At 62.9% G+C, this 108,440-nt stretch carries 89 protein-coding genes, 1 tRNA gene and 1 pseudogene; 67 read left to right on the top strand and 24 right to left on the bottom strand.

The window, feature by feature from the left end:
* Positions 1 to 142: 142 nt before the first annotated feature.
* A complete protein-coding gene (locus tag KIH81_RS08070) occupies positions 143 to 1,438 on the bottom strand; it encodes an alpha-amylase family protein (RefSeq protein ID WP_214304892.1) in 1,296 nt (431 codons plus the stop codon).
* A gap of 314 nt (positions 1,439 to 1,752) precedes the next feature.
* Between KIH81_RS08070 and KIH81_RS08065 the strand changes: the two genes are divergently transcribed.
* From KIH81_RS08065 to KIH81_RS08050, 4 genes are all read left to right on the top strand, one after another.
* Positions 1,753 to 4,152: a carbon starvation CstA family protein gene (locus KIH81_RS08065; protein WP_214304891.1), complete on the top strand. Its 2,400-nt coding sequence runs from the start codon at positions 1,753 to 1,755 to the stop codon at positions 4,150 to 4,152.
* Positions 4,152 to 4,361, top strand: coding sequence for a CstA-like transporter-associated (seleno)protein (locus KIH81_RS08060; protein ID WP_214304890.1), 210 nt, complete (start codon positions 4,152 to 4,154; stop codon positions 4,359 to 4,361). Before KIH81_RS08065 ends, KIH81_RS08060 begins: the two co-directional genes overlap by 1 nt.
* A gap of 140 nt (positions 4,362 to 4,501) precedes the next feature.
* Entirely contained in the window at positions 4,502 to 5,554 is a 1,053-nt protein-coding gene (locus tag KIH81_RS08055; protein ID WP_214304889.1) for an inorganic phosphate transporter, read from the top strand.
* A gap of 14 nt (positions 5,555 to 5,568) precedes the next feature.
* Positions 5,569 to 6,192 (top strand): DUF47 domain-containing protein, encoded by a 624-nt coding sequence (locus KIH81_RS08050; protein ID WP_109056650.1) that lies wholly within the window; start codon positions 5,569 to 5,571, stop codon positions 6,190 to 6,192.
* Between the two features lie 100 nt (positions 6,193 to 6,292).
* Here KIH81_RS08050 and KIH81_RS08045 read toward each other — a convergent pair whose 3' ends face one another.
* Both KIH81_RS08045 and KIH81_RS08040 read right to left on the bottom strand, forming a co-directional pair.
* Positions 6,293 to 7,075, bottom strand: coding sequence for a response regulator transcription factor (locus tag KIH81_RS08045; RefSeq protein ID WP_214304888.1), 783 nt, complete (start codon positions 7,073 to 7,075; stop codon positions 6,293 to 6,295).
* Positions 7,072 to 8,460, bottom strand: coding sequence for a sensor histidine kinase (locus tag KIH81_RS08040; RefSeq protein WP_214304887.1), 1,389 nt, complete (start codon positions 8,458 to 8,460; stop codon positions 7,072 to 7,074). The genes KIH81_RS08045 and KIH81_RS08040 overlap by 4 nt, the downstream gene beginning before the upstream one ends.
* Positions 8,461 to 8,713: 253 nt before the next feature.
* On the opposite strand from KIH81_RS08040, the gene KIH81_RS08035 reads away from it, so the two are divergent.
* The 3 genes from KIH81_RS08035 to KIH81_RS08025 are packed head-to-tail and all read left to right on the top strand — an operon-like array spanning position 8,714 to position 12,531.
* Positions 8,714 to 9,721: an ABC transporter ATP-binding protein gene (locus tag KIH81_RS08035; protein ID WP_236029445.1), complete on the top strand. Its 1,008-nt coding sequence runs from the start codon at positions 8,714 to 8,716 to the stop codon at positions 9,719 to 9,721.
* 31 nt (positions 9,722 to 9,752) lie between these two features.
* Complete coding sequence (locus KIH81_RS08030) at positions 9,753 to 11,024, top strand: ABC transporter permease (RefSeq protein WP_214304886.1); 1,272 nt, start codon at positions 9,753 to 9,755, stop codon at positions 11,022 to 11,024.
* The gene (locus KIH81_RS08025; protein WP_214304885.1) at positions 11,011 to 12,531 is read left to right on the top strand and encodes an ABC transporter permease; all 1,521 of its coding nucleotides are present in this window, start codon (positions 11,011 to 11,013) and stop codon (positions 12,529 to 12,531) included. Before KIH81_RS08030 ends, KIH81_RS08025 begins: the two co-directional genes overlap by 14 nt.
* 21 nt (positions 12,532 to 12,552) lie before the next feature.
* Here the strand turns inward: KIH81_RS08025 and KIH81_RS08020 are convergent, their stop codons facing one another.
* Complete coding sequence (locus tag KIH81_RS08020) at positions 12,553 to 14,034, bottom strand: ATP-binding protein (RefSeq protein ID WP_109058223.1); 1,482 nt, start codon at positions 14,032 to 14,034, stop codon at positions 12,553 to 12,555.
* A gap of 325 nt (positions 14,035 to 14,359) precedes the next feature.
* Between KIH81_RS08020 and KIH81_RS08015 the strand changes: the two genes are divergently transcribed.
* Positions 14,360 to 14,671, top strand: coding sequence for a hypothetical protein (locus KIH81_RS08015; protein WP_214304884.1), 312 nt, complete (start codon positions 14,360 to 14,362; stop codon positions 14,669 to 14,671).
* Between the two features lie 405 nt (positions 14,672 to 15,076).
* Positions 15,077 to 15,562 (top strand): hypothetical protein, encoded by a 486-nt coding sequence (locus tag KIH81_RS08010; RefSeq protein ID WP_214304883.1) that lies wholly within the window; start codon positions 15,077 to 15,079, stop codon positions 15,560 to 15,562.
* A 230-nt stretch (positions 15,563 to 15,792) separates the two neighbouring features.
* Here KIH81_RS08010 and KIH81_RS12100 read toward each other — a convergent pair whose 3' ends face one another.
* Positions 15,793 to 16,866, bottom strand: a complete 1,074-nt coding sequence (locus KIH81_RS12100) for a cobalt transporter (protein WP_236029443.1) — start codon at positions 16,864 to 16,866, stop codon at positions 15,793 to 15,795.
* A gap of 214 nt (positions 16,867 to 17,080) precedes the next feature.
* Here KIH81_RS12100 and KIH81_RS08000 point away from each other — a divergent pair, with 214 nt between their 5' ends.
* On the top strand, positions 17,081 to 18,196 hold the full coding sequence (locus KIH81_RS08000) for an endonuclease domain-containing protein (protein WP_236029442.1): 1,116 nt from the start codon (positions 17,081 to 17,083) through the stop codon (positions 18,194 to 18,196).
* A gap of 650 nt (positions 18,197 to 18,846) precedes the next feature.
* Here the strand turns inward: KIH81_RS08000 and KIH81_RS07995 are convergent.
* The 4 genes from KIH81_RS07995 to KIH81_RS07980 all read right to left on the bottom strand — a co-directional run bounded on the left by KIH81_RS07995 (position 18,847) and on the right by KIH81_RS07980 (position 21,823).
* Entirely contained in the window at positions 18,847 to 19,056 is a 210-nt protein-coding gene (locus KIH81_RS07995) for a helix-turn-helix domain-containing protein (protein WP_214304882.1), read from the bottom strand.
* A complete protein-coding gene (locus KIH81_RS07990) occupies positions 19,056 to 19,568 on the bottom strand; it encodes a DUF2975 domain-containing protein (protein WP_214304881.1) in 513 nt (170 codons plus the stop codon). Before KIH81_RS07990 ends, KIH81_RS07995 begins: the two co-directional genes overlap by 1 nt.
* A gap of 255 nt (positions 19,569 to 19,823) precedes the next feature.
* Positions 19,824 to 21,176: a nucleobase:cation symporter-2 family protein gene (locus KIH81_RS07985; protein ID WP_214304880.1), complete on the bottom strand. Its 1,353-nt coding sequence runs from the start codon at positions 21,174 to 21,176 to the stop codon at positions 19,824 to 19,826.
* Between the two features lie 65 nt (positions 21,177 to 21,241).
* On the bottom strand, positions 21,242 to 21,823 hold the full coding sequence (locus KIH81_RS07980; protein ID WP_214304879.1) for a xanthine phosphoribosyltransferase: 582 nt from the start codon (positions 21,821 to 21,823) through the stop codon (positions 21,242 to 21,244).
* A 156-nt stretch (positions 21,824 to 21,979) separates the two neighbouring features.
* Between KIH81_RS07980 and KIH81_RS07975 the strand changes: the two genes are divergently transcribed.
* The 11 genes from KIH81_RS07975 to mltG all read left to right on the top strand — a co-directional run bounded on the left by KIH81_RS07975 (position 21,980) and on the right by mltG (position 34,439).
* The gene (locus tag KIH81_RS07975) at positions 21,980 to 24,634 is read left to right on the top strand and encodes an ATP-dependent helicase (protein ID WP_214304878.1); all 2,655 of its coding nucleotides are present in this window, start codon (positions 21,980 to 21,982) and stop codon (positions 24,632 to 24,634) included.
* Between the two features lie 374 nt (positions 24,635 to 25,008).
* Positions 25,009 to 25,410 carry a DUF4418 family protein gene (locus KIH81_RS07970; RefSeq protein ID WP_214304877.1) on the top strand — a complete coding sequence of 134 codons (402 nt, stop codon included), beginning with the start codon at positions 25,009 to 25,011 and terminating at the stop codon, positions 25,408 to 25,410.
* 70 nt (positions 25,411 to 25,480) lie between these two features.
* Positions 25,481 to 26,641 carry an ABC transporter permease gene (locus KIH81_RS07965; RefSeq protein WP_214304895.1) on the top strand — a complete coding sequence of 387 codons (1,161 nt, stop codon included), beginning with the start codon at positions 25,481 to 25,483 and terminating at the stop codon, positions 26,639 to 26,641.
* Position 26,642: 1 nt separating this feature from the next.
* Positions 26,643 to 27,455 (top strand): ABC transporter ATP-binding protein, encoded by an 813-nt coding sequence (locus tag KIH81_RS07960; RefSeq protein WP_214304876.1) that lies wholly within the window; start codon positions 26,643 to 26,645, stop codon positions 27,453 to 27,455.
* A 204-nt stretch (positions 27,456 to 27,659) separates the two neighbouring features.
* Positions 27,660 to 28,286, top strand: a complete 627-nt coding sequence (gene rpsD, locus KIH81_RS07955) for a 30S ribosomal protein S4 (protein WP_109056451.1) — start codon at positions 27,660 to 27,662, stop codon at positions 28,284 to 28,286.
* 144 nt (positions 28,287 to 28,430) lie between these two features.
* Complete coding sequence (locus KIH81_RS07950) at positions 28,431 to 29,105, top strand: histidine phosphatase family protein (protein WP_214304875.1); 675 nt, start codon at positions 28,431 to 28,433, stop codon at positions 29,103 to 29,105.
* A 207-nt stretch (positions 29,106 to 29,312) separates the two neighbouring features.
* Positions 29,313 to 29,711 carry a DUF948 domain-containing protein gene (locus KIH81_RS07945; RefSeq protein ID WP_214304874.1) on the top strand — a complete coding sequence of 133 codons (399 nt, stop codon included), beginning with the start codon at positions 29,313 to 29,315 and terminating at the stop codon, positions 29,709 to 29,711.
* Positions 29,711 to 29,947, top strand: a complete 237-nt coding sequence (locus tag KIH81_RS07940; protein WP_109056454.1) for a hypothetical protein — start codon at positions 29,711 to 29,713, stop codon at positions 29,945 to 29,947. Before KIH81_RS07945 ends, KIH81_RS07940 begins: the two co-directional genes overlap by 1 nt.
* A 144-nt stretch (positions 29,948 to 30,091) precedes the next feature.
* Positions 30,092 to 32,773: an alanine--tRNA ligase gene (alaS, locus tag KIH81_RS07935; RefSeq protein ID WP_214304873.1), complete on the top strand. Its 2,682-nt coding sequence runs from the start codon at positions 30,092 to 30,094 to the stop codon at positions 32,771 to 32,773.
* Between the two features lie 10 nt (positions 32,774 to 32,783).
* Positions 32,784 to 33,239 carry a Holliday junction resolvase RuvX gene (gene ruvX / locus KIH81_RS07930; protein WP_109056456.1) on the top strand — a complete coding sequence of 152 codons (456 nt, stop codon included), beginning with the start codon at positions 32,784 to 32,786 and terminating at the stop codon, positions 33,237 to 33,239.
* Between the two features lie 12 nt (positions 33,240 to 33,251).
* The gene (mltG, locus tag KIH81_RS07925) at positions 33,252 to 34,439 is read left to right on the top strand and encodes an endolytic transglycosylase MltG (RefSeq protein ID WP_214304872.1); all 1,188 of its coding nucleotides are present in this window, start codon (positions 33,252 to 33,254) and stop codon (positions 34,437 to 34,439) included.
* A gap of 135 nt (positions 34,440 to 34,574) precedes the next feature.
* Here mltG and KIH81_RS07920 read toward each other — a convergent pair whose 3' ends face one another.
* Positions 34,575 to 35,045 carry a prepilin peptidase gene (locus tag KIH81_RS07920; RefSeq protein WP_214304871.1) on the bottom strand — a complete coding sequence of 157 codons (471 nt, stop codon included), beginning with the start codon at positions 35,043 to 35,045 and terminating at the stop codon, positions 34,575 to 34,577.
* Between the two features lie 49 nt (positions 35,046 to 35,094).
* Between KIH81_RS07920 and aroC the strand changes: the two genes are divergently transcribed.
* Genes aroC through KIH81_RS07905 form a run of 3 tightly spaced genes read left to right on the top strand, consistent with a single transcriptional unit; the run spans position 35,095 to position 38,408 of the window.
* Positions 35,095 to 36,282 carry a chorismate synthase gene (gene aroC / locus KIH81_RS07915; protein ID WP_214304870.1) on the top strand — a complete coding sequence of 396 codons (1,188 nt, stop codon included), beginning with the start codon at positions 35,095 to 35,097 and terminating at the stop codon, positions 36,280 to 36,282.
* A gap of 2 nt (positions 36,283 to 36,284) precedes the next feature.
* A complete protein-coding gene (locus KIH81_RS07910) occupies positions 36,285 to 37,931 on the top strand; it encodes a bifunctional shikimate kinase/3-dehydroquinate synthase (RefSeq protein ID WP_214304869.1) in 1,647 nt (548 codons plus the stop codon).
* Positions 37,932 to 37,961: 30 nt separating this feature from the next.
* On the top strand, positions 37,962 to 38,408 hold the full coding sequence (locus KIH81_RS07905) for a type II 3-dehydroquinate dehydratase (RefSeq protein ID WP_214304868.1): 447 nt from the start codon (positions 37,962 to 37,964) through the stop codon (positions 38,406 to 38,408).
* A 257-nt stretch (positions 38,409 to 38,665) separates the two neighbouring features.
* On the opposite strand, the gene KIH81_RS07900 is transcribed toward KIH81_RS07905, so the two are convergent.
* The gene (locus tag KIH81_RS07900; protein WP_214304867.1) at positions 38,666 to 39,622 is read right to left on the bottom strand and encodes a hypothetical protein; all 957 of its coding nucleotides are present in this window, start codon (positions 39,620 to 39,622) and stop codon (positions 38,666 to 38,668) included.
* A 571-nt stretch (positions 39,623 to 40,193) separates the two neighbouring features.
* On the opposite strand from KIH81_RS07900, the gene KIH81_RS07895 reads away from it, so the two are divergent.
* The 14 genes and pseudogenes from KIH81_RS07895 (at position 40,194) to KIH81_RS07835 (ending at position 54,995) form a co-directional block, all read left to right on the top strand.
* Complete coding sequence (locus KIH81_RS07895; RefSeq protein ID WP_236029440.1) at positions 40,194 to 41,558, top strand: hypothetical protein; 1,365 nt, start codon at positions 40,194 to 40,196, stop codon at positions 41,556 to 41,558.
* An 87-nt stretch (positions 41,559 to 41,645) separates the two neighbouring features.
* Positions 41,646 to 43,520 (top strand): zinc ribbon domain-containing protein, encoded by a 1,875-nt coding sequence (locus KIH81_RS07890; protein WP_214304865.1) that lies wholly within the window; start codon positions 41,646 to 41,648, stop codon positions 43,518 to 43,520.
* A gap of 58 nt (positions 43,521 to 43,578) precedes the next feature.
* Positions 43,579 to 43,734, top strand: a pseudogene (locus tag KIH81_RS12380) (hypothetical protein); the annotation flags it as partial.
* Positions 43,735 to 44,163 carry a hypothetical protein gene (locus KIH81_RS07885; RefSeq protein ID WP_236029438.1) on the top strand — a complete coding sequence of 143 codons (429 nt, stop codon included), beginning with the start codon at positions 43,735 to 43,737 and terminating at the stop codon, positions 44,161 to 44,163. It begins immediately after the preceding pseudogene.
* Between the two features lie 132 nt (positions 44,164 to 44,295).
* Positions 44,296 to 44,898 carry a hypothetical protein gene (locus KIH81_RS07880; protein WP_214304863.1) on the top strand — a complete coding sequence of 201 codons (603 nt, stop codon included), beginning with the start codon at positions 44,296 to 44,298 and terminating at the stop codon, positions 44,896 to 44,898.
* Positions 44,899 to 44,975: 77 nt separating this feature from the next.
* The gene (locus tag KIH81_RS07875; RefSeq protein WP_214304862.1) at positions 44,976 to 45,149 is read left to right on the top strand and encodes a hypothetical protein; all 174 of its coding nucleotides are present in this window, start codon (positions 44,976 to 44,978) and stop codon (positions 45,147 to 45,149) included.
* A 70-nt stretch (positions 45,150 to 45,219) separates the two neighbouring features.
* Positions 45,220 to 46,890, top strand: a complete 1,671-nt coding sequence (locus tag KIH81_RS07870) for a CTP synthase (protein WP_109056462.1) — start codon at positions 45,220 to 45,222, stop codon at positions 46,888 to 46,890.
* 205 nt (positions 46,891 to 47,095) lie between these two features.
* Complete coding sequence (locus KIH81_RS07865; RefSeq protein ID WP_214304861.1) at positions 47,096 to 48,682, top strand: L,D-transpeptidase; 1,587 nt, start codon at positions 47,096 to 47,098, stop codon at positions 48,680 to 48,682.
* A gap of 243 nt (positions 48,683 to 48,925) precedes the next feature.
* Complete coding sequence (gene sufB, locus KIH81_RS07860) at positions 48,926 to 50,380, top strand: Fe-S cluster assembly protein SufB (protein WP_193852559.1); 1,455 nt, start codon at positions 48,926 to 48,928, stop codon at positions 50,378 to 50,380.
* A 4-nt stretch (positions 50,381 to 50,384) separates the two neighbouring features.
* Positions 50,385 to 51,623: a Fe-S cluster assembly protein SufD gene (gene sufD / locus KIH81_RS07855; protein WP_214304860.1), complete on the top strand. Its 1,239-nt coding sequence runs from the start codon at positions 50,385 to 50,387 to the stop codon at positions 51,621 to 51,623.
* 64 nt (positions 51,624 to 51,687) lie between these two features.
* Positions 51,688 to 52,467, top strand: a complete 780-nt coding sequence (gene sufC, locus KIH81_RS07850) for a Fe-S cluster assembly ATPase SufC (RefSeq protein ID WP_214304859.1) — start codon at positions 51,688 to 51,690, stop codon at positions 52,465 to 52,467.
* An 83-nt stretch (positions 52,468 to 52,550) separates the two neighbouring features.
* The gene (locus tag KIH81_RS07845) at positions 52,551 to 53,825 is read left to right on the top strand and encodes a cysteine desulfurase (RefSeq protein WP_214304894.1); all 1,275 of its coding nucleotides are present in this window, start codon (positions 52,551 to 52,553) and stop codon (positions 53,823 to 53,825) included.
* 14 nt (positions 53,826 to 53,839) lie between these two features.
* Positions 53,840 to 54,397: a Fe-S cluster assembly sulfur transfer protein SufU gene (gene sufU / locus KIH81_RS07840; protein WP_214304858.1), complete on the top strand. Its 558-nt coding sequence runs from the start codon at positions 53,840 to 53,842 to the stop codon at positions 54,395 to 54,397.
* A gap of 10 nt (positions 54,398 to 54,407) precedes the next feature.
* Positions 54,408 to 54,995 (top strand): metal-sulfur cluster assembly factor, encoded by a 588-nt coding sequence (locus tag KIH81_RS07835; RefSeq protein ID WP_214304857.1) that lies wholly within the window; start codon positions 54,408 to 54,410, stop codon positions 54,993 to 54,995.
* Between the two features lie 251 nt (positions 54,996 to 55,246).
* Here KIH81_RS07835 and glgC read toward each other — a convergent pair whose 3' ends face one another.
* The 3 genes from glgC to KIH81_RS07820 form a co-directional block, all read right to left on the bottom strand.
* Positions 55,247 to 56,491 (bottom strand): glucose-1-phosphate adenylyltransferase, encoded by a 1,245-nt coding sequence (gene glgC / locus KIH81_RS07830; RefSeq protein WP_109056468.1) that lies wholly within the window; start codon positions 56,489 to 56,491, stop codon positions 55,247 to 55,249.
* Positions 56,492 to 56,903: 412 nt separating this feature from the next.
* Positions 56,904 to 57,782 carry a TrmH family RNA methyltransferase gene (locus tag KIH81_RS07825; protein ID WP_214304856.1) on the bottom strand — a complete coding sequence of 293 codons (879 nt, stop codon included), beginning with the start codon at positions 57,780 to 57,782 and terminating at the stop codon, positions 56,904 to 56,906.
* Between the two features lie 106 nt (positions 57,783 to 57,888).
* Positions 57,889 to 57,976, bottom strand: a tRNA-Leu gene (locus tag KIH81_RS07820).
* Between the two features lie 96 nt (positions 57,977 to 58,072).
* Between KIH81_RS07820 and KIH81_RS07815 the strand changes: the two genes are divergently transcribed.
* The 6 genes from KIH81_RS07815 to era all read left to right on the top strand — a co-directional run bounded on the left by KIH81_RS07815 (position 58,073) and on the right by era (position 63,651).
* Positions 58,073 to 58,870, top strand: a complete 798-nt coding sequence (locus KIH81_RS07815) for a 16S rRNA (uracil(1498)-N(3))-methyltransferase (RefSeq protein ID WP_214304855.1) — start codon at positions 58,073 to 58,075, stop codon at positions 58,868 to 58,870.
* A gap of 85 nt (positions 58,871 to 58,955) precedes the next feature.
* Complete coding sequence (locus tag KIH81_RS07810) at positions 58,956 to 59,294, top strand: histidine triad nucleotide-binding protein (RefSeq protein WP_214304854.1); 339 nt, start codon at positions 58,956 to 58,958, stop codon at positions 59,292 to 59,294.
* A 21-nt stretch (positions 59,295 to 59,315) separates the two neighbouring features.
* Positions 59,316 to 60,593, top strand: coding sequence for a PhoH family protein (locus KIH81_RS07805; protein ID WP_214304853.1), 1,278 nt, complete (start codon positions 59,316 to 59,318; stop codon positions 60,591 to 60,593).
* Positions 60,583 to 61,131, top strand: coding sequence for an rRNA maturation RNase YbeY (ybeY, locus tag KIH81_RS07800; RefSeq protein ID WP_214304852.1), 549 nt, complete (start codon positions 60,583 to 60,585; stop codon positions 61,129 to 61,131). The genes KIH81_RS07805 and ybeY overlap by 11 nt, the downstream gene beginning before the upstream one ends.
* An 80-nt stretch (positions 61,132 to 61,211) precedes the next feature.
* The gene (locus KIH81_RS07795) at positions 61,212 to 62,645 is read left to right on the top strand and encodes a hemolysin family protein (RefSeq protein ID WP_214304851.1); all 1,434 of its coding nucleotides are present in this window, start codon (positions 61,212 to 61,214) and stop codon (positions 62,643 to 62,645) included.
* 1 nt (position 62,646) lies between these two features.
* On the top strand, positions 62,647 to 63,651 hold the full coding sequence (era, locus tag KIH81_RS07790; protein WP_236029437.1) for a GTPase Era: 1,005 nt from the start codon (positions 62,647 to 62,649) through the stop codon (positions 63,649 to 63,651).
* A gap of 60 nt (positions 63,652 to 63,711) precedes the next feature.
* Here the strand turns inward: era and KIH81_RS07785 are convergent, their stop codons facing one another.
* Entirely contained in the window at positions 63,712 to 65,748 is a 2,037-nt protein-coding gene (locus KIH81_RS07785; RefSeq protein WP_214304849.1) for an AMP-dependent synthetase/ligase, read from the bottom strand.
* A gap of 407 nt (positions 65,749 to 66,155) precedes the next feature.
* On the opposite strand from KIH81_RS07785, the gene KIH81_RS07780 reads away from it, so the two are divergent.
* Genes KIH81_RS07780 through KIH81_RS07770 form a run of 3 tightly spaced genes read left to right on the top strand, consistent with a single transcriptional unit; the run spans position 66,156 to position 69,058 of the window.
* Positions 66,156 to 67,313 (top strand): NAD(P) transhydrogenase subunit alpha, encoded by a 1,158-nt coding sequence (locus KIH81_RS07780; protein WP_214304848.1) that lies wholly within the window; start codon positions 66,156 to 66,158, stop codon positions 67,311 to 67,313.
* Positions 67,314 to 67,328: 15 nt separating this feature from the next.
* Entirely contained in the window at positions 67,329 to 67,634 is a 306-nt protein-coding gene (locus KIH81_RS07775; protein ID WP_033890970.1) for an NAD(P) transhydrogenase subunit alpha part 2, read from the top strand.
* On the top strand, positions 67,634 to 69,058 hold the full coding sequence (locus KIH81_RS07770) for an NAD(P)(+) transhydrogenase (Re/Si-specific) subunit beta (protein ID WP_214304847.1): 1,425 nt from the start codon (positions 67,634 to 67,636) through the stop codon (positions 69,056 to 69,058). The genes KIH81_RS07775 and KIH81_RS07770 overlap by 1 nt, the downstream gene beginning before the upstream one ends.
* Positions 69,059 to 69,307: 249 nt before the next feature.
* On the opposite strand, the gene KIH81_RS07765 is transcribed toward KIH81_RS07770, so the two are convergent.
* A complete protein-coding gene (locus KIH81_RS07765; RefSeq protein WP_214304846.1) occupies positions 69,308 to 70,306 on the bottom strand; it encodes an alpha/beta hydrolase in 999 nt (332 codons plus the stop codon).
* 246 nt (positions 70,307 to 70,552) lie between these two features.
* Between KIH81_RS07765 and KIH81_RS07760 the strand changes: the two genes are divergently transcribed.
* The 4 genes from KIH81_RS07760 to KIH81_RS07745 all read left to right on the top strand — a co-directional run bounded on the left by KIH81_RS07760 (position 70,553) and on the right by KIH81_RS07745 (position 75,237).
* Entirely contained in the window at positions 70,553 to 71,167 is a 615-nt protein-coding gene (locus KIH81_RS07760; protein WP_214304845.1) for a 50S ribosomal protein L25/general stress protein Ctc, read from the top strand.
* A gap of 282 nt (positions 71,168 to 71,449) precedes the next feature.
* Positions 71,450 to 72,577 carry a branched-chain amino acid aminotransferase gene (locus KIH81_RS07755; protein ID WP_214304844.1) on the top strand — a complete coding sequence of 376 codons (1,128 nt, stop codon included), beginning with the start codon at positions 71,450 to 71,452 and terminating at the stop codon, positions 72,575 to 72,577.
* 828 nt (positions 72,578 to 73,405) lie between these two features.
* Positions 73,406 to 74,332, top strand: coding sequence for a nucleoside triphosphate pyrophosphohydrolase (locus KIH81_RS07750; RefSeq protein ID WP_214304843.1), 927 nt, complete (start codon positions 73,406 to 73,408; stop codon positions 74,330 to 74,332).
* A 116-nt stretch (positions 74,333 to 74,448) separates the two neighbouring features.
* Entirely contained in the window at positions 74,449 to 75,237 is a 789-nt protein-coding gene (locus KIH81_RS07745) for a trimeric intracellular cation channel family protein (protein WP_214304842.1), read from the top strand.
* 57 nt (positions 75,238 to 75,294) lie between these two features.
* On the opposite strand, the gene rpsT is transcribed toward KIH81_RS07745, so the two are convergent.
* The gene (gene rpsT / locus KIH81_RS07740) at positions 75,295 to 75,555 is read right to left on the bottom strand and encodes a 30S ribosomal protein S20 (RefSeq protein WP_214304841.1); all 261 of its coding nucleotides are present in this window, start codon (positions 75,553 to 75,555) and stop codon (positions 75,295 to 75,297) included.
* A gap of 146 nt (positions 75,556 to 75,701) precedes the next feature.
* Between rpsT and lepA the strand changes: the two genes are divergently transcribed.
* Both lepA and hemW read left to right on the top strand, forming a co-directional pair.
* Positions 75,702 to 77,582 (top strand): translation elongation factor 4, encoded by a 1,881-nt coding sequence (gene lepA, locus KIH81_RS07735; protein ID WP_214304840.1) that lies wholly within the window; start codon positions 75,702 to 75,704, stop codon positions 77,580 to 77,582.
* Positions 77,583 to 77,955: 373 nt separating this feature from the next.
* On the top strand, positions 77,956 to 79,302 hold the full coding sequence (gene hemW, locus KIH81_RS07730; RefSeq protein WP_214304839.1) for a radical SAM family heme chaperone HemW: 1,347 nt from the start codon (positions 77,956 to 77,958) through the stop codon (positions 79,300 to 79,302).
* 47 nt (positions 79,303 to 79,349) lie between these two features.
* On the opposite strand, the gene KIH81_RS07725 is transcribed toward hemW, so the two are convergent.
* A complete protein-coding gene (locus tag KIH81_RS07725; protein WP_214304838.1) occupies positions 79,350 to 79,931 on the bottom strand; it encodes a TetR/AcrR family transcriptional regulator in 582 nt (193 codons plus the stop codon).
* A gap of 99 nt (positions 79,932 to 80,030) precedes the next feature.
* On the opposite strand from KIH81_RS07725, the gene KIH81_RS07720 reads away from it, so the two are divergent.
* The 4 genes from KIH81_RS07720 (at position 80,031) to KIH81_RS07705 (ending at position 87,390) form a co-directional block, all read left to right on the top strand.
* Positions 80,031 to 81,332, top strand: coding sequence for an NADH:flavin oxidoreductase/NADH oxidase family protein (locus KIH81_RS07720; protein ID WP_214304837.1), 1,302 nt, complete (start codon positions 80,031 to 80,033; stop codon positions 81,330 to 81,332).
* 85 nt (positions 81,333 to 81,417) lie between these two features.
* Positions 81,418 to 82,206 (top strand): SDR family NAD(P)-dependent oxidoreductase, encoded by a 789-nt coding sequence (locus KIH81_RS07715; RefSeq protein ID WP_214304836.1) that lies wholly within the window; start codon positions 81,418 to 81,420, stop codon positions 82,204 to 82,206.
* Between the two features lie 448 nt (positions 82,207 to 82,654).
* Positions 82,655 to 85,159 carry a YhgE/Pip domain-containing protein gene (locus KIH81_RS07710; protein ID WP_214304835.1) on the top strand — a complete coding sequence of 835 codons (2,505 nt, stop codon included), beginning with the start codon at positions 82,655 to 82,657 and terminating at the stop codon, positions 85,157 to 85,159.
* Positions 85,159 to 87,390 carry a YhgE/Pip domain-containing protein gene (locus KIH81_RS07705; RefSeq protein WP_214304834.1) on the top strand — a complete coding sequence of 744 codons (2,232 nt, stop codon included), beginning with the start codon at positions 85,159 to 85,161 and terminating at the stop codon, positions 87,388 to 87,390. Before KIH81_RS07710 ends, KIH81_RS07705 begins: the two co-directional genes overlap by 1 nt.
* A gap of 479 nt (positions 87,391 to 87,869) precedes the next feature.
* Here the strand turns inward: KIH81_RS07705 and KIH81_RS12200 are convergent, their stop codons facing one another.
* Positions 87,870 to 87,998: a hypothetical protein gene (locus tag KIH81_RS12200; protein WP_274608213.1), complete on the bottom strand. Its 129-nt coding sequence runs from the start codon at positions 87,996 to 87,998 to the stop codon at positions 87,870 to 87,872.
* Positions 87,999 to 88,349: 351 nt separating this feature from the next.
* Here KIH81_RS12200 and KIH81_RS07700 point away from each other — a divergent pair, with 351 nt between their 5' ends.
* Positions 88,350 to 89,384, top strand: coding sequence for a LacI family DNA-binding transcriptional regulator (locus KIH81_RS07700; protein ID WP_214304833.1), 1,035 nt, complete (start codon positions 88,350 to 88,352; stop codon positions 89,382 to 89,384).
* Positions 89,385 to 89,481: 97 nt separating this feature from the next.
* Here the strand turns inward: KIH81_RS07700 and KIH81_RS07695 are convergent, their stop codons facing one another.
* Positions 89,482 to 90,093, bottom strand: coding sequence for a TetR/AcrR family transcriptional regulator (locus KIH81_RS07695; protein WP_214304832.1), 612 nt, complete (start codon positions 90,091 to 90,093; stop codon positions 89,482 to 89,484).
* A 206-nt stretch (positions 90,094 to 90,299) separates the two neighbouring features.
* Here KIH81_RS07695 and KIH81_RS07690 point away from each other — a divergent pair, with 206 nt between their 5' ends.
* Positions 90,300 to 91,001: an ABC transporter ATP-binding protein gene (locus KIH81_RS07690; RefSeq protein ID WP_214304831.1), complete on the top strand. Its 702-nt coding sequence runs from the start codon at positions 90,300 to 90,302 to the stop codon at positions 90,999 to 91,001.
* A 2-nt stretch (positions 91,002 to 91,003) separates the two neighbouring features.
* Entirely contained in the window at positions 91,004 to 94,399 is a 3,396-nt protein-coding gene (locus tag KIH81_RS07685; RefSeq protein WP_236029434.1) for an ABC transporter permease, read from the top strand.
* 15 nt (positions 94,400 to 94,414) lie between these two features.
* On the opposite strand, the gene KIH81_RS07680 is transcribed toward KIH81_RS07685, so the two are convergent.
* The 4 genes from KIH81_RS07680 to KIH81_RS07670 form a co-directional block, all read right to left on the bottom strand.
* Entirely contained in the window at positions 94,415 to 95,062 is a 648-nt protein-coding gene (locus tag KIH81_RS07680; protein WP_214304830.1) for a YczE/YyaS/YitT family protein, read from the bottom strand.
* Positions 95,063 to 95,064: 2 nt separating this feature from the next.
* The gene (locus KIH81_RS07675; RefSeq protein ID WP_214304829.1) at positions 95,065 to 95,595 is read right to left on the bottom strand and encodes a MarR family winged helix-turn-helix transcriptional regulator; all 531 of its coding nucleotides are present in this window, start codon (positions 95,593 to 95,595) and stop codon (positions 95,065 to 95,067) included.
* Positions 95,596 to 96,099: 504 nt separating this feature from the next.
* Positions 96,100 to 96,228 carry a hypothetical protein gene (locus KIH81_RS12195; protein WP_274608213.1) on the bottom strand — a complete coding sequence of 43 codons (129 nt, stop codon included), beginning with the start codon at positions 96,226 to 96,228 and terminating at the stop codon, positions 96,100 to 96,102.
* A gap of 291 nt (positions 96,229 to 96,519) precedes the next feature.
* Positions 96,520 to 97,779, bottom strand: a complete 1,260-nt coding sequence (locus KIH81_RS07670) for an MFS transporter (RefSeq protein WP_214304828.1) — start codon at positions 97,777 to 97,779, stop codon at positions 96,520 to 96,522.
* A 469-nt stretch (positions 97,780 to 98,248) separates the two neighbouring features.
* Here KIH81_RS07670 and KIH81_RS07665 point away from each other — a divergent pair, with 469 nt between their 5' ends.
* The 7 genes from KIH81_RS07665 (at position 98,249) to KIH81_RS07635 (ending at position 108,200) form a co-directional block, all read left to right on the top strand.
* The gene (locus KIH81_RS07665) at positions 98,249 to 99,616 is read left to right on the top strand and encodes a glycoside hydrolase family 28 protein (RefSeq protein ID WP_214304827.1); all 1,368 of its coding nucleotides are present in this window, start codon (positions 98,249 to 98,251) and stop codon (positions 99,614 to 99,616) included.
* A 38-nt stretch (positions 99,617 to 99,654) separates the two neighbouring features.
* Positions 99,655 to 101,883 carry an alpha-galactosidase gene (locus KIH81_RS07660; RefSeq protein WP_214304826.1) on the top strand — a complete coding sequence of 743 codons (2,229 nt, stop codon included), beginning with the start codon at positions 99,655 to 99,657 and terminating at the stop codon, positions 101,881 to 101,883.
* Positions 101,884 to 101,997: 114 nt separating this feature from the next.
* Positions 101,998 to 103,662 (top strand): glycoside hydrolase family 43 protein, encoded by a 1,665-nt coding sequence (locus KIH81_RS07655; RefSeq protein ID WP_214304825.1) that lies wholly within the window; start codon positions 101,998 to 102,000, stop codon positions 103,660 to 103,662.
* 175 nt (positions 103,663 to 103,837) lie between these two features.
* Entirely contained in the window at positions 103,838 to 105,151 is a 1,314-nt protein-coding gene (locus KIH81_RS07650) for an ABC transporter substrate-binding protein (protein ID WP_214304824.1), read from the top strand.
* A 58-nt stretch (positions 105,152 to 105,209) separates the two neighbouring features.
* Positions 105,210 to 106,184 (top strand): carbohydrate ABC transporter permease, encoded by a 975-nt coding sequence (locus KIH81_RS07645; protein WP_214304823.1) that lies wholly within the window; start codon positions 105,210 to 105,212, stop codon positions 106,182 to 106,184.
* On the top strand, positions 106,184 to 107,092 hold the full coding sequence (locus tag KIH81_RS07640; RefSeq protein ID WP_214304822.1) for a carbohydrate ABC transporter permease: 909 nt from the start codon (positions 106,184 to 106,186) through the stop codon (positions 107,090 to 107,092). Before KIH81_RS07645 ends, KIH81_RS07640 begins: the two co-directional genes overlap by 1 nt.
* 4 nt (positions 107,093 to 107,096) lie before the next feature.
* Positions 107,097 to 108,200, top strand: a complete 1,104-nt coding sequence (locus KIH81_RS07635) for a LacI family DNA-binding transcriptional regulator (protein ID WP_214304821.1) — start codon at positions 107,097 to 107,099, stop codon at positions 108,198 to 108,200.
* Positions 108,201 to 108,440: the final 240 nt, after the last annotated feature.

Here is a 108,440-nt window from a genome sequence, read left to right as displayed (position 1 = left end):
CCGACAGCTCCCCTGACAAGGGGAGCCGAGAAATAAGAGCCCCGCCAATTGTGGTGTGCCGGAGCTTACTTTTGGCTCCCCCCCTATGAGGGGAGCTGCCGTCGAAGACGGCTGAGGGGAGCCGGACACTCATACGGCCGAATCAGTAGTGATACAGCACCGTGCCGTCGGGGCCGGTGATGGTGAACGTGGGGGAGCCCTCCACGCTCAGCGAGACGGTCAGCGAGTGCTGGCCGTCCGCGCTCACCGACCGGTACGTGAACCGCTTGTTTTCCAGCGTGACGGCCTCGGTGCGCGCGTCCAGCAGCCACGGGTTGCGCCGGCGTAGGGCGATCAGCGCCTGATGCATCCGGTAGACGGGCTCGCCGAGCCGGGACAGCTGGTCGGGGGAGTCGGGGAACTTCGGACGCACATCGTCGTCGCCGCCGAACCGCTCCTGCTTGACGCCCACGTACCCCTGCTCGTCGCCGTAGTAGATGCTCGGCACGCCGCCCACCGTCATCAGCACGGCCAGCGCCAGCGCGGCCTTCGGCGCGCCGATCTGCGAGGCGATGCGCGTGACGTCATGGTTGCCGATGAACGTCTGCGGCACGAAGGAATCCAGGAAGGCGTTGTGCCGCTTGAGGTTCCAATCGAGCTCGAAGAAGTTCTCCGTCTCCAGCGCATGCTGGACGGACTTCCACAATTCGTACTGCGTGACCGAATCCATCGTCGATTCCTCGACGATGCGCGGGTAATCGCCGTGGATTACCTCGCCGAAGATCCACGAATACGGGTGCGCGGCCCTGACCTGCGGCAGCACGCGGGCCCAGAACGCGGGCGGCACGGCGTACGCCGCGTCCAGACGCCAGCCGGCCGCACCTCGGTCGAGCCAATGGTTCATCACTCGGGTCACGTACTCCACGGTTTCGGGGGAGTCGTGGTCGAGATCGACCAGATCGCCATGCCCCTCGAACACGTCCAGCGCGGGATTGCCGTCGCTATCCAGATGGGCCTTGACCAGTCCGTGCCATGGATTGCCGTGCGGGTCGAGGGTGCCGGACGCCTCGTCCAGGGCCGCCTGCACGGCCGGATGCGAACGGCTCACATGATTGAACACGCCATCCAGGATCAGCTGCAGTCCCATGCCCCGGCATGCCTCGGCGAGCCGGTCGAACGCCGCGTCCCCTCCCAGCCGCACGTCCACATGCATGTGGTCGAGCGTGTCATACCCATGTGTGCGCGACTCGAAGATCGGTCCCAAAAGCAGACCGGACGCACCCAGATCGCGCGCGTAACCCAGCCAGTCGACCATTGAATCCAAGCCGCGGCCGTGGAATTCGCGCGGGCCCGACGGGCGGATGTCCGCGCCGCAGAATCCCAGCGGATACACATGCCAGAACACGCCGTAGCGCACCCAATCGGGCAGATCGCGGCCCTTGTCCGTATTCACGACCATCGCAACACCTCCTGCTGCCGGTATGTTGACACTATGTCCATTCTCTCACAAACGACGAGAAAGTTCGGGGGAACGCGCATATCGGGGGTGTGGCTCCGTGGTGTCGGTTCATGGGGGACGCGCGAAAACCGGTGAAAAGACCACATGCTGGAACGAAATATAAGACGGGCCTATACCCCCGCTACTGTTGCCAAACAATGCCACAAGCAGCGATGCAATCCCCGCACAGGGCCGCAAAGAAGAGCAATTTCAAAGAAGAGAGCCCGTATGCCGTTTGCTATCCGGCATGACGGGAAGAAATACGAGGGGTCATCATGACCGAAGCGACAGCCCAGGTTCCGGCACCGGGCAAGTTGGAATTCAAGGACGACTACACGACCGCGGAAACCGCGCGCGTGATCCGCAATTCGAAGGGCCTGCCCGTGGGCGTGCGCCCGAAGATGGTATGGACCTGGCAGAAGGCGCTGCTGTGGGCCGCCGTCGCCATCGTATGCGCCTGCGGCTGGGCCATCCTGGCCGTCTCGCGCGGCGAGCAGATCTCCGCCATCTGGTTCCTGGTGGTGGCGTTGAGCTCGTACGCCATCGCCTATCGTTTCTATGCGTACTACATCCAGATCAAGATCATGCGCACCGACGACGCGAACGCCACCCCGGCCGAGCGCGTGCATGACGGCGCGAACTTCGAACGCACCGACCGCCGAGTGCTTTTCGGCCAGCACTTCGCCGGCATCTCCGGCGCCGGCCCGCTCGTCGGCCCGATCCTGGCCGCCCAGATGGGCTACCTGCCCTCCACCCTGTGGATCATCCTCGGCGTGATCTTCGCCGGTGCCGTGCAGGACATGCTCGTCCTGTGGATCTCCGCCAAGCGTCGCGGCCGTTCGCTCGGCCAGATGGCCGCCGACGAGATGGGCAAGTTCGGCGGCATGATCCTGTCCGTGTTCCTGGTGGTCATGACCGCCATCGCCATGGCGTTCCTGGCACTTGTGGCCATCAAGGCCATGGCCGCCTCCCCGTGGGCCGTGTTCTCCATTGGCATGACCATCCCGATCGCCCTCATCATGGGCTGCTACCAGCGCTTCCTGCGCCCCGGCCGTGTGATCGAGACCACGCTGCTCGGCTTCGTGCTGCTCGTGCTGGACATTGTGGCCGGCGGCTGGATCGCCTCCATCCCGGCCGTGGCCGAGGTGTTCACGCTGACCGCCCAGCAGCTCGTCATCGCCCTGGTCATCTACTCGTTCGCCGCCGCCGCGCTGCCGCACTGGCTGCTCGTGACCCCGCGCGACTACCTGTCCACCCTGATGAAGATCGGCACGCTCGTGCTGCTCGTGGTCGGCATCATCATCGCCAACCCGTCCGTCAAGGTGCCGGGCCTGACCGAACTCGCCTCCGGATCCACCGGCCCGACCTTCTCCGGCAACCTGTTCCCGTTCCTGTTCATCACCATCGCCTGCGGCGCCCTCTCCGGCTTCCACGGCGCGGTGAGCTCCGGCCTGACCCCGAAGGCCGTCGAGAAGGAGAACCAGATCCGCATGATCGGCTACGGTTCGATGCTCGTCGAATCGTTCACCGCCATCATCGCCCTGATCGCCGCGATCACCATCTCGCAGGGCGTCTACTTCTCCACCAACATGTCCGCCGCGCAGATCTCCGCCGCATCCGGCGTGAGCGTGACCGCCACCTCCACGCCGAGCGAACAGGCCGAGGCCGCCGTCAAGGCCGTCGATTCGATGACCGTGAGCGACATCGAGGGCAACCAGATGAAGGTCACCTGGGATTCCGTGGACGAAAACGGCGACGCCAAGACCTACGAAGGCGCCGAAGCGCTGGAAAAGGCCGCCTCGGACATCGGCGAGAAGACCATCGTCTCCCGTACCGGTGGTGCCACCACATTCGCCATGGGCATGGCCAACTTCCTCAAGTCCTACCTGGGCGGTCATGATTCGATGGCGTTCTGGTACCACTTCGCCATCATGTTCGAGGCCCTGTTCATCCTCACCACCGTGGACAACGGCACCCGTGTGGCCCGCTACCAGATCGGCGAAATGCTCGGCAACGTGCGCAAGCTGAGGAAGTTCGCCGACCCCACGTGGAAGCCCGGCAACATCATCACCACGCTGATCGCCACCGCCTTGTGGGGCGGACTGCTGTGGATGGGCGTGTCCGACGCGAACGGCGGCATCAACGCCATGGTGCCGATCTTCGGCATCTCCAACCAGCTGCTCGCCGCCGCCTGCTTCGTGCTCGTGACCGTATGCGTGGCCAAGCTGGGATACAGGAAGTACCTGTGGATTCCGGTGCTGCCGCTCGTGTGGGACATCGCCGTGACCTTCACCGCCGACTTCCAGAAGATCTTCGGACCGCTGAGCTACTTCACCGTCGCCTCCAAGTACCAGGCGCAGATCGCGTCCGGCGAACTGAGCGGCGAGGCCCTGACCAACGCGCAGGCCGCGCTCAACAACGCCTACCTCGACGGCGTGCTCTCCGTGTTCTTCCTGGTCATGATGGGCATCTTCGTGATCGTGGGCGTGGTATGCGTGGCCCGCACGTTCGCCGCCGGCAAATTCGGCGCCGAGACCACTTCCGAGGAGCCGTTCGTGGAATCCCAGTGGTTCGCTCCCTCCGGCCTGATCGCCACCTCGCTGGAAAAGAAGGTACAGCGCGAATACAGCGTCAAACTGCATGAACTCGCCCAAAGCGAGCAGGCGGCCGCGTGATGCCGGGGGATATCGCGGAACGACTCGCGCACGCATGGCAAGGCATCGTCTGGTATCTGCGGGAGATCAGCGGCGAGGCGAGGTACGATCATTACCTTGAGCACTTCGCCACCGAACACCCCGGCGAAACCCCGATGAGCGAGGTCGAATACCTCCGCGCCCGCGAAGCCTACGACCGGCTCCACCCCAACACCAGCTGTTGCTGCTGACGCAAAGCCCCTCCCCGTGAGGGGCTTTCCCATGAACGAAGCCACACACAACGCCACGAATACCGCTACGTAGTCACCAATCGGTTACAATCGGTGTGACGACTTTCCGCCACCCCCGAAGAAGAAGGTGATGACTAGCCGTGGACGTATCCCTGGCCTACTTCATCCAACAGGTGTTCTCCAACCCGGCGCTCGCCGTGACAACGTTGCTGACGCTCGGCGTCATCTTCGTCAACGGATGGACGGATGCTCCCAACGCCATCGCCACCTGCGTGACCACCCGTTGCATGCGCGTACGTTCCGCGGTCATCATGGCGGCGGTGTTCAACTTCCTGGGCGTCTTCCTCATGACCCAGTTCAACGCCTCGGTGGCCTCCACGATCTCCACCATGGTGGATTTCGGCGGTGACACGCATGCGGCCCTCATCGCCCTGTGCGCGGCGCTTTTCTCCATCGTGGTCTACAGCGTGGGCGCCTCCATGCTCGGCATCCCCACCTCCGAAAGCCACAGCCTCATCGCGGGCCTGACCGGCGCGGCCATCGCCATCCAGGGCGGTATCGCCGGCGTCAACATGGGCGAATGGGTCAAGGTGCTCTACGGCCTGGTGGCGAGCCTCGTCATCGGCTTCGGCATGGGTTGGCTCGTGTGCAAGATCGTCACCCTGATCTGCGCCGGATTCGACCGACGCCGCACCAACGGCTTCTTCACCTACGCGCAGATCGTGGGCGCCGCGGCCAACAGCTTCATGCACGGCGCGCAGGACGGCCAGAAGTTCATCGGCGTGCTGTTCCTCGGCATGGCGTTCTGCAATGGGCAGTCGAGCGTCGCCGGCGTGGTGATCCCCGTATGGCTCATGATCCTGTGCAGCACCATCATGGGCGTGGGCACCAGCGTGGGCGGCGAGAAGATCATCAAGTCCGTGGGCATGGACATGGTCAAACTGGAGAAATACCAAGGCTTCTCCGCGGATCTCTCCAGTGCGCTGTGCCTGCTCGTCATGACCGTGCTCGGCATCCCCGTCTCCACCACGCACACCAAGACCAGCGCCATCATGGGTGTGGGTGCGGTCCGCCGGCTGTCCGCCATCAACTTCGGCGTGGTGCGCGACATGATGCTCACCTGGGTCTTCACGTTCCCCGGCTGCGGCCTCATCAGCTTCGCCATGGCCAAACTGTTCATGTTCGTGTTCTAGAAAGGAACCCCGCAATGGCAAGAAAAAACGATTCCTTCTACTTCGACGGGTTCCGTGAGAGCGCGGAATACGCATGCCAGGCCGCGCACCTGCTCTCCGAGGTCATGCACGGCTACGACTCCGAACAGCTCAAGGACAGCATGGAAGAGATGCACCGCATCGAACAGGCCGCCGACAAGGTGCGTCACAGGATGATGGACGAGCTGGTCACCGCCTTCATCACCCCGTTCGACCGCGAGGACATCGGCCAGCTGAGCTACGTGCTCGACGACGTGATCGACAGCATCGAAGGCGTGCTCGACCGCATGTACTACGACAACGTGACCGACATGCGCCCCGAGGCCCTGCAACTGACGGACATGGTGGTTCACGGCTGCGAGCAGATCGCCGGGCTCGTCGGCGAACTGCCGCAGTTCAAACGCTCCAAGACGCTACGCGAGCGCGTGTTCGCCATCAACACCATCGAGACCGACGCCGACCACGTGTTCATCGAGGCCATGCGCACGCTGCACACCACCTGCACCGACCCGCTGCAGGTGTTCGCCTGGCACGACGTGTTCCGCCACCTCGAACAGTGCGCGGACAACTGTGAGGCCGTGGCCAATGTGGTCGACGGCATCGTCATGAAGAACAGCTGATGTCATTTTCTTGGCTCCACTTGTCAGGGGAGCTGTCGGCGGAGCCGACTGAGGGGTAGTTCCCGAGCAATAAGAAAAACTCATCGATTGTTGTTCCGTCTCACCGGTGCGAGTTGATCCAGAGGATGGCGAGTTGGGTGCGGTTGGTGAGTCCCAGCTTGTCCAGCATGGCGCTGATGCGGTTGCGCACGGTGCCTTCGCTCAGGAACAGCTTCGCCGCGATGTCACGGTTGTCGAATCCCTGCGCCACCAGCGCCGCGATATCACGATTGCGCTCGTCCATCGCATCCAGCGCGAGTCGGTCCGCGGCCAGTGCGGCGGGGGATTCCGGTTGAGCCGCATTGGACGATGCCGTGACGACGCCTCCATCCGATGCCGTCATGCCGTCGATGCCGGTCCGTCCGGATGCCCGACCCGCTCCGTGCGCGATATCGCCGCTTCCGGTTGCGGATTGGTTGCCGTTGTCCGCCGAGAAACCGGTGAGTTTGCCGAGCACCTCGGCGCCCAGCACCACCTGACCGGCCATCACCGCCTGCAGGGCCGGCGCCACAGCGGCCACATCCTGTTTGATGAGATACCCCTTGGCGCCGATGGCCATGGCCTGCGCGATGTACGACCGGTCCGCGAACGTGGTCAGGAACAGGATGCGCGCGGCGGGGTCCTTCCTCAGGATCTCTCCGGCCGCGTCAAGACCGCTTTTGCCGGGCATCTGGATGTCGATGAGCAGGATGTCCGGATGATTGGCCGGGGTATCGAAATACCGTGCCGTGGCGGTCGTGCCGTCGTTCGCGGTCCACAGTACGTCCGCCGCGCCGGTGGCCGTCAGAATGGTCTGCAACGACTGGCAGACGATCGGATCGTCATCCACGATTGCGATTCTCATACAGAGCCTTTCGCTTTCCCGTCATTCGACACTTTTACATGGTTCCACGGCCGCTTCGGTACCGAAACGAACACCCGCCAGCCGTCATCGTACGGTCCGCACAATGCCGTGCCGCCGATGGACCGCACACGCGATTCGATGTCCGCCAATCCCATGCCGCGAGGCAATTCATTGGCCGATAGCCTGTCGCCAGGCCGGTTGACGGAACCGGTACGAGACGTTCCGTCAACCGTTGGTTTCTCCGGGCCCGCATCCTGCACGACCAACTGCCAGAACGCGGGGAAATCACGCAACGTGACCTGCGCGGTACGAGCCTGGCTGTGATGCACCACATTCGACAAGGCCTCCCTGATCACCGTGGCGAAACAGCGGGATACGGGTGCCGGGGCCGAGGTGACATCGTTCTCAAGCCGGATCGAGAACCCGGGGGAGACCCCGTCGAACGAGTGAACCGCCGCCTCGATCTGTGCGGCGAAATCAGTGCCGTCATCCTCCAGATCGTGCACGGACCGGCGCACCATCGTCATCGCGTCGTTCAATGTCTCGCCAAGCGCGCCGAAGCCTTGGGCGGCCACGGCGTCCCCGGTCGCATCGGCCACGGCGCGGCCGGCCTGCGCCTGCATGATGGCACGGGTCAGCAGATGGCCCACGTTGTCATGAATCTCGCGTGCGATGCGTGTACGCTCGCCCAGCGTGGCCATGCGCACTGATTGCGCCCGCTCCTCGTCCACGTCCGCGAGCCGCAGGCGATTGGCACGGGCCGATTGCCGAGACCGATCCTGCAAGGCGCGTAACTGCCGCCGCAATGCGTCCTCATGCGTGGTCCTCGCCCCCAGTGCGAAGCCCAGCACAGTGGCTCCCACAGTGAGCATGAACGATATCGCGTCTTTTGCGAAGGATGGTTGGGAGCTGTTTTCGGTGACGAGGATATGGCATGTCGATACCGCCAGCGGAAGCAGCCACAGCCATCGAGAGGTCAACGTGACATAGGGGAGCGCATCCCACCAGCGTGATGCGAACGTATTCGTCGTACTGGTCGGCATTGTGCCGGATGCGGTCGTGGGTGATGCGGTTCGCGCCGGAACAGATGGAATGCAGGATGTCAGGCGAGCCGCATCATAGGCGATGACGGGCAGGAACGCGGTCCATGAAGGCAACGCCGCGGCGGCCATCTCATATGCGCACGTCGGCAGCCAAGCCCAGGGCCCACGCGCCAGCCATTCGGCAAGTCCCGTCGCGGACGCCGCGATCAGCAGCCCGGCGATCATCCCCGCATACCCCATCACGGAGATATCCTGCGCGCCCTCGCTGCCGACGGCATACGGCATCGCCAACAGTGCCACGCCGAGCGCCAGCAGCAACCCCTTCTCCGCCATCGTTCGCATCGCGTCTCCCCGTCCAACGCATCGGTCTGGTTCCTGCTCCCAGACTACTCCCGTTCATTGCGGACACTCGGTTCAGACTTGCTGTGGCAGCAGGCGAACCGTACCTCGCTGATTGAATCATGCGGCATAAGACCCTCGTCAGGTCGATAAGCCGTGACAAATGTCATCGCTGATTTCGCACGGCGTGACGTTTGTGGGTGGGAGTCGCGGCGGCCGCTTGGGATGATGGAGTCATCCAAGGAAGGGAGCGAACATGGCAACCGACATCACAACCCACACCGACACCGGGCCCACCGCACCGGCCGAGACGAACGAAGTGGAGACGACCACGGCAGTCCACGTCAGCCAGCTCGTCAAGCGGTACGGCGACATGGTGGCGCTCGACTACTTCGACCTCGACGTGAAGCAGGGCGAGATCTTCGGCCTGCTGGGCCCCAACGGCTCCGGCAAGACCACGGCAATCAACTGCATCCTCGCGCTGCTCACCTACGATTCGGGCACCATCCGCGTCTTCGGACAGCCGATGACGCCCACGTCATACGACCTCAAGCGCCGCATCGGCATCGTGCCGCAGAACGTGGCCGTGTTCAACGAACTGACCGTCACCGAGAACATCGACTACTTCTGCTCGCTGTACGTGCCGAAGAAGGCCGAACGCGCGCCCCTGGTCGAGGAGGCCATCGAATTCGCCGGACTGCAGGACTTCCGCAAATTCAGGCCCGGCAAGCTCTCCGGCGGTCTCCTCAGGCGTCTCAACATCGCCTGCGGCATCGCCCACAAACCCGACCTCATCTTCTTCGACGAGCCGACCGTGGCCGTCGACCCGCAGAGCCGCAACGCCATCCTCGAAGGCATCCAGAAGCTCAACAAGGCCGGCGCCACCGTGATCTACACCAGCCACTACATGGAGGAGGTCGAACAGATCTGCGACCGTATCCTCATCATGGACCACGGCCGTCACCTCGCGCTCGGCACCGCTGACGAGCTCAAGGCCATGATCGACACGGGCGAACGCATCACCATCGAAACGCTCGACCTGACCGACGAGACGCTCGCCGCCGTACGTGCGCTCGCGTTCGTCATCGAGGCCTCCTACGACGGGCGCGAACTGGATGTGCGCTGCCGTCGCGGCGACCACAACCTCGTCGACCTGATCGGCGTGCTGCGCACCTCGGGCGCGAACATCGGACACCTGACCAGTCGTCCACCCACCCTGAACGACGTGTTCCTGGAACTCACCGGCAAGGCGTTGCGCGACTAGGAACCCTCCAACTCAAGGAAAGGAGAACGCCATGTGGAGCACGTTCATCGTCACACTCAAGGCGAATCTCAGGGACAAAAGCGCGCTGTTCTGGCTTATCGTGTTCCCGATAGCGCTGTCGACCATGTTCAACGGCGTGTTCGGCAACCTGGACCAGGCCATGAGCATCACGCCGGTATCCGTGGCCGTCGTGGAGGACACGAACTGGACGAACGCGGTCGGCGCGGACACGCTCATCACGGCGATGTCCGGCAAGACAAGCGATTCGGGCAAGACTCAGGACGGCAGCGGCACGAATGCAGGCATGGATGTAATGGACATCGACCCCGGCGTGACCCTGCTGGACGTCACCAAGGTCGACTCGACATCGCAGGCCCGCGAACTACTGTCCCAAGGCAAGACGGACGGTTACCTCAAGGCCGACGACGACGGACGAATCGCACTCACACTCAGCGACGACACCGTGACCGTGGCCAACAACGGCACGCAGGAGGCGGGACTTGACGTTTCCCTCTCGGCGCTCGACAACGTACTTGACCAGTACAACCGCACCAGCGCCACCGTGAAGTCCGTGCTCAAGGACAATCCGGCCGCCCCGACCACGCGCACGTTCTGGAATGGCATCAACGCATCCATGAACGCCACCAAAGAGGTCACGCTCACCAACTTCAAACCCAGCGTGATGGCGAGATACTACTACGCGCTCATGGGCATGGCCTGTCTGGTCGCCATGTCGTACATGATCCATACGGTCACCACCGCTCAGGCGAACCTCTCCGCGCTCGGCATCCGCCGCACCGTCGCGCCGCTCGGACGGACCAAACAGCTCGTGGCCGGATTCCTCGCGGGATGGCTGTGCTCCTGCGCCTGCCTGCTCGTCGCGCTCGCGTACATTCGCTACGTCTGCGGCATCGAAGTCGGCGGACGCGAACCGGCCGCCGTGCTCGCCGTGATCGTCGCCTCGTTCATGACCTGCGCATTCGGCACGATGATCGGCGCCATCCCCAAGCTCACGACCGGCGTCAAACAGGGCATGGCCACCGCGATCGCCTGCTCGCTGTCCCTGTTCAGCGGCCTGTACGGCGGATTCGCCATGGAACTGAGCGACCTGATCTCGCGCAAGGCGCCGCTGCTCGCCATCATCAACCCCGCCCAACAGGTGACCGACCTGTTCTACTCGCTCATGTACTACGACAGCTACCAGCCGTTCATCCGCACCTGCGCCATCCTGTTCGCGATGAGCGCGGTGTTCCTCACGGCCGGCGTGATCATGCTCAGGAGGCAACGCTATGAACACCTGTAAGGCCACCGTGCGCGTACTGCTCGCGCACCGCACGTACATCATCATCTACCTGGTGCTCATGGGCATCATGATGTTCACGCTCAGCTGGTCGCAGATCACCGCCGCCAACCGGACCGTGGCGGACACCTACGAGCCGGAGAAGGTCAACGTCGCCGTCGTCGACCGGGACGCCAACCGCGGCGGCATCGCCGACGGCCTGCGCGACTACCTGTCCGATTCCGCCACGCTGGTCGAACTGGACGACGGCCCCGAATCGTTGCAGCAGGCCGTCGCCTCGAACTGGACCGATCTCATCGTCATCATCCCGCGCGGCTACGCCGACGATTTCATCGAAGCCGTGCGATCCGGCGGTGACATGCCGAAGGTCGAGACGGTCACGAGCTACACGTCCGGTGCCGGCACCATCGGTGGCATGAACGTGAACGGGTTCCTCTCGCTCACCCGCATCGCGCTGATCGGGGAAAGCGTGCAGGTCGACGACAGTGAGCTCGCCGCATGGTATGCGAAGATGATCGGCGGGACGTCTTCCGGTTCCTCGGCCGGCGGGTCCGCCGCCGGTGCCGCCGGGCAGATGAACGAACAGATGAGCGGACAGATGGCTGCGGGGCAGAACGACGACTGGTCCCGGCTCATGAACGGTTCGGCGGACGGCTCGACCACAATCGACCTCGATTCGCTGCCGGAGGGGTCGCTGTCCGACCTGACGACGACCGATGTGCGGGCCGCCGCCAAGCGGGCCGCGCGCACGGCGCACGATGAAAAGGCCAACCGTCCGGTCGCCGTGGAGAACGTCACGTCGCAGGACGACCGGAACGCCGGTGCGGCGAACCCCGTCGCCTCCGGATTCGGCGACACGATGAAGACGGCGATCTACCCGCTGTTCCTCACCCTGAGCGTCTGCGTGAGCCTGGTGGCCCGCGTGTTCGGCACCGGCGAACTGCGACGCCGGCTCATGGCCACCCCCTCGGCCTCCATCGGGCTCAAGCGCATGAGCGTGCTGTGCGGCTTCGCGTTGCTGATCTGCATGGGCTATCTGGTCGTCGCGCTGGGGCTCACGGCCGCGACCGGCGCGAACATCGCCTCCATACCGGTGGGCGGTGTGATAATGACCTTCGTCTCGATCTGCATGTTCGCCCTCATGTGCACGGCCTGCGGTTTCATGCTCGGCGAATTCGGCGCCTCCGACACGGTCGCCAACGGGTTCGCCAACGTATTCGGACTGCTCATCCTGTTCTCGTCCGGCATCGCGTTCCCGATGAGCATGATGCCCGACGCGATGGTCGCCGTCGCCAAACTGACGCCCGGCTGGTGGTACTGCACGGCGATCGACGAGGCGCTTGGCGCCGGTTCCGCTTCCGGCACGGACATGGCCGGTTGGGCCGCCGCCACCGGTATCGTGGCGCTGTTCGCGGTCGCGTTCGTCTGCGTGGGGCTCGCCGCCGGACGGTTCCGCCGCTCCCGGCCGAATGCGGTGGCGTCGACCGTGACTCAACTCGCCGAAGCGTAAGTCACAGGCGGCGCGTCGCTGCTACATCCCCTTCAACCGATACCGCTGGGTCGGGTCGTCCTGGAACTTCACCTTGGCGACCCGGCCCTCTCGTATGAGCTCGCGCATGCCGGAGGTCGCGGCCAGGGGAGTGAGCTGCAGCTCGCGGATGATCTCCTTGATGCTCATCGCCGAATGCCGCTCCAGCACGGTCAGGATGGCCTTCGAGATGTCGCTCGGCGTGCTGTTCGCGGCCGAACGCTGCTTGGTGATGGTCATCGTGAACGTGTTGATGTCGTTGACCGTGGTGGCCGGCTCGATGCCCGCTTCCCTGAGACTCGCCGCGATGCGCTGGTAGCCGTCGCCGCCCTCCGGGTTCACGAACCCGCCGTCCGGATACGGCGTGGACTCCAGCAGCGTGAACAGGAACTGGTTGCGGGTGGAGACGAACGGCACGCCCGTCACCGGGTTCGGGTTCGCCAGCACATCGTGCGTCACCGTGCCATACAGGCCGCCCGGATTGGTGATCTCGATACGGTTCGTGAACACGCTGATGCGCACCTGCGTGCCGCGCGCGTCGGGGGAGTAGTCACGGTGCGTCAGCGCGTTCGCGATGGCCTCGCGCAGCACCACGGGCGGATAGTCCGGCTTCTTCGCGCCGATCCAGCGCATCAGGGACTCGACCGCATCGTTGATCATCACCGGAATCGGCCCCACGATGGTCTTGGCCGCCACCAACCGGTCGTCGCCGCGGAACACCTCGTCCCGGTCGGTGCCGGGGAATACGGCGATCGCGATGGAAAGCCGCGGATAGTACTTCTGCGGGTAACGGCCGAGCGCGAGCAGTCCGGCCAGCGTGGGTCGCAGGACCCCGCCCACCTCGCTGTCGTCGGAATCGTCATGACGCAGCACTTGCAGATCGAGCAGCGTGCGCGTGGCGTCGCGGCCGGCGAACACATGCGGATGCTGCTCGCGGGCGCGGGCCAGCAAGCCGGCCACCAGCGTGGGATCCAGATCGTCGGTGGTGGCGTGCGGCACGATGTCCAGATCATAGGTGGGCTGCAGATGCTCCTCGATGAGCCGGTCCACCTCGTAGGAGGTCATGCGGCGGTCGCCGTCGCCGGTGCGGATGAACGAGCCGCCGTGCGGGCCCAACGCGGTGGTGAAGCAGGGCTTGTCTCGCGGCAGCATCTCGTCCACGCGGGCGAACACCAGATTCGCGCCCTCGAAAGGACAGGTCACGATCACCGGGCGTACCACGGGCGTCATCTTCTCGCATGCCTGGCTCAGCGCCTCCTGCATGGCGCGCGCGTCGAACCCCTCCACCGGCGTGAACCCGGCCTTCTCCGAAAGCCCCAGGATGATCCAGCCGCCCGAACCGTTCGAGAACGCGGAAAGCGTATCCGTGATGGTGGAGGAGATGCGGCGCTTGCACTCCTTGACCTCGCACTGCTGCGTGTCGTTGCCGATCATGCGCATAAGCCCGATGAGCTCGGTCATCTTCGCGGTGTAGTCGTCGACCATGGGAGTGCCTCCTTTGACACCATTGTGCCGCATGCGGTTCGTGGGGTCGTGCGCTGTGTCCTGCGGGAAGGATGCCGTTCATCGAGAATTCACGTCGGTTCCGCCGGCCGGCGATGGGTGGGCGCCGGATGAGCATCATCCGGATGGGTGGCATGCTCGCACTGGCGCGCGAGAAGCGTCGGTATGCACGGTACACGGGCGTCGAATGAGACGAATCATTCCACATTGCGCCGGTAGAATGGAAGGTGCCGCGGTACGAAGTCGTCCGCGCGATGCACTTGGACAACGCATCCAGCGCATGCAACAAGCCGAAAAGGGGAACATCATGACCGACATCAACGAAACCAACGACACCGATGTGCTGGACGAGACGGCCGTCGTCGGCACCGAGCCTGTCGAGCCCGACGACGCCTCCGAAACCTGTCCCAAGGCCGCGCACTGCCCGCTCAAGCACCACCCGGGCATGTGCGGCAAGGGCGGCAAATGCCCGGTGAAGAACCTGTCCCGAAACGATGTGATCGCCGGCGCCATCACTCTGGTGAGCATGATCGCGTTGACCGTGGCGGGTTACTACGCCCAGTTCGTGCTGACCAAGGCCGCCGTCAAGTCCGCGTTGAAGGAGACCCGCCTTCGCTAGGATCCGACGGATTGCCGTCGAGGAAACGCCGTGTCGCTCCTGGCGTCGTCTCCCAGATGACAAGGTTGCTGGAACCATCGCCCGAAATCCCCGATGATGGCCATACGATTGCAAACAGGCCAGGTAAGGAGGCCATCATGGGGGAAATTCAAGGAGCGTCACGTGCGACGCATCATGACGTACGGCGTACGTTCGCATTGGTGGCCGCCGTGTTCATGTGCGCGGCGCTCGCGGCATGCGGCCAGGGAACGAACGCGAACCCCACTTCCGGGACCGACGCGAACTCCAGCGGGCAGCCCGCTTTCTCCGGACCATACGCTGACGACTTTACCCAGGCCTACAAGGACGCACCCACCGACCTCATCCGCGGCATCCTCAAGGACGGCAAGATCCACCGACGCCGAAGTGCAGGAGGCCTACGACGCATACAACACCTGCCTCGAACCCTATGGGCTGCAGGCCGTGTACACGCCGGGCGAAGGTGAGAGCACAGGGCAGTATCGGGGTTCGCTGTCCAACGACGAACAGCTCAAGGTCATGCAGGAATGCCGGAGCAAGACCGGCGCGGATCTCGTATCCACGCTTTACGCCGACATCTCATCCAACCCGAACAACGTCGATACGGCCGCCATGCAACGTACCACCTACCAGTGCCTCGCCAAGCACGACCTCCTGCCGCAGTCGATCAGCGAAAGCGAATACCTGGCGATGGTCGACCGCGGCACCACGCAGGAGAGCATGACCGCCAGCCTCAAGCGCGAGTCCGAGTTCTTCAGCGAATACTGGGAGCAGACCTACGACGGCCAGCCCAACCCCAATTTCAAATACGACCAGAACACGCCGCAAGGCCACCAGTTCTACCTATGCAACAACGATCCGTTGAACCAGTGATATGCGGTGTGGGGGTATGGCTTGGACGGCGTTCAATTGAGGATGTCAAGGGTCCTGTTTTCTTTGACTCTTCTTGGACGCCGAGCCTGTTTGGCCAACGATTCGGTGGGCCGGTAGCGGGTGAGGTGCTTGACGGCGGTCAAGCCAGTGCATTGCAGTGCGTCCTGTCCGCAACCGTTGTCCGGCCTGACCGCAGGGCCGATGGGACGGGTGCGCTGCGCAACAGGGATTCACCCGAGGTTGACGACAAGGCTGTCTGAAGCCTTCTCGTCTCCGGTCCACGTGCCGTCCGTACGGTTCCAGCTCATGCCGTTGGCTGTCATCGCATCGATGCCGTACTCGCGGGCGTGGGCGACGAGCCATCCGGCCGTCTGCCAGCATGCGCGTTGCTGGTCGGTATCGGACAGGCTGGATGGCAGCGTGACGGTGAGCGTGGTGCGGTTTGTCGCAGTGTCTTTGTTCGTGGACGAATGGGAGTCGAATAGTCCGAATAGTCCGTGATTCGAACCGCCGGAATTGCCGGAATCATTGGCGGCTCCGTCCGTGCTGTCCTTTGCGGGGCCGTCATTGCCGGTGCCGTTTGCGGCGGAGCCTTCGGCGGAATCGCCGTTCTTCGTCTCACTTTTGGTGATGGTGACGTTCGGCAGCGTCGCCGAGGCCGCCGCGATGAGCCCGTCCGCGTCGGATCCACTCACCGGCTCCAGCGCGCAGGTGACACCCGCGCTCAGCTCGCCGGTCAGGGCCGATGCCCAGGCGCGCGCCATCGCATCCCAGTTGGCGTACAGGTCCGGATATCCCGAACGCTGCACCTCCTGCGCCGCATCCTCCACCGGAATCGTCTGCCAATCCGGCACCTGCATCAGGTGATCGTAGAAGATGTTCGTGGCGTACGTCGGGTTGGACACCTGTTCGGCCGTGCCCCACCCCTGACTGGGACGCTGCTGGAAGAGCCCCAGCGAATCCCGGTCGCCATGGTCGAGATTCGTGAGCCGCGACTCCTGCATGGCCGTGGCGATGGCCACCGTGACGGCATGGTCCGGCAGGCCGCGATTGACGGCGATGTTCGCGATGAGCGCGGCGTTGCCCGCCTGCTCGGGACTCAGCGTGTGACGGGTGCCATCGGACGAGACGGCGGCGCAATAGGCGTCGCTCGCCGAACGCACGTATTCCTTGGGCGCCAACAGCCGCGGAAGCAGCATGACACCCAGCAGCACGATGACGAGGAACACGGCGACCGGCACCAGAATCCACGCCGTGATCGCGCCCGGGCGGCGCGCGCCATACCGGTTGTGTTGCTGCCCCATAGCCCTTCGGCCTCTTTTCATTCGTTCCGAGCGATTCACTGCCATATCCCATATTTCACGGTCGCCCGAATCCGAACAATACGACCGAAGTATGATTTCCGATTTCGTGCTCGTCCGCGTCCGCCGTGTTGCGGGGAATCCATCGGTCTGAAAGCTGGAACCACATGATTCGGTTGGACTTCAGCTTGTGGCTCTTGTTTTTTACGGTGGACTCATGAACAGTGACATCAAGGACGATAACATGCAAGGAATCCTGTCCGTTCCAATGAATGCCGCCGATGCCGCAGTGATGCGACAGGCGGAATTCGGGCCCTCCTCGCCCGCCTGCTCGCCATTGGGCGTTGATTCCGTCTTGACCTCATCGAACGAATATTCGAATACTGCCGCGAAGTCGTCATCCATGGGCGAAGAACTTGACCGTCGCAGGCTTGGCATGCTTCAACGATGCACGGACGAGGCGAAACGGATGGGGAGGCAGCTGTTATTCGGCATGACTACATCGCTTATCCTTCAATCGGTACCGCTTCCCTCCGAGTGCGACCTTGAGACGGAAGCGCTGCATACCGTCTCCAGCGCGAGGAACCGCCGTATTCGTGCGAGGAACTCGGCGTTGCGCACGCACTTGTGGAAGCATGTGGCCACGGCGCGGAAAGTGAAGATCAACGGATACGTGCTGGCGTTGGATTTGTTCCATGTATGGGCGCAACTGTCTACGCATCTCTCCTTCGCGTCATTGGTCGTGCTTGGCGATGCCATCGTCGCCGCGACAAGCAGTCAACCGCGTTTGGCGAGGGGGCGTGACGCCGATGCCGTGTATGCGGATTTGGTCCGCTTCACGCAGAAGCTTCCACTGTTCAAAGGAAGGGGATCATGCATAAAAGCGTTGCCGTTGATTATGCCGGGGTCCGGTTCCCCGAAGGAGTCCGAACTCCGTCTGGCATTGCTGCGTCATGGGTTGCCGTGCCCGGAATTGAATTACATTGTGCCAAATCTGCACTTCGCATCAGGGGTGGTGATGACGGTGGACATGGCATGGCCGGATTGCAGAATCGCGGTCGAATACGATGGCGACCATCATCGCACCGATAAGACGCAATGGAGACGAGACCAGGAGAAAAGGTCCAGACTCCTCGGCCGGGGATGGGCCGTATTTGTGGCCACGGCCGCCAGCATCCAGGATGAGAGCGCCGCCGCCGAATTCGCCTTTGCCGTGGCGAGGGCTCTTGCGTTGAGAGGATGTTCGTTCGAGTTTCGTGTCTTGCCGATGCCGCTGGAACGATTGGCCCGGCGTATGAGGAGATTGGCTGCCCGTCCGGACGGTGCCCAATGAGATTCATACATGAAGGCATCGCTGAACCATGATGACATGGGTCCTTATTTTCGGCTCCTCTTGTCAGGATGTTGGCGTGAGACAAACAGTGGAGCTGTTCGTAGGCAATATGCGAGATGGCAGTCGAGCCAACAAACCGCGAGCGACGTTCGTTCCCGATTGCGGGACGAGCCATCGGCGAAGCCGACTGAGGGGTAGACGGACATGGATTCATGCCAATCTTGGTCTGATAGGGCCTACGCGAATCGTGCGCGGACTGGGGCGGAAGGCGATGATGCGGAGCGGTCGGTGCGTAGTGGGGGACGGCATGCCGGAATGTGTGGAATCGGGCTTATCAGGTGCGGTTTTGTGCGGGACAATGCGGTTGTTGCGTTGTTTTTGGCGTTTCGTCCCGCGCGACGTATTGCCGTCGAGTATGGGATTTTCATGAGAATGGCGGAATTCCAATGGTTTATGGTTGCGAAGGTGCGGGATGAAAGGCTTAGATATCACAGAAAGGCCTGTCGTCCCACATCGATGCGGTACAACAGGCGCCTAATGGTGGAAACGCGGCTTTGTACCGCAGAAAGAGCACGGCCAGAGGTTTCGAGAATAACCGGTTTGGGATAGCCGGAATCATGCTCGGAGCCGTAGCCCTGTGATTCCGGGCCTTATTCGTCCGGCGTGTATTCGAGGATGTCGCCGGGCTGGCAGTCGAGGGCCTGGCAGAGGGCGTCGAGGGTGGTGAAGCGTACGGCCTTGGCGCGCCCGTTCTTGAGGATGGACACGTTGGCGGGTGTGATGCCGATTTGGTCGGCCAGTTCACCCACGCCGATCTTGCGCTTGGCCATCATGACGTCGAGGTTGATGCGGATGGCCATCAGATCACCTGCTCCAGTTCGTCCGACTGGTCGGTGGCCGCGCGCAGCAGTCCCTTCATCACGGTCATCAGCAGGATGAAACCAATTTCGGTCATGATGGCGACGCCGAGCATGGCCGCGACACTGAAATAATCCATGCCCTGCATGGTGGCATCGCGCCAACCCGAGATGGCGAACGCGCCCGATGCGATCGCCGTCAGTACGATGCTGGCGGCCGCGCAGCCGATAATAAGATTCACGTTGGGGAGTGCCTTGGCAGTGAACACCGCGCCCGAACCGGACAGCGACAGCAGTCGCCAGACACCGATGAACGCGATTTCGACGCATGCCAGGAACAGCTCGCCCAGCACAAGGTACGGCCAGCGCAGGGGAGCCTGACTGACGTAGAAACCGGCCATCACCTCGCTGAGCACAGGGACCGCGATCGCCTGTCCCCAAAGGCATCCCAGCCAGATGAGCACGACGATCGCCTTCGATCCGATCAGGGCCCACCGGTTCATGTAGTTCGTCATGTGTTTCCTCCTTGCCGAGATTGCCGACAGGAATCAGTATATATCGTTTTTCGATATATGTAAATCGAAAAACGATATAAAAGACCCCTCTGCCCAGTGAAGGCAGAGGGGTCGGGCCGGTATTGGCGCTGAGTGTGCGGAGTCTTCATCCGAAGTGCCGAACGCGCTCAGGCCGTGACTCGGACTAGTCCTCCTTCACGCTCGGCGCGCTCAGACTGTGCTCATGCTTCCTTCGCGGGTGCGCTCAGACCGTGCTCATGCTTCCTTCGCGGCCGGGGCGCTCAGGAAATGCTCCTCGCTGGGCAGCACGGCGTTGAGGATCACCGCCACCACGAACGCCACGGCGATGCAGTTGGAGGCGAAGATCTGCTGGAACAGCGAGGGGAAGTTCACGAAGATGTCGCTCACCTGCGTGAAGCCGATGCCGATGGTCAGCGAAAGCGCGGCGATGGTGATGTTGCGCTGCGAGAAGCCCGCCTCGGCGATCATCTGGAAGCCGGAGAGGATGATGTTGCCGAACATCATGATGGTGCAGCCGCCGAGCACAGCCTGCGGCAGGGAGTTGAACACCTCGGCGATGGCCGGCACGAAGCTCGCCAGGATCAGGATGAGGCCGCCGGAGAGGATCACCTTGCGGTTGACCACCTTGGTCATGGCCACCAGGCCGATATTCTGGGCGAAGGAGGTCAGCGGCAGGCAGCCGAACAGGCCGGAGACCGAGGAGATCAGGCCGTCGCCGGCGATGGCGCCCGCGGTCTCACGCTCGGTGGGCGTACGGTTGAGGCCCACCTTGGTCAAGGCGGCGGTGTCGCCGAGCACCTCGACCGAGGAGACCACGTACAGCAGGCCGATGGAGATGATCGAACCCCAGTCGAACTCGGGCTTGAACGGCATGAGCTGCGGTACGGAGACGATGGCGAGGTCCTGGAAGCCGGAGAAATCGACCTTGCCCATGCAGATGGCCACCACGTAGCCCACCACGAGACCGAACAGCACGGACAACTGCTTGGCGGTGCCCTTCATGAGCAGCTGGAAGGCCAGGCATGCCACCAGGGAGATGAGGCCGAGCGTGAGGTTCTGCCAGGAGCCGAAGTCCTTCGCCCCGGAGCCGCCGCCGAAGCTCGTGGCACCCACGTTGAGCAGCGAGAAGCCGATGGAGGTCACCACGATGGCGGAGACGATCGGCGGCACGAAGCGACGCCAGTACTTGGCTGTCAGGCCCAGCACCAGCTCCAGCACGCCGCCGACCAGGACCGCGCCCACCACGGCGCCGTAGCCCTTGTCCGCGCAGATGGCCACCGCGGCGGCCACGTAGGTGAAGGAGATGCCGGTGACCATCGGCAGGCGGGAGCCGATGCGCCACGCGCCGTACAGCTGCAGGCAGGTGCCGAGGCCCGCCACCAGCAGACCGGCCTGGATCACCGCGGCGGACTGGGCCGGGGTCATCTTGGCGGCGGACGCCACGATGAAGATCGGGGCCAGGTTCGCCACGAACATGGCCATGACGTGCTGCAGGCCGAACGGGATGCCTTTCCAGAAGGAGACGGGCGCGTCCAGCGAGCTCAGCGCCTCGAAGGACACCGAGGTGGATTGCTTCTTCTCAGACAATGTTGTTTCCTCTCTCTATTCTCTCTGCGAATCGTCGCTGCGAATGGCCGCTATGGACCGCCCGCTCAGTGACGGAACTCGATTTTGCCGGTCTCGGGGTCCATGGACTCCACGATGGCCAGCGAATCCACGTCATAGCCCTCGGCGCGCAGGCTGTCGCCGCCGCCCTGGAAGCCCTTCTCCACCGCGATGCCGATGCCCTCGACCGTGGCGCCGGCCTTCCCGCACAGCTCGATGAGGCCGCGCAAGGCCTTGCCGTTGGCCAGGAAATCATCGATGAGCAGCACATGGTCGCCGGGGTTCAGGTACTTCTTGGAGACGATCACCGGGAACTCCTTCTGCTTGGTGAAGGAATAGACGGTGGTGGTGTACTGGTCGCCGTCCAGGTTGATGGACTGGGCCTTCTTGGCGAACACCACCGGCACGTCGCCGAAGTGACGGGCCGCGCAGCAGGCGATGCCGATGCCGGAGGCCTCGATGGTCAGGATCTTGGTGATGGTCTTGCCCGCGAAATGCTCGGCCCAGGCCGCGCCCATATGGTCGAACAGACGCACGTCGCACTGGTGGTTCAGGAATGCGTCCACCTTCAGCACGTCACCGGCCTTGACGGTGCCCTCGGCCTGGATTCGCTCCTCGAGTTCCTGCAATGGAATACCTCCTTGACATCGGAATGGCATAGCTACGGTTCGGTAACTATGGGGATATGGCAAACCAGCTTACGCTGACCGGCGCATATGGGCGGCGCGTATGGTAGATATGAATGTCGCATTATGCAGGGGAGCCGAAAAACGGAGGAACATACAGTGTTCGAGGAGCCGGAAGTCATCGCACGCAGCGCCCAGGAACTCGTGGGCGACCTCAACCCCCAGCAGTCCGAGGCCGTGCAGTACCGCGGCCAGGCACTGCTCATCGGCGCGGGCGCGGGCTCCGGCAAGACCCGCGTGCTCACCCGCCGCATCGCGTGGATCCTGAGCCAGTTCGGAGCATGGCCCAGCCAGGTGCTCGCCATCACCTTCACCAATAAGGCCGCCGCCGAGATGCGCGAACGTCTCGGCTCGCTCATCGGCCCGGTGGCCCAGCGCATGTGGGTCTCCACCTTCCACTCCGCCTGCGTACGAATCCTCAGGCGCGACGGCAAGTCCATCGGACTGAAGTCCGGTTTCTCCATCTACGATTCCGCCGACTCCGAACGACTCGTCAAGATCATCGCCACCGAATTCAACCTGGACATCAAGCGGTACACCCCGCGTTCGATCCTGGGCCACATCTCCGACCTCAAGAACAACCTGACCGGCTGGAAGGAATACCTGGCCCTGCACGCCCCGGACTTCACCCCCGGCCAGCGCGGCTACCAGTTCGGCACCGTCGGCGACCTCGAAGCCATCTACGCGGTGATCTACGCCGAATACGAGCACCGCCTCGCGCTCGCCAACGCCGTGGACTTCGACGACCTCATCGGCCGCACCGTCGAGCTCCTCAGGAGCGATCCGGCCGTGGCCGAGTACTACCATCACCGCTTCCGCTACATCTTGGTGGACGAGTACCAGGACACCAACCACGCCCAGTACGTGCTCGTGCGCGAACTGGCGGGCGTGGACGGCGGGGCGCAGGCCGTGCCGGGCGCGCCGAACGCCGGCAAAAGCGGCCCGGCCTGGATTACCGTGGTGGGCGACTCCGACCAGTCCATCTACGCCTTCCGCGGCGCCGACATCCGCAACATCCAGGACTTCGAACAGGATTTCCCCGCCGCCAAGACCATCATGCTGGAACAGAACTACCGTTCCACGCAGACCATCCTCGACGCGGCCAACGCCGTAATCAGCCACAACGAGGGCCGCAAGCCCAAGAAACTGTGGACCGCCCTCGGCAAGGGCGAGCCGATCGTGGGCTACGCGGCGGACAACGCGCAGCAGGAGGCTCAGTGGGTGGCCGGCGAAATCGCGCGCCTGCACGCCGAAGAGAGCATCGCCTACTCGGACATGGCCATCATGTACCGCGCCAACGCGCAGTCGCGCTCGCTGGAGGAGGCGCTCATCAACGCGGGATTGCCGTACCAGCTCGTGGGCGGCACCAAGTTCTACGAGCGCCGCGAGATCAAGGACGCGCTGGCCTACCTGCAGGCCCTCGTCAACCCGGACGACGACGTGAACCTGCGACGCATACTCAACGTGCCCAAGCGCGGTCTGGGGGAGCGGGCCGAAGGCGTGCTGCTCTCCTATGCGCGCGAGCAGGGCGCGAGCTTCTTCTACGCGCTCATGCACCTGGACGAGATCCCGAACGTGCCCACCCGCACCGCCACGCAGCTCAAGGCCTTCCGCGAGCTCATGGGGTCGCTCTCGCAGTTCACTCGCTCTCATGATTCCAAGCCCAGCGAGATCGTGGCCGAGGTGCTGGAGAAGTCGGGATTGCGCGCCGAACTGGAGAAGTCCGTGGACCCGCAGGACGCCTCCCGTCTGGAGAACCTGTCCCAGCTGCAGTCCACCGCCGCCGAATTCGAGCAGAACACGCCGGACGCCACGCTTTCCGCGTTCCTGGAGACCACCGCGCTCGTGGCCGACTCCGACCAGCTGCCCGGCGAGGCCGAGGACTCCGGCAAGGTGACGCTGATGACCCTGCATACCGCCAAGGGCCTCGAATATCCGGTGGTGTTCCTCACGGGTATGGAGCAGGGCACGTTCCCGCACTCGCGTTCCATGGAGGACGTCACCGAGTTGCAGGAGGAACGCCGCCTGGCGTACGTGGGCATCACCCGCGCCAAGCGCCGCCTGTATGTGACGCGCGCCGCCGTACGTTCCCAGTGGGGCCAGGCCGCGGACATGATGCCCAGCCAATTCCTGGACGAGATCCCGGCCGAACTCATCGACTGGAAACGCCGTGAAGCCGGTGTGGAACGCATGCGAGGCGAGTGGACCGATGGATTCGCCGACGACATGGGCGGCTGGGACGACGACGATTTCGGCGGCACCACGTTCGGAGGGTCGTCCACGTTCGGCTCGCGCAGTTCCGGCTCCTCGTACGGGTCACGATCCCGGTACGGCTCATCGTCCTATGGGTCGGGTTCCTCATACGGTTCGTATGGGTCCCGCTCCGGCTCGTCCTACGGTTCCGGTTCGACGTACGGTTCGCGATCCCGTTCCGGCTCGTCCTCCTATGGCTCACGGTCGGGATCGTCCGACTCCTACGGCCGCACCCGCGGCGGCAAGGTCACGACGCGACGCACCGCGCCCAAGTCGTCCGCATCCGGCGGCAAGGCCGTGTCCAGCTCGTCCCTGACCAAGGACAACGGCCTCAACATCGCGGACTTCGCCATCGGCGACATGGTCAGCCACGACCAGTACGGCCTCGGCAAGGTCACGGACGCGCAGGACAAGGGCCGCAACTCCGTGATCACGGTCGACTTCGGCTCCGCCGGCGTCAAACGCCTGATGCTGCGCGTGGCTCCTATCGAGAAGCTCTGAGAGCCTCTCAATAGGAGCCCTTCGCGGCATGGCCGCTCACTTCGCCTACGGGCAGTCCACTGGACTGTCCGCTTTACGGCTCAGCCATCGAGAAGCTCTGAGAGTCTCTCAATAGCTGAGCCGATATTTCCGGCTCCCCTCTCTGAGGGGAGCTGTCAGCGAAGCTGACCGAGGGGGAGCACCCGGTCCAAGCCGTCAATCCCTTCACCCTCACTTTATTCAGCGGCTTCCTTCAGGGAGAGAGAGGGTAGCTAAGAAAAGCCTTGCCGTAGCATAAGAAGTCGGTAAATACAAGACTTGTTTTTCCGATTCCTTCATGGGCATAATGCGGAACGTTGTGTTTGTCGCCCGTAAAGGGCCTATCGGAAGAGACTATGAAGAACAAGCTGTTTGCCTCGCTGCCCAACATCGTGCTCGGCGCGCTGACCGCCATCGCACCCCAGACCTTCGCCCACGCCTGCGGCGCCCACGACGGCATGATGCCGGCCTGCCATTATTCGCAGCAGGCCGCCACCGGCATCGGCGTGGTGATCCTCGCGCTCGGCGTCGTGGCGCTGTTCGCTGAGCCCAAGATCCGCGTGGGCCTCAACATCGCGGCCATCGCCGACGCCCTGCTGCTGTTCGCCGTGCCCACCGTACTCATCGGCATCTGCAAGGGCGCTATGATGCACTGCCGCATGGTGATGCTGCCCACCCTCATCGTGCTCGGCGTGCTCACCATCGTGTTCGCTGCCGTGGCCATCTGGCTGGACACCCGTGCCCCCAAGCGTGCCTGACGTGACCGTACGCACATCCCCGCGCACCGCACTGCGCGCACTGGCCGCCCGCAACCTTGCAGGGCGGCCCATGCGTACCGGAGCCCTGCTCGCCGTGGTGACCATCCTGGCGTTGGCCTTCTTCGGCGGCACCATGCTCACCATGAACCTCAACACCGGCATGACCAGCATGGAACGCCGCCTCGGCGCCGACCTCATGGTGGTGCCGCAGAACACGACCCAGAAGGCCGAAGCGCTTCTGACCGACGGCAGCCCCAGCACGTTCTACTTCACTAAGGACATCGCCGCCAAGGTCGAACAGGCGGACGGCATCGAACAGGCCAGCGAGCAGACCTACATCGCCTCGCTCGCCGCCGCCTGCTGCGCCGAGAAACTGCAGATCATCGGCTACGACCCCGCCACCGATTTCGTCATCGAGCCATGGGTGGCCTCCCAGTTCGACGGCACGCTGGAGGACGGACAGATGATCGCCGGCGCGAACGTCAACGTCTCCGTCGACGGCACCGTGGAACTCTACGGTCGCACATGGCCGGTCGTGGCCCAGCTTGCCAACACCGGCACCAGCCTCGACAACTCCGTATTCATCAACCTCGACACCGTGCCCGACATGGTGGATGCCTCGGCCAAAGTCGCCAAGCGAGTCATGCCCGCCGAATACGCGGACAAGGCCGTCTCCACCGTGCTCGTCAAGGTGGCTGAGGGATACGACGCGCAGACCGTGGCCATGAACATCCAGCGTCTCGACCCGACCTTCTCCGATTTGGGCTACGTGTATCCGGGCGGCATCACCGCCACCACCAAAACCGCGCTCAACGCGCTGGTGACCTACCTGGCCGTGTTCGTGGCGGCCATCTGGGTGATGGGCGTGATTGTGCTGTTGGCCGTATTCGCCTCTTCGGTCAACGAACGCAAACGCGAATTCGCCTCGCTGCGCATCCTGGGCGCCACGCGCGGCATGCTGGCCGGCATCCTCCTGCGCGAATCGGCGCTGATAGGCCTTGGCGGAGGCATCCTCGGCGTGGGCCTGGCCTCGCTGGCCATCTTCCCCTTCAGCGCGCTGATCGGCCGCCAGCTCCAGCTGCCGTACCTGCAGGCCCCGTGGCCGGCTGTGCTCGCCGTCATGGGCCTGGCCGTGATCTGCTCGGTGGCGATCGGCGTCATCGGCTCGCTGTCCGTGCTCGCCCGCATCGGCCGTCCCGAAGCGTACCTGACCTTGCGGGAAGGGGAGTGACATGACCGGATCCATCGAAGCCATGAACGGAACCGTGACCGGAGCCATGGATGACGATACGACCGATTCCGTTGCCGGCGCCATTGCCCATGAGTCCCGGACCGCAGCCGCGCAACCGGCACCGCTGGTCGAACTCAAGGACCTGACCCGCACCTTCACCCGTCGCGGCGCGCCATTCGACGCCGTGAGCCATGTGAACCTCGCCATCATGCCCGGCGAATTCGTCGCCATCGTGGGACGTTCCGGCAACGGCAAAAGCACGCTCATCAACATGGTCGCCGGCCTCGTGCGTCCCACGTCGGGCGTTGCGGTCGTCGATGGGAGAAACGTGGCCGGACTGGGGGACAGGGAACTGTCGCTGCTGCGCAACCGGACCATCGGATTCGTCACCCAAAGCCAGACCCTGCTCGCCAACCTGACGGTGCTGGACAACGTGATGCTGCCGTCCACCCTGTACGGCAACACGCCGTCGGGCTCCGGGGACGTTGCCTCGGAACAGGCGGAACAACGCGCCCGCACGTTGCTCGAACGCCTCGATGTGGCCGACCTTGCGGACAGCTATCCGCGCGAACTGTCCGGCGGCGAAATGCGCCGCGTCTCCATCGCCCGCGCGTTGATGAACACGCCGAAGCTGCTCATCGCGGACGAACCGACGGGCGACCTTGACCAGACCAGCACGGACCTTGTCATGCGCCTGCTGCGCGAACGGGCGGACGCCGGCACCGCGGTGCTCATGGTCACCCACGATCCCGACGCTCTCGCCTGGGCGGACACGGTGTACCGCATGGACGCCGGTGTGCTGTCCATGGCCTGAGTGTAAAATAGCTCGCTGGTGTCTGCCGCATGGCAGAAGCCATCTGGAGCCCTAGCCCATCAACGGGTCGGCGGCAGGCGATCGCAAGGACGCCGGCCGTTCGTGAGCGATCACGAGGAAGCGTTGGAGAGGCCCGGCTCAGCGTCTGGAATCCATTCGGAAACCGGGCGTTCCGTTCAGATAACGACAGAAGGAACAATCCAAATGACGAACGTTCAGCGTTCCCGCCGTCAGGTGCGCCTTTCCCGCGCCCTCGGCATCGCACTGACCCCCAAGGCTCAGCGCATCTTCGAAAAGCGTCCGTACGCTCCTGGTGAGCACGGCCGTACCCGCCGTCGCACCGAGTCCGATTACGCCGTGCGTCTGCGCGAGAAGCAGCGTCTGCGCGCCCAGTACGGCGTGTCCGAGAAGCAGCTGCGTCGCGCCTACGATCAGGCCACCCGCACCGCCGGCCAGACCGGTAACGCCATGCTGGCCGATCTCGAGGTCCGCCTCGACAACCTGGTGCTGCGTTCCGGCTTCGCCCGTACCACCGCCCAGGCCCGCCAGTTCGTGGTGCACCGTCACATCCTCGTTGACGGCAACATCGTGGATCGCCCGTCCTACCGCGTCAAGCCCGGCCAGACCATCCAGGTGAAGGCCAAGAGCCAGACCATGGTTCCGTTCCAGATCGCCGCCGAGGGCGTGCACCGTGACGTGCTGCCCGCGGTCCCCGGCTACCTCGACGTGAACCTCGCCTCCCTGAAGGCCACCCTGACCCGCAAGCCCGAGGTCGAAGAGATCCCGGTGCAGGTCAACATCCAGTACGTGGTCGAATTCTACGCCCGCTGATCCGGGCCCCTCTGGTCAATATACAATTCCAGGACATACCGCTCGAACCCCGCGCTCCCTTCATGGGTCGCGGGGTTCCTGCGTTGTGGAGGCATGGGACGGTACAGGGCGCGCAGGCGGCCAACTCCATGTAGCATGGAACGCATGATCCTGCATCTTCATCTGGTCCGTCACGGGCAGACCATATTCAACAAGTACAACCGGCTTCAGGGATGGTGCAACGCGCCGCTGACCGAATCCGGCCTCGCCGACGCGGACAAGGCCGGGCACAAGCTCGAAACATTCGACTTCGCCGCGGCCTACTGCTCGGACACCTCCCGTGCCGAAATCACCGCAAAACGAATCCTCGACATCAATGAGGCCGCGGGGCACCGTCGTCCCGAACTCGTCGCGGACATGCACTTCCGCGAGCAGTGCTATGGCTACTTCGAAGGCCAGGACATGTCCCTGGCCTGGACCGCTGCGGGCGGCCCCCACGGCGCGAAGAACTACAACGACATCGTCGCCAAGTTCGGTCTCGCCGCCACCCGCGACTTCCTCAAGGAAGCCGATCCGTTCCACGATGCGGAATCGGACGCTGAATACTGGACGCGCGTCGAAAGGGCGTTCCGTCTCATCGCATCCAATCCCGCACTCAAGGATGGCGATGATGTGCTCCAGATTTCCCACGGCAATACCCTGCTGAGCCTCGGCCACCGGTTCGGCGGTTCCGATCTGGATCTGAGCGAACGACCTGCCAACGGATCGGTGACCGTGATCGATTTCGACACGGACAAACCGTTCGACCAGGCCATCACCATCGTCTCCTACGGTCGCTGAGCGGGGCGGATTCTCGTCCGGGCGACGGCGGTCTCTTCCGGCGTTTCCGGGGCATTGTGCTGATGCGTTCTGGCTCATTCCGAGCCTGGCGTCGTCTGAACGCGGTGTCTCGAATCCGGTTTTTCCGGGGCTTCAGGGCGGGGCAACATGAGAAATAGGCCCGGAGTGCTACCCTTGTCCGAGTAAATGTGACCTCAAGGAGGCAAAATGGGAGTCGGAGAGATCGCTGGCCTGATCGCGGCCATCGCGTTCGCAGTGTTGGCCGGGTTCATGATCTATCCGCTGATCCGGTTGGGTAAGATGTTCGACCAGATCTCGCAGACCGTCAAGGAGTCCGGCGAGCACGCCATCCCCGCGCTGGACGAGGGCGTGACCACCGTCAAGCAGGTCAACAAGTCGCTTGAGGACGTCAACCGCATCTCCGCCGCGGCCTCGACCACCGCCAACAACGTGGGCGCCCTGACCGACCTGTACGGCTCCTTCCTCGGCAAGCCCGTCATCAAGATCGCCTCCGCGGCGTACGCGCTCAAGTCCACCGCCCAGTCCTTCGTCGCCGGCAAGGCGGCGGGCGAGGCGGCCGACGGCGCCGCCAAGAAGGGGGAGTGATGTTCAAACGCATCTTCTGGATCGGTGTCGGCGTGGCCATCGGCGTCGCCGCCGTCACCAAGGCCCAGGCCTACGTCAAGGCCAACACCCCGGACAAGGCGCGGCAGTTCCTGCTCGGCCCGGACCAGGACAACGTGCCTCTGAAAACCCTCGAAGGTCTGGTCAACGAGTTCAACGCCACGCGCCGAGCCCGCGAGGCTGAGCTCAACCGTCAGTACATCGAGCGCGCCAACTGACACGCGCACGGCCCCGCCGCGGGGAACCGAAGCGGCGAGGCGAATCGCATCCCATAACAGAACCGGACTTTTCCCGTTTATCTTTCTTTCCATCAGACAGGGGCGTTCCCGCGCCCGAAACACCAACAAGGAGTTCATCCGCCCATGCGCACTGCGGACATCGCCAAGCGATATCTCGACTATTTCGCCAAGCATGACCACCTGGTCGTGCCCTCGGCATCCCTGATTTCCCCGAACCCCACCACGCTGTTCACCATCGCCGGCATGGTGCCGTTCATCCCGTACCTCATGGGCGAGCAGACCCCGCCGAAGCACCGCATGGCCTCCAACCAGAAGTGCGTGCGTACGCTCGATATCGACGAGGTCGGCAAGACCACCCGTCACGGCACCTTCTTCCAGATGCTCGGCAACTTCTCCTTCGGCGACTACTTCAAGGAGGAGGCCATCCACTACGCCTGGGAGCTGCTGACCACCCCGCAGAGCGAGGGCGGCTACGGCTTCGACCCGGAGAAGCTGTGGATGACCACCTTCACCGACGACGATGAGGCCCGTTCCCTGTGGATCAACGAGGGCGTCGACCCCGAACACATCCAGAAGATGGGCATGGAAGACAACTTCTGGACCACCGGCGGCCCCGGCCCCGGCGGCCCCTGCTCCGAGATCTACGTCGACCGTGGCCCCGAGTTCGGCAAGGAAGGCGGCCCGATCGCCGACGAGAACCGCTACATCGAGATCTGGGACCTCGTGTTCGAGAACTACGAGGTGGACAACGTCAAGTCCAAGACCGACCTGCACATCGTGGGCGAACTCGAGAACAAGAACATCGATACCGGTGCCGGCCTGGAGCGTCTCGCCTACCTGATGCAGGGCAAGAACAACATCTACGAGACCGACGAGGTCTTCCCGGTCATCGAGGCCGCCGAAAAGCTCTCCGGCCTCAAGTACGGCGAGAACGAGGACGCCGACGTGCGCTTCCGCGTGGTGGCCGACCACGTGCGCTCCGCCCTGATGATCATGTCCGACGGCGTGCGCCCCTCCAACGTGGGCCGCGGCTACGTGCTGCGCCGCCTGCTGCGCCGCACCGTGCGCTCCATGCGCATGCTCGGCGTGACCGATCCGGTGCTGCCCACCCTGTTCCCGACCTCCAAGGCCGCCATGGAACCCAGCTACCCGGAGCTCAACGACACCTTCCACGAGGTGTCCGAGTCCGCGTACGGCGAGGAGGACGCCTTCCGCCGCACGCTGGAGACCGGCACCACGATCCTCGACGTGGCCGTGAACAAGGCCAAGGCCGATTCCGCCGAGCCCACCGTGACCGGCGAGGACGCCTTCAAGCTGCACGACACCTACGGCTTCCCGATCGAGCTCACCCTCGAGATGGCCGCCGAGCAGGGCGTGAAGGTGGACGAGGCCAAGTTCCGCGAGCTCATGGCCGAGCAGAAGTCCCGCGCCCGCGCCGACGCCCTGAAGAAGCGCCACAACGTGGACCTGTCCGTCTACGACGACTTCAAGAAGACCCTCGCCAAGCCGATCGACTTCCTGGGCTACACGGACATGTCCGCCCGTGCCAAGGTCATCGGCATCATGCAGGAGGGCAAGGGCTCCGTGCCGGCCGTCACCGGCCCGGCCAACATCGAGGTCATCCTCGACCGCACCCCGTTCTACGCGGAGGCCGGCGGCCAGCTCGCCGACCAGGGCGAAATCCTGTCCGACGACGGTGCCGTGCTCGAAGTGGACGATGTGCAGAAGCCCATCAAGGACCTCATCGTCCACCAGTGCCGTCTGACCGAGGGCACGCTGGTCGTCGGCGCCGAGGTCAACGCCAACATCGACCTGAACCGCCGTGGTGCCATCGCCCGCTCCCACACCGCCACGCACATGGTGCACAAGGCGCTGCGCGAGGAGCTCGGCCCGCAGGCCACCCAGCGCGGTTCCGAGGACGCCCCGAACCGTCTGCGCTTCGACTTCCAGTGGTCCAAGGCCCCGGCCAAGTCCGTGATCTCCGCCGTGGAGGAGCGCGTCAACGACAAGCTGCGCGACAACCTGGCCGTGACCACCAAGGAGATGAAGTTCGACGACGCCATCGCCCTGGGCGCCATGCACCTGTTCGGCGAGAAGTACGGTGACATCGTGCGCGTGGTCTCCATCGGCGAGGATGGCTGGAGCCGCGAGCTGTGCGGCGGCACCCACGTCGACCACGTCGGCAAGATCGGCATGGTCAACATCCTGTCCGAGGCCTCCATCGGCCAGGGCGTGCGTCGTGTGGACGCCGTCGTGGGCCAGGGCGCCTACGACTTCAACGCGCGTGAGCACGCGCTGGTCTCCCAGCTGTCCGACAAGCTCAACGCCCGTCCGGACGAGCTCGCCGAGCGCATCAACACGCTGCTCGCCAAGCTCAAGGAATCCGATCGTCGCCTGGCCGCCATGTACGAGAGCCAGCTCGCCGCCACCGTGCCGGCGCTGGTGGCTTCCGCCAAGGACTCCGCCGCCCCGGTCAAGACCGCCGTCAAGAATGTGGGCCACTTTGGCTCCTTCGATGCCCTGCGCAAGACCGTGCTCGACGTGCGCGGCCAGCTCGGCGAGGACGCCCCCGTGGTGGTGGCCCTTGCCGGTGTGTCCGAGGACGACAAGCCGATGGTCGCCGTGGCCACCAACGAGGCCGCCCGCAAGGCCGGCATCAAGGCCGGCGACCTGGTCCGTGGAGCCTCCAAGATCCTCGGCGGCGGTGGCGGCGGCAAGCCGGACTTCGCCCAGGGCGGCGGCGCCGATGCCTCCAAGATCGACGAGGCGCTCGAAGCGCTGAAGCACGAGGCGATCAAGGCCTGAGAGAAGCCCATTGGTTTGGCTAGGCGTTGATTTGGGTAATGCCCGGGTCGGACTCGCATTGTCCGACCCGGAGCTTACCTTCGCACACCCCGCCGGGAACATTCATGTTGCCGGCGACTACTTCTTTGCCATCGACGAAGTACTGGACGTCATCGAGGACGAACAGGTGACCCACATCGTGGTCGGATTGCCGTTGCAGATGGACGGCACCGAAGGCAAAAGCGCCAAGAAGGCGCGTCGATGGGCGGCCAATCTGGAGAAAAGGCTGCTCGCGCAGGCAGAGGATGAGGAAGAAGAGCACCAGATTCCGCAGGTATCATTGGTGGACGAGAGGCTGACGACGGTCAGCGCGCATCGTCAGTTGTTCGAGGCGAATCGCGCATCGAACAGGCATAGGCCGGTGGTTGACCAGCAGTCGGCAGTGGTGATTTTGCAGACGGCGCTCGACCGAGCAAAGGGACAGTGAGGTACCGGTTCCATGTCCGATGATTTCCATGATTTCTTTGACGAGAACACCCACTGGGTCGAACAGGGCGCGGCGGCGCCGTCAGGCAACGCCTCCGAACCGCCCAAGCCGCCGAAGTCACGCAAGGAGATGCGCAAGCGGCGCGCCCAGCGCAGGCGCAAGCGCGTCAGCGGCATCATCGCCGCACTGGTCGTCATCGCCGTGATCGTCGGCGCCGGGTACTTCGGCGTCACCAAACTGATGTCCTGGCGCGACAGCCGTTCCCAGAACACCGCCGTGGCCGCCGACTATCCGGGTCCCGGTTACGGCGAGGTCGATTTCACAGTGGATGACGGGCAGGGCGCGGCCGAGATCGCGCAGAACCTGGTCGAGGCGGACGTCATCAAATCCGCGGCCGCCTTCACCTCACTGGTCAGCGCCAACGGCACCACGCTCTACCCGGGCACCTTCACGTTGAAGAAGCACATGTCCGCCTCCTCCGTGGTCGATATCCTGTCCGATTCCAAGCAGGCGGCCGGCTTCCTCGAGGTGCGGCCGGGCGAACGTTCCGCCGACGTGATCGAGGCGGCGGCGTCGCTCACCGGCATCGACCAGAGCGAGTTTGACGCCATCGTCAAGAACAAGGGCAAGGACATCCTGCCCGCGGAGGCGAACGGCAGCTTCGAAGGCTGGTTCGAGCCGGGCACGTACAACGTCAAATCCATGAAGAGCGCGTCCGCCGTGCTCAAGGCCATGGTCGACAAGCGCATCGCCAAGTTGGACGACCTCGGCGTCCCCACCGGCAAGGACCGCGAACGGGTGATGATCATCGCCTCCATCGCCGAAGCGGAGGTCAACAAGTCCGACTACTACGCCAAGGTGACGCGCGTGATCGAGAACCGACTCGAACAGGGCATGAACCTGGGCATGGACTCGACCGTGGCCTACGGCAACAACGTGAAGCCCTCGCAGGTAACCACCGCCATGACGCAGGACGACTCCAACCCGTACAACACGTACCAGATCGCGGGACTGCCGCCCACGCCGATCAGCAACCCCGGCGACACGGCCATCAAGGCCGCCATGAACCCGGAGGAAGGCGACTGGCTGTACTTCTGCACGGTCAACCTCGACACCGGCGAGACCAAATTCGCCACCACCGCCGAGGAACACGACAAGAACGTCGCCCAACTACGCCAGTGGCAGGCCGATAACCAGTAAATGACTCGTTGGGCGACAAGGGCCCTGCGACGGCGGAGCCGTCAGCGAAGTTGACCGAGGGGAGCATCGCGGATTGTCGCGGCGCTCCCCTCAGCCGTAATGACGTCGCTTTCCGGGGAGGAGCCAGAGGAACCGTTACCCAAGAGCCGTCAACGCAATCGCGATAATCGCACCCATCAATATCGCCGGCACATACGGCACCTTGCCGGCATACCCCGTACCGCGCTGCGGATCGAACCTGGTCCACAGCGCGATCCATATCAGCCCGGCGACGCCCATCGCCAGCCACCAGACGACCACCGCAACCAGGCCCAGCAGTCCCACCGCCAGTCCCATCGGCACCATGGCCGTCACATCGCCGAATCCCAGCGACTTCGGCACGATCAGCGCCAGCGCGAACTGAACCAGACAGCACAGCACGGTGAACAGCAGCGCCTGCAACAGCGCGAACAGGTCATTGGCGACCACCCCGTACACGAAATCGGCGATGATCTGCGCCAACGCGCCTACCGCCACCCACGGCAGAGGCACACGACGGCGGCGCACATCCTCGAAGGACAGCGCGAGCCCACATAGCAGACCGGGCAGCGTGAACAGGTATGGCATGGCTTAACATTAACCCCTAGTATCCGAAACGAAGAAACGAGGGAGAGCTATGTTGCGCTGGCAGACGGCAGGGGAGTCGCACGGAGAGGCCCTGGTGGCCATGATCGAGGGACTGCCCGCCGGCATCCGCATCAGCACGGACGACATCGTCTCGGCACTGGCCCGTCGCCGTCTGGGATACGGCCGTGGCGCGCGCATGAAGTTCGAGCAGGACAAGGTGCGTCTGCTCACCGGCGTCCGTCATGGTCTGACGCTCGGCTCCCCGGTGGCCATCGAGATCGCCAACACCGAATGGCCCAAGTGGACCGAAGTGATGAGCGCCGACGCGCTCGACCACGACCTGCCGCGCGAAGGCCGTAACGCCCCGCTGTCCCGTCCGCGTCCGGGCCATGCCGACCTGACCGGTATGCGCAAGTACGGTTTCGACGACGCCCGCCCGGTGCTCGAGCGTTCCAGCGCCCGTGAGACCGCATCCCGTGTGGCCCTGGGCGAAGTCGCCCGACAGTTCCTGGAGCAGGTGTTCGGCATCCGCACCGTATCCCATGTGGTGGCGCTCGGCGGCGTGCAGACGAACCCCGACCTGCCGCTGCCCACTCCGGACGACCTTGAGGCGCTGGACGCCTCCCCGGTGCGCACGCTGGACAAGGAAGGCGAACAGCGCATCATCGAACGCATCGACGAGGCCAAGAAGGCCGCCGACACGCTGGGCGGCGTGGTCGAGGTACTGGCCTACGGCGTGCCCGCCGGCATCGGCACCTACGTGGAATCCGACCGCCGTCTGGACGCGGCGCTGGCCTCCGCCATCATGGGCATCCAGGCGTTCAAGGGCGTGGAGATCGGCGACGGCTTCCTGGAGGCCGCTCGCCCCGGCTCCCAGGCGCATGACGAGATCGTTGTCAACTCTGACGGCCGCATCGACCGTCTGTCCAACCGCGCCGGCGGCATCGAAGGCGGCATGTCCAACGGCCAGGTGATCCGCGTGCGCGGCGCCATGAAGCCGATTCCCTCCATTCCGAAGGCCCTGCGCACGGTGGACGTCCTGACCGGCGAGGCCGCGCAGGCCATCAACCAGCGTTCGGATTCGACCGCCGTGCCCGCCGCCGCCGTGGTGGCCGAGGCCATGGTGCGCCTCACCCTCGCCAAGTATGCGCTGGACAAGTTCGGCGGCGACAGCGTGGAAGAGACCCACCGCAACCTCGAGGCGTACCTCGCCTCCTGGCCGGAGCACATGCGCTGAACATGGCAGCACGCAAGACGACGCATCGCAACCGCCGACCGCACGCCGTCATCATCGGCATGATGGGCGCCGGCAAGACCCGTGTGGGCAAGGAGATCGCCCACATGATCAGGATCCCGTTCGCCGACGCCGACATCGAGATCGAGCGCGAGGTGGGCATGAAGATCCCCGCCTACTTCGAGAAGTACGGCGAACGCGCATTCCGTAAGGTCGAGGCGGAGCTCATCGCCGACTACCTCGAGGACTTCGAAGGCATCTTCTCCCTCGGCGGCGGCGCCCCGATGACGCCCTCCACCCAGGACGCGCTGGCCCGGTACATCGACCAGGGCGGGCGCGTGGTGTACTTGGACGCCGACCCGGCCGAGGCCATGGAACGTGCGAACCGCGGTGGCGGCCGGCCCATGCTCAACGGCGACGGCAACGCCCGCTGGAAGAAACTGTTCAAGGAACGCGACCCCGTATTCCGCAGGGTCGCCAACGTCCATGTGCGCACCCGCGGCCTCACGCCGCAGGGCGCCGCCAAGAAAGTGATTGATATGGTTGCAGAGAGAACGGTCCACGTCACCGGTGCTGCCATCGAACCCTACGATGTGGCCATCGGCGAAGGCGCCATGAACCATCTGGTCGAGGTGCTGGGCAACAAGCCCCACAAGATTGCGCTGATCCACACGCAGTCCGTGCAGCGTCACTCCGACCGTGCCCGCGCGCTGCTGCGCCAGGGCGGCTATGAGGTCTCTGAAATCGTGATTCCGGACGCCGAGGCCGGCAAGACCATCACCGTGGCCAACGGCATCTGGGAACGACTCGGCAACGAGGGCTTCACCCGTTCCGACGCCGTGGTGGGACTGGGCGGCGGCGCGGCCACCGACCTGGCCGGATTCGTGGCCGCCACATGGATGCGTGGCGTGCGCTACGTGAACTGCCCCACTTCGCTGCTGGCCATGGTGGACGCCTCCACCGGCGGCAAGACCGGCATCAACACCCCGCAGGGCAAGAACCTGGTCGGTTCGTTCTACACGCCGGCCGGCGTGCTGGCGGACACCAAGACGCTGGCCACGCTGCCCAACGACATCTTCATCGAGGGCCTTGGCGAAGTGGCGAAGTCCGGCTTCATCGGCGACCCGGAAATCCTGACGATCTTGGAGTCCCATGCCGACGAACTGCGAGGCTTCGACGGATCCTCGTTCCTTGGCTCGCCTTTGGAGGACGTGGTCTCCGAGCTCATCGAGCGCACGGTCACCGTCAAGGCGCATCACGTTTCCTCCGATTTGAAGGAGAAGGGCCTGCGCGAGTTCCTCAACTACGGGCACACGTTGGGCCACGCCATCGAAAAACTCGAGCACTTCCGCTGGCGCCACGGCAACGCGGTGGCCGTGGGCATGGTGTACGCGGCCGAACTGGCCCATATCCTGGGCTACATCGATCAGGATCTGGTTGATTACCACCGTTCGTTGCTGTCCTCCCTGGGACTGCCGACCTCGTGGAACGGCGGCTCGTTCGACGACGTGCTGGCGCTCATGCACCGCGACAAGAAGGCCCGAGGCAACCAGCTGCGCTTCGTGGTCCTCGACTCGATCGGCCATGTGGTGCATCTCGACAACCCGCCCGCCGACGCCGTGGAAGAGGCGTTCCGCCGCATCCAGCACTAGTACGAAATCTCATCGGGTAAAGGAGCGATCATGACCAAAGTAATCGTTGTCAACGGGCCGAATCTCGGCCGCCTCGGCGTGCGGCAGCCCGACGTCTACGGTCGTCAGGATTTGGAGGAGCTACGCCGCCTGTGCACCGGATGGGGTGCCGAGCTCGGCCTTGACGTCGAGGTCCGCCAGACCGACGACGAGGCCGAAATGGTGCGTTGGATGCATCAGGCCGCCGACGAGAAGACCCCCGTGGTGATGAACCCGGCCGCATTCACCCACTATTCGTACGCCCTGGCCGATGCCGCCCACATGGTTGGCGATGCGGGCCTGCCTCTCATGGAGGTCCACATCTCCAACCCCTCCGCGCGTGACGAGTTCCGCAAGCGCTCCGTGATCTCCCCGGTCGCCACCGGCACCATCACCGGCATGGGCTTCTACGGCTACAAGCTGGCCATTGAGGCCGTCGCCCATATCGTCAACGGCTGATAGGCCGGTGAGGTGTTGAAGCCGTTTCGGATGTAGTTCTGATGATGGCTCCGGCGCTACCGTGATCATTGCCGTTAGCCTGTTGTGGTACTTTTCCCCAAAAACAGCCAACCTCTTAGGGAAAAGTACCATTGGATGCAGTTATCTGGTGTTTTTCCCCAAAAACTGGGTTTTGTTTGGGCAAAAATACCTCTGATAAGTTCTTATAGGTAGTTTTCCCCAAAGTATTGGCTGAATCTGGGGGAAAGTACCTTTCATTATCGGAGCTTAGGAACACCGGCATTGAGCAACTTACCGGCGAGCTGGTCCACTTTGATTAGATCTTCGTAAAACACGTGAATGATTGCGGTTACGCCATTGGCTTTAAGATGTGCTTCACGACGTCGTTCGTACTCCAGCTTGGCAAGAATACTTGCACGGTGTTCATTGCTCGCATCCGCATATTTTGCTATGCCGTCGTATTCGGCCACTATTATGCGGCCGTCGGCCAATTTCCGACAAAAGTCGACGCGATAGGGACTTCGGGAACTGTCGGGATTGGGAAATTCCACCTGTAGTAACGGCGCAGCGAAGTGTTGTTGCCTGATTAGACCGCGCATCAATGATTCACCGCCGTTCTCGCTTAATGGATTGGCATATTCGAGCAGTGGTTTGATACGGGACGTATCCGGCGAAACCTGGATGAGAAGTCCCCAGATGCGTTCGGTCGTGGTGTAATTCCGTCGTAAGGCTGAGTCGAACAGAGCCAAGGCATAGGGAAATTCAAATTGATTCCCGCAATCGATCAGTGTGCGTTCGGGAGAAGTCACACGAATGCCGTATGCGGTCCATGGACGTATGTCATTCATATAAATTCGTCGGAGCTTTGAACAATCCGTATTGCGATTGACCAGAGTGCTTGCGATGGAAATGGTGCCGTCGTGAAGCTGATAGGCATGTTCCAGTCCGTAAGCGCATGCGGCGCTCAGCCCGGCAAAAACCCAGGAAGGATGTTTCAGCGCCAGTGCCCTGATGACGTGCAATGTCTGTTGTGGAGGGTTGAGAGCATTCCAATACTGCGCGGCGGCGTACACCGCCGGATATGGCGCGACGAGCTCTCCGATTGATTCGCGTCTCTTCAAGGCGCGTCGCTGCGCTCCATTGTTTCCATAGGCGCAACGTCGTTCGGATTCCGCCTGCCGCAGCAATGCGGTTACTGCTTTGTGTTCTCTCATGTTTCGACGCTAAATGCAGAGCACATATCACTCAAGCCGCATAAGTAATGTGGATGCAGCTTGCCGTTTTCCGGCGAGTTGTGGATATCTCTGTGCGCATCGGCAGATGATTTCCATACGGAGCAATGGGGTTTCTGATTATGCAGATGATAATTCTGTGGGACGATTGCAGTGGAAGATATATCGAGCGTTTGTGGCCGATATCGCTGGGAGTACTATTTCCTGTATAGCTGTCTTTCGGTTTGGTGGACTACTCTCCAAACGGTGGATGGGAGGAGAGGATATGGCAACGTTGCTATTCTGCCCAAAATGCGGAAGTAAGATTCCGGCGGAGGACGCGGCATTCTGCCCGACTTGCGGTGTGTCACTTGCCAGATGGCGACAAGCGACATCGGTAAATGCTCCTTCGGGATCGCAGGCCATTCCTGCCCATGTAATGAACGGCTCGATGAACTCGACTACAGTGCAGACAGCCGTACCATCCAGCTCTAAGCTTCTTTCACGGCCAACCGCTCCTATAACCGGTCTGCAGCCTCCTGATTCTCCGACTACCGTCGGATGGTCTCAACCGATGGTTCAGGCCTCTGGGCCGATTACTGCGGAACAGGCGATTGGCCGTAGTGAGGAGGACGCCGGCAAAGTTTTACGTACGTTATATGCCGTGCAACAGGCCGCCGAACGCATTCGCTTACGGTACGATGCGGCCCGTAACGTGGTTCGTAAGTGGAATGGTACCCGTATTGGACTAACGGCGGTATCCATCGTGCTCGGAATCGTTACTTTGATTGGAATGATTCTGGTTGGATACGCGATTGCAACGCAACGCCCGTGGAAAGACCTGATCGTGACCGACCCGACAAGGGGCATTATCTATGGGTATACCGGTTTGACGGCGGTCATTGCGATCGTTTTGTTGATAGGTGGATTCTTGATAATGCGCGTTCGCTGTGAAGCGCATATTGCCCGGAATCGAATCGTTGTCTATAAGTCCGCGTTTGCAGCCATCACCGCATATGATGAGCCGTTGCGTTCCCAGTTGCCCGCTGCATGCCGCAGTACTGAGTTTGTCACCCGTGCTGCCAAGGCGATGAGACGGAAACCGACCGTGGGCGAAGCCTTGTTGGCGGCGGATGTCGATCATGACCTTACTGTGAATGAGACTGCGATTCCCGCACGACTGGATATCGATGTCGATGCTATCGCGCGAGCCTTTGATGAAAGCATCCGATCGGCTGAGTCTGATGCGGACAATCAATCAAGCCATCGTTTCTGGAGCGTGGACATTCTGCCGTTCTTGGCGGCCGTGTTGACGGTGATGGCGGCAGCGGCATTGTGCGTGACGCTGAATGTCGTTATTGCCCTATCGCAGCAGGATGGCACTAGCGGATCTGCCCAATCCGTCACAGTTGACGACAGTACGACTTCGTCTGATGATGCTTCCTCAGATGATGTGTCTTCAGACGATTCGGCTAAATCTGCTGATTCGAACGATTCGGATGATTCGAACGAGTCCGATTCTACTAATCAGGAAGTCCAATCCAATGACGGGGAAACGGTCACCTATCCTCCATATCCGGGTGGCATGACCGAAGATGACTACTATGCGGCCGTGAATATCATGCTCGGCAATGATCAGGACGTGCAGTCATTCACGACCAGCATGATGCAGGTCGTGGATTGCGTTCCCGTCGGCCAATCCGTGTCAGGAGAATATATGTCCGATGCTCAGGAAAGAGGCTATGGCGGCATACGGGTCTCGGGCACTGAAGGAAATTGGAATCCTGACCCGCAAGGTGCAATCTGCATTTATCTTCAATGGGATTCATCAAGCAACTCAGAGGTACCGGTCGCATGGAACACGTTCGTGCCTTTGGATCGAGAACAGATCGACATGGATGCGCAAAGCAAGAATGAGTGGATAACGACGGAAAGCTAGCGAATGCGTCATTGAGGAAAGTAAAAAAGTACGGTTTGCAACGGTGTATGCGCCGACCAAAACACACGTCAGAGAAGGGAGAGACGGATGTTCTGCCCGTTTTGCGGATTTCGCATTGATGCGAATGATGCGCTGTTCTGCCCACGCTGCGGACGATCAGTGGAACACGCGCGGAAACGGTTTTCCAATGCCTCCCGACAGGAGCCAGGCGGGTATGCCGTTCCTCTGAATACGATACCCGTCCCGCCGTCCGGCAGCGCGGACACGACGGATACGGCGGCTCAGACGCAAAGCATGTCCATGCCGGTACCTCGACAGCCTCAAATCACGCAGTCTGCCCGTTCCACGCACCAGATCCAGACCATGAAACCGATTCATGCCGATAAGCTCATTGGCTTGAACGAGGACGATGCCCGGCGGATGTTCAGGGAACTGCAATACGCATATAAGACGATCGATTGTCTTGACAATGATCGCGCCGAAATCCGGCCGTTGCAGACACGGTACCATCGTCATGGCGCGGCCTTCTGGAGCGTGGCGATACTTGCTATATTGACCCTGATCGGCGTGGGCATTGCTGGCATGCTCATCATGCGAGGAACAATCCTGCCACTGAACTCGACCAAAATCGCGATGTGGTGCATCGCCGCGCTTGCCTTGCTATGGCTGCTTATCGGAGTCGTCCTGACGATATCACGGTGTCGGCTACGTGGACGGCTACGCCCGTTGATCGGTCGTGCCGAACTCGATGAAATGGCAATTGCGGCGATACATAAGGCGGTCAAGCCCCTGGAATCACGGTTGCCGCAGACGTTGCGCAATCGGAATTATATCTCGCGCGTATTGAAAATGGCCGAAAATGTTCCTACATTTGGCGAGGCGATGTCACGTTGTGACAACTTGAACGCCTTTGATGAATGGGATGATGTCTACGGAGGCGTCGTACCGCTTGACATCGGTTTTGATGAGATCCACAAGGCGGTAGGAGAAGCGGCTGGTGTTGGTAAAAGACCGGTCGGGCCTTCCCGGATGCCGATAATGCGGATAGTGCTGCCGGCTGTGCTTGATGCCGTTTCGGCTATGGCGGTCATAGTGTTATGTCTGATGCTTATCGGACGTGTGATACCGCAGCAGGTCGGCTCGCAGGCCGATGCTCTGGCGTATTGCAACGAAGCGTATCGCAATGTGGAACAGGGACAAGCGGCAGCGGAAAAGTTGACTGGTCTCAGCGGATACGATACGAGTGATTCTTCCGCACTCGCGTCTTTGAATTCGTCGGTCGACAAGGCGAGTGAATATACAAAAGATCATTCTTGTTCAACCGATTATGATGCGATGACCTTGCGGACCGTGGGGAATCAGGCGGATTCTTACGCATCGCGGTTGAACAAAAGCATCGATGAGGTGAACAAGAGCCTGAAATCTCCTGACGAATATACGTTGGATGACATGGTATCGGCGGTGTCTGAGGGGTCATATCGAAGCATCGTCGGTAACTATTGCCGGAAAGATGGCGATTGCGTGTACATCAATGATTGGGGAGTAATGACCAAATCCGTAGGTGTCGGCGATGCTTTTGCCAATGGACAATACACCTCGGATCTATCGGTTACGGATGACTTGGATTCCGATACGCTCTATCAGGATGGGATCGGTTTCTCTCTTGTGGGGCCGGATAGTGATTTGACTTGCGATTACGGTTCAGGTTCGGATTGTGAGGATCTACCGCAGAGCGATATCATCACCCACCCCGTAACGGTCGACTACTTCCGGGAAGGCATCAGTACGGATTACCTTTACGATATGTGTTCCGGGATGTGCTCCAGTGGATTCGTCCCTCCAGACACTGATAAACCGTTCCTACGGATTCCGTACCTTCACGGTGCGGTCGGATCGGCCAACGATCCTTCGGACCAAAACGTGTATTACCTGCAGGATGAGAGCGCCGACAGCCAGGGGTAACGTTCTCATTAATGAGATCGAGTACGGAGATAACGGATAAACGCCGAAGAAGGTGAACATGATTTGCAGGACATGCGGTACGCCGACCATCAGTGCGGATCAGGAGTTTTGCGCGAAGTGTGGTACTCCGCTCGGGGAAAATGTCCCGGAACCTCAACCGGTGTTCTGCTATGTCTGCGGAACGAAAGCCACGGTAGCGGGTCAGGAATTCTGCATGAAGTGCGGTACCCGATTGGTGTTCGGTGACATGTCGATGGTTGGTGCGTCACCGCTGGGCCGGCCTCAGCCTTATGGGATGACGTCAGCTGGATCGCAGTATGCGCCGATTGCGCCGCCGAAGCAGTTCATACCAAAAGGCTATATTAGAAACGAGCGGGATAATGGGCTGAGATTCGGCGCATGTATTGCCAATGTTGTCTTTTCGGTGGGATATGCGTTTATAGGGTTGGGCAGTTTGGCCGAATTCAATCCGATGGGGTTATTGTTCCTGATCTGTTTGTCGTGGATGATTCCAATGACGTTGCATAGTTGGTCGATGTACCAAGGTGAAAAGCCTAATACCACGACATTCGCTGTATGCGATCTCATCTTCGTCAACATTGTCAGCGGCATATTGTTGTTGATCAGCAGCAAAGACGAATGAGCTTCATCGTTGCGTTAACGATATCGACAACTGTCGCCCATATGGCGGAATACACATTTTTCACAAAAGGAGAGCACGATGTTTTGCCATAAGTGCGGAACGCAGGCTACGGCACCCGATCAAGGGTTCTGCATGAAGTGCGGTACCCGTTTGATTACGGGGAATGCGGGAACGACAGGAACTGATCCCGCGTCATTCGTTAATGGCAGGACTGTCGGTCCGACGGTATCCCAAGCCGCGACAGCTCCCATGATGCCGCCCGCTCAGTCTGTGACGAATGCGCAGTCTGCGCGGATAGCAGCAGCTCCGCAATCGCGAGGCTGGTGGAATAATCTGGAAGAGGCCAAAAAGCGTAATCTGACGATTATTGTGGCGTCGATCTCCGTATTCGTCATAGCCGTGGTCGGCATCAATATGGTACAGCATCGCGATGTGTTTCCGAGGGCCGTACGTGCGTGCGAGAGCCAAGTGGATTCCGATACATGGGATTTCGCCGAAAAGTACAAGGCATTCGAAGTGACCGATGGCGGTAGGACGATGACGATTACGGCGACTTATTTGTCTGATGACGTGACTTCGTGCCTGCTCAGTGAACTTGACACGCCCGATTCCGTACGGACGAAGATGGGTAATACCCGTGCATTGGATGGTACACAAACCGATTCATGGGACGGCATCAAAGCCACATGGTCTTATGACGGCAGCTCATTGGATATCGTGTTGGAAAGAAAATAAGCAAAACGTCGGATATACGGTATCCATATCGATTTACAATGAAGCTGCCCGTTGGAATACAGCGAGGGGGGATTCCGATGAAGCAGTACAAGGCAGTGGTGTTGAATTACGCGCCGAGGGCCACAAGCATGGCCGAGCAGCTGGAGAAGACCGCCAATGAAATGGCGCGGCAGGGATATGAGTTGGTGACCTTCTCCGTCACCAACTCGGCCAAGGCGATCGCCGTGTTCAGCATCGACAAGACTGACTGACATCGGTGGGCCGAATACCCGAATATCATCGAACACGCCGCGTCATAGACCGGTGATAGGATGAAATCCCATGGTTAGAAGAACACATGGCAATTCGCAAGAACACGTCACCAAGCATATTTTCGTCACCGGTGGCGTTGTTTCCTCTCTCGGCAAGGGCCTGACCGCCTCGTCTCTGGGCCGTCTGCTGCGTTCGCGTGGCCTGCACGTGCTTCAGCAGAAGCTCGACCCGTACATCAACGTGGACCCGGGCACCATGAACCCGTTCCAGCACGGTGAGGTCTACGTGACCGAGGACGGTGCCGAGACCGATCTCGACATCGGCCACTACGAGCGCTTCCTCGACGTCTTCCTGAGCCAGAAGGCGAACGTCACTACCGGCCAGATCTACCAGGAAGTGCTGCGCAAGGAGCGCGCCGGCGAATACCTCGGCCAGTGCGTGCAGGTCATCCCGCACATCACCAACGAGATCAAGTCCCGTATGCGTGCCCAGGCCTCGGATGACGTCGACGTGATCATCACCGAGATCGGCGGCACCGTGGGTGACATCGAATCTCAGCCGTTCCTCGAGGCGGCCCGTGAGGTGCGTCGCGACCTCGGTTCCGACAACTGCATGTTCGTGCACGTCTCCCTGGTGCCGTACATCTCCGCCGCGCACGAGCTCAAGACCAAGCCCACCCAGCACTCCGTGATGATGCTGCGTCAGCTGGGCATCTCCCCGGACGCCCTGGTGCTGCGTTCCGATCGCCCGCTCAACCAGTCCATCAAGGACAAGATCTCCCTGATGTGCGACGTGGACGCTGAGGGCGTGGTCAACTGCGTGGATGCCAACAGCATCTACGATGTGCCGAAGATCCTATTCAACGAGGGCCTTGATGCCTACGTGGTGCGCGAGCTCGGCCTGCCGTTCCATGACGTGGATTGGGACGAGTGGGAGGACCTGCTGGAGCGCGTCCACCACCCGAAGCATGAGGTCAACGTCGCCATCGTCGGCAAGTATATCGACCTGCCGGATGCGTACCTGTCCGTCACCGAGGCCATCAAGGCCGGCGGCTTCGCCAACTGGGCCAAGGTCAACGTCAAGTGGGTCGCGGCCGATCGTTGCGAGACCACCGAAGGCGCGGCCGCCGCGCTCGACAACATCGACGGCATCGTGATCCCCGGCGGTTTCGGCATCCGAGGCATCGAAGGCAAGATCGGTGCCCTGAAGTTCGCCCGTGAGAACGGTCTGCCCGCCCTGGGCCTGTGCCTGGGCCTGCAGTCCATGGTCATCGAGTACGCCCGCCACGTGCTGGGCATCGAGGACGCCAACTCCACCGAGTTCGAGCCGGATTGCGCCAACCCGGTGATCGCCACCATGGAGGAGCAGAAGGACATCGTGGCCGGCCATGGCGACATGGGCCACACCATGCGTCTTGGCTCCTACCCGGCCGAGCTTGAGGAGGGTTCGCTGGTGGCCGAGCTGTACGGCACCACGCATGTCACCGAGCGTCACCGCCACCGTTACGAGGTCAACGTGGCGTACAAGGACCGTCTACGTGAGGGTGGTCTGCGCATCTCCGGCCAGAGCCCGGATGGCGAGCTCACCGAGTTCGTCGAGCTGCCGCAGGACGTGCACCCGTTCTACGTGGCCACCCAGGCCCACCCGGAGTTCAAGTCCCGCCCGACCAAGCCGCACCCGCTGTTCGCCGGCCTCGTCAAGGCCGCGCTGGACCACCAGCAGGAGCGCTCTGGCAAGTGAGCCGATGAGCTGAGGTTCGACGCGACGGGTTCGCGCTGAACGGCCATCCGTAAAGGGGTGGTGAAGTCTCTCGTCAAGGGAGATTTCACCGCCCCTTTTGGTATGAAAACGGCTTGTTTCCGTCCGTGTCGGAAAATTTTTACCGGGCTGATACAAGTTTGCTAGACTGCAGGGGAGACGCAGACTACGGCAGAAAGTAGAAGCCATGAGCGAGTACAACGACGACCCAACTCAGGCGATGAGCCCGGTGAACGGCAGCGGTCCGGCCGCGGAGGAGACCCTGATGATGGAGATGGCCGATGCCTCGGACACTGCCGCAACCGGTAAGAAACGCATCGTCTGGCCGTGGGCGGTACTGGCATGTCTACTGGTGGCGGTTGGTGCCGCGGGAGGCACGGGCATATGGTTCTTCCAGGATCATGTATTGCCCGGCACGACCCTGTGGGGCAATTCCGTGATGGGCAAAACCGAACAGGAGATTGCGGATACCATCAACGATCAGGTGAGGAACACGGCGGTCAAGGCCACATACGAGGGCAAATCCGCGTCCTTCACCCTTGCCGATCTCGGCGTGGATTTGGATGGCGAGGCCATTGCATCCGAAGTGTTCAATGCCAAGCGCGATGACGCCCTCTGGCAGCGGTATGCGTTCTGGATCACCAAGGACGTGTCTCCCGAGCTCGATGCCAGGCTCGCCGACGGCACCGTGGTGGACAAGGCCCTCGGCATCGAGGTCAACGAGCCTGTGGACGCGCAGGTCAAACTCAATGACGCCAAAAACGGTTTCGATGTGGTCGCGGGGGAGAACGGTCAGGGAGCGAACGCCACCGCCATCGCCGAGCAGGCCATCGTCTCGCTGACCTCGCTCGGAGCGTCCCAGCCCAATACGGTTCGCGTCCAGCTGGATGTGACCGAGCCGACAGTGACGGACGAGATCGCCGAAACGGTGAAATCCACGCTGGAAGACATCGTGAGCCAGAAGGTGAGCATCAAGGTGGCGGACAAGGCCATCGCCACCATCGACGCGCCCGCTCTGGCTTCCGCAATGAGCATCAATGCCAACCGGCAGGCCAAGCTCAGGGACACCGAAACCCGCAATGGATATGTGGTCTTCGACGCGGAAAAGCTCCAGAAGCACTACGACGAACAGATCAAGCCGAACCTCAAGCTCGAACGTGAGGACAAGAAGCTCGTGGTGGACAATGCCGGTCAGGTACTCGGCACCGAAACCGAGGGTCATGATGGCATCGCCATCACCGAAGGCGCGGACCGGAGCGTGGGCGCCAAGCTCGCCAAGGCCTTCTCTGAAGGTGCGTCCTCCATCACGGTCGACGGCAAGGTGGATCCCAAGCAGGAGGTCAAGGTGACCCATCATGTGGTCATCGACCTGTCCGACCGCAAGCTGTACGCCTATGAGAACGACAAGGTGGTCAACACCCTGAACGTGGTGGTGGCCCAGGGCAACGACAACATCACCGGCGAATGCGTGGGCCTCATGTGCACCCCCACCGGCGACTTCAACATCTGGTACAAGCTGCCCAGCCAGGATATGAGCGGCACGTTGAACCTCGCCGACGGCACCGTGGAGAAATGGGACGTCAAGGGCGTGGGCTTCGTGAACTACTTCTCCTCCGGCTGCGCGATCCACCGCATCGCCGGCGGATACGTGGCAGACGCATCCATGCCGTACATCGCCAACGCCTCGCACGGCTGCGTGGGCATCGGCTGGGACGTGGCCGAATGGTTCTACGGCTGGTGCAACATGGGCACCAGCGTGCATATCCAGGTGTGAGCCGGAACACATGCCGGTTTCCGGTCATACCGCCGTCGGATGAACGAATCCGCATGACCCCTTGCGTTCCGGTGACGGGCGGCGTATGCCTGTAATGAAACGCACAATCATTATTTGCCGTGATTGGTAGTGTTTCCCATGGGTTCTGCTAAGTTTACCTAGGACTATGTCTATGTGCGAAACGAGATGGAAGGCAGGAAGGTGACCGACAACACAGCACCGAACGCCGCCGCTGACGTGGAGATGAGCCAGTACGTGGCCGATCGTTCCCGCGTCAACGAGGATAAGATCAAACAGGATGACGAGATCATCAGCCAGTTCGGCGACTACAGCTATGGCTGGCATGATTCCGACGCGGCCGGCGAGGCGGCCAAGCGAGGCATCGACGAGAACGTCGTGCGTGCCATCAGCGCCGACAAGGGCGAGCCTCAGTGGATGCTGGACATGCGTCTGCGCGGCTTCAAGGCGTTCCTCGACAAGCCCATGCCCAACTGGGGCGTGGATCTTTCCGGCTTCAACGCCGACGACTTCAAGTACTACGTCAAGCCGATCGACAAGCAGGCCAAGAGCTGGGACGAGCTGCCCGACGACATCCGCTCCACCTACGACCGCCTTGGCATCCCCGAAGCGGAGAAGAAGCGTCTGGTCTCCGGCGTGGCCGCCCAGTACGAGTCCGAGGTCATCTATAACTCCATCCAAGAGGACCTGAAGAAGCAGGGCGTGATCTTCGTGGACACGGATACCGCCGTGCGCGAATACCCTGACCTCGTGAAGAAGTACTTCGGCACCGTGGTGCCGCCCGAGGACAACAAGTTCGGCGCCCTGAACACCGCCGCATGGTCCGGCGGCTCCTTCGTGTACGTGCCCAAGGGCGTCCACGTGGACATCCCGCTGCAGGCGTACTTCCGCATCAACACCCCGGCCATGGGCCAGTTCGAACGTACGCTGATCATCGCGGATGAAGGCTCCTACGTGCACTACGTGGAGGGTTGCACCGCCCCGATCTGGTCCGAGGATTCGCTGCACGCCGCCATCGTGGAGATCATCGTGGAGAAGCATGCCCGCGTGCGCTACACCACCGTGCAGAACTGGTCGAACAACGTCTACAACCTCGTCACCCAGCGCGCCTACGTGCGCGAGGGCGGCACCATGGAATGGGTGGACGGCAACATCGGATCCAAGGCCACCATGAAGTACCCGGCCTGCATCCTCGCCGAGCCGTACGCCAAGGCTTCCACCATGTCCCTCGGCTTCGCCGGCAAGGGCCAGTACCAGGACACCGGCGCCAAGATGATTCATCTGGCACCGCATACCAGCTCCACCATCGTGGCCAAGTCCATCTCCCGCGGCGGCGGCCGTTCCGCCTACCGTGGCCTGGTCAAGATCGTCAAAGGCGCGGAAGGCTCGTCCAACTCCACCGTGTGCGACGCGCTGCTGGTGGACGACTTCTCCCGCTCCGACACGTACCCGCATGTGGACGTGCGCGAGGACAACGTCTCCATGGCCCACGAGGCCACGGTCTCCAAGGTCTCCGAGGACCAGCTCTTCTACCTGATGAGCCGCGGCCTCAACGAGGATGAGGCCATGGGCATGATCGTGCGCGGCTTCGTCGAGCCGATCAGCCGTGAGCTGCCGATGGAATACGCGCTTGAGCTCAACAGACTCGTGGAACTGCAGATGGAAGGATCGGTGGGCTGATCCCATGACCAACGAAGCAACCAAGAACGTCAAGGAAATCTCCATCCCGGTCGCGGACCCGAACGACCCGTACGCCATCCCGGCGGCCATGCCGTCCTCCGTGGACCATGCCGCCCGCTCGTTCGACGTGAACGACTTCCCGGCACCGGATCGCAAGCAGGACGAATGGCGCTACACGCCGATCGAACGCATCAACGAGTTCTTCGACGTGTTCAAGCCGTCCGGCGAGACGCAAATCGAAGTCTCGATGATCGACGGTTCGCCGCTGACCGAAGGCGTGAAGCTCAGCCAGGTCAGGCTCGGCGAAGCCCCCTCCGGCACCGTCTCCAAACCGAACGACCGCGTCTCCGCCGTCGAATGGAACTCCGGCGCCACCGCAACGGTCATCGAGCTGAACGGCGAGATCGCCCAGCCGGTGCTCGTCAAGGTGCATGGCGCGGGCGAGGACCTCGACGCCTTCCACCTGGTCATCAAGGCCGCGGACAAGTGCCACGCGGACGTCGTCGTGGAACACGACGGCGACGCGCGCCTCGCCGAAGGCGTGGAAATCACCACCGGCAAGGACTCGCATGTCTCCGCCACGTTCATCCAGGAATGGGACAAGACCGCCAAGCATGTGGGCAACCACCGCATCCATGTGGGCGAAGATGCATCCCTGCGCCACTCCGTGGTGACCCTCGGCGGCGACGTGGTCCGCATCCGCATGGATCAGGACTTCGGCGGCCCGGAAGGCGACCTTAACATGCTCGGCATCTACTTCGTGGATCCCGGCGAGCATATCGAGCACCGCACGATGGTGGTGCACAACCACCCCGACTGCAAGTCCCGTGTGGTCTACAAGGGCGCGCTCGACGGCAAGGGCGCGCACTCCACCTGGGTGGGCAACGCGCTCATCCAGCCCACCGCCCCAGGCACCGACTCCTACGAGCTCAACCGCAACCTGGTGCTGACCCCCGGCGCCATCGCCGATTCCGAGCCGAACCTGGAGATCGAGAACGGCAACATCATCGGAGCCGGCCACGCCTCCTCGGTGGGACGCTTCGACGATGAGGAACTGTTCTACCTCCAGTCCCGTGGCATCCCTGAGACCGAGGCCCGCAAGCTCGTGGTGCGCGGCTTCTTCGGCGAACTTGTGGAGGAGATCGGCATACCCGCCATCTCCGAACACCTCATGGACGTGATCGACCGCCGACTGGCCCGTGGCGAAAGCGACGCCATGGCGCAGGTCCTCGAAGACAAGTAGGCCGGGGACACCGAAAGCGGCCCGGCCCAAACAGACATCGCAGACATTTTTTAGGAGCACACACATGTCAACACTCGAAATCAAGGACCTCCACGTCCACGTCGAAACCAAGGACGGCATCAAGCAGATCCTCAAGGGCGCGACCCTGACCGTCCACTCCGGCGAGACCCACGCCATCATGGGCCCCAACGGCTCCGGCAAGTCCACGCTCGCCTACACGCTTGCCGGCCACCCCAAGTACGTGGTCGACTCCGGCGAAGCCCTGCTCGACGGCCAGGACATCCTCAAGATGACCCCGGACGAGCGCGCCAAGGCTGGCCTGTTCCTGGCCATGCAGTACCCGGTCGAGGTGCCGGGCGTGTCCATGACCAACTTCCTGAGGACCGCCAAGACCGAGATCGACGGCGAAGCCCCCGGCATCCGCCAGTGGACCAAGGATTTGTCCGCCGCCATGAAGCGCCTCAAGATGGACCCGAAGTTCGCCACCCGTTCCGTGAACGAAGGCTTCTCCGGCGGTGAGAAGAAGCGCGCCGAGGTTCTCCAGCTCGAGCTCCTCAAGCCGAAGTTCGCCATCCTCGACGAGACCGACTCCGGCCTCGATGTGGATGCCCTGCGCATCGTGTCCGAGGGCGTGAACCGCGCCAAGGAAGCCAACCAGTTCGGCATCCTCATGGTCACGCACTACACCCGCATCCTCAAGTACATCAAGCCGGACATTGTGCATGTGTTCGCGGACGGCCACTTCGTCAAGACCGGTGGCCCCGAACTGGCCGACGAGCTCGAGGAGAACGGCTACGACGCCTATCTGCCCGAAGGCGCCGATTCCGAATCCGCCCTGGCCTGATCCATCCGCTGATCCAACCGGCTGCCGGCTCCGAACAGAACAGGGGCCGGCAGCCATAACGCAACGTATCGAAGGGGAATATGATGGTTGATTTCAAGGCGATTCGGGATGAATTCCCGATCCTGGACCAGGAGATTCACGGACACCCGCTGGTGTACCTCGATTCCGCGGCCACCTCGCAGAAGCCGCAGTGTGTGATCGACGCCGAGGCGGACTTCTACCGCACGATCAACGCCGGCGTGCATCGCGGCGCCCACGAACTGGCCGCACGCTCCACGCTGGCCTTCGAGGAGGCCCGCGCCAAGGTGGCCAGGCTGGTCGGCGCCAACGCGGCGGAAGGCGAGGAGGAGATCGTCGTCACCGGCGGCGCCACCGCTGGCCTGAACCTGTTGGCCACGGCTTTCGGCAACGCCTCGCTGGGCCGCGGGGGAGAGGAGGCCAAGCGCTTCGCCCTGAAGCCCGGCGACGAGATCGTCGTCTCGCGCGCCGAGCACCATTCCGTGCTGCTGCCGTTCCAGGAGCTTTCCTACCGTACCGGTGCCACGTTCAAGTGGCTTGATCTGACCGAGGACGGCCGTGTGCGTACCGACAACCTGGACGAGGTCATCACCGAACGCACGAAGGTGGTGGCCGTGACCCATGTGGGCAACACCACGGGCGCCATCACGGACATCGCCCCGATCATCCGCCGCGCGCACGCGGTCGGAGCCGTGTTCATCCTCGACGCCTGCCAGTCCGTGCCGCACCTCAAGGTCGATTTCCATGCGCTGGATGTGGACTTCGCCGCCTGGAGCGCGCACAAGATGTACGGTCCCACCGGCGTGGGCTTCCTGTACGGCAAGCGCGAGCTGCTTGAAGCGTTGCCGCCGGCCAACTTCGGTGGTTCGATGGTGGAACTGGCGTACATGGACCACGAGGCCCAGTACATGGCCCCGCCGGCACGATTCGAGGCCGGTACGCAGCCGGTGGCCCAGGTGGTCGCCGCAGGCGTGGCCGCCGAATGGATGATGAACATCGGCCTGAAGAACATCGAGGCCCATGAGAAGACCATCGCCGCCGAACTGCTGAAGCTCGGCGACATCGACGGCATTCGCATTCTGGGACCGCGCGAGAATGTGGACCGCATCGGCACCGTGGCCTTCGACGTCCAGGGTGTGCACCCGCACGACGTGGGCCAGTTCATCGACGCGCAGGGTATCGCCATCCGTGTGGGCCACCACTGCGCCCAGCCCGTGCATCGTCACTTCGGCCTGTACGCCTCCAACCGTGCCTCGTCCGGCGTCTACAATTCGGTCGAGGACGCGCAGGCATTGGTCGAGGCGGCTAAGGGTATCCGCAAGTTCTTTGGAGTGGAATAAGGAACAACAGACATATGAGTGATTACGGCATGAGCGGCGACGAACTGGAGCAGATGTACCAGGAGGTCATTCTTGAGGCCTCCAAGCATCCGCATGGCCGGGAGTCCTTCGCTCCCGACGCGGCCGTGGAACAAAGCGCGGACGCCGCTTCGGCGGATACCACCGTGCGCGCCACCCATGAATACTGCACGCCGGGCGAATCGCACCAGTTCAATCCGACCTGCGGCGACGAGGCGACCGTGCACGTCGAGGTGTCCGACAGCGAACCGCACACCATCGAACGACTGGTGTGGGACGGCCACGGCTGCTCGATCTCCCAGGCCAGTCTGTCCGTGATGGTCGATCTCGTGGACGGCAAGACCGTGGACGAGGCCATGCATCTGGAGCAGGTGTTCCACCAGCTCATGGAATCGCGTGGCGCCGGTCTGAACGACGATGCCCTTGAGGACGAGCTCGGCGACGCCGTGGTGTTCCAGGGCGTATCGAAATACCCTATGCGCATCAAGTGCGCTCTGCTAGGCTGGGAGGGTCTGAAGGACTCCGTCGCCAAGGCCCTGGCCGCAAAGAACTGAGGTGGAAATCATGAGCGACAACAATCTGGTCCCCGAACCCACGCCCTCCGTGTTCGACGCCGTCAACGGCGTGCTGCAGGACGAGGAGGCCGCCCGCCGGGTGATGGCCAATCCCGCACTGGCCAAGGGTTTCCCGAACGGACGTCCCGCGGAAAACACCGCGGCCGGTTCCGGTGATGCGTGTGGTTGCGGCAACCACAAGGGTGTCTGTGGATGCTCCGACGAATCGGACGGCAATGAGATCCCGCTCAAGGCTGTGGACGATATCGGTCGTGCCACCGCCGAGGACGTGCGTGAGGCTCTGCACCAGGTCATCGATCCGGAGCTCGGCATCGACGTCATCGACCTGGGCTTGGTGTACGGCATCGAAATCAATGAACTGGGCCGTGCCATCATCACGATGACGCTGACCACGCCGGCCTGCCCGCTCACCGACCTCATCGAGGACGAATGCGCCTCCACGCTGGCCGGACTGGTGGAGGAGTTCCGCATTGACTGGACGTGGAACCCGCGCTGGACCGTCGATCGCATCACACCTGACGGCCGCGACCAGCTGGCCGCGCTGGGCTTCAACTTCGACAACCTGCCGAAGTACTGAGCCGCAAAGCAGCGTATAAGGACATACAAAAGGCTCTGTTAAACCAGGATTGACATGGCCCTTATTCCTGGCTCCCCTTGTCAGGGGAGCTGTCGGCGAAGCCGACTGAGGGGTAGTCAGACATGGATCCATGTCAATTTTGGTTTAACAGAGCCTTGATTTATGTCAATCTCGGTTCAACAGGACATACAAAAAGCCTGACAACCCTTACGGTTGCCAGGCTTTTTACGTTTGCTACCGAATCAGATCACTCAGTCATCGACGATGGTGTTCTTCGGAACCACGGTGATGCCGTCCGGCGTGACGGTGAAGCCGCGGGCCAGATCGTGCTCGGTGTCGATGCCGACCGTGGAGTTCTCGGTGAGGACCACGTTCTTGTCGAGAATCGCCTTGTACACGCGGGCGCGACGGTTGATGACCACGCCGTCGAACAGCACGGAATCGACGATCTGCGCCCAGGAGTGGATGCGCACGTTCGGGGAGAGCACGGAGTGGTGCACCTCACCGCCGGAAACGATCACGCCGGGGGAGACGATGGAGTCCGTGGCGTGGCCCAGACGATCGCGGCCGGCGTGCACGAACTTGGCCGGCGGCAGGTTGCCGGACATCGTGTAGATCGGCCAATCCTGGTTGTACAGGTTGAACTCCGGCACATAGGCGATCAGATCCATGTGCGCATCGTAGAACTGCTTGATGGTACCCACGTCGCGCCAGTAGGCGTGATCGGTGGCCGTGGAACCCGGAATCTCGTTGGAGTTGAAGTCGTACACGCCGGCCTCATTGCGGGAGGCGAAGTACGGGGCGATGTCGCCGCCCATGTCGTGCTTGGTGTCGGCGGCCTTCTCATCCAGCGCCAGCGCCTCGAACAGGGCCTTGGTGTTGGCCACATAGTTGCCCATGGAAGCCAGGATCTGGTTCGGGTTGTCCGGCAGGCCGGTGGTGGTGGCCGGCTTCTCCTGGAAGTTCTTGATCATATTCGGATGCTCGGGATCGACCTCGATCACACCGAACTGGTTCGATTCCTCGATGGGCTGGCGGATGCCGGCCACCGTGAATTCGGCGCCGGACTCGATGTGCTGCTGCACCATCTGCTCGAAGTCCATACGGTAGACGTGATCGGCACCCACGATCACCACGATGTCAGGCTGGACATCCTCGATGATGTTGATGGTCTGGTAGATGGCGTCGGCGGAGCCCAGGTACCAATGCTTGCCGAGGCGCTGCTGCGCCGGGACGGGGGAGACATACGAGCCCAGCAGCGGCGAGAAACGCCACACCTGGGAGATGTGACGGTCCAGCGAGTGGGACTTGTACTGGGTGAGCACGACCACCTGGCGGTAACCGGAGTTCACCAGGTTGCTCAGCGGGAAGTCGATCAGGCGATAGACGCCGCCAAACGGTACGGCGGGCTTCGCGCGATCACGGGTTAACGGCATCAGACGGGTCCCCTCGCCGCCTGCAAGCACAATCGACAGAATCTTGGGATTCTTGGCCATCGTAACTGTCCTCTCTGTTACCTGAGCGTCTTTCGACACCGCACTGCTCTGCCAAACGCTTCCTTGCATTTGGTTTACATAGTTAATAATTGCAGAAAAAAACGAACATGCAAGGCTTTCGCCCCCGCGTGGCGTGAACTTGGCATGAATAATTCAGTTCGTGTGGCGTCCGTTCGGGGCCGGTTCCGGCCGCACAGGGACGGGCGCGGCGATTGGAGGAGCACCCGGCATCGTTGCGGCGGGGCCGATTCCCCCGTCGTCGGGGCACCCCTTCGGCGTGTCGGGAGATGGTGGATGCGCCGAATATGAGACGTGCGGAGCCGAATGATGAAGTCATCGCCGTCCGCGTGTCCCGCGTGTCGCAGGTCGGCGCGCCGGCGCCGGTGACACGCGGGACACGAAACACGCCGTCTCAGCGGGTGGCGTAGAAGGCGACCGCGCTGGATGCGGCCACGTTCAGGGAGTCCACGCCGTGGCTCATCGGGATCTTCACGGTCAGGTCGGCGCGCGCGATGGTGTGACGGGACAGGCCGTCGCCCTCCGTGCCGAAGATCAGCGCCAGCTTGTCGATACGCGCGGGGTCGCCATCCGGCAGATGGAGCCGGCGGGTGAGCTCGTCCAACGAAATGGAGTCGTCCTCAAGGGCCATGGCCACCGTGGTGAAGCCGAGCGATTTGAGCTCGTCGATGCCCTTGAACGACCAGTAGTGCTTGTCTTCGGTGCCGTCCTCGTCGTATCCGGTGATGCGGGTCCACGGCACCTGGAAGACCGTGCCCATCGACACGCGAGCGGCGCGCCGGTACAGGGGGTCGCCGCAGGAGGGGGTCACCAGCACCGCGTCCACGTCCAGCGCCGCGGCGGAACGCATGAGCGCGCCCACGTTGGTGTGGTCCACGATGTTCTCCATCACCGCCACGCGGCGTGCGCCACGGCACACCTCGGCCACGGAAGGCAGCGGCCAGCGACGCATGGCGCACAGCGCGCCACGGTGCAGGCGATACCCGGTCAGACGTTTGAGCTGTTCGGGGGAGGCCACATACACCGGAACCGCCGTGCCCCAGCGCTCGTCGATGAAGGCGAAGGTCTCGGCCATGCCCTCCAGCCACGGTTCCTCGACCAGCAGGGACAACGGCTCGCGTCCGGCCGCCAGCGCACGGTCGATGACCTTGGGGGATTCGGCGATGAACATGCCCTTGGCCGGCTCCAGGCGATTGCGCAGCTGCATTTCCGTGAGGTTCGCATACGCCTCGACGCGCGGGTCGTCGACGGAATCAAGGGTGATGAACTGCATGATGGCCTTTCGATCGAATGGGACGTGGAGGGGGCGGTGGGCGCCCTGTCTGGGAAAATTACCGCGGATACGCAAAAACCCCTTGCAATGCAAGGGGTTTCGTCTGTGCCCGAGACGGGACTTGAACCCGTACGCCTGTATAAAATAGGCACTAGCACCTCAAGCTAGCGCGTCTACCATTCCGCCACCCGGGCAGGTGTCGTTTGGACAACGAGTAGATACTTTAGCAGTGATTCCGGAAGATGCAACACGGGGTGTGTCATCGGCGTGTCGCGTGTAGCCTTGAAGGCATGACAGATGCCCTTTTCCTTTTTGATCCGCAGGTTGACGACGTCCCGGTGAACAGCGACGAGCTCCACACCGGATGGAAGCTCACGCTTCCCGCGCACATCAAGCGCCATGCCGTGCAGGCCATGCGCCTGAAGGCGGGGGACAGCCTGCAGCTCTCCGACGGCCACGGTCTGAGGATCCATGCGGTGATGGCCGACCCGGAGGCCGGTCTGGCCGAGGTGTCCGAAGTGGGCCGTGAACCCGAACCCCAGACCCGGCTCGGCCTGATCCAGGCACTGGCCAAAACCGGCCATGACGAGCAGGCCATCGACATGGCCACGCAGATCGGCGTGGACGAGGTGATCCCCTGGCAGGCGGACCGTTCCATCGCCAAATGGAAGGGCGGCCGTACGGACAAGAAATGGGGCGCCGTGCTGGACGCGGCCACCGAACAGTCGCGCCGCGCCTTCAGGCCGGAACTGGGGGAGTGTGTCTCCAGCAAGCAGATCGTGGCCATCTGCCGTCGCGCATGCGTGCACGGGGACATGGTGGTGGTGCTGCACCAGGATGCCACCGACACCTGGGCCGGCGTGGAAGCCAAGGTGAATCAGCTGGTGGAACGCACACTCGAGGACGGCCGTCCGCGCACCGTGTACGTGGTGGTGGGGCCGGAAGGCGGCATCAGCGAGCAGGAGGTGGCCGATTTCACCGCGGCCGGGGCCGTCAGCTGCGTGCTCGGCGGCAACATCCTCAGGGCCGCCACGGCCGGTCCGGTGGCGTTGTCGCTGCTGTCCCGCACGCTGGGCCGCTACGACTGACCGAAACCGGCTTTCGCCTCCCGCGATGGGTAACACCCCCGCGCTAAGCTGGTCAGTAGTGCAATACCGCCAAACAAGGAGCATGATGAGCGCATCCGACGATTGCCTGTTCTGCAAGATCATCGCAGGCCAGATTCCCAGCACCAAGGTCTATGAGGACGACACCACCTACGCCTTCAAGGACATCAACCCCAAGGCCAAGGTCCATGTGCTGGTGGTGCCCAAGGAGCATTACGCCAACGCGGCCGAACTCGCCGCCAAGGATCCGGCCGAGCTGGCGCATATCGTCTCCGTCGCCCAGCACATCGCGGACGAGGCCTTCCACGGCGCCTACCGACTGATCTTCAACACCGGCCTTGACGCGGGTCAGACGGTGTTCCACGTGCACGCCCACGTGCTGACCGGCGAGAAGCTGGACGAGTAGACAAGGGGACGAGAAGCTTTCGTGGCCACGACTACACGTACCATCACCATCCCGTCCCAGCTCGATCCGGTGGCCGTGCTCGGCCCCGTGGACGAGGTCATCCGAGAGGTGGAACGCGCCTTCCCGGAACTCACCATCATAGTGCGCGGCAATCGGGTGGCCGTCGTCTCCCGGTCCAAGCAGACCGAGTCGCAGGCCGCCCAGGCGGAGGATCTGATTAACACCATCATCCAGGCCGCCTACACCGCGCCCATGGACGCCGACACCGTGCGCCGCATGCTCGACCAGAACGTGCTCAGGAACAGCGTGCGACTGGAGCGTCCGGGACATGGTCCCACCCATGACAAGCTAGTGCAGTCCACCGCAGGAGAGACTCGCGGCCGCATCCACGGGCAGTCCCACGGCCAGGCCGGTCGCGAGACGACCTACCGCAAGCCGACGGTACCCGGCGTCATCACCTTCGCCGCCGGCGTGCCGGTCCGCGCGAAGACCGCAGGACAGGTGGCGTACGTCAACGCCATCGAATCGCATACCATCACCTTCGGCATCGGCCCGGCCGGCACTGGCAAGACCTATCTCGCCGTGGCCAAGGCCGTGCGCGCCTTCCAGGACAAGCAGATCCGACGCATCATCCTGACCCGTCCGGCCGTGGAGGCGGGCGAGAACCTGGGCTTCCTTCCCGGCACCCTCAACGACAAGGTGGATCCGTATCTGCGTCCGCTGTATGACGCCCTGGGCGACATGCTCGGCGCCGACCAGCTGAGGCGCCTCATGGACGACAACACCATCGAGGTGGCGCCGCTCGCCTACATGCGCGGCCGCACGCTCAACGATGCGTTCGTCATCCTTGACGAGGCGCAGAACACCACCGAGCAGCAGATGAAGATGTTCCTGACACGACTCGGCTTCAACACCAAGATGGTGATCACCGGCGATATCTCGCAGGTTGATCTGGCCGTGCCGCGTTCCGGTCTGGCCACCATCGAGCAGATCCTGGGCGATATCGAGGGCATCTCCTTCGTTCATCTCGACACCGAGGACGTGGTGCGTCACCAGCTGGTGGGTCGTATTGTGGCCGCGTACGACCGTCATGCCGCCATCGCCGGCGACCACCGTTCCATCGAACGGCATGGACGGCGGCGCGGACGCACGGCGGAAGACGGCACTGCGGGCTCCGCGCGATCCGGTGGCACAGGTAACGCCGCGGAGCCGATGACCGAGCACGCACCCGCCGATACACCCGCAGACACCCAGACGGAACTTCCGATGCAACGAAACGAGGCAACAGATGAGCGTTGACGTGACGAACGAGACCCAATGGGTCATCGACCCCAAGGTCTTCTCCGATCTGGGCGTGTGGGTGCTCGACCAGATGCGCGTGAGCACCCAGTCCGACCTGACCATCATGTTCGTGGACCCCGATCCCATCGCCGAACTGCACATGCGTTGGATGAACCTGGAGGGGCCGACCGACGTGATGAGCTTCCCGATGGACGAACTGCGCCCCGGCGACGGCAAGACCGTCATGGAGGGCGTGCTCGGCGACATCGTGATCTGCCCGTGGGTGGCCGCCCAGCAGGCCGCCGCCGCGGGACACAGCACCATGCAGGAGATGCTGCTGCTGACCATCCACGGCATTCTCCATCTGCTCGGCTACGACCATGTGACGCCCGAACAGGAGCGTCAGATGTTCGGCCTGCAGCGCCAGCTCCTGCTCACGTTCTTCGCCCTGCGCCACGATTCCGGCGTACAGGCCACCCTGCCCGCAGGCACGCCCGACGCGCTGGCCATCTACGACGCCGCGCACGGCGCCGGACGCGATCTGGACGCCAAGTAACCGGCAGCAGGCCGTACCTGTAAATCTGCACGTTCCCGCAATTTCCGCAATCCCATAACCCCGCAAGGACAGCAAACTCCATGGAGTATCTCAGTACCACCCTGATCGCCATCACCGTCGTGCTTGTGCTGGTGGCCGCCCTCTTCGTCTGGTTCTCGCTGACCATGGCCGCCTCCGAAGGCGCCGTGGCGCGAGTGACCCGCGCCAGCCTGAACAACCTCATCCTCGAGGTGCAGACCGACTCCGAGGCGAGCCAGTTCCTCAAGATGAAGAAGATCGACAAGATCCATCGCGTGCAGCGGCTCATCTCCGACCGGTACGCCACGGCGGGCAGCTGCGCGTTCTTCCGCATCGCCTGCAACGTGCTCGACGGCGTGCTGGTGGCCTCCATCGCGGCGTTGTGGGGCGCCGAACTGTGGGTGGAACTGCTGGCGGGCTTCCTGTTCGCCATCATCGTGGCCGTGGTCTCCGTGCTGGTCCGTCCGCGCACCGCGGGCATGGCCAAGCCGGTGGACATCATGATCGCGCATTCGCGCATCGTCTCGCTGGCCTGCAAGATGACACCGTTCGCCCGCATCGGCTCGGACAAGAACGGCGCCAAAAGCGCGGGTCGCCGCGGCAAGAACTCCGACCTGTCCGACGACGAGGAACTGGAGAAGATCCAGCTCGAACAGGGCAAGGCCGCCATCGACCGCCTGGTGGAGTCCAACGACTTCGACCCCGAAGTCTCGGAGATGCTGCGCAACGTGCTCACCCTGTCCGACACGCTGACCCGCGAGATCATGGTGCCGCGCACCGACATGATCTGCATGGAACGCGACACCACGCTCGTCTCCGCGCTGAAGCTGTTCTCCCGTTCCGGCTTCTCCCGCGTGCCGGTGATCGGCGAAGATGTGGACGACCTCATCGGCGTGGCCTATCTCAAGGACGCCGTGCGCGCCACCGCCTTCAACCAGGCCGCCCTCAGCCGCAAGGTGGAGACCATCGTGCGCCAGCCGCTGCTCGTGCCCGAATCCAAGCCGGTGGACGACCTCTTCCATGAGATGCAGCGTTCCCGCCAGCATGTGGCCGTGGTGGTGGACGAGTACGGCGGCATCGCCGGCATGGTGACCATCGAGGACACCATCGAGCAGATCGTGGGCGAGCTGGAGGACGAACACGACCGCACCCAGCGCAGCGAACCGGAGAAGATCGGCGAGAACAAGTGGAAGATGCCGGCCCGCACGCCGATCGCCGACCTGGAGGAGATCTTCGAGATCGACATCGACGAGGATGACGTGGACACGGTCTACGGTCTGCTGACCAAGATCCTCGGCCGGGTGCCGATCGTGGGCGCCTCCGCCGTGACGCGAGGCCTCAAACTCACGGCGGTCGACTCCGCCGGACGCCGCAAGAAGGTGTCCACCATCGTGGTCGAGCCCGCGCACGTCGAGGGCGACGAGGAAGATGGCAAGACCCAGGACGAATCCGGCGAACACGCCGACGACGATGACCAGAACGCCGACAAGGAGTGAGATGAGCGAGCAAGAAGTGACGACGAACAACCAGACTGCGGCCGCACCCGAAACCACGGCGGACGTGCCGTACCGTTCCGGCTTCGTGGCCGTGGTGGGACGCCCGAACGTGGGTAAGTCCACACTGATCAACGCCCTCATCGGCAAGCAGATCGCCATCGCGTCGTCCCGTCCGGAGACCACGCGAAAGGCTATCCGCGGCATCCTGACCACCGAGCACGCACAGCTCGTGCTGGTGGACACGCCCGGCATCCACCGTCCGCGCACGCTGCTCGGCCAGCGCCTCAACGACGTGGTGGAGGAGTCCCTGTCCGATGTGGACGTGGTGGCCTTCCTGCTGCCCGCCGACCAGGAGATCGGCCCCGGCGACCGCCGCATCCTGTCCCGCCTGCGCTCCGACTTCGCCACCAAGCGCGAGGACGGCACGTTCGCGTGGAAGGTGCCGCTGATCGCCATCGTGACCAAGATCGACGAGCTCGGCCGTCAGCAGCTCATCAACAAGCTCATCGAGATCAACGAATTCGCCGACTTCTCGGACATCGTGCCGGTCAGCGCCCTCAAGCACGACAACCTGGCCGAGGTGCGCAACGTGCTCATCGAGCACACGCCGGAAGGCCCGCAGATGTACCCGGACGACCAGATCAGCGAGGAACGTCCGGAGGACACCATCGCCGAGCTCATCCGCGGCGCGTTCCTGGAGACGTTGGACGACGAGCTGCCGCACTCCCTGGCCGTGGTGGTCGATTCCATCGACTATCCCGAGGACAACGAGACCGGGGCCGCCTACGACGGCAAGGCGCAGGTCAACGTGTCCATCTACGTGGAGCGCGATTCGCAGAAGCCCATCATCATCGGCAAGGGCGCTTCGAACCTCACCTACGTCAAGAAGAAGCTGCGCACGCCCGTCAACCGCATCGTTGGCCAGAAAGCCCGTCTCGACCTCCACGTCAAGGTCGCCAAGGGCTGGCAGTCCGATCCTAAGCAGTTGGAAAAGCTAGGCTTCTGATTTTATCTTGATATGAAAAAAGCGGCTCTCAAGGAGCCGCTTTTTTCATATTCAGGAAGCCTACTTCTTGCGGGCCACGTACATCTGGGTGTTGAGGAGGGTGGTGTAGCGCTTGATGACCTTCGGACGGATCACCTTCATAGAGGCGGTCATCAGGCCGTTCTCCTGGCTGAACTCCTCGGGCAGCAGGATGAACTTACGCACCGATTCGGCGCGGGAGACGCCCTCGTTGGCCTGATCGACCCACTTCTGCACTTCGGCGCGCACCGCGGCGTTCTGCGTGGCGTCCTCCATGGACATGTTCTCGTCGAGTCCCTTGGCGGCGAGCCACGGGCGCAGCGCCTCCTCATCCAGCGTGATGAGCGCGGAGATGAACGGGCGCTTGTCGCCCAGCACCAGCGCCTGCGAGACGATCTCGCAACGCTGGATGACCTCCTCGATCGGACCTGGGGAGACGTTCTTACCGCCTGCGGTGATGATGAGATCCTTCTTGCGGCCGGTGATGTACAGGAAACCGTCGTTGTCGATGCGGCCCAGATCACCGGTGGCGTACCAGCCGTCCTCGGTGAAGGACAGCTCGGTGGCCTCGTCGTTCTTGTGATAGCGCGGGAACACGGCACGGCCCTTGACCTGAATCTCGCCGTCTTCGGCGATGCGCAGGGAGAAGCCCGGGAAGGCGATGCCCACGGAACCGGCATGGAACGGGGTGCCCAGCGGGTTGAAGGCGCAGGGAGCGGTGGTCTCGGTCAGGCCGTAGCCCTCGTAGACCGGCACGCCGGCACCGCGGAAGAAGGCCAGCAGTTCGGGGTCGAGCGGGGCGCCGCCGGCCACGATCCACTTGGCGCGGCCGCCCAGCACCTCGCGCAGCGAGGAGTAGACCACCGGGTCGAACGCGGCGCGCCTGGCGCGGGCTAGCGCACCGGCCTTGCCGTGGGCGGAGATCTCCTTCATGTAGTTCTGCGCGGCCACCACGGCGGAGGCGAACACCACGCCCTTGGGACCATGGCCGGCCTTCTGGGAGGCGGCGTTGTACACCTTCTCCAGCACACGGGGCACCACGATCATGATGGACGGCTTGGCGACCTGCAGGTCGGCGATGAGCGTCTTGATGCCGGTGGCGATGTAGATGCGGATGTCGGAGGCCACCACGATGTAGTTGATGGCGCGGGCGAAGGAGTGCGCCTGCGGCAGGAACAGCAGCACCGAGTTCTTCTTGTTGTGCAGCAGCTCCGGCATGTAGTCGGGCAGGTTCAGCGCGGTCTGGCAGTAGTGCTCGTGGGTCATCTCCACGCCCTTCGGAGCGGAGGTGGAGCCGGACGTGTACACGATGGAGCACAGGTCGGTCTTCTTGATGGAGTCGATGCGCTCGTCCAGCTCGGCGTCGGACACGCCGGCGCCGTAGGCCTTGATCTCGTCCAGGCCGCCGGTCTCGATGCACACGATGTGCTCCAGGGAGGGGCATTCCTCCACGGCGCCGTCAGCCTTGTCGCGCATGGCGGTGTCCTGCACGATGAGCAGGCGGGCGTCCGAATTGTTCACGATGTTGCGGATCTGCTCGGCGGAGTCCGTGTCGTAGATGGTGGCGAGCACGCCGCCGCAGGCCATGATGGCCGCGTCCGTCAGGTCCCATTCGTAGGAGGTGCGGCACATGAAGGCCACGCCGTCGCCCTTCTTGAGGCCGTAGTGCAGCAGGCCCTTGGCCACGGCGCGCACGTCCGCCAAGAACTCGTTGGCCGTCACCGTGACCCATTCGTCGCCGGACTTGTAGGTGTACAGCGGTTCGTCGCCCATGCGCGCGGCACGGTCCGCGTACAGGTCGTAGATGGACATGCCCTCGTCCAGCGGCGGATTGCCTTCGGTGGAGGTGGTGAGCAGGCCCGTGGCCGGGTCGATGTCGGTGACGGTCAGGTGGCCGTCGTCCCAGTCGTTGCTGTTGGGCAGGGCGATGTCGGATTCGGCCGGAACGTCGGCGTTGGACAGGTAGTCCGGCTCGTCCGGGGTGTCGTCGTGGACCGGGTGGATGAAGTCGGGGGCGAGCCTCAGCGCCTTGCGGGTGAGGTCGATGGTGTGTTGCGTGAAGGAATTGATAACCGACAACTCGTGCTCCTGTAAACCTTTCGGTGCCGTCCGGCCGTGGATATCCGCACGCACGCGCGTGATCCATCGGACGACATGCTTCTCAAAGGCAGAAGTGTAATCGCGGATGCCGAACTCGTCACCTTACGCAACCGTAGGAAAACCCTACGCAACCGTAGGGTTTGGGCATTCGCGGGGATGATGTTCGGCGGCGAGGGGCGGCACCGGACATCACGGTGGCGTAGCCGGCCGGCGCGGGCGCTCCCGTGCACCCGAAGGACCGGCGGTGATGGTGCGAATGTCCAGAAACGGCGGGGTTGCGGGCCGTTTTCTTCACCTTTTGACTACACTTGACCCCGGATAGTTACATCCACGTTATATCCGACTGGATAACCATGTCCGAAGTGAAAGATTAAGAAAGGGCTCTCATGGCGAATAACCAAGAAGCCACCGTGGTGTTCGGCGTCCTGAATGAGACGTCGGAAACGGAATCCCGCGTCGCGCTGACGCCGGATATCGTCACCCGGCTGAAGAGGAGCGGAGTCTCCTGTTTGATTGAGTCGGGTGCCGGCATTGCCGCCGAATACACCGACGAGGATTACGAGAAGGCCGGAGCGAAGGTGACCGGCCGCGACGAGGTACTGGCCGGCGCCGACGCGCTCGGCTTCGTCGACCGCCCGTCCGCCGAGACCGTGGGCAAGCTCAAGGCCGGCCAGTGGGTGATCGGCATGCTCGGCTCCTTCACGGACGCCGACTACGTGGCCGCGCTCCAGAAGGCCGGCCTGGTGGGCGTGGCCATCGAGAAGCTGCCGCGCAAGCTCTCCAGCGCCCAGTCCATGGACGAGATGACCTCGCAGAACTCCGTGATGGGCTACAAGGCCGCCATCGCCGCCGCCGACGCCTACGGCTCGTTCCTGCCGATGATGACCACCGCCGCCGGCACCATCCGTCCGGCCAAGGCGCTCGTGCTCGGCGCCGGCATCGCCGGTCTGCAGGCCATTGGCACGCTGCGTCGACTCGGCGCGGTCGTCACCGCCTACGACGTGCGTCCCGCCTCCAAGGGCGAGGTGGAATCCCTCGGTGCCAAGTTCCTCGATCTGGGACTCGACTTCTCCGCCGGCCAAGGCGAAGGCGGCTACGCCCGTGCCCTGACGGCCGAGGAGCAGGCCGCCCAGCAGGCCGCGGTCGATGAGAAGGCCGCCGGCTTCGACATCATCATCACCACCGCCAAGGTGCCCGGCCGCAAGCCCCCGGTGCTGCTCACCGCGGCCGGCGTCAAGGGACTGCACCGCGGTGCGGTGATCGTGGACTGCGCCGCCTCCGACCTCGGCGGCAACGTGGAGGGCTCCGCGATCGGCGAACAGGTGACCGACGGCGGCGTCAAGATCATCGGCGCCCCGTACCTGGCCTCCGGCGTGGCCACCACCGCGTCCAATCTGCTTTCGCGCAACGTGGCCGACATCCTCGTGCACTTCATCCGCGACGGCAAGCTCGGCCAGGACCTGTCCGAGGAGCTCGACGACGCCCTCGTGGTCGCCGGCCGCGCCGAGAAGCCCGCCGAGACGACGGCCGAGAAGTCCGAGTAAGGAGGAAGGAACATCATGCCTACTCTCGTCGTATCCATCACCCTCTTCGTCCTCGCGCTGCTCATCGGCATCGAGGTCATCGGCAAGGTGCCCGCCACCCTGCACACCCCGCTCATGTCCGGTGCCAACTCCATCCATGGCATCGTGATCGTCGGTGTGGTGATCGTGGCCGCCGAGGCCAACAGCCCGCTGGCCTACGTGTTCATCTTCCTGGCCGCCGTGCTCGGCACCATGAACGTGGTCGGCGGCTACGTGGTCACCGACCGCATGCTGGAGATGTTCAAGTCCAACAAGAACGAGAAGAAGGGGGAGTCGAAGTAATGGCCTCCGCAACCGTGGGAACCATCGACATCGTCGCATGGTTCGTCTATCTGTTCTCGGCCGTCATGTTCGTGGTCGGCCTGCACTTCATGAACTCCCCGAAGACCGCGCGCAAGGGCAACCAGATCTCCGCGTTCGGCATGATCGTGGCCGTGCTCATGGCGTTCATCGTGCTCTTCGCCAAGGGATTCGTGAACGTCGTGGCCGTGGCCGTGCTGGTCGTCGGCATCCTGATCGGCGCGGTGGCCGGCGTGGTCTCCGCCAAGAAGGTCAAGATGACGGACATGCCGCAGCTGGTCTCCGTCTTCAACACCGTGGGTGGCGGCGCCGCCGCGCTTGTGGCCCTGAACGACATCCTCACCAAGGACGGCACGCCGGACATCGTGGTGCTCATCACCGCGGGCCTCGGCATCCTGATCGGCTCCGTGACCTTCACCGGCTCGCTCATCGCCGCCGGCAAGCTGCAGGGCATCAAGTGGGTCAAGAAGCTGGCCCTGCCGGGCAAGGGCGTGTGGAACATCCTGTTCGCCGTCCTGTCCATCGCCTCGCTGGTCATGCTGTGCGTCCAGCCGGAGCAGCGACTGCTGTGGTCCGTCCTGACCACCGTGTTCGCCCTGTGCTACGGCCTGGTCTTCGTGATCCCGATCGGCGGCGCCGACATGCCCGTCGTGATCTCCGTGCTCAACGCCTGCACCGGTACGGCCGTGGCCATGTCCGGTCTGGCCATCGACAACGTTGCCCTGATCGTGGCCGGCGCCTTGGTCGGCTCGGCCGGCGTGACCCTGTCCATCCTCATGGCCCAGGCCATGAACCGTCCGCTGATCTCCGTGCTCGCCGGCGGCTTCGGCGGTGGTTCCGGTGCCGCCGCGGCCGGTGACGGCCCGGAGGGCACCATGAAGGAGACCACCCCGGACGATCTGGCCGTCCAGCTCGTCTACGCCGAGAAGGTCATCTTCGTCCCCGGCTTCGGTCTGGCCCAGGCCCAGGCCCAGCGCGAGCTCGCCGATCTGGGCGAGCTGCTCAAGGCCCACGGCGTCGAGGTCTCCTACGCCATCCACCCGGTCGCCGGCCGTATGCCCGGCCACATGAACGTGCTGCTGGCCGAAGCCAACGTGCCCTACGAGGAGCTCGTGGACCTCGACGAGATCAACCCGCAGTTCCCGCAGGCCAACGTGGCCCTGGTCGTCGGCGCCAACGATGTGACCAACCCGGCCGCCCGTCGCCCCGGTACCCCGGTTTCCGGCATGCCGATCCTCGACGTGGACAAGGCCCAGAACGTGGCCGTCATGAAGCGCGGCCGCGGCATGGGCTACGCCGGCATCCAGAACGAGCTCTACTTCGAGGACAACACGCAGATGCTGTTCGGCGACGCGAAGAAGAGTTTGCAAGCCGTCATCAACGCCGTCAAGGAATTGCTGGCGTAATGGTGCGTCTTCGTCGTTGCTCCTCAGTCGCGGTACCCTGTGTACCGCTTCCTTCGGTGCGCCTAGAAGCCGCACGCATTACGCAAGCAATTACATTGCCGGACTGATGGAGCGTCGATAGATGCTCTGGCTCCCCTCGCTGAGGGGAGCTGGCAGCGAAGCTGACTGAGGGGAGTTTACGGAATGCCCGTGACTCCCCTCAGTCGTCTCACGACGACAGCTCCCCTCGGTGAGGGGAGCCTTTTTGTATTACAGCCCGAACACGCGGGTGACGAAGGCGGTGACGCGCTTCCAGTAGCGTACGGGGTCGGTGCTGGCGCTCAGGGCGTGCGCGGCACCCGGAATCAGCAGCCGTTCACGGTCGATGCTGGCACAGGCCGCAACGTTGCGGTCCAGAAAAGCCGGATCCACGAACGTGTCGTCCCCGCCGTGAATGAACAGCATCGGAATCGTCGCACGGCGCAGCGAATCCACACTGGACGCCTCGCGGAACCTATAACCGGCGACCCGCTTCGAGATCTTGCTCATGGCGGCCACCACCGGCACGGCCATCCAGCGGCGGGGCAGATGGTACATGCCCTTGGCGTTGTACAGGAACTGGTCCCAGACCGAGGAGTATCCGCAGTCCTCGATGGCCGCCACGACGTTGCGCGGCAGATCCGGTTCGCCGACCGCCATCATCACGGTCGCCGCACCCATCGAAATGCCGTCCAGCAGGATGCGGGCGTCCGGATCGCTCTCCACGATCAGCCGGATCCAGCACATCAGATCGCGCCGCTCCAGCCAGCCCATGCCGACGAACCGGCCCTCGCTCATCTCATGGGCGCGCTGGGCCGGCACCAGCACGGTGAAGCCCAAACGTGCGAGCCGATGCGCGTACTTGGCCATCTCGGCGGGCATGCCGGTGTATCCGTGCATGCAGATGGCGTACAGATGTGGCGCGGGGGAGACCTTGTCCGCATCGAACAGCCAGCCATGCAGCTTCAGGCCATCGTCGCTGATCGCCGTGACCGGCTGCTTGGCCTCTTCGAACCAATGCGCGGCCTCGCGCTCCTCGTCGGCGTCGGCGTGCGGCGTCTGCAGGTAATCGGCGGTGGCCCCGCCCGCCATCAGCTTCTCCATCCATCCCGCGCAACGCTTATCGAGCGAGAGATGGAACATGAAGTCCGCCAGAGCGAAGGTTCCGGCGCCGAACGCCGCGGTCGTGGCCCCCGTTGCGATGATGAGATTCCTGGTGATGCGCTTCATTGCGGCCTCGATTCCCCCGTCTTTGTCTTCCCTTTTCATTGTAGTCTCGCGCTGATCTCATATCTTGTCCTGGTGATGCGTACAATGGAACATTGTTGCTTTGGCGAGGGAAGAGCACCGCAAAGGTTCGTTTCTTCCGTAATCGACTCGGCGTGAGACTTCACCTCCTTGGGTGCGTTCTGCGGCGCGTCGTGGCGTCAAACAGACAGAACGACAAGTAACACCGATTAACAAGGAGTGCCAATCATGGCTACCACTATCAAGCTTGAGGGCGAGGCCCGTTCCGAGTTCGGCAAGGGCGTGGCCCGTCGCCTGCGCGTTGCCAAGAAGATCCCGGCGACCATCTACGCCGGTGGCGAGCAGCCGGCCTTCGTGACCCTGCCGATGCGCGAGACCACCCTGGCCCTGCGCCACACCAACGCCCTGTTCTCCATCGCCTTCAACGGCGAGACCAAGATGGCCGTCGTCAAGGACGTGCAGAAGAACCCGGTCAAGCGCATCATCGAGCACATCGACTTCCTCGAGGTCAAGGCCGGCGAGAAGATCGACGTCGAGGTGCCGGTGTTCGTCGAGGGTACCCCGAAGGGTGCCGCCGTGGCCTTCGTGGACATCCAGGAGCTCAAGGTTCGCGCCGACGTCGCCAACCTGCCGGAGAAGATCGTCGTGAACGTCGACGGCCTGACCGACGGCACCAAGGTCTTCGCCAAGGACGTCGTCCTGCCTGAGGGCGTCGAGCTCGACGTCGAGGATCCGGAGGAGTCCGTCGTCACCGTCGAGGTGCCGGAGGATGCCGCTGAGTCCACCGAGGCCGCCGCCCCGGCTGCCGACGCCGCTGCCGCTCCGGCTGCCGACGCCAAGTGAGTCGTGCGCTCAGCCTGAATCGGAACTGAGCAGTACGCGGCGCACGCGCGTCGCGTGAACGAAGCCCAGAAGCCCGTGACCGTACCAACGGCGCGGGCTTCCTTCGTTGATGGCCTGCATTCGCGCGTTTGCGGGTGCCTTCACGGACTTTCACCATGTGAACGCTCCCGCACCCGGCGCGCCGCGATGTGCGAAAGTATCCATCAGAACTTGCGCCACAAGCGCGAAGTACCTACCCCATCGGCGGCTCCCATCCGCCAAGTCAAGAAGAAGTAGCAAGCAATGACTGAAAACACGCACCACGATCCGGCAGCGCTCGACAAGCTCACCGAACCGTTCACCGTACTGCCGAACGATAACCCCGCATCCGATGAGAAGCGCCAGTCCCTCATCGACAAGCCGGCTTTCGGCCAGGTGTTCTCCGACAACATGGCCCACATGACCTGGACCAAGGGCGAAGGCTGGGGCGATCGCCGCATCGAGCCGTACGCGCCGCTCAAGATGGATCCGGGTGCATCTGTGCTGCACTACGCTCAGGAATGCTTCGAAGGTCTCAAGGCCTACCGTCACGCCGACGGCTCCACCTGGCTGTTCCGCCCGGACGCGAACGCCGAGCGCTTCCAGAACTCCGCCAAGCGTCTGTACCTGCCGGAACTGCCGATCGACGACTTCATCGGCTCCGTGGCCGCACTCGTCAAGCGCGACGCCAACTGGGTTCCGTCCCGTCGCGAGTACACGCTGTACATGCGTCCGTTCATGTTCGCTTCTGAGCCGTTCCTCGGCGTGCGCGCCCCGCAGGAGGTCGATTACTGCGTGATCGCCTCTCCGTCCGGCCCGTACTTCCCGGGCGGCGTCAAGCCGGTGAGCATCTGGGTTGAAGACAAGTGGTTCCGCACCGGCCCCGGCGGCACCGGCTTCGCCAAGTGCGGTGGCAACTACGCCGCCTCCCTGCTCGGCGAATACACCGGCATCGCCAACGGCTGCGAGCAGGTCTGCTTCGTCGACGCCGCCACCAAGACCTACCTTGAGGAGCTTGGCGGCATGAACATGATGGTCGTGCACAAGGACGGCCACGTCGAGACCCCGTCCCTGACCGGCAACATCCTGCCGGGCGTGACCCGTCGCTCCCTCATCCAGCTGCTGCAGGACGACGGCCACGATGTGGTCGAGACGATGATCGCCCTTGAGCAGCTGCTCGAGGACATCAAGTCTGGCGAGGTCACCGAGGTGTTCGCTTGCGGCACCGCCGCCATCATCACCCCGATCGGCCGCTTCAAGTCCGAGAAGTTCGACGTGACCGTCGCCGACGGCGGCTCCGGCGAGCTGACCGTGGCCCTGCGCAACCAGCTGCTCGGCATCCAGCTCGGCGAGATCGAGGATCCGCACAACTGGATGTGGAAGGTTTGCTGATAAACCCTTCTGATTGAAGGCCGGGAACCTCTGGAATCGTAATGATTCCAAGGGTTTCCGGCCTTTTGATTTCTGAAGCCGCGAAGCGGTTGTTTGTAAAGTGTCAACAAATGTCAACAAACTTCGTTTTTCAGGCTACGGCGTGTCGCGAAAGAAGGATTCAGCGGTGAGGCCGGCGGAATGGAGTTAAGCGTGTCACTAATGATTCCAAGGTGACTTGCCATATTTAACACAGATATTGCGAGATAAACTCAATTGGACTTGCCATGTCGACATAGTTGGAAAGTCTGATCTGCCGCAAACTAGTGGCATGGCAAAAAGTGATAGCTGATGTCATCCGCGGACTCATCGATGATGAAGTATCTCAGGCACAAGCGGGTCCATCATAGGGAAAGCCGGTCCTATGCGTCCTTTCTCTATATCGTACCCCCGCAGGCGATTTTGAGTATTGATTTGGCTGGCGGGGCATGGGGTTGCGCCACGGGAACTGTCTTATGGGCGTTTTCTGGTTACGGGGGCACATAGCCCTGAGCCAAGAACCGCATGATTCCGCCATTTACGCTGAACAGCACGATTCGGCCCGGAATGTGGGCTTGCCCCTATAAGCTGCTTTTATGTGATTCACGGCTGCGGGGGCAGCCTTGGCCAGGCGGTAAAAAACCGATAGACAATACAGTCGTATTCCGTATGCGACCTATTGAGACAGTGATCGTGAGAAAGGGAAGGAGACGTCCAAAGCCTTTACAACGACTGCCGTGCTGGGCCGATGCAGGTATAGTGGGACAGCGTTGGAGCACCATCGTTGAATAAGAACCAAGGGAACCGGTCATGAGCGAAGCTGGGGTTGACGCGAGTCGTCATGATACGCAATATCACTTGCCGGAAGGGTTCGAGCACTGCTCGAAGCTGAAACCGGTGGAGGAAGCGGCGACGGCGCTGGACCGGGTCAAGGCAGTAGTGGATGTGCTGTATTCGCCGGGCGGATGCCCATGGGATGGCAAGCAGACGAACGAATCGCTGCTCAAGAATCTGCTTGAGGAGACCTACGAATATATCGACGCCGTGGAAACCCATGATCGTGACAACATGCGTGAAGAGCTCGGCGACGTATTGCTACAGTCCGTGTTCCAGGCGCGCGTCTGCGAATCTGACGCCGAGGATCCGTTCGATATCGATGAGGTTGCCGATCGACTGGTGAACAAGCTCATCACTCGGCATCCGCATGTGTTTGCGGCTGATGATTCCGCCGGCGCTACCGATACCGGCAGGATCGACGGGGAAGAAGCCTCCGATTCCGAATCCCCGGAAGCCGTGCTGGCGCTATGGGAAAAGATGAAGCAGCAGGAAAAGCATCGCAAATCCGTGTTGGAGGGCATTTCCCGAGCGCAGGGCGCGTTGCCTCGGGCGGCCAAGGTCGTTTCCCGCATCTCCAAATCGCCGAACGCCGCTGCATTGTTCAAGGCATTTGATGAGTCGGAGCGGCGTGATGGTCAATCTGACGATGGTCGGCAGTCAAGCACGGAGCAAAACGGATTCGGAGCGCCTTCCACCGGTTCCGAAGGTGCCTCTGCAGCTTCGAAGGCTGACGCCTATGCCGATGAAATCCTCAACATCGTACGCAGGGCCCGCATTGATGGCATTGATATCGAGTCCGCATTGCGCAACCGTTTCCGTGATGTCGAATCTCGCGTTGCGGCCATCGAATCCGAAACCATCCATGGTGGAGACGTTTGCATATCCCGCGATTCGCGTTGAACCTCAAGCCCATCAGGCAAGGCTTGAGGTAGGCTCGGGTACGGTAATCATCGCCGGATCGTGTCAAGCGGGGCGGGCACAGGCGAACCGGAAGCGGTACGGGAGGGAAGCTACTCATGCAGCAGGTGGCGTTGGAGAGCAATGCGGTGTTCGTGAGTATCGAATATCTCGCCATCCTGTGCTGGGGCCTGTCCGGAGGCCTTTCGGCGATCAAGAAGGGCTATGACGACATCTTCTCCATCATGCTGTGCGGCTGGGTGACGGCCCTCGGCGGCGGTCTCTTCCGTGACGTGATGCTCGGCGACCTGCCGCCCGTGGGCATCACGGACAAGGGCTATGTGCTCACCACATTGCTTTCCGGCGTGATCGCGGTGTTCGCGCACCCCGAAATCAAAAAACTCAAATGGACGATGACCCTCATCGACGCCCTGGGCCTGGGCTTGTTCGCCGTCAGTGGCACGGAGAAGGCCCTGGCATTCGGCACTTCCGGCATGACCGCCATATTCCTGGGCATGTTCACGGCCATTGCGGGCGGTCTGGTCCGCGACCTCTTCCTCGGTGATGTGCCGATGATCATCCGTGACCGTCACCTGTACGCCGTCCCCTCGTTCGTCGGATGCGTCCTGACCGTATTGGTCTGGCGTGGCGCCGAGCATGGCATGTTCGACCTCCGCTCCGAAATGATGTTGGATGTGCTGATCGTGGTGGTGGTGGTGCTGATCCGGGTGCTGTCGGTGGCGTTCAATGTGACGATGCCCGGCGCCCTGCATCGCACCCATGTGTATCTGCCGGAGCGCCGGTACCTGAAGCGTCCGGTCATTCATCCTCATGTCGATGAGGATGAAGCCGATGAGGAGGAAGAAGCCGATGACGATGACAACGAGAACGGTCGGGGACGGCAATAAAAAATCCCGCGAATCACGAGGACTCGCGGGATTTTTCAAACCTTAGCGGTGTTCAGCTCACAGAGCGTTGATCGCGTTGGCCAGGCCGGACTTGCGGTTGGCGGCCTGGTTCTTGTGGATCACACCGGCGCCAGCAGCCTTGTCCAGCTTCTGGGCGGCGACCTTGTAGGCGGCCTCGGCGGCGGCCTTGTCACCGGCGGCGATGGCTTCGCGGGTGGCGCGGATGGCGGTCTTCAGGCCGGACTTCACAGCCACGTTGCGAAGGTGCGCCTTCTCATTGGTGAGCACGCGCTTCTTCTGCGACTTAATGTTTGCCACGTTTACTCCAAACGATGTGTATTACAAGGACATACAAAAGTATGAGGATAGCACGAACCCCGGAAAAACCCGCGCGAAGCCACGCCGCATACAGCCCCTCGGCTAGAATAGGACAAGTTTGAGTAATTCCAAGAGGAGGAATGTAGTTGGTCGTCCAACACAATCAGCCGGGTTCCACCGATCAGTCAGTGATTCGCAACTTCTGCATCATCGCGCACATCGACCATGGCAAGTCCACCGTGGCCGACCGCATCCTGCAGCTGAGCGGCATTGTGCCGGAGCGTGAGATGCGCGACCGCTTCCTCGACCGCATGGACATCGAGCAGGAGCGCGGCATCACCATCAAGTCCCAGGCCGTGCGCGTGCCGTGGACGTTCGATGGCACCGAATATACGCTGGGCATGATCGACACCCCGGGCCACGTGGACTTCACCTACGAGGTCTCCCGCGCGCTAGCCGCATGCGAAGGCGCGGTGCTGCTCGTGGACGCCACCCAGGGCATCGAGGCGCAGACCCTGTCCAACCTGTACATGGCCATCGACCATGACCTAACCATCATCCCGGTGCTCAACAAGATCGACCTGCCCTCCGCCGAACCGGACAAGCATGCCGAGGAGATTGCCGGCCTGATCGGCTGCGAGCCGAGCGACGTGCTGCGCGTGTCCGGCAAGACCGGCGAAGGCGTGGCCGAACTGCTCGACCGCATCGTGCTGGAGGTGCCCGCACCCCACGGCAACCCGGACGCACCCGCCCGCGCGCTCATCTTCGACTCCGTGTACGACTCGTACCGCGGCATCGTCACGTACATCCGTATGGAGGACGGCGAACTGCACGACCGCGAGAAGGTGCACATGATGGGCATCGGCATGACGCACGACCCCATCGAGATCGGCGTGATCAGCCCGGACATGACCCGCACCAAGGCGCTCGGCGCCGGCGAGGTCGGCTACATCATCACCGGCGCGAAGGACGTGAGCCAGTCCAAGGTGGGCGACACCCTGACCTCCGCCGTCCGCCCCGCCACCGAGCCGTTGCCTGGCTACCGCGACCCCAAGCCGATGGTGTACGCCGGCCTGTTCCCGATCGACAACGCCCAGTTCCCCGAACTGCGCGACGCGCTCGACAAGCTCAAGCTCAACGACGCCGCCCTCATCTACACGCCGGAGACGTCCGTGGCGCTGGGCTTCGGCTTCCGTTGCGGCTTCCTGGGCCTGCTGCACATGGAGATCGTCAACGAGCGACTCTCGCGCGAGTTCGGCCTCGACCTCATTCAGACCGCCCCGAACGTCACTTACGACGTGACTGCCGAGGACGGCTCCGAGCACCATGTGACCAATCCGAGCGAGTTCCCGGACGGCAAGATCAAGAAGATCGTCGAGCCGATGGTCGCCGCGGACATCATCACCCCCAAGGAGTTCATCGGCGCGGTCATGGACCTGTGCCAGGACCACCGCGGCCAGATGGGCACGATGGAATACATCTCCACCGACCGTGTGGAGATGCACTACCGCATCCCGCTGGCCGAGATCGTGTTCGACTTCTTCGACCAGCTGAAGTCCCGCACCAAGGGTTATGCCTCGCTTGACTACCACGAGGACGGCGAGCAGACCGCCGACCTGGTCAAGGTGGACATCCTCATCCAGGGCGAGAAGGTGGATGCCTTCAGCGCCATCGTGCACCGCGACAAGGCGTATGCGTACGGCGTGATGATGACCAAGAAGCTGCGCGAGCTCATTCCCCGCCAGCAGTTCGAGATTCCGATTCAGGCCGCGATCGGCTCGCGCATCATCGCACGCGAGAACATCCGCGCCCTGCGTAAGGACGTGCTAGCCAAGTGCTACGGCGGCGACATCACCCGTAAGCGCAAGCTGCTCGAAAAGCAGAAGGCCGGCAAGAAGCGCATGAAGATGCTCGGCCATGTGGAGGTGCCGCAGGAGGCGTTCATCGCCGCCCTGTCCACCGGCGAGGACTCCAACGACCGCGACACCAAGGACAAGATTCGCGCCGCGCAGAAGACGGAAGGCTGATGCGTTAAGCGCGCAGTCCGGTGGACTGCGCGTAGCATCAGCCTGAGTGAGACGATAGTCGAACGAAGGCAGCATTGGGTCCTCGCGTAGCGAGGTCCTTTCTTGCAGGGCCGGAGGAGATGCCGTTAAGCGGACAGTCCTGTGGACTGTCCGTAGGCTCAGCCTGAGTGAGATGATAGTCGAGCGAAGGTCGGATTGGGGCCGAGTGTAGCGAGGTCCGTAATTGCAGGACCAGAGGGGAGCCAGTTTTTACGAACAGGCTCCCCTCAGTCTCACTTCGTTCGACAGCTCCCCTCGGCGAGGGGAGCCTTGACTGGATTGGCTCCCCTCGGCGAGGGGAGCTGTCAGCGTAGCTGACTGAGGGGAGTCAAGTATGACCTTCGAGGTCTACATCCACGTGCCGTTTTGCATGCGGCGCTGCGGATACTGTGATTTCAACACATACACGGCCACCGATCTCGGTGCTGGGGCCTCACGGGGCAACTACGCCAACATGGTCATCCGTGAGATGGAGCTGACCCGGCAGTGGCAGCTCGACCACGGTATCGAGGAGCCGGCGGCCGACACGGTGTTCTTCGGTGGCGGTACGCCCACGATCCTCGCCGCGGACGACCTCGTGGCCATGCTGGACTCCATCCGCCGCATCTGGGGCATCGCGCCGAACGCCGAAATCACCACCGAAGCCAACCCGGACACCGTCAACGAGTACTACATCAACCGTCTCGCCGAAGGCGGCTTCACGCGCGTCTCCTTTGGTATGCAGTCGGCCGTGCCGCACGTGCTCAAGACCCTCGACCGTACGCATACGCCCGAGAACGTCGCCGCCGGCGTGCATGCCGCCAACAAGGCCGGCCTGCGCTCCAGCGTAGACCTTATCTACGGAGCGCCAGGGGAGAGTCTCGACGATTGGCGCACCTCCGTCAAGACCGCCCTTGACCTCGGCGTCAACCACATCTCCGCATATGCGCTGACCGTGGAACCCACCACCAAGATGGGCCGTCAGATCGCGGCCGGCACCCTGCCCAAGCCGAACGACGACGACGAAGCCGCCAAATACGAGATCGCCGACGACCTGTTCACGGCAGCCGGCCTCGAATGGTACGAGGTATCCAACTGGGCGCGGCCGGGCTATGAGAGCCAGCATAACTTGGGTTATTGGCGCAATGTGGACTGGGCCGGACTCGGTCCGGGGGCACACAGCCATTACAATGTCGTGGCGAACGATGATGACCGTCCCAGGCCGGCCGCACCGGTAACTCCTGTCAGCGGAGATGTCGATGGTCGTGTCGACGATGACGCAAACCGATTGAATGGTGCTCGAGCAATGGGAGCCCATGCCCTGCGTGCCTGGGACATCGCCCATCCGCGGCTGTGGGGCACCGCCATCAACGAGCACCGCATACCGTGGGGTGGCAGCGAGGGAATCACCCCGACCGAAAACCTCGAGGAGCTCATCATGCTCGGCCTGCGCATCCGCGAGGGCCTCGATCTCGCTCGCATCAATGACGCCATCGCCGCGATGGGGGAGTCGTCTGCCATGGCCGGTGCCGAAGCGTCGTTGAAACCCATCGAAGTGGCCCAACTGCAGCCGATGGTCGAGGAAGGCCTCATCGCCATCACGCCCGATGCTGATGGACACACCCGCGTCGTTCCCACGCGCAAGGGCCGTCTCCTCAACGACGCCGTCATCGAAACGTTTTTCGACCTCGCCGGTATCTAGGATCATGCGGTCCGGGCTGGTGCCTGCTCAGTCCGGACCGGTGTCCGCTATTCCGTGGTTTCCACGCCGCGCAGCAGCGTGTGCGTGTAATCATGCAGTTGCATGCGGCTGAGTGCGTGCCCGCGCAGATACGCCCAATCGAGCACGAGCATCACCGTGTTCGCGTAATGGTCGGCGATCAGGTCCGCCGGTAGCGTGAACCGGTCGCGGTCGATGCAGCTGCGGATGATCTCACGCGCCTGACGCTCGATGAAGCCATGCAGACTGGAGAACAGCGGTCCCTCGGGCGGGTTGTTCCTGAGAATCGCGCGCAGCAGCTCGGCGTTGGACTCCAGCAGATCGGCCATCGCGTCGAGCGCCGTGTCCACGCGATGCTCCGGTGCGGCCGATGAGAGGTCGGCGAGGTCGGCCTGTTTGGACAGCGCGGTCCAGCAGTAGGTGAGCAGGTCGTCGCGGTCCTCGAAGTAGTTATAGAACGTGGCGCGCGGATAGCCGGCGCGTTCGCATAGTTCGTTGACGCTGATGTCGGCGAACGGTTTTTTGGCGAGCAATGCCGTGATTGCCTCGAAGAATGCATCGAGCGTGCGTTGCGTGCCGCGTGTGATCTTGCCGTTGAGGTCTTTCTTCATGACTCTTCAGCATATCCTATCGTCCAGAATTTTGCACTTGTCTAGATCTGTGTTATATTGACAACTGTAAAAATATGGACGATTGGAAATTTGGATATCATGACGAACGACACGACCGTAACGCCGCCGCTGGTCGTCAAGCCGCTGACCCTGCCCTGCGGCGTGACGGTGAAGAACCGGTTCTACAAATCCGCGATGAACGAGGCGCTCGCAGGCCGTAACTGCGCTCCGACCGAAGCGCATGTGCGCCTGTACCGCACCTGGGCGCAAGGCGGCGCTGGCGTGCTCGTCACCGGTAATGTGATGGTCGATCGCATGCAGCTGGGGGAGCCCGGCAACGTCGCGGTGGAGGACGAACGTGACCTCGCCATGCTGCGCCGATGGGCTGCCGCCGGCACAGAGAACGGTGCGCACTGCTGGATGCAGATCAATCACCCTGGCCGTCAGTCGCCCATCACCATCAATCGTCATCCCCTCGCCCCGAGCGGCGGCAAGGTTGATGGCGACTACGGCCGGTTCTTCGCCGAACCCACCGAACTGACCCACGACCAGATCCATGACATCGTCCGCCGGTTCGCCAACACGGCGCGCATCGCCAAGAAGGCCGGATTTACCGGCGTGGAGATCCACGCGGCGCACGGCTACCTCATCAACCAGTTCCTCTCGCCGCTCGACAACCATCGCGCCGACGAATACGGCGGCAGTCTCGAAAATCGCGCGCGCTTCCTATTCGACGTGTTCGACGCCGTACGTGAGGCGGTCGGGCCGAAGTTCCCGATTGCGGTGAAGCTCAACTCGTCCGACGTGCCGATCGCCGTCAAGATCAACGAGCGGAACGGTGCGCCGGGCGGATTCAATGAAGAGGAATCCATCTGGGTCATGAAGCAGCTCGAAGCCCGCGGCGTCGACCTCATCGACATCTCTGGCGGCACGTACTCCAAGCCGGTCATCCAGACCAACGACGGCGCGGCCGAGGACCGCCGCCGCGGCGTCTACTTCACCGACTTCGCACGTCGCGTCAAAGGCGAGCTGACCGTGCCGGTCGCCCTGACCGGCGGCTTCCGTTGCGTGGCCGACATGGAACGCGCACTTGGCGAGGGCATCACGCAGATGATCGGCCTCGCGCGTCCTTTGGCGATCGTGCCCGACATGCCGAACCGCATCATCCGTGACGGCTGGCGAAGCACTGTGGCATTGCCGAGGATAACGACCGGCATCAAGCCGCTCGACAAGGCGTTCGGCGGCATCCTGGTCATCAGCTGGTTTGAACTGCAGATGCACCGCATCGGCCGCGGACGACGTCCCGACCCACGCATCGGCGGCATACGTGCGCTTCTGTTCGCCCTTAAGCAGCACGGTCCCGCCGCGCTCGCCCCGCGCCGTCGCAAAGGGCACCAGTGATGCCCGAGGACGCCAACGGCCGACTGGAACAGGCCATCGTATGCATCGAAACGGTGCACGCGGAAATGCAGGAAAGGACAGCGTAATGGACATCGCCATCATCACCGGCGCATCATCCGGTCTTGGTCGCGAATTCGCGCGGCATATCGCCGGCCGATATCAGCGGCTCGATGAGATCTGGCTGATCGCGCGCAGGCGCGAACGCCTCGAAGCGCTTGCGTCGGAACTTGCCTCATCGACGCACGCGGCCCTGCGCGTCGTGCCGCTCGACCTTGCCGATTCCTCCAGCTACGGCAGACTCGGCAAACTGCTGGCCGGCGCCAAGCCGGTGATACGTGTGCTCGTCAACAACGCCGGTTACGAGCGCGAGGGCCTGCTGCGTGGCATGAAACCGACAGACATGCTCGCGATGATTGATCTCAACGTCAAAGGGGTGACGATGGTCAACCGTGTATGTCTGCCGTACATGAGCCGGGGAAGTTTCGAGATCGTCACCGGCTCGGTGTCCGCATTCGCGCCGATGCCGTGGCAGGCGGTCTATGGGGCCAGCAAGGCATACGTGCGCTCGCTCGTGTTCGCGATTCGCGAGGAGGAGCGTCCCCGCGGCGTGAACATCATGCTGCTCAGTCCCGGCAACATGGACACCGAAATGAACGTGCGCGGTTCAGGCGGCGGCAAAATCGGCATGTTGCCGTATCTGGACCTTGCCGGGACTGTCAAACGGTCGTTGAGTCTCGCGGAGCGCGGCTGCGGCGAATACACGCCGATGACGTTCTATAAGGCGTACCGTTTGGCGGCCAAGATTGTTCCCGCAACGCTTATGGCGCAGCTTACTCGCCTGAACTCGGGCGGCACGAATGGTCGGGGTCTATAGCATCGCGGATGGGACGGAGGAATGCCGCCAAAAGGCTTTGTATGTTCGCGTGCTGACGAACGTCGCGCGAACATACAAAGGATTTGAGCATCGGAATCGACTGTAAGTTCGCGCTGTGTTCGTTGGCGCGCGAACATACAGTCGATTTGGTGGCCACGTCGATGTGTGGAAAACCCGCTGCCCGTGAATGCTTCTGGTTGATGCGGCGTAAATCATTGTTTGCAACCAGGTCATTCGAGGCGCGTGGGAGCATATCGTCCAAGTGCCGGTCGATGGCTGACCTCCTGACATGGATGCCGTTCATGCCGGCGAAATGAACACCTGCGTGGCCTCTGTTCATTGCAATGCGCCGAAGTATCCCGGATAATGTGTGCGTGTTAAATAGACACTCTGTTGTCTGATTAACGTCCAACTTGTTCGACGGGAACCTTTCCGGAAAGGATTCGGCATGCGCAATGTGTGGAAGGTGTTTGCGCGGGATGCGCGGCGGGTGCTCGCCGTGCCGTTCGCGGTGCTGCTGCTCGTCGCCTCGTGCGTGATTCCGGGACTCTACTCCTGGCTCAACGTGGCCGCGAATCTCGATCCGTACGCCCTGACCGGCAACGTGCCGATCGCCGTGGCGAACAACGACCGCGGCACCTCGGTCAACGGCAAGGACATGAACTTCGGCGACCAGACCATCGCCGAACTCAAGAAGAACCACGACCTCGGCTGGCGGTTCACGGACGAGAACACGGCAATCGACGGCGTGGAATCCGGCGACTACTACGCCGCCATCATCATTCCCAAGGACTTCAGCGCGGACATGACCAGCGTGCTGCAGGGCACCGTCATCCGTCCGCGCCTCGACTTCTACGTCAACGAGAAGGCCAACTCGCTCTCGCCGCGCGTGGCCGAATCCGGTGCCGAGGCCCTGGAGAAGCAGATCAACGAATCCTTCGTCACCACCGTGAGCGCCACCGTGACCCGCGGACTGGCCAAAGAGGCCGGCACGGCCAACGACAAGCTCGACGGCACCGCCGACACGTTGGACGGCAAGCTCGCCGAAGCCCAGCAGAGCATCGCCGACGCCCGCACCGGCATCACCGACGCACAGGCGTCCATCGACTCCTCGCGCAGGACCATCGCCCAGGTGCGACAGGACATGACCGCGCTCGCGTGCCGTGCGGACGCGCTCGCCGGCTCCATCGACGGCACCGCCAGCGACATCAGCGCGGCACGCGGCGGACTGGCCGCCTTCGGACAATCCGCGAACGGCGCGATCGGACAGGCCCAGACCGGACTCGGCACGCTCTCCTCGCACGCGGGCAATGCCATCGGCTCCATCAATGGCAGTGCCGCCGACCTCTCCGGACGTGTGGACGGCATGCTCGCCACCCTCGAATCGGCCAACGACCGACTCGGCGACGCCATCGACGCCATGGAATCCGACCCCGAACTCGCCCAATCCCAGGCCCTGCGGCAAGCCAAGGAATACCAGCAGGCCATCGAGGCGCAGATCACCACTCTGCAAGGCATCAACAACGAGCTTCCCGGATCGCTGCAGGCCTCGGGCGACAAGATCACCTCATCGCTCGACTCACTCACGAAGAAGACCGAAGACCTCTCGCGCCTCTCCGGAGAGGCCACGAGCAAGGCAAGCCGGGGACTCGACATCGTCTCGACCAGCCTCACCGGTCTGTCCGGCGCGGTCGGCGGCGCCGCGCAGGAACTCAAGGGCATGGATTCGGACCTGACCCAGCTGGACGCCACCCTCGAATCCACCGCCACCGTGATGAAGCAGACCGACGACCAGCTCGGCCGCGTGTACGAGTCCGTGAACCGCACCCGCAACGACTTCGCCGTGCTGCGCGCCGGCGAGGCCTGGGCCAGACTCAAGGGCCTGTCCGGCGTGGACGCCGACTCGGTCTCCGAATTCCTCGCATCCCCGGTGGAGCTGGATTCGTGCGATTACTACCCGGTGAAGAACTACGGTTCCGCGGTCGCCCCGTTCTTCACCAGCGTGGGCTGCTGGGTGGGCTCGTTCGTGGCGCTCACCCTCTTCAGGCAGGACGCCGACTCGGACGGCATCGAAGGACTCACCGCACCGCAGGCGTTCCTCGGCCGCTGGCTGCTCATGATGCCGCTCGCCATGCTGCAGGGCGTGGTGATCTCGGTGGGCAACCTCCTCATCGGCATCCAGTGCGTGGCCCCCGCCGCCTACATCTTCGCCACGATGGTGTGCTCAATGACCTACGTCTCGCTGGTGTACAACCTGGTCATGCTGTTCCGGCACATCGGCATGGCGTTGAGCGTGATCATCCTGATTCTCCAGGTGCCGGGCGCGGGAGGCATGTACCCCATCGAGATGATGCCGCGCTTCTACCGCCTGCTCAACCCCGTGCTCCCGTTCACCTACGGCGTCCAGGCGCTGCGCGAGCCGATCGGCGGCTTCTACGACAACGACTACTGGACCGACCTGGGCCGTACGGCCCTGTTCGCCGTGGCGTTCCTCCTGGTGGCCGTGGCATGCCGTCCGGCATTGGCGAACCTCAACGACCTGTTCACCCGCGAACTTGCGGACACCGACCTGGTCAACGTCAGGAAGGTGGAGATGGTCGGCGCGGACCGCAACGTGATGCGCACCGTGCGCAAAATGATGAACGACCCGACCTGGGGCGTCGGCGTACGCCGCCGCGCCGCATCGTTCGAACGCTGGTACCCGTACGCCAAGCGCATCGGATTCCACCTCATCTGGGCCATCCCCGTGGCCTTCCTCGCCGTGATGATGGTCACCGGCCCGCGCATCGGGTTCCTGGTGGCATGGCTGATCGCCGTGCTGACCATCGACGTGGCGCTCATCGTGGCCGAATACCTGCACCTCAACCTGCCGCGTCAGGCGGAGGAAACCCGCATGGACATGCGCGAGCTCATGCAGACCATGCAGACCAAACTCGGAAAGGCGATTCGCTGATGCGTAACATCTGGACCATCTTCACCGGCGATATCCGGCGCGCGGGCGGCAGCGTCATCGCGCTCATCATCTCCATCGGCCTCATGCTCATGCCCTCGTTCTACGCTTGGTTCAACATCTACGGCAGTTGGGACCCGTACAGCAACACCGGCGGCATGAAGGTGGCCGTGGCCAATGCGGACAAGGGCTATCAGGGTGACATGCTGCCCGCCGCGGTCAACGTGGGCGACCAGGTGGTCAACGCCCTGCGCGCCAACGACGACCTCGACTGGACGTTCGTGACCGCGAACGAGGCCAAGGACGGCGTGCGCAGCAGCGAATACTACGCCGCCATCGTGATCCCGAAGGACTTCAGCTCGAACGTGTTCACGCTGTTCACCAGCGGGGGAGGAGCCTCCGACAGCATCCGCCACGCCCGGCTCGTGTACTACTCGAACCCCAAGAAGAACCCGATCGCCTCCACGGTCACCAACCAGGGCGCCTCCGCCGTGCAGGCGCAAGTCAACGACACCCTCACCTCCACCATCGCCACCACGCTTATCGGCACGATGGGCTCCGTGCTCGACTACCTCGACACGGACCAGAGCGGCCGGTCCGTCGCCACTCTGAGCGCATCGCTGCGGCAGGAATCCGAGAACCTCGCCTCGGCGGCCGAACTGAGCTCCAGTTACGCCGGCCTCACCCGATCGGCAGCCTCCATGCTGCAGACCTCGTTGAAGGCGATGAGCGGGTCCAAGTCCTCCCTCGCCGGCCGCCAGATCGACGTCGACGACCTTACGGCCAAGCTCGACAAGGCCGCCGACGCCATCGACCAGACCAATGCAGGCATGTCCGCGGGGCTCGGGTCGCTGGCGGACGCCTTCGAGACCACCGGCTCGGACGCCTCCGCCGCGCTCGGCAAGCCGGCCGGCGCCGCGAACGACATGGCCGCGCGACTGCGCGCCATCTCCACCGACAAGGTGCGTCCGATGATTACGAGCCTTGAGGAATACCGGGACACGCTCGCCGGACTGCAGGGACAGGTGCGCACGGACGCCGCCAAACACGCGCTCGGACTGGCCATCAAGGACGTGGACCGGACGCTCGCCAAGCTCGAGGCATACGACGCCAAGCTCAACGCGGCCGCCGACAAGGCCGCGGAAGGCGGTGCCGCAGCCGAACAGGCCGCAAAGGACATCCTCGACGAGGCCAACGCCTCGGCCCGGTCGATCCGTGATCTCGACAAGTCCTACCAGACCAACGTCGTGACCCAGATAGGCAAGGTTTCCACCTCGGCGCGGCAGACCGGCAAGGATGCTGCCGCGCTCGTCTCCGACGCACGTTTGATGCTCGCCGACGTGACCGAAACCACGCAATCCGGCGGACAGAGCGCCGGCGACGTGCTGGAGACCATCACGGGGACCGCATCCAAACTCGATGAGGCGCATGACACGCTTGCGGAACAATCCGGCAAACTCGCCCAGGCCGCGGACGCCATCGACGAGGCGATGGCCTCGGGCGGCGTGGACCAGGTGCGCAAGCTGTTCGACCAACCTGCCGACACGCTGGCCGCGGCCATGACCTCGCCCGTGACGCTCAACCGCAAGGCCATCTTCCCCGTGGCCAACAACGGCTCGGCCATGGCGCCGTTCTACACGCTCATGGCCATCTGGGTGGGCGTGATGTTCCTGGGCATCATCATGAAACCGAACGTGTCCGAAAAGACCGTGGCCACGCTGCGCGATCCGAAGGGCTGGCAGCTGTACATCGGCCGCGGCATGACCTTCTCGCTGTTCGCGCTGGCCCAGACCACGATCCTGGGACTGGGGGACCTGCTGTATCTGCGGGTGCAGACCGTGAACCCGTTCCTGTTCATGCTGTGCCTGTGGTGGACGGCATTCGCCTGCAGCGTGTTCATCTACACATTGGCCGCCGTGTTCGGCAACATCGGCAAGGCCGTGAGCACAGCCCTGATGATTGCGCAGATCGCCGGCACGGGCGGCACGTTCCCCGTGCAGATGCTGCCTGCCGGCTTCCGCGAGATCTACCCGTACCTGCCGTTCTCGCACGCCATGACCGCGCTGCGCGAGACGGTCGCCGGCTTCTACGGAAGCACCTATTGGGAGCAGATGGGGCGTATGGGCATCTACCTCGCGGTGGCCCTGCTCATCGGCATCCCGCTCTACACCCCCATCAGCCGAGCCATGGCCCGCACCAACGATCTGGTGGCGAGCACGGGGGTAATGGGCTGAGCCGTAAGCGGACAGTCCGGTGGACTGTCGCAGGCCTAGCCTGAGCGAGGCGGCAGCCGAGCGAAGGTCGGATTGAGCCCGGCCGCAGGCCGGTCCGTTCTTGCAGGGGCCGAAGGCGAGCCGTGGTCGACAATCAGACAAGTTGATTAGACGCAATGGTAGTGACTGATTGCTATGAAAAAACAAGGCTCTGTTAAGCCAAGATTGACATAATCCATATCTGACTACCCCTCAGTCGGCTTCGCCGACAGCTCCCCTGACAAGGGGAGCCAAAAATAAGGGTCATGTCAATCTTGGTTTAACAGAGCCAAAAACAAAGAAGTGGGCGGACGTCGTTGTCCGATATATTCACTTATCACCGGATTCGCTCCGGTTGTTGAATTATCGAATCTTCAGTTATGCGACCTGTGTGGTCGGGGAGAGACGCCGTTTGGCGTATCTCAGGGCGCTATGTTAGGCGTCGTGGCGAAGCCGGTGGTTCAGCGGGCGTTCTTGTCGACGTCGTTGATGATGTCGGCCATCACCTTGGAGTTGGACATGCCGGCCTGGGCCATGGAGTTGACGCCGTACATGGCGAGACCGCGCAGCATGGAATCCTTGATGGACATGATGTGTTCCTTTCGTTAGGCCAAGGCCCTGGGCCTCGAGCTCTGTTTTGTTCGGCTTCTTTCTGAAACCGGTTTCAGAATAGCGCGGCGAATCCCCCCTCGCAAGTGACCGTGCGGTCATCGGCGTTTCGCCTGGAATTCCGCCGTTCCTACTCCCACCTCAATCGAACCGGTTCGAGACTTTTTCGATTTGGTTACAACTGCCGATGCATATGCGCCGTTGCGGTCTGTCGGGATCGAATGGTTCGCGCACTTCTGGGATTCCCCGGATTCGATCGGCCGTCGCCCTTGTGCCGCCGTCTTCCTATTGTTGGGAAAAGAGAAACATCGTAACGGTTCAAAGGGGAGAACATGGCGAAAAGCACGGGGCGCGCACGCCCGGTCATCAAGGACGTGGCCAGGCTGGCCGGCGTATCCGCACCGACCGTCTCCCGTTACCTCAACGGCACCGTGAACGTCACCGAGGACAAGCGCCGCCGCATCGCCGAGGCCATCAAGGAGCTCGGATACGAGCCGAGCGTGGTGGCGCGGGCCCTGTCCAACCGGGAGATGGATTCGGTGGTGGTCTTCGCCGCCAATCCGGACGCCTTCTCCACCTCCGCCACCAATCACGGCGTGGAGGCCGCCGCCCGCAAACGCCGGTTCCTCGTCACCATCGTCTCGCTCGACGAGTCGGACATGGATTCGGTCGAGGCGCGCGTGCGCATGGGCCTGGCCGTGCGTCCGGCAGGCGTCATCGTGTACGAATACGGATGGGCCGGCGTCGAGGCGCTCAAATGCCTGCCCAAGGACATCCCCACGGTGGTGGTGGGCGGCGGCTTCGGCGACGGCGACTACCAGGTCATCAACGCCGAACGTGATGGCGGCCGCTGGATGACCATGCATCTGCTGGATCTGGGGCATAACACCGTGTTCCATGTGGCCTGGGACAGGGAGACCGGCGACAACTCCCGTACGAACGGCTGGCGCGACGCGCTTGAGGAGCGGGGTATCGATGTGCCGGCGCCGATCGCCGTGCCGGCCGGCGACCTCAGGAAGGCCGTGGTCGCGGGCAAGGCCCTGGGCCGTCGCAAGGACGTGACCGCCGTGTTCGCCGCCAGCGACGAGATCGCCATCGCGGTCATGAAGGGACTCCGAGAGGCCGGTCGGCGCGTGCCGCAGGACGTGAGCGTGGTGGGATTCGATGACATGGACTTCGACGCCATGTGGGAGCCGCCGCTGACCAGCTACACCCAGAACTTCCACGAGATGGGGGAGCGGGCCTTCCGCATGCTCTACGACCAGGTGCGCGCCAAGCGCGCCGGCCATGAGCCGCCGCAGCCGCAGGTCGAGGTGGTGCAAGGCAAGCCCCGCCTGCGTGCGTCCGAAACCTCGCCGATTCGCTGATCCGCGGCGTTCCGGCAGTGAACCGGAGACGTCGCGAATCGCTTCCGCACCTCGCCGCAATGGTACGCGGCGGGCGCATGGGCGTGTGCGGCGATGGTCACCACAGCACGTCGATGGGGGCGGTGGTCTTATTGGTCTCGATGATGCGGCAGATCTGCTCGGGCGTCTCCTTGCAGCCGCGGCGGATCCACAGCCAGATGATGGAGGAGACGGCGGAGACCAGGATCTCCATCGCATAATCCGCGGGGATGCCGTTGTAGTTGGTCTTCGGCTCGGCTCCGAAATGCTGCGCCTGCGTGATGATGAGACGCTTGAGCACGGCCTTGACGCGGTCGTAGAGCTGCATGTCGTTGCCGGAATGGGAGATCGCGTCGAAGAACGCGAAATCGTCCTTGACGTAGTGCAGCGCCTTGGCGATGGACTCCTCCTTGAAGGCGTCGCATATGGCCCTGCCGTCCGCCGTCACCACCTGCCCGTCCCCGTCAGCGTTGTCGATGAGGATCTGCGTGAGGTTGTCGATGGCGTCGTCGATGAGCTGCTGACGTAGGTCGAACTTGTCGATGTAATGCATATAGAACGTGCCGCGGTTGATGCCGGCCGTACGTGCGATGTCGCTGACCGTCAGCGAGTCGAAGCCCTTGGTCTGGACGAGCGACGTGAACGCCGCCTTGATCTTCGCCTCGGTTTTGGTGTTGCGTTTGCCGGCCATGTGATCCTCCTTTGCGTCATGCCTCCATCATCATAACAACACGTTGTTGATTTAAAGCCCGAATCACCACTTTTCGTCAAGGTGTCCAGATTGGACGTTTTGCGCGAATGTGGGTATTGACGCCCGTTTTTCCGTGGCTTTACGATGCAAATAAATCAACACGTTGTTTATTCAGCGTCGTACCGCACGGAAACGGATGCACCAACATGGCATACATCGAAATGGTCCACAGCTTCAAGCGCTACCACATGGGAAGCACCACCATCGTGGCCAACAACGACGTCAGCTTCGGAATCGAGAAGGGCGAACTCGCCATCATCCTCGGCTCGTCCGGCGCGGGCAAATCGACCGTGCTCAACATCCTGGGCGGCATGGACACCAACAGCGAGGGCCAGGTCATCATCGACGGCAAGGACATCTCGAACTACACCGCCCACCAGCTCACCGACTACCGTCGCTACGACATCGGCTTCGTCTTCCAGTTCTACAACCTCGTGGCCAACCTCACCGCCAAGGAGAACGTCGAACTCGCCTCCGAAATCGTGAAGAACGCGCAGGATCCGGTGCAGACGCTCATCGACGTGGGCCTCAAGGGCCGCATCGACAACTTCCCGGCCCAGCTGTCCGGCGGCGAACAGCAGCGCGTGGCCATCGCCCGCGCCGTGGCCAAGAACCCGAAGATCCTCCTGTGCGACGAACCCACCGGCGCGCTCGACTACAACACTGGCAAACAGGTGCTGCGGATACTCCAGGACCAGAGCCGCGAAAAAGGCGCGACCGTGGTCATCGTGACCCACAATTCCGCCATCGCGCCCATCGCTGACCGTGTGATCCACATGCACGATGCGCGCGTCAAATCCATCGAAACAAACGAGCATCCGATGGACATCAAGGATCTGGAGTGGTGAACATGACCGATCTCACGGACTTCATCGAACCGGACGAATCGCAGGGTCCGGGCATCGGAACACGGACCCGCGCGGCCAAACGCAAACGCCGTAACGGCCCTTCGCGCAAACGCATGCTCTGGAAGGACATCCGCATCACCCTGTCCAAAACCAAAGGACGGTTCATCTCCATCGTGAGCCTCATGGCACTGGGCTCGTTCGCCCTCGTGGGACTGTTCGTCACCGGGCCGGACATGCAGATCACCGGCACCGAATTCTACGGAGACAACAACCTCGCGGACGTCACCGTCATCAGCGACTACGGGCTGACCCGGGACGACGAGGACATCATCCGCACCACGGACGGCGTGCGTCAGGCCGAATTCGGCTATTTCAAGGACGTGACCATCGCCGGCAGCGAACACAGCCTGCGCATCTACTCCACGCCGCGCACGGTCTCCACCTACCAGGTCGTGGAAGGCCGGCTGCCGGCCAAAGACGGCGAAATCGCGCTCGACGCCAAGGAACACGACTGGTTCGCGGTCGACAGCACCATCGCCATCGACGAACAGCCGGACATCGCCGGCGACACCGTCCTCACCCATACGAAATTCACCGTGGTGGGCTTCGTGAACTCCAGCGAGGCCGTCTCCAACCTCAACATGGGCCAGTCCACCTCAGGCAGCGGCGAGCTCAACGGATACGCCGTGGTGCCCGCAACCACCTTCGACTCCGACGTGGCCATGATCGGCCGCGTGACCTTCACGGACACGCAGGATGTGGACTATTGGACCGCCGAATACCGCGACCGCGTGCAGGCCCACAAGAACACGCTCACCAAACGTCTGGCCAACCAGCCCAAGGCTCGCGCCGCCTCCATCAAGGAGGACCGTCGCACGCAGATCGACAAGGCGCAGCAGCAGGTGGACGACGCCAAGCAGCAGCTCGCGGACGCCGAACAGCAGCTCGCGGACGCCAAAACCCAGATCGAAGACGGCAAGGACCAGATCGCCTCCGGCTCGATCGAAGCCACCGAACAGGCCTCCGCCGCGCTCGCCGAACTGTCCGGCGGACTGGCACAGATCGCCTCCGCCGACTCCACCATCACCTCCGCCCAGACCCAACTGGCGGCTGCCGCGCAACAGCTCGCCCAAGGGCAAAGCCAGCTCGGCTCCTCCTGGCAGCAGCTGGTCCAGGCCAAAACCCAACTCGACCAGGCGCGCGCCGTGCTCGACGCCGTCGAACCCGTGCTGGACAAGACCGGACGGCTGCTGACCCAATGGGAAAGCACCGGCCTGACCGGTCCGCTGTACCATGACCTCGCCGGCAAATACGCGCAGGCCCTCGACGACTACAACGATGCCGTGGCCCAATACAACAACGCGCTGGCACAATACCAGAACGGCCTGCAGCAATGGCAGGATGGCGCTTCGCAACTCGAACAGGGCAGCGCGGAATACCAGAAGAACGCGGCGGCGCTCGCGGACGCCGGCAGACAGCTCGCCTCCAAGCAGTCCGAGCTCGGACAGGCCATCTCCCAGGCCGCCGGAACCGCGTCGGGCGGTGCGGCTCAGCTCATCGAAGGGCAACGCCAAATCGAAAAGGCCGAGGACGAGTACGACGCCAAGAAGCAGGAATACGAGGACACCAAGCCTGAAGCTGAACGGAAGATCAAGGACGCCGAACGTCAGATACGGCTCGCCCGCGAAAAGGTGGACACGCTCGAAGTGCCGGCCTACTCCATCGACGGCCGACGCGAGGGGCTGACCTCCGAAGGCTACCGCGTCTACGAGATCATCGCCGGCATCGTCAATAAACTCGCGATGATCTTCCCCGTATTCCTCTACCTCGTAGCCGCGCTCGTCACGTTCACCACCATGGGGCGCATGGTGGACGAGGAACGCACCAACTCCGGCACCCTGAAGGCCCTCGGCTACCACAACAAGGACATACTCAGGAAATTCACGTTCTACGGATTCACCGCATCCACCCTCGGCACCGTCATCGGCGTCGCGGCCGGACACACGCTGCTGCCGCTCATCGTGAACCACGCCTACAGCACCGGCTTCACCATGCCGCGCATCGCGCTCGCCTTCCACCCCGTGATCACCGTGGTGGCGTTCGCGGCCGCATGGATCAGCGCCGTGGTGCCCGCCACCCTGGCCGCCTCCCGCGAACTGAAGGAGAAGCCGGCCGCACTGCTCCTGCCGAAGCCTCCCGCCAAAGGCTCGAAGATCTTCCTCGAACGAATCAAGCCCCTATGGAACCGGCTGAACTTCACCCGCAAGGTGACCGCCCGCAACCTGTTCCGCTACAAATCACGCGGATTCATGACCATCTTCGGCGTGGCCGGCGCCGTCTCGCTCCTGACCGCGGGCCTCGGCGTGCAGGCGTCCATCGGGCAGATCAGCGAACGCCAGTTCGGTGAACTCATCCACTACGACCTCATTGTGGCCGAAAAACCCGATAACAACGACGAGCAGCGCGCAAGCGTGGCCAAGGCCATGAAGTCGTCCGCCGTGAGCGAATCCATGCCGATCCGCTACGAGGAGCTCACCAAAACGGCCGGCAAGGAGGGCGACAAGCAGTCCATCACCCTGCTGGTGACCGACGACGCCTACAATTTCGGCGATTACATCACCCTGCGCTCGCGTACGGGTCATACGCCCCAGGTGCTCACCGACCGCGGCGCCATCATCTCGGAACGCATGGCGGACATGTTCGACGCGCAGCCGGGGGACGCCATCGTCGTCACCGACTCCACGGGCACGGAACGCAAGGTGCGCGTGGACGGCGTGACCGAGATGTACATCGGGCATTTCATGGTCATGTCCTCCGGCGGATACGAGCATGTGTTCGGCGAGGACTACCGGTCGAACGCCTATCTGGTGCGTCTCAAGAACCCGAGCATCGCCAATGCCGGCAAACAAGGCGCCCGGTTCATGAAAAACGACGGGGTCAGGGGAGTGGTGCAGAACACCACGATGAAGAACCAGGTGGCCACCATCGTCGACTCGCTCGACCAGATCATGGAGGTGCTCATCCTCGTGGCCGGCCTGCTGGCCGTGGTGATCCTATACAACCTGACGAACCTGAATGTCTCCGAACGCATCCGCGAGCTGTCCACCATCAAGGTGCTCGGCTTCCACACCAACGAGACCACCATGTACATCTACCGCGAAACCATCGTGCTCTCGGCGCTCGGCATCCTCGCCGGCTACGGGTTCGGTGCGGGACTCCACCGGTACATCATCACCGAGGTGCCACCGGACGAGGTGATGTTCGACCCGGCCTTGGGCTGGCTCGCGTTCGTGGCGCCCCTCGTGCTCATCGCCGTGGTGCTCGCCGCGCTCGGCTGGGTAGTCCACCGGCGTCTCAGGACCGTGGACATGCTCGCCGCCCTCAAGTCCGTGGAGTGACGTGAGCGGTGTGCTCTACCTGTTCGCGGGCTCTACGGCGGAGACGAAGCGGATGTGACGGTTGAAGAAATTCACGATGAGCCCCGTGATGGCGGCGGCAATGATCGTGCCGATGCCAAGGCCGTTGAGCCGGCCGAAGAAGAGGAACGAGAGCACGCCGGCGATGACGATCAGCGAGATGTCGAAACAGACCTTGACCGTGCCGAAACGCACCTTGGTCACCATCGAGAACGCGCGCACGATGCCCTCGCCGGGCACCATGATGAGCTTGGGGGAGACCTCCATGCAGATGCCGAACGCCAGCAATGCCGTGCCCAGCAGCAGGCCGATGCCCCGCAGCCACCATTCGGTGGGGGAGAACCAGGTGAGCAGCATCATGCTCACGTCAAGCGTGGCCGCGAACCAGAACGTGACCGCCAGCTGCAGGTACTGGACCGGCTTGAAGTCGCGGCGCAGCAGGATGACCTCGATGGCCACGAATATCGCGTTCATCACGAACGTGGTGACGCCGAAACTGATCCAGGGAAACCTGAGCGTCACCACCCATGCGATGCTTGAAATCGGCGAGGTGCCGAGGTTGCTTTTGGTGATGAGGGCGATGCCGAAGGATTCGATGGCAAGTCCGGCGAGCATCGAGACCAGGCGCTTGATGAAATATGGCATGGTCAGGCCTCTTTTCGACTTTCGGAGTGACGAATCGCGTTGAGCGGATCCCCGGTGCGGAAATCCGCGGTGTGGGTGTGGGAGAGTTGCCGGTCCGCGGTCTCGGCGGCATCGGCCCGTTCGAGATTCGCGATGATTCGTCGCAACCCTTCACGCAAGGCCTCCTGTTCCCCGTCATCCATGCCGGTGGTGGCCGTGGCGTCCGCGACGGCCATGATGTCGGCCACGCGGCGGGCGTAGCCGCGGCCCTCCTCGGTGAGAAACACCAGATACGATCGACGGTCGGACTTACTGGTCTCGCGGCGGACCAATCCTTTGCGCTCCATGCGGGTGAGCAGACCGGTCATGGTCGATTTGTCGAGGATGCATTCGGCGCAGATTTCCTTCGCGGTGCGGCCGTCCCGTTCGTTGAGGCATTCGAGGATCTTCGGTTGCCCGGGCAGCAGGCCGATGCGTCTGATGGCCGCGTCGATACGCCGGTTGGAATGGTTGAACGCCCGCAACAGCAGGAAATGCAGTTCATTGTCCAGCATGGAGTCTTCTTCCGATGATGGTCTTCGCGGGGTATGTTCCGCGATTCGATTCCATCGTATCGCCGTATAGTTTGCATGCGAACTAATTTGTTCGCCTAGCGAACCACAGCGGGTCCATGAGTGGCGATACGCGCGATGCCTCGGGTTTGCCGTGTTCAGGTTTTCGTGGCTCCCCTCTGTGAGGACATTGCCGTGAAGCAAACGGCAGAGCCGTTTGTAGGCAATGTGCGAGGCGGCAGCCGAGCCAATAGGCCGCGAACGGAGTTCGTCATTGATTGCAGGACGAGCTGTCGCCGGGGCCGACTGAGGGGAGTGTCGTGGTGGTGCGCATGCGCGCGGAAAAAGAATGAAGCGGACGTCGTTGTCCGATATATTCACTTATACCCGGATTCGCTCCGGTTGTTGAATTATCGAATCTTCAGTTGTTCATGACCGTATCCGGTCAGGGGAGGAACGCCGCCATATGCGTTCTCGGAGCGCTATGTTGAGCGCCGGTGTGGTGGTTCAGCGGGCGTTCTTGTCGACGTCGTTGATGATGTCGGCCATCACCTTGGAGTTGGACATGCCGGCCTGGGCCATGGAGTTGACGCCGTACATGGCGAGACCGCGCAGCATGGAATCCTTGATGGACATGATGTGTTCCTTTCGTCGGGCCAAGGCCCTGGGCCTTGAGCTCTGTTTTTTGTTCGGCTTCTTTCTGAAACCGGTTTCAGAATAGCGCGGCGAATCCCCCTCCGCAAGTGACCGCACGGTCATCGGCGTTTCGCGCGGAATTCCGCCATTCCTACTCCCACCTCAATCGAACCGGTTTGAGAACATTGCGCCCAAGTTACGAAAGTACGGGGAATACGGAAAAGGGGCGTGGCCATGACGAGCCACGCCCCTTGGGCAGGAGTAGTAGTCAGAATCAGCGAAGAGCGGGAATCACTTCACGTTCTTCATGCCGAGGATGGACAGCGCACCGAGGGTCAGCACGATGAAGCCCATCGGGAACAGGCCGGCGTAACCGAACACGTGGAAGACCCAGGCGCCCAGCAGCGGGGCCAGCATCTGGCCGACGGTGCCCATGGCGTTGATGAAGGACAGGTCCTTGGCGGCCTGGTCCGGGTTCGGCAGCACGGAGGTCATCAGGGACTGGTCGATGGCGATGAACAGACCGCCGCCGATGCCGGAGAGGGCCACGTAGATGGTGTACATGAGCGGGGTCTGCACGATGAGCGGCAGCCAGCACGGAACACCGACGAGGAACATGCCGACGGCAGCCGGGATCTTCATGCCGCCCTTGAACAGCATGGAGACCGGGCCGGAGAGAGCGGACATGAGTACGGCGAAGATCAGGCTCAGCAGGGACATGAGCGCCATCCAGCTGGCGGCGGAGGCGGCGGAGGTGTGCATCCAGTCGGTCAGGGTGTACAGACGGTAGGTGCCGATGCCACCAGGCAGCATGTACAGCAGACGGGAGATGCAGGCGAACCAGTAGTCGCGGCCGGCGTGGGTCGGGGGCAGGAACTGCTTGAAGGCGGAGAGGTCCAGCTTGACCGGCGGGATGTCCTTGTTGGACGGCTCGGCGGTGACGATCACGGCGATGATCATGGCGATGTCGGCGATGACCAGGGTGACGAACACGCCGTTGGACACGGCGCCCACGGAGGCGACGAACAGGGAGCACAGGGACTGGAATCCGTTGAGGCCGATTTGGGTGGCGATGCCGAAGGAGGAGGACGCGGAGCCGCGGTACTTCTCGGGGATTAGATCATGCATCCAGGCCATACCGGCGGACATCATGGCGCTGTAGCACGCAGTGTAGATGAACCAGGCGCCCATGGCGATGGCGGTGTTGTCGTTGATGGCGAAGATGACGAGGCAGACGGTGGCGACGACGGAGGTACCGATGAGCCACGGGGTACGGGCGCCGAAGCGGGAGCGGGTCATATCGGACAGGGCGCCGAAGATGATGCCTGCGAACACGGAGATGATCAGGGTCACCGTGGTTGCGGTGGCGGTGAGGTTCACCTTGTTGGCCGGATCGATGAAGCCGATCTTGGCCGGCAGCAGGATGCCGCTGATGCCGAAGAACGGGCCGTAGAAGGCGATAGTGCAGAAGAACTGACCGATGACCGGGCGCCACGGGTACTTGCCCGAGTCCTTCGGCTCCATGGTCTTGGTGGATTCCGCATTACTCATTGTGGTGTTTCTCCCTCCTCAGGAAAAAACGCATGGCCGCGATGCCTTGGCAAGCTGCCGTGCTTGGTTTTGTAATTAGTTACATCGTAACATCATTTCTGACGACGGCAAATCCGTATGGGCAAATTTTGTGAGCGTTAACGGCGTGTTGCAGGGCTTGTGGAAAAGTTTTTCGCAATGTCGAATATGCTGATAAATGGCGAAATTTCAACGGTAATCGATATCGACAATCTCCTGTGATGATGCGTTATTGATAAAATGTTTCCTCGGCGTGTCGCATGTAACTGGTTTCACAATATGAGGGAAACATGTTACATTGAATGCAGCAAACAAGCAGTGCGGCAACGCATGCGGGAACGAGCCGATCGTCGTCTTGCCCCCGTGACGGAGCGGTCCGAGGCGCCCATGCGACGGCGCCCGAACACGATGCGCGCAGCACTACAAGACAATAAGGAAAGAACAAGCAGCCATGACCATCCATGATGTCCGCGATTACGGCGCCGTTGCCGACGGCGTCACCAACAACGCCAAGGCCATCCAGTCCGCCATCGACGCCTGCGCGGCGAACGGCGGCGGCATGGTCACCCTTGCGGGCGGCACCTATATGTCCGGCACCATCCGGCTCAAGTCCAACGTGACCCTCAACATCGACGTCACCGCCATCCTCCTGGCCAGCCCGAACATCGCCGACTACGCGGCCGAGGGCGTGCACCACCAGCGCTACCGCAACGAGCACAATCTCGACCGCTGCTTCATCTACGCCGAGGACGCCCACGACTTCGCCATCATCGGCCACGGCGAAATCAACGGCAACAACAAGGCCTTCCCGAACGAGGGCTCCATCTACCGTCCGATGATGTTCCGCATGCTGCGCTGCAACCACGTGCGCCTCGAAGGCATCAAGATGGTCGACTCATCCTCCTGGACCTGCGCCCTGCTGGACAGCGAGTACTTCTGGGCCCACGGCATCGACATCCACAACTCGGGCAAGCCCAACGGCGACGGACTCGACTTCGACGGCACCTCGCACGTGTACATCTCCGACTGCCACATCCAGGGCACCGACGACAACATCTGCCTGCAGTCCAGCTCCAAGGACTACCCGGTCCACGACTACCACATCACCAACTGCGAGCTGTCCAGCATCTGCGGCGGCGTCCGCATCGGGCTGAAGTCCATCGGGGACATCCACGACGTGGCCGTCTCCAACTGCACGTTCAGCCGCATCTGGCGTGAGGGCATCAAGATCGAATGCACCGAAGGCGGTTCCATCTCCGACATCACCGTCTCCAACTGCACCATGCGCGACGTGACCCGCCCGCTGTTCGTGATCCTCAACAACCGCTATGAGCCGGACGGCTGGGGCAGCTCCGTGGAACTCGACCACATGCCCGAGATCGGCACCCTCGAACGCCTCTCCTTCTCCGGCATCACCATCACCGACAGCGAGGAGATGGCCAACGTCCACCACGGCTTCGGCAGCGACATCCAGGGCCAGCCCAAGTTCGCCGGCATCCGCTTCGACGCTGCCGAAAGCCACCCCATCAGGGACGTGACCCTGCGCGACATCCGCTACACCTTCATCGGCGGCGTCAAGGCATCCGACATCCCGGCCGAGTACCCGCGCCTCGTGGACAAGCTCGCCGAGCCGGACGTGAAGTCCAGCGAGAACTACTGGCCCGACTGGTCCCGCACCGTGTTCATGGACATCCGCAACGTGGACGGCCTGGACGCCCAGGGCATCCGCCTCAAGGCCATCCGCCCGGACGAGCGACCCGCCACGAAGTTCGACGGCACCCGTTTCGTGACCGATCCCGACCTCGTCGTTACCGAGTAAAAGCCGCGCGACGTCTCTTCAATATGAAAGGAGTGCATATGTCCACCATCGAACGATTCGAAGGCGCCGGCTCGGACGGCACCGCCATCAGCGTGGTGTACGCCGAGCAGCGTGACGCGAACATCGCGTTCGCCCTGGCCTTCACCGGTAACCAGCTGCCGCGCCTCGTGCACTGGGGCCGTCCGCTCGCCGACCCGAAGGCCGCCATTGCGCTGTATGACGCCGTTCGCCCGCAGCGCGTCTCCGGCGTGCTCGACTACACGCCATGGCCGTCCGTCCTGCCCACCCAGGCCGAAGGCTGGATGGGAGCCTCCCGCATCAACGTGGCGCGCGACGGCGTGGAGCTGTTCTGCAGGTTCGCCGTGACCGACGTCGCCATCGACAGCCATGAGGACACCGGCATCAAGGACGCGACCGTGCCGACCGTCACCGTCAGCGCCGCCGACGAGGAACAGGGCGTCGGCCTCGAATGGACCGCCGAACTGCTGCCGGGCGGACTCATCCGCCAGCAGGCCACCGTGCGCAACCTCAAGGACGGCGAGCTCGCGGTGAACCGTTTGGAACTCGGCTTCGCCCTGCCCGCCAACGCCACCGAAGTGCTCACCACCACCGGCCACCACCTGCGCGAACGCCAGCCGCAGCGCCGTCCGCTCGCCGTGGAACGCATCGAGAAGGTCTCCGTGGTGGGCCGTCCGGACTTCGATGCCTCGCTGCTGCTCGCGGCCGGCGAACCCGGATTCGGCTTCGAGCGCGGCGACGTCTACGCCGTGCACGTGGCCTGGAGCGGCAACTCGCTGCTGTCCGCGGAGCGCACGCCGTACACGCAGGCCCTGATCGGCGGCGGCGAGGTGCTGCTTTCCGGCGAGATCGCACTGGCCAAGGGCGAGTCCTACGCCACCCCGTGGGTCTTCGGCGCCTACGGCGATGGCCTCAACGAGGTCGGCACCCGATTCCACTCCTACGTGCGCTCCTTGCACCCCGAACTGACCGCCAAGCCCCGTCCGGTGATGCTCAACACCTGGGAGGCCGTGTTCTTCGACCACAACTTCGACACCCTGAAGGCCCTGGCGGACAAGGCCGCCGCCTCCGGCGTGGAACGCTACGTGGTGGACGACGGCTGGTTCGGCTCCCGCCGCGACGACACCTCCGGTCTCGGTGACTGGCAGATCGCCCAGGACGTCTGGCCCGACGGGCCGAAGTCCCTCAAGGCCCTGGCCGACTACGTGCACGCCAAGGGCATGGAATTCGGCCTGTGGTTCGAGCCCGAGATGATTAACCCGGACTCCAACACGTACCGCGCCCACCCGGACTGGGTGCTGAAGCCCACCGAAAACCGTATGCCGATGGAAGGCCGCCACCAGCAGGTGCTCGACCTGAGCAACCCGGACGCCTACCGGTACATCTACGATTCCATCGACGGCCTGGTCAACGAGCTCGGCATCGACTACATCAAGTGGGACCACAACAAGCAGGTCACCGAAGGCATCTCCCCGTACACCGGTCGCCCGGCCGTGCATAGCCAGACCCTCGCCGTCTACCGCATCTGGCACGACCTCAAGGCCGCCCACCCCGGCCTCGAAATGGAAAGCTGCTCCTCCGGCGGCGGCCGCATGGACCTCGGCATCCTGCGCTACGCCAGCCGCGTGTGGACCTCCGATTGCGTGGACCCGGTCGAGCGCGAGGACACCCAGCGCTACACCTCGCTGGTCGTGCCGCCGTGCATGATGGGCGAGCACATCGGCCACAGCCCCGCCTACGCCACCCACCGCGCCACCAGCCAGGAGATGCGCATGGCCATGGCCTTCTTCGGCCACATGGGCATCGAATGGAACCTCCTGAAGGAGCCGGATGAGGCGCTGGCCAAGCTGGGGGAGTGGGTCACCGAATACAAGAAGCACCGCGAATGGTTCGCCCAGGACACCTGCATGCACGCCGACCAGTGCGACCCGGCTGTGCGCGTGGACGGCATGGTCAAGCCCGACAAGTCCGCTGCGATCTACCGGTACACGATGCTCACCACCTCCAGCACGTACCCGACCGCGCCCGTGCACCTGCCCGGACTCGACCCGGACGCCAACTACCGCGTCTACCCGCTGGCCGTGAACCTCGACCTTGACGCCTCCGGCGCCAACGTGGGATTCTCGCCGCTCGGCTGGTGGAACGAGCAGGGCATCGTCCTGCCCGGCCGCGCCCTGACCACCTACGGCATCCGCCCGCCTGAGCTCAACCCCGCCCAGGCCGCCCTCTTCGCCGCCGTCAAAGCCTAGCTTCTGTCTCCCCTCCGAGGAGAGCTACCAGCGTGGCTGACTGGGGGAGTCTCGGAAACCCCTCTCGTCCAATTCGTTCTCAAACATTCGAGCACACAAACAAAGGAACACACCATGACCACCATGATCAAGAACCCGATCCTGCCCGGCTTCCACCCGGACTCCAGCGCCCTGCGCGTCGGGGACGACTACTACATCGCCACCTCCACCTTCGAATGGTGGCCCGGCATCGACATCTACCACTCCAAGGACCTCGTGAACTGGGAGTGGGTCGCCGCCCCGGTCAACCGCGAATCCCAGGTCAACCTGCTCGGCAACTACAACTCCGGCTCCCTGTGGGCCCCGCACCTGAGCTACGCCGACGGCAAGTTCTGGCTCGTCTACACGGACGTGAAGACCTTCGGACCGATCATGAACACGCTCAACTACGTGATCACTGCGCCGACCATCACCGGCCCGTGGAGCGAACCGCATTTCCTGACCGCCTCCGGCTTCGACCCGTCCATCTACCACGATGATGACGGACGCAAGTGGTTCCTCAACATGCTCTACGACCCGCGCCCCGGCCACCAGCTATTCTCCGGCACCGTGATCCAGGAATTCGACCCGGACACCATGGAGCTCATCGGCGAACGCAAGCACTTCTACAAGGGCACCAAGCTCGGCGTGTGCGAGGCCCCGCAGATCATCAAGAAGGACGGCTGGTACTACCTGCTGTGCGCCGCCGGCGGCACCGGCTACATGCACGCCGCCACCGTGGCCCGCGCCAAGAGCCTCGAAGGTCCGTTCGAGGACAGCCCGTACACCCCGATCATGACCACGCGCGACGAGCCGACCAACCCGCTGCAGAAGTCCGGACACTGCTGCTTCCTGCAGATCGGCGACGAATGGTACATCACGCAGATCTGCGCCCGTCCTCTCACCGAGCGCGGCAACTGCACGCTCGGCCGCGAGACCGGCATCCAGAAGATCTACTGGACCGAGGACGGCTGGCCGCGCATGATCAACGACTCCGTGAGCCCGATGCTCGAAGTGCCGGCGCCGAAGGGCTCCCAGGGCGTGGCGCAGAACACTGACCATTCCGAGCGCGTCGAGTTCGAAGCCAACTGGGACGTGCAGAAGAACGCGCCGCTCACCTCGGTGACCGACCCGTCGATCCCATCCAGCTTCAAGACGCTGCGCACCGCGCTCGTGGCGGAGGAGGACTACTCGCTCACCGCCCGCCCGGGCTGGCTGCGCCTCAAGGGCGGCCAGACGCTGTGCTCCCTGTTCAAGCAGTCCCTGTTCGCCCGCCGCTGGGAGTCCTACGACTTCGACGCCGAGACCGTGCTCGACTTCGACCCGAAGAACTACCAGCAGCAGGCCGGTCTGGTGCTGTTCTACGACACCGACAACTGGATCTACGCCTACGTGTCCTTCGACTCCGAAGGCACCGACCGCCGCGTGGTGCAGGTGCTGCAGAACGACCACGGCAATCTCACCCAGGGCTCCGATTTGGTGCCGCTCGAAGACGGCCCGGTGCGTCTGAAGGTGGAGGTCCGCCATGACAAGGCGAACTTCTTCATCGCCCAGGGCGAGACCATGTACGGCGACAACCCCGAGTGGAAGGCCGTCGGCGGCGACCAGCCGGCCGACCACATCAGCGACGACTACCTCGAGAAGCACAGCAACCCGTTCCGCTGCGCGTTCACCGGCGGCATGGTGGGCATCTGCGCCCAGGACACCGACGCCCACAAGTCGTACGCCGACTTCGAGTACTTCGACTACCAGGAGAAGTAGCGGTAGGTACTGGCTCCCCTCTCTGAGGGGAGCTGGCCGCGGAGCGGGGCTGAGGGGAGTGTTCGTGGTCTAAGCTGAGACTTCCCTCAGTCAGCCTGCGGCTGCTAGCTCCACTCAAAGAGAGGAGCCCAAAGGAACGCAAAATGCACGAACCAAGGAATTAGGATTGAAGGTTATGAAGGGTTTGCATCGTTGGGGCCGCATCGCGGCCATCATCGCCACGGCAGCCGTATCGGTCATGCCTTTGGCCGCCTGCGGTTCCGCCACCGCCTCCGATGGCCGTGTGACCATCGAATGGTGGGGCTACGAGCAGGGCCAGCAGGAGCAGGCCGACGCCTTCAACCGTTCCCAGGACAGGATTCGCGTGGTCTACCACCGTCAGGCTACCAACACCAAGGCCGAGGAATCGCTGGTCAACGCCGTCAAGGCCGGCCAGAACGTGCCCGACCTGTTCGAGGCGGATATGGAGTCGACCATCTCGCTGCTTGCGGACGGCACCATCCAGGACATCGCCCCGTACAATCCGGACCTCACGAACCTCAATCCGAATGCGGTCGAGTCGTTCACCGTGGCGAACAGGCTCGCCGCCATCCCGTTCAAGTTCAGCCCGCAGTTCATCATCGCCAACCAGCGCACCTTCGACGAGCACGGCGTCAAGGTGCCCACCACATGGGACGAGTACATATCGGCTGCGGAGCAGCTCAAGGCTGCCGACCCTAAGATCAAGATCATGAACCTTGCCGGCGAGGATCCCACCATGCTTGTGGTGCTCGCCCAGCAGTTCGGCGCGCATTGGTATTCGGTCAAGGGTGATTCCTGGGTCATCGACATCAACGGCGCTGAAACACGCAAGGCCGTTGACTATTTGCAACGCATCGTGGACGAGAACCTGTTCAGCCAGAAGACCTTCATCGAATGGGACGCCCTGATGCAGTTCTTCCAGTCCGGCGACCTGGCCACCATCCTCACCTCCACCTGGCAGCTGTCCGCCTACCAATCGAACTTCCAGAAGTCTTTAGGCGATTGGAAGGCATACGACTGGCCCAAGGAATCCGCCGACTCTCCGCTCGTCTCCCCGCTCAACGTGCAGGGCTACGCCCTGCCCAAAGGCGCCAGGCATCCGCAGGAGGCCCTTGACTTCGCCCTCTGGCTCGCCACGAACGACAAGGCCGCGCGCATCGCCGCCAGCCCCACCACCGGCAACGGCACGTTCCCGGCCATGAAGGACGCCACCGCATACATCGCCGATTCCCTGCCGGACAAGCTCCTCCAGGACAAGCCGGGCGCCGAGCAGGTGGTCAAGGATTCCATCGAATCGGCCACCCCGTACTCCACCGGTGTCAACTGGTCCGGCATGTACAAGCAGCTGCAGGACCAGTGGGCCAAGTTCCTCAACAGGCAGGTCACGGGCGACCAGATGCTCGACCACCTGCAACGATGGACCGTCAACGATCTGAAGACCAAGGGCATCAACGTCCGGGAGGCATGATGATGACCGCACTTGATACTCATAAGCTCAGCGCGCACAAGCGCCAACGTTGGAGGGCATGATGAACACCACAGTCAAGCCGGCGGAACCGGCGAACGTGGGCAAGACCGCACCGCAGGGGAGCGGCATGAACCCGGTCGCCTCATGGCATCGCCTCCGTGGACTCAAGGGCGCCCTGTTCGGCCTGCCGTTCTTCGCTCTGTTCCTCTTCTCGTTCATCCTGCCCTTCCTCTACGCCCTGTGGAAGAGCCTGTTCGAGCTCAAATACAGCGGGCTCGGCCTCGACGGACCGCACCCGCGCTTCGCCGGACTCGCCCAATACGCGCGTGCCTTCCAGGATGCGGCGTTCTGGAGCGGCATGGGTCGTGTGGCTCTGTTCACCTGCGTGGCCACGCCCCTGATTATGGCTTTCGCCGCCGTGGAGGCGTTGCTGCTCGATGCGGCCAAACGCGCCGCCAAGAAGGCGTACCGTCTCCTGCTGCTCGTGCCGTACATGGTGCCTACCATCGTCTCCACGCTGGTGTGGGTGTACCTCTACTCGCCTGACATCGGCCCGCTCAAGCGCTTCTTCGCCCTGTTCGGCCTCACCGTGGACTTCTTCAGCCCACAACTGCTGTGGGCTTCCATGGCGAACCTCCTGCTATGGGTCAACATCGGCTTCAACATGCTCATCATGTACGGTTCCCTCACCGCCATCGACCCCTCGCTCTACGAAAGCGCGCGCATCGACGGCGCCAGCGAACTGCGCATCGCCTGGTCCATCAAACTGCCGATGATCCGCGGCACCCTGCTGCTGACCGGACTGCTCTCGATGATCGGCATGCTCCAGCTCTTCGACCAGCCACTGCTGTTCCGTTCGGCCTCACCGCAGACCGTCACCGCGAACTTCACGCCGATCATGACCATCTACAACTACACGTTCTCCGCGGGCGGCGACTACAACTACGCGGCCGCCCTGTCCGTGGTGCTGGCGCTCGTCATCGCCGCCATCTCCGCCGTCGTCTACGGCGTGACCAACAGGAAGGGGAAGTGATGGCAACCGCATTCCTGCGTCCCCGCTACGGCAAGCCCGCGGGCACGGTCGCCCGTGTCTCCCATCAGTCCAGGTGGAGCCGGCCCGGCATCCTCATCTGCCTCGCCCTGCTCGCGTTCTACTCCATCGCGCCCCTGTGGTGGCTCGTCGTATCCGTGACCAAAAGCCGCGTGGAACTCTACAACACCAACGGTCTGTGGTTCGGCGCCGAAAACCACGTGGTCGAGAACTTCCGCCAGCTGTTCACCTACGAGAACGGCATCTTCTTCCGCTGGATGGGCAATTCCATCCTCTATGCCGGCGTGGGCGCCATCGTCTGCACCGTCATCTCCCTCGCCGCCGGATACTCGCTGAGCAAGTTCGACTTCCCCGGCAAGAAGATCGAGATGGCGCTCGTCATGGCCTCGTTCCTCGTGCCCACCGCGCTGCTCACGCTGCCCCTGTACCTGCTATTCGCCGGGCTTCACCTCACGGACACGGTCTGGGCCGTACTCATCCCATCCTTCGTCAACGCCTTCGACGTGTACCTCGCCAAGGAGTACATCGACGGAACCGTGCCGGACGAACTGCTGGAGGCCGCCCGCGTGGACGGGGCGGGGGAGCTGCTCATCTTCCGCAAGATCGTGCTGCCGATGCTCTCCACGCCGGCCGCCACCATCTTCATCCTCACGTTCGTGCTGCAGTGGAACAACTTCTACCTGCCGATCACCATGCTGCGCGGATCCGACAAATGGACGCTCGCGCTCGGCCTGTACAGCTTCATGCAGACCAAGCAGTCCTCCGTATTCGACCCGACCACCATCGCGCTCGCCGGCTCGGTGGTCTCCATCATCCCACTCGCGGTTGTTATGATGCTCATGCAGCGCTTCTGGCGCTCCGGTGTGGCCTTGGGCGCAGTGAAGGGATGATGTGATGACCGAAATGATGGATACCGCGGTTGCCGGCAAAACCGGAACCACCGTCAAAACCACCAAGGGGCCCGCCAAGACGTCCAATGCCAACATCAGGGACATCGCCGCTGCCGCGGGTGTCTCCGTGGCCACCGTCTCCCGTGTGATGCGCGGCAACGCCCGCGTCTCCGACGCCACACGGGCCAAAGTCGAGCAGGCGGTCAACGCATTGGGGTACGTGCCCAACGCGCACGCGCAAGCCCTGACCACGCCGCCCAACTCCATCACACTCGTCATGCGTGCCCTGTCCGGCGGCACCTACAGCGACATGGCCAGCGCACTCGCCGAGGAAGCGGTGCACCGGGGCATGACGTTCCGCGTCATCGTCACCGGCGGCGCATACACCGGCTCCCGCGTGGACGCCAAAGCGGTGCTCACCGATCTGCTGGGACAGCGCCCGCGCGTGGCCGTCATCACCGCGGACGACGATCCGGGCGCCATTCAAGATGATGCGCTCAACGAATATGCGGATAAGTTCCAGAAAGTAGGTACGTCCCTGGTGGCGCTGGCCAGGCCCCGGCTCGGACTGGATTCACACATCAGCACGATCTACTATGCCGGTGAACGGGGCATGCATGAACTCACCAGGTACCTTATTTCCCTGGGCCATCGTGACATGCTCTTCGTCGGCCTGCGGGACGGTTCGGAGGTGTTCGATGAGCGTTACCGCGGATTCCTCGGCGCACTCGCCGAGGCAGGCATCCGTCATGACTCCTCGCAGGATTTGCCGTTCGTGCGCGACCGCGGCGCGGATATGCAGCAGATCGCGGACCGCTACCGCAACGGCGCCCCGTTCACCGCGGTAGTCGGTGTGACCGATGTGGTGGCGCTGGACGCCATCAACGCACTGCTTTCGATGGGGGTCTCGGTTCCTGATCAGATTTCCGTGGGCGGATTCGATGACATGCCCTACGCCGGTGACCTCATCGTGCCGCTGACCACCGTCCGCGTGCCTTTCGACCGATTGGGCGCGGCCGCCGCCGACGCCGGCCTCAACGGCATCCGGGATGTGATTATGCCCACAGACGTGGTGGTGCGACGCTCCACGGCCCCTGCGGCCGCATAGGCCTTTTTCGGCTCTGCTGAACTCTCGGCTCCCCTTGTCAGGGGAGCTGTCGCCGCAAGGTGGCTGAGGGGTAGTTCAGCTGTCTTCATGTCAATTACGGCTTGATTAAGTCATTTTTGGCGCTTGTGTTGTTTTCGTGGGTGTGGGTTCGTCGTTGAGCCGTTGAGGGAGTAAGAGAAGAGCGCTTCCTGGGTAGGATGTTTTCGACCAAGATAAACAAGCAACCAGCAAGCGCCTGAT

Origin of the sequence: Bifidobacterium miconisargentati (genome assembly GCF_019331675.1) — a bacterium.
Classification (GTDB): Bacteria; Actinomycetota; Actinomycetes; order Actinomycetales; family Bifidobacteriaceae; genus Bifidobacterium; species Bifidobacterium miconisargentati.
Note: the sequence above shows the minus strand (reverse complement) of the source record. Positions and strands in the feature narration are given on the sequence as shown.

Bases quoted from the DNA above. Each gene is read 5' to 3' on its own strand.
- era (WP_236029437.1), top strand. From the start codon at position 62,647: ATGAGCGAGCAAGAAGTGACGACGAACAACCAGACTGCGGCCGCACCC.
- KIH81_RS08040 (WP_214304887.1), bottom strand. From the start codon at position 8,460: ATGCGAACGATGGCGGAGAAGGGGTTGCTGCTGGCGCTCGGCGTGGCA.
- sufC (WP_214304859.1), top strand. From the start codon at position 51,688: ATGTCAACACTCGAAATCAAGGACCTCCACGTCCACGTCGAAACCAAG.
- KIH81_RS07675 (WP_214304829.1), bottom strand. From the start codon at position 95,595: ATGCTGGACAATGAACTGCATTTCCTGCTGTTGCGGGCGTTCAACCAT.
- KIH81_RS12100 (WP_236029443.1), bottom strand. From the start codon at position 16,866: ATGGGGCAGCAACACAACCGGTATGGCGCGCGCCGCCCGGGCGCGATC.
- KIH81_RS07670 (WP_214304828.1), bottom strand. From the start codon at position 97,779: ATGAGTAATGCGGAATCCACCAAGACCATGGAGCCGAAGGACTCGGGC.
- KIH81_RS07875 (WP_214304862.1), top strand. From the start codon at position 44,976: ATGAAGCAGTACAAGGCAGTGGTGTTGAATTACGCGCCGAGGGCCACA.
- KIH81_RS07680 (WP_214304830.1), bottom strand. From the start codon at position 95,062: ATGCCATATTTCATCAAGCGCCTGGTCTCGATGCTCGCCGGACTTGCC.
- KIH81_RS07945 (WP_214304874.1), top strand. From the start codon at position 29,313: ATGGGAGTCGGAGAGATCGCTGGCCTGATCGCGGCCATCGCGTTCGCA.
- KIH81_RS07760 (WP_214304845.1), top strand. From the start codon at position 70,553: ATGGCTACCACTATCAAGCTTGAGGGCGAGGCCCGTTCCGAGTTCGGC.
- KIH81_RS07825 (WP_214304856.1), bottom strand. From the start codon at position 57,782: ATGCAGTTCATCACCCTTGATTCCGTCGACGACCCGCGCGTCGAGGCG.
- KIH81_RS07695 (WP_214304832.1), bottom strand. From the start codon at position 90,093: ATGGCCGGCAAACGCAACACCAAAACCGAGGCGAAGATCAAGGCGGCG.
- KIH81_RS07660 (WP_214304826.1), top strand. From the start codon at position 99,655: ATGTCCACCATCGAACGATTCGAAGGCGCCGGCTCGGACGGCACCGCC.
- mltG (WP_214304872.1), top strand. From the start codon at position 33,252: ATGTCCGATGATTTCCATGATTTCTTTGACGAGAACACCCACTGGGTC.
- KIH81_RS07710 (WP_214304835.1), top strand. From the start codon at position 82,655: ATGCGCAATGTGTGGAAGGTGTTTGCGCGGGATGCGCGGCGGGTGCTC.
- KIH81_RS07795 (WP_214304851.1), top strand. From the start codon at position 61,212: ATGGAGTATCTCAGTACCACCCTGATCGCCATCACCGTCGTGCTTGTG.
- KIH81_RS07635 (WP_214304821.1), top strand. From the start codon at position 107,097: ATGACCGAAATGATGGATACCGCGGTTGCCGGCAAAACCGGAACCACC.
- KIH81_RS07815 (WP_214304855.1), top strand. From the start codon at position 58,073: ATGACAGATGCCCTTTTCCTTTTTGATCCGCAGGTTGACGACGTCCCG.
- KIH81_RS07990 (WP_214304881.1), bottom strand. From the start codon at position 19,568: ATGACGAACTACATGAACCGGTGGGCCCTGATCGGATCGAAGGCGATC.
- KIH81_RS07780 (WP_214304848.1), top strand. From the start codon at position 66,156: ATGGCGAATAACCAAGAAGCCACCGTGGTGTTCGGCGTCCTGAATGAG.
- KIH81_RS08035 (WP_236029445.1), top strand. From the start codon at position 8,714: ATGGCAACCGACATCACAACCCACACCGACACCGGGCCCACCGCACCG.
- KIH81_RS07995 (WP_214304882.1), bottom strand. From the start codon at position 19,056: ATGGCCATCCGCATCAACCTCGACGTCATGATGGCCAAGCGCAAGATC.
- KIH81_RS07715 (WP_214304836.1), top strand. From the start codon at position 81,418: ATGGACATCGCCATCATCACCGGCGCATCATCCGGTCTTGGTCGCGAA.
- KIH81_RS07880 (WP_214304863.1), top strand. From the start codon at position 44,296: ATGAAGTGCGGTACCCGTTTGATTACGGGGAATGCGGGAACGACAGGA.
- KIH81_RS07845 (WP_214304894.1), top strand. From the start codon at position 52,551: ATGGTTGATTTCAAGGCGATTCGGGATGAATTCCCGATCCTGGACCAG.
- KIH81_RS07705 (WP_214304834.1), top strand. From the start codon at position 85,159: ATGCGTAACATCTGGACCATCTTCACCGGCGATATCCGGCGCGCGGGC.
- KIH81_RS07865 (WP_214304861.1), top strand. From the start codon at position 47,096: ATGAGCGAGTACAACGACGACCCAACTCAGGCGATGAGCCCGGTGAAC.
- KIH81_RS07745 (WP_214304842.1), top strand. From the start codon at position 74,449: ATGCAGCAGGTGGCGTTGGAGAGCAATGCGGTGTTCGTGAGTATCGAA.
- KIH81_RS07900 (WP_214304867.1), bottom strand. From the start codon at position 39,622: ATGAGAGAACACAAAGCAGTAACCGCATTGCTGCGGCAGGCGGAATCC.
- rpsD (WP_109056451.1), top strand. From the start codon at position 27,660: ATGACGAACGTTCAGCGTTCCCGCCGTCAGGTGCGCCTTTCCCGCGCC.
- KIH81_RS07810 (WP_214304854.1), top strand. From the start codon at position 58,956: ATGAGCGCATCCGACGATTGCCTGTTCTGCAAGATCATCGCAGGCCAG.
- KIH81_RS07720 (WP_214304837.1), top strand. From the start codon at position 80,031: ATGACGAACGACACGACCGTAACGCCGCCGCTGGTCGTCAAGCCGCTG.
- KIH81_RS07890 (WP_214304865.1), top strand. From the start codon at position 41,646: ATGTTCTGCCCGTTTTGCGGATTTCGCATTGATGCGAATGATGCGCTG.
- KIH81_RS07655 (WP_214304825.1), top strand. From the start codon at position 101,998: ATGACCACCATGATCAAGAACCCGATCCTGCCCGGCTTCCACCCGGAC.
- KIH81_RS08060 (WP_214304890.1), top strand. From the start codon at position 4,152: ATGCCGGGGGATATCGCGGAACGACTCGCGCACGCATGGCAAGGCATC.
- KIH81_RS07940 (WP_109056454.1), top strand. From the start codon at position 29,711: ATGTTCAAACGCATCTTCTGGATCGGTGTCGGCGTGGCCATCGGCGTC.
- KIH81_RS07725 (WP_214304838.1), bottom strand. From the start codon at position 79,931: ATGAAGAAAGACCTCAACGGCAAGATCACACGCGGCACGCAACGCACG.
- KIH81_RS07905 (WP_214304868.1), top strand. From the start codon at position 37,962: ATGACCAAAGTAATCGTTGTCAACGGGCCGAATCTCGGCCGCCTCGGC.
- KIH81_RS08065 (WP_214304891.1), top strand. From the start codon at position 1,753: ATGACCGAAGCGACAGCCCAGGTTCCGGCACCGGGCAAGTTGGAATTC.
- KIH81_RS07685 (WP_236029434.1), top strand. From the start codon at position 91,004: ATGACCGATCTCACGGACTTCATCGAACCGGACGAATCGCAGGGTCCG.
- KIH81_RS07645 (WP_214304823.1), top strand. From the start codon at position 105,210: ATGATGAACACCACAGTCAAGCCGGCGGAACCGGCGAACGTGGGCAAG.
- KIH81_RS07700 (WP_214304833.1), top strand. From the start codon at position 88,350: ATGGCGAAAAGCACGGGGCGCGCACGCCCGGTCATCAAGGACGTGGCC.
- hemW (WP_214304839.1), top strand. From the start codon at position 77,956: ATGACCTTCGAGGTCTACATCCACGTGCCGTTTTGCATGCGGCGCTGC.
- KIH81_RS07640 (WP_214304822.1), top strand. From the start codon at position 106,184: ATGGCAACCGCATTCCTGCGTCCCCGCTACGGCAAGCCCGCGGGCACG.
- KIH81_RS07690 (WP_214304831.1), top strand. From the start codon at position 90,300: ATGGCATACATCGAAATGGTCCACAGCTTCAAGCGCTACCACATGGGA.
- sufD (WP_214304860.1), top strand. From the start codon at position 50,385: ATGACCAACGAAGCAACCAAGAACGTCAAGGAAATCTCCATCCCGGTC.
- KIH81_RS07650 (WP_214304824.1), top strand. From the start codon at position 103,838: ATGAAGGGTTTGCATCGTTGGGGCCGCATCGCGGCCATCATCGCCACG.
- KIH81_RS08025 (WP_214304885.1), top strand. From the start codon at position 11,011: ATGAACACCTGTAAGGCCACCGTGCGCGTACTGCTCGCGCACCGCACG.
- ybeY (WP_214304852.1), top strand. From the start codon at position 60,583: ATGAGCGTTGACGTGACGAACGAGACCCAATGGGTCATCGACCCCAAG.
- KIH81_RS08030 (WP_214304886.1), top strand. From the start codon at position 9,753: ATGTGGAGCACGTTCATCGTCACACTCAAGGCGAATCTCAGGGACAAA.
- KIH81_RS08050 (WP_109056650.1), top strand. From the start codon at position 5,569: ATGGCAAGAAAAAACGATTCCTTCTACTTCGACGGGTTCCGTGAGAGC.
- KIH81_RS07910 (WP_214304869.1), top strand. From the start codon at position 36,285: ATGGCAGCACGCAAGACGACGCATCGCAACCGCCGACCGCACGCCGTC.
- aroC (WP_214304870.1), top strand. From the start codon at position 35,095: ATGTTGCGCTGGCAGACGGCAGGGGAGTCGCACGGAGAGGCCCTGGTG.
- KIH81_RS08070 (WP_214304892.1), bottom strand. From the start codon at position 1,438: ATGGTCGTGAATACGGACAAGGGCCGCGATCTGCCCGATTGGGTGCGC.
- alaS (WP_214304873.1), top strand. From the start codon at position 30,092: ATGCGCACTGCGGACATCGCCAAGCGATATCTCGACTATTTCGCCAAG.
- KIH81_RS07755 (WP_214304844.1), top strand. From the start codon at position 71,450: ATGACTGAAAACACGCACCACGATCCGGCAGCGCTCGACAAGCTCACC.
- sufB (WP_193852559.1), top strand. From the start codon at position 48,926: ATGAGCCAGTACGTGGCCGATCGTTCCCGCGTCAACGAGGATAAGATC.
- KIH81_RS12200 (WP_274608213.1), bottom strand. From the start codon at position 87,998: ATGTCCATCAAGGATTCCATGCTGCGCGGTCTCGCCATGTACGGCGTC.
- KIH81_RS07665 (WP_214304827.1), top strand. From the start codon at position 98,249: ATGACCATCCATGATGTCCGCGATTACGGCGCCGTTGCCGACGGCGTC.
- KIH81_RS07765 (WP_214304846.1), bottom strand. From the start codon at position 70,306: ATGAAGCGCATCACCAGGAATCTCATCATCGCAACGGGGGCCACGACC.
- KIH81_RS07775 (WP_033890970.1), top strand. From the start codon at position 67,329: ATGCCTACTCTCGTCGTATCCATCACCCTCTTCGTCCTCGCGCTGCTC.
- KIH81_RS07920 (WP_214304871.1), bottom strand. From the start codon at position 35,045: ATGCCATACCTGTTCACGCTGCCCGGTCTGCTATGTGGGCTCGCGCTG.
- KIH81_RS07895 (WP_236029440.1), top strand. From the start codon at position 40,194: ATGGTTCAGGCCTCTGGGCCGATTACTGCGGAACAGGCGATTGGCCGT.
- KIH81_RS07835 (WP_214304857.1), top strand. From the start codon at position 54,408: ATGAGCGACAACAATCTGGTCCCCGAACCCACGCCCTCCGTGTTCGAC.
- KIH81_RS07965 (WP_214304895.1), top strand. From the start codon at position 25,481: ATGCGTACCGGAGCCCTGCTCGCCGTGGTGACCATCCTGGCGTTGGCC.
- KIH81_RS08020 (WP_109058223.1), bottom strand. From the start codon at position 14,034: ATGGTCGACGACTACACCGCGAAGATGACCGAGCTCATCGGGCTTATG.
- KIH81_RS07970 (WP_214304877.1), top strand. From the start codon at position 25,009: ATGAAGAACAAGCTGTTTGCCTCGCTGCCCAACATCGTGCTCGGCGCG.
- sufU (WP_214304858.1), top strand. From the start codon at position 53,840: ATGAGTGATTACGGCATGAGCGGCGACGAACTGGAGCAGATGTACCAG.
- KIH81_RS08015 (WP_214304884.1), top strand. From the start codon at position 14,360: ATGACCGACATCAACGAAACCAACGACACCGATGTGCTGGACGAGACG.
- KIH81_RS07960 (WP_214304876.1), top strand. From the start codon at position 26,643: ATGACCGGATCCATCGAAGCCATGAACGGAACCGTGACCGGAGCCATG.
- KIH81_RS07750 (WP_214304843.1), top strand. From the start codon at position 73,406: ATGAGCGAAGCTGGGGTTGACGCGAGTCGTCATGATACGCAATATCAC.
- glgC (WP_109056468.1), bottom strand. From the start codon at position 56,491: ATGGCCAAGAATCCCAAGATTCTGTCGATTGTGCTTGCAGGCGGCGAG.
- KIH81_RS07770 (WP_214304847.1), top strand. From the start codon at position 67,634: ATGGCCTCCGCAACCGTGGGAACCATCGACATCGTCGCATGGTTCGTC.
- KIH81_RS08045 (WP_214304888.1), bottom strand. From the start codon at position 7,075: ATGAGAATCGCAATCGTGGATGACGATCCGATCGTCTGCCAGTCGTTG.
- KIH81_RS07885 (WP_236029438.1), top strand. From the start codon at position 43,735: ATGAAGTGCGGTACCCGATTGGTGTTCGGTGACATGTCGATGGTTGGT.
- KIH81_RS12195 (WP_274608213.1), bottom strand. From the start codon at position 96,228: ATGTCCATCAAGGATTCCATGCTGCGCGGTCTCGCCATGTACGGCGTC.
- KIH81_RS07950 (WP_214304875.1), top strand. From the start codon at position 28,431: ATGATCCTGCATCTTCATCTGGTCCGTCACGGGCAGACCATATTCAAC.
- KIH81_RS08000 (WP_236029442.1), top strand. From the start codon at position 17,081: ATGAACAGTGACATCAAGGACGATAACATGCAAGGAATCCTGTCCGTT.
- KIH81_RS07870 (WP_109056462.1), top strand. From the start codon at position 45,220: ATGGTTAGAAGAACACATGGCAATTCGCAAGAACACGTCACCAAGCAT.